Origin of the sequence: Actinomadura macra NBRC 14102 (genome assembly GCF_001552215.1) — a bacterium.
Classification (GTDB): Bacteria; Actinomycetota; Actinomycetes; order Streptosporangiales; family Streptosporangiaceae; genus Spirillospora; species Spirillospora macra.
The window spans coordinates 739,106-854,448 of sequence record NZ_BCQT01000006.1; the positions used below are offsets into that span (position 1 = coordinate 739,106).

Below are 115,343 nucleotides of genomic sequence, written 5' to 3' on the forward strand. Positions count from 1 at the left end.
CGTCCCGTCCGTCAGGGTGGCGATCACCGGGCACGGCACGCTGGACCCGCTGGTCCCCGCTCTCACGGCCGAACTGGCGCGGCACGGGCTGCTGCTACGGCCGTCCACGGGCGACTTCGATGGCTATGTCTTCGACCTGTCCGACCCCGGCAGCGCCCTGTACGCGACCGATCCCGACCTCGCGCTGTGCGTCCTGGATCCGGCGGTGGTCTTCGACGAGGTCACGGCGCCCTGGCGTCCCGAAGACGTCGAACAGGTGCTGGCGGGCAAGCTCCGCCTAATCGAAGGGCTCGCCGAACACTTCACCCGTACGGCGCGCGGCACGCTCGTGCTCAACACGCTCCCGCTGCCGTCGCGGCTGACCGCACAGCTCACCGACCACCGTTCGCGTGCCCGGCTCGGCGCGGCCTGGCGGGAGGCGGGCGCGGCGCTGCTGCGGCTGTCCGAGGCGCACGAGTCGCTCGTCACGATCGACCTCGACGCGCTGGTCGCCGAAGGCATCCCCGTCACCGACCCGCGGATGGACGTCTATGCCCGGATGCACCTGTCGGCCGAACTGCTCGGCAGGTACGCACGCGAGATCGGGCACCTGGCCCGCAACCTCACCGGTCGCACCAAGAAATGCCTGGTCGTCGACCTGGACGGGACGCTGTGGGGCGGCGTGCTGGGAGACGACGGGCAGGATGGCATCGAGGTCGGGGAGGGCCATCGGGGCGAGGCGTTCGCCACCTTCCAGCGGACGGTCAAGCAGATCGGGTCGCAGGGGGTGCTCCTGGCCGCGGTGAGCAAGAACGACCCCGAACCGGTCCGCCGGGTGCTGCGCGAGCATCCCGGGATGGTGCTGCGCGAGGACGACTTCGTGCGGGTGGTCGCCAACTGGCGGCCCAAGCACGACAACCTCGCCGCACTGGCCGCGGGCCTCAACATCGGCGTGGACTCCCTCGTCTTCGCCGACGACAGCGACTTCGAACGGGGCCTGGTCCGCCGGGAACTGCCGGGCGTCGCGGTGATCGGGCTGGACGGCGAGCCCGCGCTGCACGCCGAGCGGCTGCTGGCCGACGGCTGGTTCGACACCCGCGACCTGACCGCCGAGGACCGGGCCCGCCCGGCGCGCTACCGCGAGGACCTCGCCCGCCGCGACTTCCTCGACACCTTCGAGTCGCTGGAGGGCTACCTCGCCGAACTGGACGTGCGGGTGAGGCTGGAACGGGTGACGGAGGCGCAGGTGCCGCGGGTCTCCCAGCTCACGCTGCGGACCAACCAGTTCAACCTGACGACGCGGCGGCTCCAACCGGCGGACGTGCGCGCTCTCGCCGCCGACCCCGACGCGTCCGTGCTGGCCGTCCATTCCGCCGACCGGTTCGGCGACAACGGGCTGGTCGGCGCCGTGTTCCTGCGCCGGGACGGGTCCGTCCTGCGCATCGACAACTTCCTGCTGAGCTGCCGGGTCTTTTCCCGGGGCATCGAGCAGGCGTGCTTGAGCGCCGTCCTGCGGCATGCGGCGGCGAGTGACGCGAAGGCGGTGCTGGCCGAATACAGGCCGTCCGCCAAGAACGGCAAGGTCCGCGACTTCTACACGCGGCACGGCTTCAGCCGCGTGGACGAAACCGGCGACGACGGGAACGGCGGCGGAACGGCGGAGTTCCGGCACGACCTGCGCTCCATCGCCGCGCCGCCCGCCCATCTTCGGCTGACCGACGGCCTCGGAGGAGAGACACGGTGACCACGATCGACGACTTCCTCACGCTCGTCCGGGACGAACTGGGGCTGGAGGTCTCGTCCGCCGATGCGGAGCGGAGCCTCGACGAGGTGGCGGGCTGGGACTCGGTGCATCTGCTGGCCTTGGCCGGCGCGCTGGAGCGGGCGACGGGCCACAGCCTCGTACTGCCCGACCTGCTGGAGGCCGACAGCCTCGCGGCCATCTACAAGGTGGCGGTGGCGTGAGCGGTCCGTCCGGTACGCCGCTCCCCCGGGAACGCCGGCACACGCTGTACTTCCTCGACGAGATGCGCGCGTTCTCGCCGGTCTTCCTGGACACCGAGGTGGAGATGACCGAGCTTGCCGCGCACCGCGCGTCCGTGGACCGGCGCTACTCGACGGTGACGTACGCCGTCCACACGGCGGCGAGGGTCCTGGCCCGCCATCCCGACGCGAACGCCGCCGTCCGGGGCCGCATCAACCCCCGGCTGGCCCGCTACCCCGGCGTCCACGCGAAGATCACGTTGGACAAGACGCTGAACGGGCAGCGCGTGGTGCTCTCGGCCGTCCTGCGGGACGCCGACAAGGCGGGCCTGGACGACCTACAAGCCCAGGTGGAGCGGTACCGAGACGGTGACCCCGCCGAAATGGAGGAGTTCGCCGGGCTCCGGGCGCTACACCGGCTGCCGGTCCCGGTAGGCCGCGCCGCCTTCCGGCGGGTGGTCCGGCCGCTGCGGGGCAGGGCGGAGCGGTTCGGCACCTTCGCGGTCACCTCGCTCGGGCATCGTCCGGTCGACGGTTTTCATTCGGTCGGCGGGACCACGATCACGCTGGGCCTCGGCCGGGTCACCGACCGTCCGGTGGCGCGCGGCGGACAGGTGCTGGTCGCCCCGACCATGCGGCTCAGCCTGGCCTTCGACCACCGCGTCATCGACGGTGCGGAGGCCGCGGACGTACTCGCGGAGATCAAGGACGGGCTGGAGTCGTTCAAGGCGCCGGCCGAGGACGGTGACCCGCGGTGAACGACGTCGCCGAGCTCAAACGGTTCGTGCTCGTGCACGCCCGCGCGCAGGGAATCCCCGGACGGGAGCACCAGGCGATCCTGCGCCGCGTCGAGTCCGACGACGGGAACGAACCCGGTTCCTGGGTGCGGGCGTGGGTCGAGGCGGGCGAGGCGCTGGAGCGGCGCGGCCGGTTCCTGGACGCCTGCCGCCGCTACAACATGGCCCGCTTCCCCTACGTCGACGGCCCCGCCCGGCAGGACGCCCTCGACCGATGCCTTACCGCCTTCGACCGCTGGCGGGACGGCAACGGGATCGAGCGACTGGACGTCGACCTGGACGGTGCCCAGGTGCGCTGCTGGACGACCGGCCTGGACGAGCGCGACCCCCGTCCGCTGCTGCTGGTCATGGGCGGGATCGTCAGCGTCAAGGAACAGTGGGCGCCGGTCCTGGCGCAGGCGCGCAGGCTCGGGCTCGCCGGCGTCGTCGCGGAGATGCCGGGAGTGGGCGAGAACACGGCCCGCTACGGTCCGCAGAGCCGGCGGCTGCTGCCGCGGATCCTGGACGCCGTGGCGGGCCGCGCCGACGTCGGCAACACCTACGCGGTGACTCTGAGCTTCAGCGGCCACCTCGCCCTCGGCTGCGCGGCCGACGATCCACGGATCAGGGGCATCATCACGGTGGGCGCACCGGTCAGCGGATTCTTCACCGATGCCACCTGGCAGCGGCAGGTACCCCGTATCACCGTCGACACGCTCGCCCACATCAGCGGCGTCTCCCCCGACGGCGTCCACGCGCACCTGCGCGACATGGCACTGGACGGCGACCGGCTCGCCGCCCTGGACATCCCCGTCCACTACATGGCCAGCCGCCGGGACGAGATCATCCCCGGTTCCGAGACGGAGCTGCTCCGCCAGCACGTCCGCGACCTGCGCCTCATCGAGAACGACGACGTGCACGGATCGCCCCGCCACTTCGTCGAGACCCGGCTGTGGATCGTCCGGTCACTCCTGGAACTGGGCGGCACCCACCGCCCCCACCGAGCCGCCCTCGGCGCACTACTCCGCGCCCAACGCGCGCGAACCCGCCTCGCTGGGTGAACAGATCTGCCTGGGGCAACCAGCCGCTGGCCGACCTCGACGCCCGGTTGCCCGTCGTGAGCACGCGGACGGTTCGCTGCAACTAAAGAGCCTCCCCGCGCGGGGAGGCTCTTTGTGTTTGGTCGCGGGCGTCCTATCGCTGGTCGTATGACCAGCCTCTGTCCTTTGACGCAGCCCCTTTTCCTCGGCCGCGGCACGCTGGAGTTCCTCCAGTCGTTCGGGTTCGACCACATCCGTGGGGATCGAATGGGGGCCGAACACGGCTGTGCGGCTGTTGGTGTGCAACATCGGGCAACACCCCTTGACGATCAACGTGGCCCAACAGGAGCCTGAGAGGGCGCAACACAGCGCAACAACCTGACGGGAGAGGTTCATGCGTCCTAGATTGGCTGGCAAGGACCCGGACTCGAACCCGACTGGCTCGCCGACGATCTACCGGACGGACCGGGGCTCTTGGTTCGTTCAGGGGTGGGTCGTGTCGGACCCGGAGGCGCTCGCGACGATGGACATCCCCGAGGGGGAGACGGTTGTTGAGATCCCGGACCGCATGATTCAGTTCTTCCGAGAATTCTTCGAGGAGGAGGCTCGTGCGGAACGTGGAAGCTGATGAGTTTGAACGGCTCTTGAAGACGTTCAAACGTGAAGCCCTGCATCTTGAGACGAGGGATGCGTACGGCACTGCCACCGAGTTGCCATACCTCGCTAAATGGCTTGCCGGTGAGCTGGATGACTTGGAATGGCTAGATGGCTGGTGTCAAACGCTTCGCGAGCACGTCAAGGCGGGGAGGTCGGTTCGGCGGGCTAGGATCGTGTCTGAGCCTCTGAGCGAATACCAGCACTGGTCGCATAGCATCGCTGGTCCGATGGTGGAGGCTGGCGAGGACATTAGGTGGATCCCTCGCCCCAGGGTGTCCACTGTCGGGATTCCCGGGAACGACCTCTATCTCTTCGACGGCCGATTGGCGGTCTTTCTTCACTATGCTGGCAACGGCCTGTCTGTTGGAATGACGGCGACGGATAATCCAAATGTAGCTGACCTCTGCCGTTCCTCTTTTGAGGCGGTATGGAAGCTCTCGGTCCCGCACAGTGACTACCGTCCCTTCTAGTTCGGCCAGGCAAGCGAGAGAGGTGCTCGGGGCGCGCCTGCGGGAGCTTCGCAAGGATGCCGGTTTCTCCGGCAGGGAACTTGCCTCTCGGGTGGGTTTCCACTACTCAAAGGTGAGTCGTCTGGAGACGGGCTCGCAGGCTCCCTCGGACGCAGATATTCGCGCCTGGTGCAACGCTTGTGGTGTTAAGGAAGAGGCTCCAGACCTCGTTGCAACCGCTCGGACAGTCGAGTCGGCCTACGTGGAGTTCCGCAGACAAACGCGCGCGGGAATGAAACGTCTGATGGCGGCACCTGTTCCACTCTACGAACGTACTGAGCATTTCAGAATCTACGAGCATAACGCGATTCCTGGGCTGTTTCAGACCGCCGACTATGCGGCATCAATGCTGTCCTTCTGGATTGATTTTCTGGACTCGCCTAACGATCTAGAGCACGCCTTGGAGACTAGAATGGAACGTCAGAAGGTCATATATCAGAGTAGCAAGCGTGTTGCCGTACTTCTGGAGGAACAAGCTCTATGTACATGGTTCGGAACGGCGGAAGTTCAGATTGGACAGCTTGATCGCTTGCTGGCTGTCATGGGATTTCCCAATGTATCGATTGGCATAATTCCGATGATGAGGGAGCGGAAAGCTGTGGGTTCCGCTGGGTTCTGGATCTTCGATGATTCCGTTGTTTGCTTGGAAACTCCTACTGCTTCGATTGAAGTTACTCGCCCGCAAGAGGTGGCGCAATATGTTCGGATGTTTGACGTGCTCAGGGAAGCTGCTGTCTACGGCCCGGGTGCCCGAGCCTTGATCAGGAAGGCGCTTGCGGCGTTCTAGTGCTCAACAACCTGCAACATCGTGGACGAGCGAGAAGAGACGCTCCTAGCGTTGTGGGCATGAGCTCCGACACCCCCCGACATGCAAGAAGAACCGCTGATCACCCCATACCCACGAGTGAGCGTCGTTCGTCCCTAGCCGTTCTTGATGCGGCTGTGCATGAGCGTGGCGGGATGTCATGCGGTGTGGTTCCGCGTGACGGTGTGCCGGTGCTGCACGTGATCAACTCTGAGGCTGCGAGTCGATCAGTAGAGATCGGGGCGGACTTCGTTGATGGTTGCTGGTGCTTCACCTGGGTGGAGTCGGGCGCCACGATCGGGGCGGTTGACAATGTGGACGGCGTTGTCGATCTCGTTGGCTATGCGGTGGGCGCCCACGCGAGGGTGCGTGGCTGATGTCAGGTGAACTGGGCGAGGTGTTCCGACTTCTTTCGTTGTTCGGGGCAGTGTGCGTGGCTTTCGGGGCTTTGTTCGGTTGCGTACTCGGGCCCGATCTGGCGCGCTGGGGCTGGCGCTTTGTTCGGAGGTTGCGCCGATGAAAGCCCCGACAGCCATAGAGGTGGCCGCAGCGCCAGAGATAGCGAGGGCCGCCTACCAGGAGGCCATGACCCGCGCGGGGATGCTCGCGGGGAAGATCGCCGAGGTTCACGCCTACGCCGATTCACAGCTTGCCGACGCGGCGGCGCACGACGACGGCGCCGAACCCGACGCCTAGACCCCTCCGGGCGGTGGTGGTGGGTCCTGTTCGACCCTCACGCCCCGCCGCCGTCCGGAGACTCAAGCGCGGCAACCGGCCGCGCTCAATCCCTGGAGGTAGTCGCAATGACCATCGCTCCCGAGAGAACGGCGGAAGCGGCCAAGGACCCCCGCGACCTGGTCTCACCTGAGGTGTTCGCCCTCCTGGTGGAAGACATAACGCGGTACAACCACGTCACCCGCACCTATGCCGAACGCCTGATGGGCCAGGCCCTGGTGTTCCTCAAGGCCCACGCCGAACTCGTCAAGGCCGCCGCGACGGACCCTGAGGCGTGGGTCAGAATCGTTCCATCGGTTCCGGTGGATGAGGGTTGGCACGCCTTCCTCAAGCGCACCAAGCCCTACCATGAGTTCGGCATAACACACGCGGGAGCGTACCTTCACCACGTGCCGGTGGTGGATGCTGACATCCTCTCCGGGGCCGCTCTGGAGCGGACCGTCCCAATCTTGTGGGCCACGGGCTATCACGTGGACATGGAATTCTGGGAGGCCGGTGCCGGGGCGGGCTGCTGCCCGCCCGAGTGCAGCACCATCGGCAACTGACGAAGGGCGCAGATGCGCGACCAGTGGACGCGCCTACCGGAAGCGGTCCGGACGGCCATCAGCGGACGAACCGGTGCGGTCCGCAGCGTCCAGGCGGTTCACGGCGGCAGTAACGCCGACCTGGCTGCCGCTGTGACCGGTTCGGCCGGGTCATCGTTCGTCAAGGCCGCTCGGAAGACCTCTCCGGGCCAGGACGGTCCACGAGTCCGCGCGCTGCGCAGGGAAGCCACGATCAACCCTGTCGTGCCCGAGTTCGCCCCTCGGCTTCTGTGGACCGTGGAAGCCGGGGGGTGGCTCGCGGTGGGTTTCGAGCACGTCCAAGGCCGCCATGCCGACTACTCGCCCGGTTCCCCCGATCTGGCGACTCTGGCGAAGACGGTTCATCAACTCCAGAGCACGCCATGCCCGGATGCGGTCGTGATGCTTGTGGAATGTCGCTGGGAACATCTCGTACCGGACGTGGCTCCGATGGCCGGTGACGCCCTTCTGCACACCGACCTCAACCCCCACAATCTGCTGATCACCCCAGAACACCGCGCCTACGTGGTGGATTGGGGGTTCGCGTCTCGGGGCGCACCCTGGATAGAGATCGGTCAGATCATCCCCTGGTTGATCCACGCTGGGCATTCCCCCGCCGACGCCGAACGATGGGCGGCCCAGTTCGCCGCCTGGACAAGCGCCGCCCCTGAGGCGCTCGACCTGTACACGCGAGCATCGGTTGAACGCTGGAGACGACGCGCCGCAGCTAATCCAGACGCAGAGCCTCCGGCCAACCTGCCCATTGCCCAGCAATGGGCAGAGCACCGTAACGCACGCGCTTTGTAGGAAACCAACAACGCCCACGCCCTCCGGCGGCTCCGGCTCGGTCCCTGCCGGGGACACCGGCGCCGAGTGCCCTGTCTACCCGCATCGCTGCCTGCTCCGGATCGGCTGGCAACTGCACCCGGCAGTCCGGACCAGACGCCCACACATAGGTTTCGGCACCCTCGTCCCAGCGGATCCGCCGCGCCGGACGGTCCCGGTACGAGACGTGCAACCGCAGTGCCAGCACACCGACCGTCCCCAGTATGGGAATGGTGTACTGCTCCGGGACCCGGGCGCGCGTCACCGCGACCTGCGGAGCGCACCGTCGGACGGCGGCATACAGCGCATCCAGCGGCCCGAACGGCTCGACCTTGAGGCCGGCGAGTTCAGCCATCATCGTGGCGCCTGAGTCGAGTCTGTCGGGTCTGGAGACATCTGGTGGGAAAGCGCGGGGGTGCGTCCCGCCGTCCGGGGCAGGCCAGCCGTCCGACGGCCGCCGCCATGGCGTCCGGTGTGAGCCGCGCGCCGATCTTCGCGACCGTTCTGGGCAGGTCGTGGCAGGGGGCGAGTTGGTCACCGGTCGAGCCCACGAACCAGGGCACCCCGCCCTCGCCCGCCTCAACGACGACGCTCTCCCCGGCCATGGGCAGGCTGGGGCACAGCACGCGCAACAGTGCCGGATCCCGGTCGTAGTGGGGATGCACCCTCCATCCCTCGGTGATCAGGGCCCGCGCGAGCAAGCCGAGATAGGACGCGGCGTTTCCCGCGCTCATGGCGCGGTGGCGAAGTTGCCCGCGACGATCACGGCGGCGTCCACGATGTGCTCGGCCTCGGCGATCGGCTTGTTGGCCTCGTCGTAGAACCACATTTGATCGAAGTCGGTCGGCCGCGGCCTGCACGTGATCGTCTGAGTCGCGCCCGTGGGATCGTCCGGACGGGTCACGATGATGGCCAGCGGACTGGCCCGCAGTTCCACGGCGAAGCCCCGCCCCTGCAAGGTGGTCATCAGGTCGTAGAGCTTCGGGTAGGCGTGCCGATGCTCGGTGCCATCGAAGCAACCGCCCGTGACCGCTCCGCGTAGTTCGTTACCCTGCCCCATAGCCGGGCCTCCGTTCCGGTTAGGTCCCGGCCGGTGGTTGAGTCACCGCGTCCGGGGCCGCTTTACGTTCGGGGGCGGCGGGACATGCGCCCCTGAGGCTGCCGCACCGGTCGACCGGTTTCCAACGGCGCATTTCCCGCCTTGCCATCCCGTCTCCCACCCGGGCAACCCTTTTCGCCGGGTTTGGGTAGCAGGGAAGGCGTGACCAGCATCACAGAGTGGGGATAGGCTTGAAAAGCGCCCTCGAACTACCGCTAGTCGACCTCATGCAAGATCGTCCGAACCCGTCGATCAGGTATAGCCCCGGAGCCCCTCACATGCCTGCCGTGTCCGAGCCGTACGATGCCCCCGCGATCGTCACTTTCGCCCGCGAATTGCAGGCATGGCGGAACGACGCTGGACTCAACAAGAAGCAACTCGCCGATGCTCTGGGATTCACCGACTCCTACGTCGGACAGGTCGAACTGTGCAAGAACATCCCCTCCGAAGAATTCGCCGAAGCGCTCGACACCTACTTCAAGACCAACGGACTGTTCGAGCGCCTACGTACTCGCATCCTGGAAACCCGGCACTACTCAGTAATCCCACCCGGTTTCCCTGCGTACCTCAAGCACGAGGTAAGGTCCGACGCCATTCGCAACTTCAGTCCGAACCTAGTCCCTGGACTCTTGCAAAGTAGAGGCTACGCCCAGACCGTTCTAGGGGCCAATCAAGTACCCGAAATAGTCGAGCAGCTTTTGCATGAGAGATTGAAGCGTCAGGAGATCTTCAATCGGGACATGCCACCTCGGACATGGTTCCTTATGGATGAGGCAGTCTTGCGGAGAGTCGTGGGAAGTCGCGAAGTCATGCGGGAGCAACTCTCCCACATCATGGAGTTTAGCGAGCGCCCCACAAATATGGTTCACATCGTTCCCCTAAGCGTCGGATTCCATGACGGGCTCGGAGGCATGTTCACCATCCTAGGATTCGAGGATGGCACGAGCGTCGCGTATACCGAGTCAGGAGGGGAGGGCGTCCTCTTCACTGAGCCCTCACGCATTGCGAAGCACCTCGTACGATATGACTTAGTGCGAGGTTACGTTTTGGACGTCACCGAGTCACGAGCCTTGATCAGGACCGTGATGGAGGAACTATGAACATTATGGATCTACCATCCTCTCGCTGGCGCAAGAGCAGCCACAGCGACCAGCACGGCGGGGAATGCGTCGAGGTTGCCAACCTCACGCCCGTGGTGGCCGTCCGGGACTCCAAAGACCCTGACGGCCCTGCGCTGGGTTTCAGCCGTCCGGCGTTCACGGCGTTCGTCGGAGCCGTCCGCGCGGGCGCACACGACCTGTAGGCCCTACACGTACGCCGACGCCCCACCGATCATCGCGATCGGTGGGGCGTCATCTGTGCGCGCCCATCCGTCTCCCGCTCCTGAACAGGGACGAAGAGGCCGCGCGGGTGGTCAGAAAAGGGCCGGAGCTTCAGTCGCTCCACCCCCTGACGGCTGGTCGCGCAGGTCTTCCAGGCTCAACGGGCCTGTAGTGGGCGGCATCGCCAGTCGCACGAACAGGCGGGCGGTGACCATCACGTCGTAGGTGGCGCGGTGCGGTGTGAGCCCCTCTGGCAGGTCCTTGGCCAACTCCAGCGCCCCAACCAAGGCACCGAGCTTGTAACTGTCCCGACCGGGCAGCAGCCGCCGGGCAAGCTTGAGCGTGTCGAACACCTCCGGTGTCATCCAGTCGCCCAGTTTGCGCCGAAGCACACCGGCGTCCACGTGTGCGTTGTGCGCCACGATGGCGTCCGCTTCCAGGGCGCTCAACACCTCGTCTTTGATTTCCGCGAACATCGGCGCGTCGGCCACGTCCCTATTGGTCAGGCCGTGGATGCGGGTAGCGAAGGGCTTGATCGGCCGATCGGGCCGAACCAGCCAGCTCACCGGCGACCCCATGATGCTGCCGCCGGCAATCGGCAGGGCGGCCAGCTCCACCAAATCGGGCGGCTGGTGGCCGTTGCCCTCAACGTCCACCACCACGTATCGGAGGCTCGTCCAGTCAGTCATCTCGTCTGCCGTCCTTCCATCCGATGTCGGCTCGACCATGTCGTCGTTCATGGTGCGGGTGACGCACGTCGTGAACCTAGAAGCCGAACGTGTGCTGCGGGGACGCGGCGCGCTGGTGAGGGGTTGGGGGCGCGAGCTACGGCCGGTCGTACCGTCCGGTCTTGACGGCGTCCGCGAACGTCGCCCACACATCTAGGCAGAAAGTCAGGTGTACAGCATCCGGGAACTTGCTGTCACGAACGCTCACAGCGCTGGCGTCGAGGTTGGCGACCTCTACACATTCACCACTGGTGGTACTTCGCGATGACTTACGCCACTCTATTCTTTCCATAATCCGCTTGCCAGCCTCGTTATGAAGTCGATTGATTCGCCTGCACGAAGCATGTCCGCTCGAAAGACGTCGAACATATGCTTGAATCTTGTCAGGGCACCTCACCCGGGGTGGCGATCGGAGGGACGAATCAACTCAAGAGCCTCCCCGCGGGGGGCTCTTTGTGTTTGGTCGCGGGGGTCCTAGCACTGGTCGTAGCGACCAGCCTTGATTGAGGCCGTGAGCGTTGCCCACACGTCCACCGTGAGAGCAAGTTGACCCGTGTTCGGCGCCTTGCTGTCACGGACACCTACTGCGCCCGTGATCGAGTCTAGGGCGACCTCGACACAATCGCCGCCATTGGAGCCAGTGTAAGACAACTTGCGCCATTTCATTGCGCCCATATTTTTTCGCCACCCTCCTTATAAATTCGATTGATTCCTACCTGAGTAGCACGTCCGCCCGAAAGGCGTCGAACATATGCCTGAGTCTTGTCAGGGCATCGCCTCACTCAGGGTGGCGTTCGGAGGGACGAGTCAACTAAAGAGCCTCCCCCCGCGGGAGGCTCCTTGCGTTTGGTCACGGGGGACCTAACGCTGGTCGTAGCGACCAGCCTTGATTGAGGCCGTAAGCGCAGCCCAAACGTCCCGGGGGAACGTGAGATGACCGGCGTTCGGGGACTTACTGTCACGTATGCCTACGGCACTAGGGTCGAGGGGGGCGACCTCGACACAGTTGCCACCGTTGGCGGAACTACTCGATGACTTACGCCACTTCATTCTGTCCATAGTTCGTTTGCCAGCCTCGTTATGAAGTCGATCGATTCGCTTGCACGAAGCGCGTCCGCGCGAAAATTGTTGAACATTCTCCGAAGTCGTGCGACCTCTTCTGGATCCTCGATCACATCCCCAGCAATCGCGTTATCAACGTAGACGACATCGTCACCCCCATCGAAATTTGCAACTGCGAACGGGCCGGTAAATCCGGCACATTCTAGGGAGTTAGCGGGGAGAATTTGGATGATGACGTTCTCTTGTGTGGCCATCTCAACCAAGTACATAAGTTGCTCATACATCACCTTCTCTCCACCCATATTGTTTCGGAGTGCACTCTCGGCAATAAGAGCAATGAAGCTTGGCGCGTCCTCCTTGCTTAGAACCTTTCGTCGCTCCAATCGCGCCGAGACCTGCTCCTCCAAGTCCGCGTTATGATTCGCCGCGCGCAAGACAGATGTGGCATATGCCTCCGTTTGGAGAAGTCCGGGCACGACGAAGATTTCAAACGACCATAACTCAACCGCCCGCGCTTCGACCTTTTGCCACTCGCCGAACCATTCAAGCGCTATCGCGTTTTTGATAAGATCCTCCGCCATTCTGCAAAGAACACCGGGCGTCTCGCCGTCGCCGAAACCGAGAACCCTTTCAAGGTTAAGAAGATTATCCGGTTTTGGCAGTCTTGCCCCACTTTCCCATGCTCGCACAAGCGAAGTTGAGACGAAGACGGCATTAGCCAGTCTGTCCTGTGTCATCCCGATCCGGTCACGGGCCATTCGTATCTCTCTAGCGAGAAAGCCGCGGGGAGACCTCGGACTCTTGATCGTCAAGGTGATACAGCTCCGCACAAATCGAGGGGCGGTCTTGTGCGACCGGTGTGTATGTGTTCCGTCTACCGATCGTAGGCCGATCGGGTCACCGTGAGTACCCCAAGACGTGCACAACTCTCCAGGTGGGACGCCCGGAATGCGGCGAACCCGAGCCGGTGTCGCCACGCCGAACCCGGGGTCTTGATCGGATAGGAGGTTCCGACCCGTGCGCAACCCACCCGCGGGGGCCACAGGTCTCCAACTTGCCCGCGTCCCCCAAGACGACACGGCCCGCCGGATCCAAGCGCAGGTCGGAGGGCGGTGGGTGTGTTGGTACGGGCACGCCACTGGCCACTACTGGGCGATGCCGCGCGCCATTGACGGGTGGTACGGCGCCGTCGAGGCCACCACGCCAGACAGACTCGCCGCACTCATCGCGCGGTTTGAAACGGATAGTGGGCGCGGGGGGCGGCCGTGATCCTCCGCCCGCGCACGGTCGATGTCGATACGATCTTTGTTCTCGGCGCTGCCATGTACAAGCGTGACCTTGAACAGGTCAAGGTCGCCCGCGAATGGATCGTCAAAGCCGCCCGGTGCGCGCGGGTGTGCCTTGCCGACGGCGCCCTTGACGACCTACGGCTATGCGCGTCGGAGACAGTCGCGAACGCCGTCCGGTATGGGGATGCCGGCCAGCTGGTCGGCGTGCTCGTCATCGAACGCCCCCCGCACGCCATCCGCGTCGAGGTCATAGACCAGGGCAACATGCGCCGCCCCCCGCATATCCCACACATCCCACACAGAGACCCCGACGTTGCAGCAGGTCTCGGCACGGAGTCGGGACGGGGACTCAAGGTCGTCAACAGCCTCTCTACGTCATGGGGGCACCAACGCGACATCGACGGACCCGGGCGAGTCGTGTGGTTCGAGATCCAAAGAAGGGCAGCAGAGCCCACACCATGAGCATTGGCCGTACAGCGCACGCAACCTCCTCGATTTCGAGTACACCCCACCAGGAGTTCCTTTCTATGGGAAGCGACAAAATGCGACTCCAGAGCCTCGCGAAAGCGTTGACCGCCATAGGTGTTCCAAGCGAACCGCTGCGGGTTCCGGATTCTGTCGCCGGTAAGGGTAACCGCAACGCCCTTCGGGTTTTCACTCGACGATGCCCCGTCGCCGGAACACCGCTGAAGAGCGTTCTGGTCTTCGTAAAGGACGACCTTTTCTGGTGGGGTTACAACGCGACCCACCCGGTGAACGACCCGAAAGGAGCGGCACTAGCAGTGCGACGCACCATCGCCGAACAGAACGCCGCATATCCCCTCGGAGAGTCCTAGCCGTACGCTGGACACGGTCATCCCGAACAACAAAGGAGTGATCGTGCCATACTGCGTCGAAGTCGACGCGCTCCGGAAGAACATCGAAAGGTTCCCGTCAGCGGGGTGGCCTGAACAGAGTAGAAAGACGGAAGATGCGGCCCACGCATCCCATCGATGGGGGGATGCGCGGGCCGTATCTTTGCGGTGAGGGGCTGTGCCTTGTCGCGGTCCCGGGGTGCGGCTCAGGCCGTTGGCTGGGGGCTCTCGGCTCCGCGGGGTGGGGTTTCTCGCTTGTAGAGCTCGTTCGGGGGGCGGCGCACAGCCGCTTTTTAGATCACGCCAAGGGTGATCTTTAGCTCGTCCGAGCAACCTGAGGGTCTATGGCAGGACCGCCGTTCACCGCGAGAGGTTCGCACCGATGACGAGTGAGGCCGTTTCCGCAGCCGGGGAGCACGCGATAGCGATCACCGGCATCGCCTGCCGGCTTCCGATGGCCCCGGACCCGGCCGCCTTCTGGCGGCTGCTGAGCGAGGGCCGCAGCGCCGTGACCGAGGTGCCCGCGGGCCGCTGGGAAGCCGATGGCGCACCCCGGCACGGCGCGTTCCTCGACCGGATCGACCAGTTCGATCCCGCGTTCTTCGGCATCTCGCCCCGCGAGGCCGCCGGTATGGATCCTCAGCAGAGGCTCATGCTGGAGCTGAGCTGGGAGGCGCTGGAGGACTCCGGCACCGTCCCCGCGTCCCTCCGGGGAAGCCGGACCGGCGTGTTCGTGGGGTCGATCTGGGACGACTACGCCGCGCTCCTGCACCGGCGCGGCCCGGCGGCCATCACCCCGCACACCATCACCGGGGTGAGCCGGAGCGTCATCGCCAACCGGGTGTCCTACCTGCTCGGGCTGCACGGTCCCAGCCTCGCGGTGGACTCCGGACAGTCGTCCGCCCTGGTCGCCCTGCACCTGGCCGTGGAGAGCCTGCACACCGGTGAGTCCGACCTGGCGGTCGTCGGTGGCGTCAATCTGAACATCCTTGCTGAGAGCGCCGTCGTCACCGCCCGGTTCGGCGGCCTGTCCCCCGACGGTCGGTGCCACACCTTCGACGCCCGCGCCAACGGGTACGTGCGCGGCGAGGGCGGCGGGGCGGTCGTGCTCAAGCCGCTGGAGCGCGCGGTGGCCGACGGCGACCCGGTCTACTGCGTCGTCCGCGGCAGCGCGGTCAACAACGACGGTGTCACCGAGGGGCTCACCGTTCCCAGCGCCGGGGCTCAGGAGGAATTGCTACGTCGCGCTCACGAGCGGGCGGGCGTTCGGCCCGTCGACGTGCAGTACGTCGAGCTGCACGGCACCGGTACCCGGCGCGGCGATCCTGTCGAGGCGGCGGCGCTCGGCGCGGCCGTGGGGTCGGCCCGCCCTGACGACCGGCCGCTGCTGGTCGGCTCCGCGAAGACCAACGTGGGTCATCTGGAGGGCGCCGCCGGGATCGTCGGGCTGATCAAGGCCGCGCTCAGCATCGGCCACCGGCGGATCCCCGCGAGCCTGAACTTCGAGACCCCGAACCCCGACATTCCTCTGGACGAGCTGAACCTGCGAGTCCAGACCGGGCTGACCGGATGGCCCCGGCCGGACGAACCGCTGGTCGCCGGGGTCAGCTCGTTCGGGATGGGCGGCACCAACTGCCACGTCGTTCTGTCGGGGCCTCCTGCGCTGGACGAGCCTGTCGCCCGGACGCGGCCGGCGTCCATCGTGCCGTGGCTGCTGTCCGGCCGGACGGAAGCGGCGTTGCGAGGCCAGGCCGCGCGGCTGCGGGAGTTCGCGGAGGCGAATCCGGACGCGGACCCGGCCGACATCGCCCTGTCGCTGGCCACCGAACGTACGCATTTCGCCCACCGGGCCGCGGTCGTCGGGGGCGACCGCGGGCGGCTGCTGCATGGGCTGGCCGCGCTCGCCGAAGGCTCACCCGCCACAGGCGTCGTGCAGGGCACGGCGGGCCTGGGGTCGGTCGCGTTCCTGTTCTCCGGCCAGGGATCACAGCGCGCGGGCATGGGACGGGGGCTGTACGAGTCGGTCCCCGCCTTCGCGAGCGCGCTCGACGAGGTGCTGTCCCATCTCGAACCCGGCCTGAAGGAGCTGATGTTCGCCGACCCCAGCTCGTCCGAGGCGGCCCGGCTCGATCAGACGGCGGTGACGCAGACCTCGCTGTTCGCCGTGGAGGTCGCCCTCTACCGGCTGCTAGAGGGGTGGGGTGTCACGCCCGGCCATCTCATCGGGCACTCGATCGGCGAGCTGGTCGCCGCGCATGTGAGCGGCGTGCTCTCGCTGCCGGACGCGTGCGCCCTGGTGACGGCGCGCGGCAGGCTGATGCAGGCGGCGCCGACCGGGGGCGCCATGGTCTCCGTCCAGGCCCCGGAGGAGCAGGTCGCCGCCGAGCTCGGCGCCCACGGCGGCCGGGTGTCGGTCGCCGCCGTCAACGGCCCGGCCTCGACGGTCGTCTCCGGAGACGAGGACGCGGTTCTCGCCCTGGCCGCCGCGTGGCGCGAGCGCGGGGTCAAGACCCGGCGGCTGCGCGTCAGCCACGCCTTCCACTCGTCCCATATGGATTCCGCGCTGGAGGACTTCCGCGCGGTCGCGGAGGGGCTGTCCTACCGTCCGGCCGAGATACCGGTCGTGTCCAACCTCACCGGGCGGTTCGCCACCGACGAGCAGCTCGGCTCCCCCGAGTACTGGACGAGGCACATCCGCGAAGCCGTCCGGTTTCACGACGGCGTCCGGACCTTGCGCGACGCGGGCGCCACGACGTTCCTCGAACTCGGGCCGGACGCCGTCCTCACGCCCCTCGCGCACGCCTCTCTCGGCGGCGAGCATCCCGTGTTCTCCGTACTGCGCCGCGACCGGCCGGAGCCGGAATCGCTCGTCGCCGCGCTGGCGCGGGCGCACGCGGGCGGCGTCCCGGTCGGCTGGGACGCCGCGCTCGCCGGGCACGGCGCCCGGCACGTCCGGCTCCCCACCTACGCCTTCGAGCGGCAGCGCTTCTGGCTCGACGGCGAGGAGGCGCCGGCCCTGCCGACTCCGCCCGCCCCGGCACCGGAACCGGAACCGGCCGGACCGCCCGCGGCTGCGCTCGGGAGCGAGCAGAGCACGCTGGATCTCGTCCGCGCCCACATCGCGGTCGTGCTCGGACACGGCTCGCCTGAGGCGATCGACGCCGAACGGACCTTCAAGGATCTCGGCTTCGACTCCGTGCTCGGCGTCGAGCTGAGCAGCCGGCTGGCCGAGGCGTCCGGCGTGCGGCTGCCCGAGACGCTCGTGTACGACCATCCGACCCCGGTCGCGCTCGCCCGGCGGCTGCGCGGCGAGGTCGAGGACGGACGGGACGGCGCGCCGTTCGAGGCGGCGGCCGGCTCCGCCGACCCGATCGCGATCGTGGCCATCGGCTGCCGCTACCCGGGCGGGGTCACCTCGCCGCAGGAATTGTGGGAACTGGTCGCCGCGGGCCGGGACGTGGTCGGCGGCTTCCCGTCCGACCGCGGCTGGGACCTCAAGGGCCTCTACGATCCCGACCCGGACCGGGCCGGTGCCTCCTACACCCAGCGCGGCGGGTTCCTGTACGACGCCGCGGCCTTCGACCCGGCGTTCTTCGGGATCTCGCCCCGCGAGGCCGCGGCGATGGACCCGCAGCAACGGCTGCTGCTCGAGATCTCCTGGGAGGCCATCGAGCGGGCGGGCATCGACCCGGTCTCGCTGGGCGGCACCCGTGCGGGCGTCTTCGCGGGCGTCACGGCCCAGGACTACGGGCCCCGGCTCCACGATCCGGCCGACGGTCTCGACGGCTACCTGCTGACGGGCTCCACGCCCAGTGTCGCGTCCGGGAGGATCGCCTACACCCTCGGGTTGGAGGGCCCGGCGGTGACGATCGACACCGCCTGCTCGTCCTCGCTGGTGGCGCTGCACCTGGCCGCCCAGGCGCTCCGCGCCGGCGAATGCGACCTCGCGCTCGCGGGCGGCGCCACGGTCATGGCGACCCCCGGCATGTTCGTGGAGTTCAGCAGGCAGCGGGGGCTGTCCCCCGACGGGCGATGCAAGGCGTTCGCCGCCGCGGCGGACGGCACCGGCTGGGGCGAGGGCGCCGGGATGCTGCTCCTGGAGCGGCTGCCGGACGCCCAGCGCAACGGCCATCCCGTGCTCGCTGTCATCCGCGGCTCGGCGATCAACCAGGACGGCGCCAGTAACGGACTCGCCGCCCCCAACGGCCCCTCCCAACAGCGGGTGATCCGGCAGGCCCTCGCCGGGGCGAAGCTCGGTCCCGGCGATGTGGACGCGGTCGAGGCACACGGCACGGGGACGACGCTGGGCGATCCGATCGAGGCGCAGGCCCTCCTCGCCGCCTACGGCCAGGACCGCGACCAGCCTCTCTGGCTCGGCTCCATCAAGTCCAACATCGGGCACACCCAGGCCGCCGCCGGCGTCGCCGGCGTCATCAAGATGGTCATGGCGATGCGGAACGGGACGCTCCCGAAGACCCTGCACGTGGACGAGCCGACCCCGCGCGTCGACTGGGACTCCGGCGCGGTGCGGCTGCTCACCCAGCCGATCCCGTGGAGGCAGAACGGCCACCCGCGCCGCGCGGCCGTCTCGTCCTTCGGCATCAGCGGTACCAACGCCCACCTCATCATCGAACAGGTCCCGGCGCCCGACGAGCCCGCGCCGGACAAGGCGGACGCGGACGCTCCGCCCGTCATCGCCTGGCCGCTCTCCGCCAAGAGCGAGGAGGCGCTGCGGGCCCAGTCCGGACGGCTCCACGAACACCTGACGACGCACCTCGGCGCCGACACCGGGGAGATCGCGCAGGCGCTGAACGCCCGCACTCGTTTCGATCACCGTGCGGTGGTGCTGGGAAGCGGCCGGGACGAGTTGCTGGCCGGGTTGGACGCCCTCGCTCATAGCGAAGAGTCACCTCATGTAGTGCGTGGGATCGCCCGGTCGCACAACAAGACCGTGTTCGTGTTCCCCGGCCAGGGCTCCCAATGGGCCGGAATGGCCGTCGACCTGTTGGGATCCTCACCGGTCTTCCGTGACGCCTTCGATGCCTGCGCCGACGCGCTCGTCCCTCATACCGGATGGAACCTCGTCCAAGCCCTGCATGACCCCGACGCTCTGCAACGTGTTGATGTCGTCCAACCCGCGCTGTTCGCCGTCATGGTCTCCCTCGCCCATCTTTGGCGCCATCACGGCGTCCACCCCGATGCTGTTATCGGCCATTCGCAAGGTGAGATCGCCGCCGCCCACGTAGCTGGAGCCCTCACCCTGCATGACGCCGCCAGAGTCGTCGCGCTGCGCAGCAAAGCCATCACCTCGCTCGCCGGAACCGGCGGCATGGCCTCGGTCTCACTGCCGGTGGAACAAGCCCGAGAACTACTGGGACCGGGGCTGTCGGTCGCCGCCATCAACGGACCAGCGACCACCATCGTTTCCGGCGACACCGACGCTATTGACCGCCTGCTCACCACCTGCGAAGCCCAAGGCGTCCACGCCCGCCGCATCCCCGTCGACTACGCCTCACACTCCGCACACGTCGAACAAGTCCGCGATCAACTCCTCGACGCCCTCGCCGACATCAACCCGCAACCCGCCGCCATCCCGTTCTACTCGACCCTCACCGGCGAGCCGATCGACACCACCACACTCGACGCCGAGTACTGGTACCGGAACCTGCGCCACACCGTCCACTTCGAGCCGACGATCCGCCGCCTCAACGAGGAGGGACACACCCTCTTCATCGAGACCAGCCCCCACCCCGTCCTGACCGCACCAATCCAAGACACCACCACCAACACCACCAGCGTCATCACCACCCTGCGACGCGACCACGGCGACCTGCACACCTTCACCACCGCACTCGCCACCGCCCACACCCACGGCACACCCATCAACTGGGACACACCACCACAGCACCGCCAGATCGATCTGCCCACCTACGCCTTCCAGCGGCAGCGCTACTGGATCGACGCGCCCACGGGGGCGGCGGACGCGGGTGTTCTCGGGCTGACGACGGGTGAGCACCCCTTCCTGGGCGCCGCCGTGCACATGGCGGAGGCCGACACCGCGGTCTTCACCGGACGGATCTCCCTGCACACCCACCCCTGGCTGGCCGACCACGCCGTCACCGGCACCACGCTCCTCCCCGGCACGGCGTTCGTCGATCTCGTCCTGCACGCCGGTGAGCGGGTGGGTCTTGTCCGGATCGATGAGCTGACCCTGGAGAACCCGCTACCGCTGCCGCAGGACGGGGCGGTGTGGCTCCAGCTCGCCGTGGGTCCCGCGGACGACGCCGCGCGCCGTCCGGTCACCGTTCATTCCCGTCCCGAGGACGGGCCCGACGATGCCTGGACGCGGCACGCCACCGGCCATCTCGCCCCGGAGACGACGGTGTCCGAGCCGCTGACCTGGCCGGCGGACGCGGAGCCCATCGACGTCACCGGTCTGTACGGGCGCCTCGCCGACCAGGGGTACGACTACGGCCCCGCTTTCCAGCGGGTCCAGGCGGCGTGGCGGGACGGTGACGACCTCTATGCCGAGATCGCGCTGCCCGAGGACATCGACATCGCGGGGTTCGGCGTGCACCCCGCGCTGCTCGATGCCGCGCTCCACCTGGCCGTTGCGGCGGACCGCACCGGCGACGCCGCGCCGTCGCCGCGGTTGCCGTTCTCCTGGAGCGGGGTCAGCCGCCATGCCCCGGCGGGGTCTCGGCTGCGGGTGCGGGTGCGGCCGACCGCGGCGGACACGGTGGCGCTGTCGGTGACCGACCTGGAGGGCCGGCCGGTGGTCTCCGTCGACGGGCTGGCTCTGCGGACGGTCTCGCCCGACCGGCTGGCGCGGGCGGGACACCAGGACTCGCTGTTCACCCTTGAGTGGACGGTGCCGTCCGCACCGCCGGTGCACGCCACCGGCCGGATCGCGGTCCTGGGCGACGGCGGGTCCGGCCTGCCGGGGACGCCGTACGCCGATCTCGCCGCGATGCGCGCGTCTGTCGACGGCGGTGCGCCCATTCCGGAGCTGGTCCTGCTTCCAGTGCCCGAATACGGCGGCGACGTCCCGGACAGGCTTCACGCGACGGCGCGCCATGTGCTGCGGGCCGTTCAGGACTGGCTCGCCGAGAGCGCGCTCGACACGTCCCGGCTGGTGGTCGTGACCCGGCGTGCGGTGGCCGTGCATGCCGGGGACGACGTGCCGGGGCTGGCGGAATCGCCGGTGTGGGGACTGGTCCGCACGGCCCAGTCGGAGAACTTCGGCAGGCTCGTCCTGCTCGACCTGGACGACGCCGATTCGTCCGTGCGAGCGGTCCCCGCGGCGCTGGCCACGGGCGAACCCCAGCTCGCGCTGCGCGATGGCACCGTGCACGTCCCCCGGCTCGCGCGCGCGGCGACGACCGCCGTGCGCACCACGTCCTGCCTGGACCCGGACGGGACGGTGCTCATCACCGGCGGGGCGGGGACGCTCGGCGGGCTGGTCGCCCGGCATCTGGTGGCCGAGTACGGCATCCGCCATCTGCTGCTGGCCGGACGGCGCGGACCGGACGGCGCGGGTGCCGTCGAGCTGGAGGCCGAGCTGATCACCCATGGCGCGGAGGTGACGCTGGCCGCCTGCGACGTCGGCGACCGGGACGCGCTCGCCGCGCTCCTGGCCACCGTCCCGGCGGAGCGCCCGCTCACCGCCGTCGTGCACGCGGCGGGGATACTCGACGACGGTGTCATCGGCTCGTTGACCGCGGACCGGCTGGACACCGTCCTGCGGCCGAAGGCGGACGGCGCCTGGCACCTCCACGAACTCACCCTGGACGCGGATCTGGCGGCGTTCGTCGTGTTCTCCTCGGCGACCGCGACGCTCGGCAGTCCCGGCCAGGGCAACTACACCGCCGCCAACGCGTTCCTGGACGCGCTGGCCCAGCACCGGCACGCGCAGGGCCTGCCCGCCACCTCGATGGCCTGGGGACTGTGGGCGCAGGCCAGCGGGATGACCGGGCATCTCGACCGGCGCGATCTCAGCCGGGTGAACCGCAGCGGCCTGGTCCCGCTGTCCACCGACCAGGGGCTCGCGCTCTTCGACACGGCCCTGGCGTTGCACAGCCCGTTCACGGTGCCCGCCCGGCTGGACCTGGTGGCGACGCGGGCGCAGGCCGAGGCGATGCCCACCGTGTTCCGGAGGCTGGTGCGCGGCTCGGCCAGGCCGGCTGCCGACCCGGGCGCGGGCGCACCGTCCTCGTGGGCCGAACGGCTCCGGGAGCTGCCGTCCGCCGAGCGCGACCGCGCGGTGGGCGAGATGGTGCGCGGGCAGGTCGCGACGGTACTGGGGCTTCCGGCGACCGAGGCGATCGAGGCGGGGCGGGCGTTCAAGGAGCTCGGGTTCGACTCCCTCACGGCCGTCGAGCTGCGGAACCGGCTGAACACCGCGACCGGGTTGCGGCTGCCCGCCACGCTGATCTTCGATCATCCGACGCCGGGGGCGCTGGCCGAGTACGTGCGGGGTGAGGTGCGCGGCTCCGCGCCCGCCGCGCGGCGGGCGCCGGAGGCGCCGGTCCGTGCGGCCGACGAGCCGATCGCCGTGGTGGCGATGGCCTGCCGCTATCCAGGGGGTGTGGCCTCGCCGGAGGACCTGTGGGACCTGGTCTCCGCCGGGGGCGACGCCATCGGGCCGTTCCCGGACGACCGGGGCTGGGATCTTGAGCGGCTCTTCCACCCCGATCCCGATCATCCCGGCACCTCGTACGCCCGTGCGGGCGGTTTCCTGCGGGACGCGGCCGACTTCGACCCGGAGTTCTTCGGGATCAGCCCGCGCGAGGCGGCGGCGATGGACCCGCAGCAGCGGCTGCTGCTGGAGACGGCGTGGGAGGCCGTCGAGCGGGCGGGGATCGACCCGTCCGTCCTGCGCGGCAGCCCGACGGGCGTGTTCACCGGGATCATGTACAACGACTACGGGTCCCGGTTCCGGCGGGCGCCGGAGAACCTGGAGGGGTATCTCGGCAACGGCAGCCGGGGCAGCGTGGCCTCGGGCCGCGTCTCGTATCTCCTCGGCCTTGAGGGCCCGGCGGTGACGGTCGACACGGCGTGCTCGTCCTCGCTGGTGGCGCTGCATCTGGCGAGCCAGGCGCTCCGCAACGGCGAATGCGGGCTGGCGCTGGCGGGCGGGGCGGCGGTGATGGCCACCCCCGCGACGTTCGTGGAGTTCAGCCGCCAGCGCGGGCTGTCACCCGACGGGCGGTGCAAGCCGTTCTCCGCGGCGGCCGACGGGACGGGCTGGAGCGAGGGGGTCGGCCTCGTCCTGCTGGAGCGGCTGTCGGACGCCCGGCGCAACGGGCATCCGGTGCTCGCCGTCATCCGCGGCTCGGCCGTCAACCAGGACGGTGCCAGCAACGGGCTCACCGCACCCAACGGACCGTCGCAGCAACGCGTCATCCAGCAGGCCCTCGCCAACGCCCAGCTCGCTCCGCGGGACATCGATGCCGTCGAGGCGCACGGGACCGGTACCACCCTCGGGGACCCCATCGAAGCCGGTGCCCTGCTCGCCACCTACGGGCAGGACCGCGACCGTCCGCTCTGGCTCGGCTCCATCAAGTCCAACATCGGGCACACCCAGGCCGCCGCCGGAGTCGCCGGGATCATCAAGATGGTCATGGCCCTCCGGCACGGCCGGCTCCCCGGAACCCTGCACGCGGACCAGCCCTCCCCCCACGTCGACTGGGACGCCGGGGCCGTCCGGCTGCTCACGGAGCCGGTCCCGTGGCCGGCGGACGGCAGCCCCCGCCGCGCGGGGGTGTCGGCGTTCGGCGTCAGCGGCACCAACGCCCACGTCATCATCGAGCAGTCCCCGGACAGTCCGGGCCCGGAGACCGTGGCGGCCGCACCGGAGACGGGCGCACCGGAGACGGACGGCGGGGACGAACCGACCATCGTCCCGTGGGTCCTGTCCGGCCGGACGGGGGCGGCGCTGCGCGAGCAGGCGGCCCGCGTACGGGAGCGGGTCGCGGCCACGTCCGGCCTGTCCCCCGCGGATGTGGGCTTCTCCCTCGCCACCGGACGGACCGCCTTCGAGCATCGCGCGATCGTGCTGGGCGGGGACCGGGACGGGCTGCTGCACGGCCTCGACCAGGTGGTCCGGGGCGAGCCCGGTCCGGTGTCGGGCCTTGCGGGCGGCGCCGGGACGCCGGTGTTCGTATTCCCCGGCCAGGGGTCGCAGTGGACCGGCATGGCACTCGACCTCGCCGCCCACTCGACCGTGTTCGACGGCTACCTGCGGGAGTGCGCGGACGCGCTCGCCCCGCACGTGCCGTGGTCGTTGAAGGACGTCCTGCGCGACGGGCCCGCGCTGGAGGCGATCGACGTCGTCCAGCCCGCGCTGTTCGCGGTCATGGTGTCGCTCGCCCGGCTGTGGCGCTCGTACGGTGTCGAACCGGCCGCCGTCGTCGGCCACTCGCAGGGCGAGATCGCCGCCGCGTGCGTGGCCGGAGCGCTGTCCCTGGAGGACGCCGCGCGGGTGGTGGCGCTGCGCAGCCGTGCCCTGGCGCGGCTCGCGGGGAGCGGGGGCATGGCCTCCATCGCGCTGCCCGCCGCGCGGGTGACCGGCCTGCTGGCACGCTGGGCGGGCAGGCTGGATCTCGCCGCCGTCAACGGCCCCGGCTCGGCGGTGGTCGCCGGGGACCCGGAGGCCCTGGAGGAGCTCGGCGCCCGGTGCGCGGCCGAGGAGATCCGCTTCCGCCGGATCCCGGTGGACTACGCCTCCCACTCGCCCCACGTGGAGGCGATCCGCGAGGAACTGCTGGACCGGCTCGCGCCGATCCGTCCACGCCCGGCGGAGTTGCCGCTGCACTCCACCGTCACCGGCACCGTCGTGGAGGGCACCGAGCTCGACGCCGCCTACTGGTACCGGAACCTGCGGGAGACGGTGCGGTTCGCGGACGCCACCCGGACCCTGCTCGACACCGGGCACGACATCTTCGTCGAGGTCAGCCCGCATCCGGTGCTCGCGGCGGGAATCCAGGAGAGCGCCGACGACGCCAGCGCGGACGCCGTCGTCGTGGGCTCGCTCCGCCGTGACGACGGCGGCGCCGGACGCTTCACGGCCTCGCTCGCCGAGGCGCACGCGGCCGGTCTCGGCGTGGACTGGCGGCGCGCGCTGCCCGGCGGCCGGCGCGTCGATCTGCCGACCTACCCGTTCCAGCGGCGGCGGTACTGGCTGGACGTGCCGGCCGGGGCCGCGGACGCCGAGGCCGCCGGGCTGGAGGCGTCCGGGCATCCGCTGCTGGGCGCCGTGGTCGACCGGGCCGGAGACGGGGAGCGGTTGTTCACCGGGCGGCTCTCCGCGCACGCCCAGCCGTGGCTGGCCGACCACGCCGTCCGGGGCACGGTCCTGCTGCCCGGGACCGGCTACCTGGAGGCGGTGCTGCACGCGGGCCGCGAGGTCGGTTGCGACCGGCTGGAGGAGCTGACGCTGGAGGCTCCGCTGGTGCTCGGCGAACGGGACGCCCGGCGGTGGCAGCTGGCGGTCGGCGCCCCGGACGGCACCGGCAGACGCCAGGTCACCGTCCACTCGCGGCCCGACGGCGCCGAGACCGGGGTGCCGTGGACGCGGCACGCCACCGGCGTCCTCGCGCCGGACGCCCCCGATGTGCGCGATGTCCCCGATGTGCGCGATGTCCCCGACGCGACGGTCATCGCCCGGCCAGGGTCCGGCGCGTGGCCGCCGCCGGGCGCCGTGCCGATTGATCTGGACCGTCCTTACGAGCGGCTGGCCGCCCTGGGCTATGAGTACGGCCCCGCCTTCCACGGGCTGCGGGCGGCCTGGCGTCAGGGCGAGGAGGTCCTCGCGGAGGTCGCGCTGGCGGCGGAGCCGGACGACTTCGGGCTGCACCCGGCGCTGCTCGACGCCGCGCTGCATCCGATCGTGCTCGGCCTGCTGGGCGACCGCGCCGAAGGGCTGCTGCCGTTCTCCTGGGCCGGGGTGTCGCTGCACGCGGCCGGCGCCACCGCACTGCGCGTCCGGCTGGCGCCGGCCGGTGCGGACACCGTGCGGATCGCCGTGGACGACCCGTCCGGGCTGCCGGTCGCGACCGTGGAATCGCTGGCCCTCCGCCCGATCGCCGCGGAGGCCCTGGCGGACGCGAGCGGCGGAGCGGACGGCGCGCTGTACCGGCTCCACTGGTCCGCCGCGCAGGCCGGGCCGGGGCCGGACACCCCGGTCGGTGCCCTGGGCACCGACCTGGATCTCGACGCGCTGCGGTCGTCCGGCACCGTCCCGGACGTGGTCGTGGCGCCGCTGGAGCCGGACGCCGCTCCGCGCGACATCGTCGGACGGGCGCTGGACCTCGTCCGTGCCTGGCTCGCGGACGAGCGGTTCGCCGATGCGCGGCTGGTGTTCCAGACACGCGGCGGCGTGGCGGCCCGGCCCGGCGACGACGTCACCGACCTCGGCCACGCGGCGGTCTGGGGCCTGCTGCGGGTCGTGCAGACCGAACATCCGGGGCGGTTCGCCGTGGTGGACGTCGACGCCGCCGTCCCCCCGTCCGCGTTGCGGGCGCCGGCCGTTTCCGAGCCGCAGTCCGCGCTGCGCGGCGGCACCGTGCTGGTGCCGCGGCTCGTCCGCGCTCCGGCGGACCCCGCCGGCCCCGCCGGTTCCGGGGCCGCCTTCGATCCGGACGGCACCGTGCTGATCACCGGCGGGACCGGGGCGCTCGGCGGGCTGCTCGCCCGGCACCTGGTCACCCGGTACGGCGCCGGGCACCTGCTGCTGGCGAGCCGCCAGGGACCGGACGCGTCCGGTGCCGGCGCGCTGGCCGAGGAGTTGCGCGGGCTGGGCGCCGAGGTCGAGGTGGCCGCGTGCGACGCGGCCGACCGCGAGGAACTGGCGCGGCTGCTGGCGCGGATCCCGGCCGACCGTCCGCTGACGGCGGTCGTCCACGCCGCCGGGGTGCTGGACGACGGGCCCGTGGAGGCGCAGACGGCCGAGCGGGCCGGCGCCGTCCTGCGGCCGAAGGCGGACGCCGCATGGAACCTGCACGAGCTGACCAGCAGGCCCGACGACGGGCCCGGAAACGGGCTGGGAAACGGGGTCGGACACGGGCTCGGCGCGTTCGTGCTCTTCTCCTCGATCGCCGGGACGGTCGGCACCGCGGGCCAGGCCGGTTACGCGGCGGCCAACGCCTACCTGGACGGGCTGGCGGTCCACCGCCGCGCGCTGGGCCTGCCCGCCACGTCGCTGGCGTGGGGGCTGTGGGAGCAGCCCAGCGGGTTGACCGGTCACCTCGGCGCGGCCGACCTGGCGCGCCTGGCGCGCACCGGAATCGCCCCGATGACGACCGAACGCGGGCTGGCGCTGTTCGACGCCGCGCTCTCCCGCGACGACGCGGCCCTCGTCCCGTTCCGGCTGGACCCGCGGACCCCGCGCGAGGCCGGGACGGTACCGGCCGTGCTGCGGGGGCTGATCCGGACGCCGATCATGCGGGTGTCCGGCGCCGCCGGTTCCGCCGACGACGCGGACGGCACATCCCCGCTGGTGGCGCGGCTGACCGGGCTGCCCGAGGCCGAGCGCGACGCGGCGCTGCTGGAGGCCGTACGGGCTGAGGTGTCCGCCGTCCTGGGGCACGCGGACGCGGCCACGGTCGCGGCCCACCGTCCCTTCAAGGATCTCGGCCTCGACTCGCTCACCGCCGTTGAGCTGCGGAACCGGCTGGGCGCCGCGACCGGGCTGCGGCTGCCCGCGACGCTGGTCTTCGACCACCCCACGCCGGAGTCCCTCGCCGGGTTCCTGGGGACGGCCCTCCTCGGCGGCCACGGCCGTGCCGCCGCCCCCGCGGTGGCGTCCGGCCCCGCCACCGCAGGCGAGCCGATCGCGATCGTCGGGATGGGCTGCCGCTTCCCCGGCGACGTGGGTTCCCCCGAGGCGCTGTGGAAGCTGCTGGTGGACGGCGCCGACGTGACGGGGGCCTTCCCCGGCGACCGCGGCTGGGACGTGGACGCGCTCTACGACCCCGACCCCGGCAGCATCGGGAAGACCTACACGCGCCGGGGCGGGTTCCTGGCCGGGGCGGCGGATTTCGACGCCGGGTTCTTCGGCTTGAGCCCCCGCGAGGCCCTCGCCACCGACCCGCAGCAGCGCCTCCTGCTGGAGACGGCGTGGGAGGCCGTCGAGCGGGCGGGGATCGACCCGTCCAGCCTGCGCGGCAGCCCGACCGGGGTGTTCGCCGGGCTGATGAACAACGACTACGGCGCCCTCCCGGCCGGTGTGCCCGAGGAGCTGGAGGGCTACCTGGCAACCGGGAACACCGGCAGTGTGGCGTCGGGCCGGGTGGCGTACGCGCTCGGGTTGGAGGGCCCGGCGGTGACGATCGACACCGCCTGCTCGTCCTCGCTGGTGGCGCTGCACCTGGCCGCGCAGGCGCTGCGCAACGGCGAATGCGACCTCGCGCTCGCGGGCGGCGTCACCGTCATGGCGACCCCGGGCTTCTTCGTGGAGTTCAGCAGGCAGCGGGCGCTGTCCCCGGACGGGCGCTGCAAGGCGTTCGCCGCGGGCGCGGACGGCGCCGGCTGGTCGGAGGGTGCCGGGATGCTGCTGGTGGAGCGGCTCTCGGACGCCCGCCGCAACGGCCATCCGGTGCTCGCCGTCATCCGTGCGTCGGCCGTCAACCAGGACGGCGCCAGCAACGGGTTGACCGCGCCCAACGGGCCGTCGCAGCAGCGCGTGATCCGGCAGGCCCTCGCGGGCGCGCGGCTGGAGCCGGGCGACGTCGACGCGGTCGAGGCGCACGGCACGGGGACGACGCTGGGCGACCCGATCGAGGCGCAGGCCCTCATCGCCACCTACGGCCAGGACCGGGAGCGGCCCCTCTGGCTGGGATCGCTGAAGTCCAATCTCGGGCACACGCAGGCGGCCGCCGGGGCCGCGGGCGTCATCAAGATGGTCCTGGCGATGCGCCACGGCCTGCTCCCCCAGACCCTGCACGTGGACGAGCCGACCCCGCACGTCGACTGGGGCTCGGGGACGGTGGCCCTGCTCACCGAGCCGGTCGCCTGGCCGGAGACCGGCCGGCCGCGCCGTGCGGCGGTCTCGTCGTTCGGCATCAGCGGCACCAACGCGCATCTCGTCCTCGAACAGGCGCCCGGTGATGAGACGGGGGCGGCGGACACGGACGAGAACCTCGACGGGCCCGCGGAGCGGACGGCGACGCCCGCCGAGCCGCTGCCGTTCCCGATCTCGGGGCACGACGAGACCGCGCTCCGGGCCCAGGCCCGGCGGCTGCTGGACCACCTGGGCGAGCACCCGGGGACGGCGATGGCCGACCTCGGGTTCTCCCTGGCCGCCACCCGGCCGTCGCTGCCGGAGAGGGCGGTCCTGGTCGCCGCCGACCGGGACGGGCTCCGCGCGGGTCTGGTCGCGCTGGCGACGGGTGAGCCCTCGCCCTCGGTGGTCCGGGGCGGCGACGCGGGCAGGACGGCGTCCACCAAGACCGCGTTCATGTTCACCGGGCAGGGCAGCCAGCGCCCCGGCATGGGCCGCGGCCTGTACGAGGCCTTCCCCGTGTTCGCGGACGCGCTCGACGAGGTGATCGGACACCTCGACGCCCACCTCGACCGCCCGCTGCGCGAGGTGGTCTTCGGCGCGGAGGCGGCGGCGCTGAACCTGACCGGCCACACCCAGCCCGCCCTGTTCGCCGTCGAGGTGGCGCTGTTCCGGCTGCTGACGCACCATGGCGCGGCGCCCGACCTGCTGATCGGCCACTCCGTCGGCGAGCTGGCCGCCGCCCACGTCGCGGGCGTCCTCTCGCTCCCGGACGCCGCCGCGCTCGTCGCCGCTCGCGGCCGGCTCATGCAGGCGCTGCCGCCGGGCGGGGCGATGGTCTCGTTCCAGGGGCCCGAGGACGCCGTCCGCGCGCTGCTCCCGGACGGGCGGGCCTGCGTCGCCGCGGTCAACGGCCCGGCGTCGACCGTGGTCTCCGGGGACGAGGACGCCGTGCTGGAGGCCGCCGCCGCGTGGGAGGCGCAGGGCGGAAAGGTTCGCCGGCTGCGGGTGAGCCACGCCTTCCACTCCCCGCACATGGACGCGATGCTCGACGACTTCCGCCGGGTGGCCGAAGGGCTGGACTACGGCCACCCGCGCATTCCCGTGATCTCGAACGTGACCGGTGGGCCCGCCACCGCCGAGGAGCTCGGCTCTCCGTCCTACTGGGTTCGCCACGCCCGGGAGGCCGTGCGTTTCCTCGACGGGGTCCGCGCCCTGGCCGACCTGGGCGTCACCGGACTCGTCGAGGTGGGCCCGGACGCGGTCCTCGCCCCCATGGCGGAGGAATGCCTCGCCGGCACGGATGCCGGCGAGTCCGTGACGGCCGTGGCGACGCTCCGCCGCGACAGGCCCGAACCAGAGACCTACATGCGCGCGCTCGCCCAGTTGGCAGCCGGCGGCGGCACGGTGGACTGGGACGCCGTGTTCCCGGATGCCCGCCGCGTCGCGCTGCCCACCTACGCCTTCCAGCACCGCCGCTACTGGCTCACGCCGTCCGCCGCACCGACGGACCCGGCCGGGCTCGGAATGCGGGCCGCCGGACATCCGCTGCTGGGCGCGGCCATCGACCTGGCGGGCGGCGCGGGGCTGGTCATGACCGGCCGGGTGTCGGCGCGGACGCACGAGTGGCTCGCCGACCACACCGTCCACGGAACGGCCCTGTTCCCCGGCACCGGGTTCGTGGAGCTGGCGGCGCGGGCGGGCGACCAGGCCGGGCAGGGCCACCTGGAGGAACTCACCCTGGAGGCGCCGCTCGTCCTGCCGCCGGACGGCTCCGTCCAACTCCAGGTGACCGTCTCGGAACCGGAGGAGGACGGCAAACGCCGCCTCGCCGTGCACGCGCGGTCCGACGACGACGCCCCCTGGTCCCGGTACGCCTCCGGTGTCCTCTCCGACGCCCCGGCCACCGCACCCGCACCCACCGTCGCGTGGCCTCCCACCGGCGCCGAACCCGTGGACGTGGACGGGCTGTACGCCGGGCTCGCCGACCTCGGCCTCGGGTACGGCCCCGCGTTCCGCGGGCTCGAAGCCGCCTGGCGCGCCGGGGACACCGTGTACGCGCAGGTCCACGTCCCGGAAGGGCAGGACACGACGGGCTACGTCCTGCATCCCGCGCTCCTGGACGCGGCGCTGCACCCGGTGGCGAGCGGCGGCGGGGACGCGACCGTCCGGCTCCCGTTCGCCTGGCGCGGGGTGACCCTGCACGCGGGCGGGGCGACCACGCTGCGCGTGCGGCTGGCGGCGACCGGCGACGGCACCCTGGAGATCTCCGCCACGGACGGCGGCGGACGCCCGGTGTTCTCGGCGGAGTCGCTCGTGACCCGGCCGCTCGCCGCCGAGCAGCTCGCGGCGGCCCGCGGCTCCAACCGCGACGCCTTGTTCACCGTGGAGTGGACACCGATCCCGGCCCTGCCGGACGCCACGGCCGCCGAGACGTGGACCGTCCTGGGCGAGGACGACCTCGGCCTGCCCGCGCCGCGCCACCCCGGCCTCGGCGCGCTCGACGGCGCGACGGCGCGGACCGTGCTGCTGCCGGTCACGATCCCGCCCGGGGACCTCGTCACCGGCACCCATCGCGCCACGGAACGCCTGCTCGCCCTCCTCCAGGAGTGGCTTGCGGGCGAACAGTCCAGCGCGTCCCGCCTTGTGGTCGTCACCAGGGGCGCCGCCGCCGTGGACGGGGAGGCACCGGACCCGGCCGGCGCCGCGGTCTGGGGCCTGGTGCGCTCCGCGCAGACCGAGCACCCCGACAGGATCGTGCTCCTCGACATCGGCCCCGAGTCGCTCTCCGGGGAGTCGGTCGCCGCGGCGCTGGCTTCGGGCGAATCCCAGCTCGCGCTGCGCGGCGGGCGCCTCCTCGTCCCCCGGCTCACCCGGATCGGGGCCGCCGGCCGGCCGCGGCCCGCGTTCGACGCGGACGGGACGGTGCTGGTCACCGGCGGCACCGGCGCGCTGGGCTCCGTCCTCGCCCGGCACCTGGTGACCCGCCACGGCGTGCGGCGGCTGCTGCTCACCAGCCGCAGCGGCTCCGCTGCCCCGGGCGCGGACGCGCTGGTCGCCGAGCTGACCGGCCTGGGCGCAGTCGTCGAACTGGCGGCCTGCGACGCCGCCGACCGCGACGCCCTCACCGGCCTGCTCGCCGCGATCCCGCCGGACCGTCCGCTCACCGCGGTGGTGCACACCGCCGGTGTCCTCGACGACGGTGTGATCGGGTCGCTGACCCCGGAGCGGCTGAGGACCGTCCTGCGCCCCAAGGTCGACGCGGCGTGGAACCTGCACGATCTCACCCGCGACCTGCGCCTGTCGGCGTTCGTGCTCTACTCGTCCCTCGCGGGGACGCTCGGCACCGCCGGGCAGGCCAACTACGCCGCCGCCAACGCCTTCCTCGACGCCCTGGCCGGGCACCGGCACGCCGCCGGGCTCCCCGCCGCCTCCCTCGGATGGGGGCTGTGGGAGCAGGACGGCGGCATGGCGGGACACCTGGACGGCGCCGACCGCGGCCGCCTGGCGCGCGCCGGGATCGGTGCGCTGAGCGTCCAGGACGGGCTGGAGCTGTTCGACGCGGCGCTGGCGCTCGACCGTCCCGCGGTGGTCCCCGCCCGTCTCGACACAGCGACCCTGCGCGGGCTGGCCGCGCGGGACGCCCTGCCGCCGCCGCTGCGCGGGCTGGTCGGCGCGCCGCGCACGGCGGTCCCCGCCCCCGGACCCGACCTGGCCGGGCGGCTGGCGGGATTGTCGGGACAGGAGCGGGACCGGGCGCTGCTCGACCTCGTGCGCACCGAGGCCGCGGCGGCGCTCGGCCACCCGTCCGCGAGCGCGGTCGACGCCGAGCGCGGATTCATGGACCAGGGATTCGACTCCCTCACCGCCGTGGAGCTGCGCAACCGGATCGGCGCCGCCGTGGGACGCCGCCTGCCCGCCACGCTGCTGTTCGACCATCCCACCCCGAACGCCCTCGCCGCGCACATGGGCGTGCTGATCGTCCCCGCCTCCGCCGAACGGCTGCCCGTGCTCGCCGAACTCGACCGGCTGGAGGAGGGCCTGGAGGCGCTGCTGCCGGACGCCGGCGCCCGCGACCGGCTCGCCGTCCGGCTGCGTTCCTTCCTGACCAGGCTCGACACCGGCGCGCAGGAGCGGGCCGAGCACGACGGCCAGATCGAGGAAGCGAGCGACGAAGAGATCTTCACCATCATCGACAACGAGCTCGGGACCGTCTGAATCCCCCGCCCTCTGGAAAGGGACCGACACCGCATGGCGAACGAGGAGAAGCTCCGGGACTACCTCAAGCGGGTCACGGCCGACCTCAAGGTGACCCGTGGACGGCTGCGCGAGGCCGAGTCGGCCCGGCGGGAGCCCATCGCGATCGTGGCCATGAGCTGCCGCTACCCGGGCGGGGTGACCTCCCCCGAGGACCTGTGGGAGCTCGTGGCGACCGCCACCGACGCGATCACTCCGTTCCCGTCCGACCGCGGCTGGGACATCGACGCGCTCTACGACCCCGACCCGGAGCGGCCGGGCACGACCTACACCCGCCATGGCGGTTTCCTGCACGACGCCGCCGGTTTCGACCCGGGGTTCTTCGGCATCAGCCCGCGCGAGGCGTTGGCGATCGACCCGCAGCAACGGCTGCTGCTGGAGACGGCGTGGGAGGCCGTCGAACGAGCGGGGATCGACCCGTCCGGCCTGCGCGGCAGCCGCACCGGCGTCTTCACCGGGGTCATGTACAACGACTACGCCGCCCGGCTGCCCCGGGCCCCCGAGGAGTTCGAGGGGTATCTGACCAGCGGCAGCGCGGGCAGCATCGCCTCCGGCCGGGTCGCCTACACCTTCGGGCTGGAGGGGCCGGCGGTGACGATCGACACCGCCTGCTCGTCCTCGCTGGTGGCGCTGCACCTGGCCGCCCAGGCGCTGCGCAACGGGGAATGCGACCTGGCGCTGGCGGGCGGGGTCACGGTCATGGCCAGCCCGCGGACCTTCATCGAGTTCAGCCGGCAGCGCGGGCTGTCACCGGACGGCCGATGCCGGGCGTTCGGTGCCGGCGCGGACGGCACCGGCTGGGGCGAGGGCGCCGGGCTGCTGCTCGTCGAACGCCTGTCGGACGCGCGACGCAACCGGCATCCCGTCCTCGCGGTCGTCCGGGGGTCGGCCGTCAACCAGGACGGTGCCAGCGTCCGGCTCACCGCCCCCAACGGCTCCGCCCAGCAGCGGGTGATCGAACAGGCGCTGTCCAGCGCGGACCTCGTCCCCGGCGACGTGGACGCGGTGGAGGCGCATGGCACCGGGACCACGCTCGGCGATCCGGTCGAAGCGGGTGCCCTCCTCGCCACCTATGGCCAGGATCGTCCTGGTGATCGTCCTTTGTGGCTGGGGTCGATCAAGTCCAACATCGGGCACACCCAGGCCGCCGCCGGCATCGCGGGCATCATCAAGATGGTTCTGGCGATGCAGCACGGAACGCTCCCCCAAACCCTGCACGCCGACGAACTTTCTCCCCACGTGGACTGGGACACCGGCACCGTACGGCTCCTCCAGCAATCCATCACCTGGCCCGACCACGACCGCCCCCGCCGCGCCGCCGTCTCCTCCTTCGGCGTCAGCGGCACCAACGCCCACGTCATCCTCGAACAAGCCCCGCTCACCGAGCCTGACGCCGAACCGGCCGTGCGGGGCCCGGCCCCTGCGGTCTGGCTGATCTCCGCCCGGGACGACGAGGCGCTGCGGGCCCAGGCCGCTCGATTGCGGACCCTCACCGCTACGCGCCCGGACACGAACTCAGCGGACGTCGCCCATTCGCTGGCGGTCGGCCGCGCGACGTTCGACCACCGCGCGGCCGTCATCGTCGATGCCACCGGCGACCCCCTGCCCGGCCTTGACGCGTTGGCTCAGGGAGAGACCGCGGCGAACGTGACACGCGGGAAAGCCGAGGACGGCCGGACGGCGTTCCTGTTCTCCGGGCAAGGCAGCCAACGCCCCGGCATGGGCCGCGACCTCTACGACACCTTCCCCACCTTCGCCGAAGCCATCGACGACATCGCCCACCACCTCGACCCCCACCTCGACCACCCCATCAAAGAGGTGATGTTCAGCGGCGACACCTCACCACTCGACCAGACCACCTACACCCAAGCGGCCCTCTTCACCTTCGAAGTGGCCGTTCACCGGCTCCTGGCGCACTGGGGCGTCCATCCTGACGCCGTCATCGGCCACTCGATCGGTGAACTGACGGCCGCACATGTGGCAGGCGTCCTCACGCTCGCGGATGCCGCCCAGCTCGTCGCGGCGCGTGGACGTCTCATGCACTCCACACGCACAGACGGCGCCATGTACTCCATCAATGCCCCCGCCGACGCCGTCGCCGCCACGCTGGACGGACACGACGCAGCCATCGCCGCCATCAACGGCCCCACCACCACCGTCATCTCCGGCAACACCGACGCCGTCACCGCCATCGCCCAGGAGTGGAAGACACGCGGACACCGGACGAAGCAACTCCGCGTCAGCCACGCCTTCCACTCCTCGCACATGGAACCCATCCTCGACGCGTTCCGCGAAGCAGCTCAGGCGGTCACCTACCACCCGCCCGCCATCCCGGTGATCTCCAATGTGACCGGCCACGTCGCCCTCCCCGCAGACCTGGCCTCGCCCGACTACTGGACACGCCACATCCGCGACACCGTCCGCTTCCACCACGGCGTCCAAACCCTCCACGACCACGGCACCACCCGCTACATCGAAATCGGACCCGACATCACACTGACGCCGCTCATTCAGGAGGCCCTGGACGAGCGAGCCGGATCCGGCACCGTGGTGATCCCTCTGCAACGCCGCGACCAGGCCGAGCCGCGCGCCCTCGTCACGGGGGTCGCCACCGCGCACGTCCACGGGGTAAAGGTGGAGTGGTCGACGGTCCTGCCCGGCAGGCAAACGGACCTGCCCACCTACCCTTTCCAGCGACAGCGGTACTGGCTGGACGCACCGGCCGGCGGCGACGTGACCACGGCGGGCCTGGGTCCGGCCGAGCATCCGCTGCTGGGCGCCACGGTGGAGCTGGCCGAGGGTGGCGGACTGCTGCTGACCGGCCGTCTCTCCGCGCAGAGCCACCCATGGCTGACCGACCATGCCCTCCACGGAACCGTCCTGCTGCCCGGCACCGCCCTGGTGGAGCTCGCTCTGCACGCCGGTGACCGCGTCGGATTGCCGCGTGTCCAGGACCTCACGCTCGAAGCACCGCTCACGCTCGGGCGCTCCGGCTCCGTCCAGATCCAGCTCGCGATCACCGCGCCGGACGATGCGGGCCGGCGCCGCGTCACCGTCCACTCCCGCTCCGATGACGGGCCCTGGGCCCGCCACGCGACCGGGACCCTGGCCGCGTCCGAGCAGACGGAGCCGCCGGGGCGGGAGGTCGAGGTGTGGCCCCCGCACGGCGCCGAGGCCATCGACCTGGAAGCCCTCTACGTCGGGCTCGCCGACCTCGGTCTCGACTACGGGCCCGCTTTCCAGGGCCTTCGCGCCGCCTGGCGAACCGAGCACGGTGTCTACGCGGAGGTGAAGGCGCCGGACGGCGTCGACGCTTCCGGATACGGCCTGCACCCGGCGCTGCTGGACACGGCCTTGCACGCCGCCGCGCACGACGCCACGTCCCCGCGGGTCCCGTTCGCCTGGACCGGCATCGAGCTGAACGCCGCCGGGGCGAGCGACCTGCGCGTCCGGTTGTCCCGGACGGGGGACGACACGGTGTCGGTGCACGTCACCGACACTTCCGGCGATGCCGTCGCCTCGGTCGAGTCGCTGGCCGTGCGGCCGCTCGCGGCCGAGCAGATCCCGTCCCGTGCTTCGGGAGACGTCCTGTTCCAGGTGCGTTGGACACCGATCGCGGCCGACCCCGCCGCGCCCGCGCCGGAGGCATCGCTCGTCACCCTGACGTCCGGCGACGGCACCGGGCCGGCAGGGGCGCGCGCCGTGACCGGTGAGGCGCTGCGCGTCCTGAACGACTGGTTCGCGGGCGAACGCCCCTCCGGGACACCGCTAGTGATCGTCACGAGCGGCGCCGTCGCAACGGAGGACGGGGAACGCCCGGACCCGAACGCCTCCGCGGCCTGGGGACTGATCCGGACCGCGCAGGCCGAGAACCCCGGCAGGATCGTGCTCGTCGACGTCGACGGCTCCGACGCCGCGCGGCTGGCGATCCCCACCGCGCTCGCCGCCGCGCTCGCCAACGGAGAGCCTCAGCTCGCGCTCCGGGAGGGCCGGGTGCTCGTGCCCCGGCTCGTCCGCGCGGGAACCGAGGAGAGCGCCGCCGCTCCCGCCTTCCGTCCGGACGGGACCGTCCTGGTCACCGGCGGCACCGGGGCGCTCGGCCGGGTCATCGCCCGCCATCTGGTGACCGCACATCAGGTGCGGCACCTGCTGCTGGTCAGCCGGCGGGGTCCGGACGCCGAGGGCGCCGGGGACCTCACGGACGAGCTGACCGCACTTGGCGCCGGGGTGACGATCGCCGCCTGCGACACCGCGGACCGGGACGCGGTGAGCGCGCTGCTGAGGTCCGTCCCGGAGGAACATCCGCTGACGGGCATCGTCCACACCGCCGGGGTCCTGGACGACGGCGTCCTCGCGTCGCTGTCCGACGAGCGAATCGACGGGGTGTTCCGTCCCAAGGTCGACGCCGCGTGGCATCTCCACGAACTCACCGCCGACCTGGACCTGTCGGCCTTCGTGCTCTACTCCTCCCTCGCCGGAACCCTCGGCAACCCCGGCCAGGGCAACTACGCCGCCGCCAACGCCTTCCTCGACGCACTCGCCCAGCACCGGCGGGCCGAGGGGCTCGCGGCCGTCTCGCTCGCCTGGGGCCTGTGGGAGCAGCCCAGCGCCATGACCGGCGGACTGGACGGCACCGGCCGCGCCCGCGTCGGACGTTCGGGAGTCGCGCCGCTGACCTCGCGGGAGGGGACCGACGCATTCGACGCCGCGGTGACGGCCGGCGGGGGCGCGCTCGTCCCGGTCCGCTGGAACATGGCGGCGCTACGGGCTCAGGCCGAGGCGGAGCGGCTGCCCGCGTTGCTGAGCGGGCTCGTCCAGACTCCGGCGCGGCGCCGCCGGACGACGGCGACCGGATGGCACGAGCGGCTCCGCGAACTCTCGGAGGCCGAGCAGTATCGCGCCGCGCTCGATCTGGTGCGGGACCAGGTCGCGGACGTGCTGGGACACCAGAGCCCGGCGACGGTGGACACCACCAAGGCGTTCAACGATCTCGGCTTCGACTCGCTGACCGCCGTGGAACTCCGCAACCGGCTGGGCACCGCCATCGGACGGCCGCTGCCCGCCACGCTGGTCTTCGACCATCCGACCCCGGCCGACCTGGCCCGCCACCTCCGCGACGAGGCCGCCGGCGGGGCCGCCGGCGCCCCAGCACGGGCGACCTCCGCGGCGGACGCGGGCGAACCGATCGCGATCGTCGGCATGGCGTGCCGCTACCCCGGCGGCGTCACCACCCCCGACGACCTCTGGGACCTGGTCGCGGGCGGCACCGACGCCATCGGCCCCTTCCCCACCGACCGCGGTTGGGACGTCGAGGCCCTCTACGACTCCGACCCGGAACGGCAGGGCAAGACCTACGCGCGCCACGGCGGGTTCCTCCGCGACGCCGACCGGTTCGACGCCGCCTTCTTCGGCGTCTCGCCCCGCGAGGCCGCCGCGATCGACCCGCAGCAGCGGCTGCTGCTCGAAATCGCCTGGGAGGCCGTCGAACGGGCCCGGATCGACCCGTCCAGCCTGCGCGGCAGCCGCACCGGGGTCTTCACCGGGGTCATGTACAACGACTACGGCGCGCGCCTGTACCTGGGGCGGTCGCCCGACGGCTTCGAGGGCTACCTGGGCAACGGCAGCGCGGGCAGCGTCGCGTCCGGCCGGGTCGCCTACACCCTCGGGTTGGAGGGCCCGGCGGTGACGATCGACACCGCCTGCTCCTCCTCGCTGGTGGCACTGCATCTGGCCGCGCAGGCACTCCGCAACGGCGAATGCGACCTTGCCCTGGCCGGCGGCGTGACGATCATGGCCACCCCGGCGACCTTCATCGAGTTCAGCAGGCAGCGCGGGCTGTCCGCCGACGGCCGCTGCAAGGCGTTCGCCGCCGGCGCGGACGGCACCGGCTGGGGGGAGGGCGCCGGGCTGCTGCTCGTCGAGCGGCTCTCGGACGCCCGGCGCAACGGGCACCCCGTCCTCGCGCTCATCCCGGGCAGTGCGATCAACCAGGACGGGGCGAGCAACGGGCTCACGGCCCCCAGCGGGACCGCTCAGCAGCGGGTGATCCGGCAGGCCCTCGCCGGGGCGAGGCTCGGTCCCGGTGATGTGGACGCGGTGGAGGCGCACGGCACCGGCACCTCCCTCGGCGACCCCATCGAGGCCGGTGCCCTCCTCGCCACGTACGGGCAGGACCGTCCCGGCGACCGTCCTCTCTGGCTCGGCTCCATCAAGTCCAACATCGGGCACACCCAGGCCGCCGCCGGCGTCGCCGGAGTGATCAAACTCGTCCAGGCGATGCGGCACGGCACGCTCCCGAGAACGCTGCACGCGGACGAGCCGAGCCCGCATGTCGACTGGGACTCCGGTGCCGTGCGGCTGCTGCACGAGCCGGTCCCGTGGAACCAGAACGGCCACCCGCGCCGCGCGGCCGTCTCGTCCTTCGGCATCAGCGGCACGAACGCCCACGTCATCCTGGAGGAGCCTCCCGCATTCGCGGGCGACGAGGCCCCGGAGCCCGCCGTCGCGCCAGCGGTGACCCCGTGGCTGATATCGGCTCACGACGAGACTGCTCTCAGCGTCCGCGCCGCCGATCTGCGCCAGCTCGCGGAGGCCGAGCCGACGTCGCTCGCCTTGGCACTGGCGACCACACGAACTTCGTTCGATCACCGCGCAGTGGTGCTGGGCTCCAGCCAGGACGAATTGCTGGCGGGGTTGGACGCCCTCGCTCATAGCGAAGAGTCGCCTCATGTGGTGCGTGGGATCGCCCGTTCGCACCACAAGACCGTGTTCGTGTTCCCCGGCCAAGGCTCCCAATGGACCGGAATGGCGCTTGACCTCCTGGAAACCTCACCGGTCTTCCGGGAGGCCATCGACGCCTGCGCCGACGCACTCGCCCCCCACACCGGATGGAACCTCCACCAAGCCCTGCATGACCCCGACGCCCTGCAACGTGTCGATGTCGTCCAACCCGCACTGTTCGCCGTCATGGTCTCCCTCGCCCATCTTTGGCGCCACCACGGAGTCCACCCCGACGCCGTCATCGGCCACTCCCAAGGAGAAATCGCCGCCGCCCACATAGCCGGAGCCCTCACCCTGCACGACGCCGCCAAAGTCGTCGCACTACGCAGCAAAGCCATCACCACACTCGCCGGAACCGGCGGCATGGCCTCAATCTCACTACCGGTGGAACAAGCCCGAGAACTACTGGGGACCGGGCTGTCGATCGCCGCCATCAACGGACCCGCCACCACCATCGCCTCCGGCGACACCGACGCCATCGACCACCTCCTCACCACCTGCGAAAACCAAAGCATCCACGCCCGCCGCATCCCCGTCGACTACGCCTCACACTCCACACACGTCGAACAAGTCCGCGATCAACTCCTCGACGCCCTCGCCGACATCAACCCCCAACCCGCCGCCATCCCCTTCTACTCCACCCTCACCGGCGAACCGATCGACACCACCACACTCAACGCCGAGTACTGGTACCGGAACCTGCGCCACACCGTCCACTTCCAACCCACCATCCGCCGCCTCAACGAGGAAGGACACACCCTCTTCATCGAGACCAGCCCCCACCCCGTCCTGACCGCACCAATCCAAGACACCACCACCGACACCACCAGCGTCATCACCACCCTGCGACGCGACCACGGCGACCTGCACACCTTCACCACCGCACTCGCCACCGCCCACACCCACGGCACACCCATCAACTGGACACCACTGCTCACCGGACACCCCATCGACCTACCCACCTACCCCTTCCAACGACAGCGCTACTGGATCGACGCGCCCGCCGGCGTCGGGGACGCGACCGCCCTGGGGCTGACGCCGATCGAGCACCCGTTCCTCAGCGCGGCCGTGCGGAAGGCCGAGGGCGACACCGCCGTCTTCACCGGACGGATCTCACTCCACACCCACCCCTGGCTGGCCGACCACACCGTCACCGGGACGGTCCTCCTCCCCGGCACCGCGTTCGTCGAACTGGTCATCCGGGCAGGTGACCAGGTCGGCTGCGCCCGGGTGGACGAACTCGTCCTGGAGAATCCGCTGCCGCTGCCGAGCGGCGGGGCCGTACAGGTCCAGGTCGCCGTGGACGGACCCGACGAGGACGGGCGGCGCGCCGTCACCGTCCATTCGCGTCCTGGTGACGAGGGTGACGATGCCTGGACCCGGCACGCCGCCGGGGTCCTGTCCCCGAGCGCGGCGCCCGGCGCCGAACTGAAGGTGTGGCCGCCGCCCAGCGCCGAGCCCCTCGACCTGGACGAGTTCTATCCCCGGCTGGCGGATCTGGGTTTGGAGTACGGTCCCTCTTTCCAGGGTGTACGTGCCGCATGGCGCGACGGCGACGACCTCTATGCCGAGATCGCGCTGCCCGAGGACACCGACGTCGCCGGGTTCGGCCTGCACCCCGCGCTGCTGGACGCGGCGTTGCATCCGCTCGCGCACGACTCCGCCGCGCCGCGGCTCCCCTTCTCCTGGTCGGGTGTCACTCTGCACGCCACCGGCGCGGCGGTGCTGCGCGCGCGGTTGTCGCGCACCGGCGCGGGGACGGTGTCGATCATCGTCGCCGATCCCGCCGGGGATCCGGTGGCCACGGTCGAGTCCCTGACGGCGCGGCCCGTGTCGGGCGACCGGCTCGCGGTGTCGCCGGGGCGGGACGCGCTGCTGCGGCTGGAATGGGTCCCGATCCCGGTAGGCGCGGCTTCCGACGCCGCACCCGTCCTCCTCGGTGGCGACGGCTTCGATCCGTCCGGTCTATCCGGGCTGTCCGGTGGGACGTATCCCGATCTCGACGCGCTGGCCGGCGCGGCGCCGGGTGTCGTGGTCGCCCCGCTCGCCGGTAGCGGCGCCGGTAGCCCGGTCGCCGCCGCCCACGAGACGGTGCGGCGCGTGCTGCGGCTGGTGCAGCACTGGCTCGCCGACGAGCGGTTCGCCGCGGCGCGGCTCGTCGTGCTGACCCGGGGTGCGGTCACCGCCCACACCGGTGAGCATCCGGCCGACCTGGCGCACGCCGCCGTCTGGGGTCTGGTCCGCACCGCGCAGAGCGAGAATCCGGATCGGCTGGTGCTCCTCGACCTCGACGGCTCGGACGCATCGGCCGGCGCGGTCGCCGGTGCCCTCGCCGGCGCGGTGGCGACCGGCGAACCCCAGCTCGCGCTCCGCTCCGGGCGGCTCCACGCGCCCCGGCTGGCGCGGCAGGCCGCGCCGGGCGGGCTGCCGATCCCGGCGGACGCGGTGACGTGGCGGCTGAACCTGACCGGTGACGGGGTGCTGGAGGGCATGTCGCTGGACCCCAATCCGGATGCCGAGGCGCCGCTCGGTCCGGACGAGGTGCGCATCGCGCTGCGGGCGTCGGGGCTGAACTTCCGCGACGTGCTGCTGGCCCTGGGCATGGTCCCCGACGACGCCCGTCCGCTCGGCGGCGAGGCGGCCGGGGTGGTCCTGGAGGCCGGTTCGCGGGTGACGGACCTGGTCCCGGGCGACCGGGTGATGGGGCTGATGTCGGCGGGCATCGGTCCCGTCACGCTGACCGACCGACGCCTGATCACACGGATGCCCCGGGGCTGGTCGTTCGCCGAGGCCGCGTCCGCGCCGGTGGTCTTCCTCACCGCCTACTACGGCCTGGTGGATCTGGCGCGCGTCCGGCCCGGGGAGACGCTGCTGGTGCACGCCGCCACCGGCGGGGTCGGGATGGCCGCGGTGCAGCTGGCGCGGCACTGGGGTCTGCGGACGCTCGGGACGGCGAGCCCGGCGAAGTGGCCGGTGCTGCGGGCCCAGGGGCTGGCCGACGACCGCATCGGTTCGTCCCGATCCCTGGATTTCGAGGAGCACTTCCGTGCCGCGACGGCGGCGGAGGGCGGTGTCGACGTCGTCCTGAACTCGCTCGCGCGGGAGTTCGTCGACGCGTCCCTGCGGTTGCTGGCGCCCGGAGGCCGGTTCCTGGAGATGGGCAAGACCGACGTCCGCGACCCCGGCGAGGTCGCCGCCGCTCACCCGGGAGTGTCCTATCAGGTGTACGACCTGCTGGACGCGGGGCCGGAGCGCATCCAGGAGATGCTCACGGAACTGCGTGAGCTGTTCGAGAGCGGCGCGATCCGTCCGCTGCCGGTGACGGCGTGGGATGTGCGCCGCGCACCCGACGCGGTCCGGTTCCTCAGCCAGGCCCGGCACACCGGCAAGGTCGCGCTGACGGTGCCGCCGAACCTGGACCCGGAGGGGACCGTCCTCGTCACCGGCGGCACCGGCACCCTCGGCGGCCTGCTCGCCCGGCACCTGGTCGTCCGGCACGGCGTGCGGCGGCTGCTGCTGGCCGGACGGGGCGGTCCCGCCGCACCGGACGCGGAGCGGCTGCGCGCCGAGCTCGGCGCGCTGGGCGCCGAGGTCACGATCGCCGCGTGCGACCTGTCCGACCGCGCCGCCGCTGCCGGGCTCCTGGAGTCCGTCCCGGCCGGGCACCCGCTCACGGCGGTGGTGCATTGCGCCGGTGTCCTGGACGACGGCGTGCTGACGTCCCTGACGCCGGAACGGCTCGCGGCGGTGCTCCGGCCGAAGATCGACGCGGCCTGGAACCTGCACGAGCTCACACGCGATCTGGACCTGGCCGCCTTCGTCCTGTTCTCCTCGGCCGCCGGCACCCTCGGCACGCCGGGGCAGGCCAACTACGCGGCGGGCAACGCCTTCCTGGACGCCCTCGCGCAGTACCGCAGAGCACGCGGACTGCCCGCGCAGTCGTTGGGCTGGGGTCTGTGGGCCGAGGCCAGCGGGATGACCGGGCACCTGGACGACGCCGACCGGGAGCGGCTGGCCCGCACCGGCTTCGCACCCCTCTCCACCGAGGAGGGCCTCGCTCTCTTCGACGCCGCGCTCGTCCGGGACGAGGCGCTGCTGCTGCCACTACCGCTGAACACCGCGGCGCTACGGGGCGGGCCGGTTCCGGCGCTTCTGCGCGGCCTGGCCGGGACGCCCGTCCGCCGCGCCGCCGGGACCACGACCGCGGCGAACCGCCAGGATCTACGCGAACGGCTGGCGGTCCTGCCCGAGCACGAGCAGCGGGACGCGCTGCTGGCGTTGATCCGGGCCGAGAGCGCCGCGGTCCTCGGCTATGCCGCGCCGGAGGCCATCCGGGAGGACAGGGCGTTCAAGGAGCTGGGCTTCGACTCGTTGTCCGCGGTGGAGTTCCGGAACCGGCTCAACGCGGCCACCGGGCTGCGGCTGCCCGCGACGCTCGTGTTCGACCGTCCGACACCCGCCGCGCTCGCCTCCCATCTGCGGGACGAGCTGATCCCCGAGGAGGCGGACGCGCCACCCGTGCTGGGCCGTCTCGACGAACTCGACTCCGTCTTGTCGGCCCTGGAGTGGGACAAGGAGACGCAGGCGCGGATCGGCCCGCGGCTGCGCGCCTTCCTGTGGAAATGGGGTGGCGGCAACGTGCCGGACCCGGCCGGCGACGATCTCACCCCGGTGACCGACGAGGAGCTGTTCGACGCCCTCGAGAGCGAGCTCGGAACACGCTGAAGCCGATGACCGAACGAACCGACGGGGCTGAGTGATGCATTCCCAGATGAACGACCAGGAGAAGCTCCGCGACTACCTCAGGCGGGCGATGGCCGACCTGCGGCAGGCCCGGCGGCGGCTGAGCGACATCGAGGCCCGGAGCGCCGAGCCGATCGCGATCGTGGGGATGTCCTGCTCCTTTCCCGGGGGCGCGGACTCCCCGGAAGAGCTGTGGCGCCTGCTCTCCGACGGGGCGGACGGGATCTCGCCGTTCCCGTCCGACCGGGGCTGGGACATCGAGGGCCTGTACGACCCGGACCCCGACCGACCCGGCCGGACGTACACGCGGCACGGCGGCTTCCTGCGCGAGGCCGACCATTTCGACGCGGGCCTCTTCGGGATCAGCCCGCGCGAGGCTGCGGCGATGGACCCGCAGCAGCGGCTGCTGCTGGAGGCGGCGTGGGAGGTCTTCGAGCGCGCCGGGCTCGACCCGCTCTCCCTGTCGGGCAGCCGGACCGGCGTGTTCGTCGGCGCCATCGCCCAGGAGCACGCGCCGCGGCTGCCGGACGTCCCGGAGGAGGTCGAGGGCTATCTGCTGACCGGGAACACCACGAGCGTGGCGTCCGGCAGGTTGTCCTACACGTTCGGGCTGGAGGGCCCGGCGGTGACGATCGACACTGCCTGCTCGTCCTCGCTGGTCGCGCTGCACCTGGCCGCCCAGGCGCTGCGCAACGACGAATGCGATGTCGCGCTGGCGGGCGGTGTGACGGTCATGGCCTCACCGAGCCTGTTCGTGGAGTTCAGCCGGCAGCGTGGACTGTCGCCCGACGGGCGCTGCCGGTCGTTCGCGGCCGGCGCGGACGGCACGGGCTTCGCCGAGGGGGTCGGGCTCGTCCTGCTGGAGCGGCTGTCGGACGCCCAGCGCAACGGGCACACCGTCCTCGCCGTCCTCCGCGGCTCGGCGATCAACCAGGACGGTGCCAGCAACGGGCTCACCGCACCCAACGGACCGTCGCAGCAACGCGTCATCCAGCAGGCCCTCAGCAACGCCCGCCTCACCCCACACGACATCGACGCCGTCGAGGCGCACGGAACCGGCACCACCCTCGGCGACCCCATCGAAGCCGGTGCCCTCCTCGCCACCTATGGCCAGGATCGTCCTGGTGATCGTCCTTTGTGGCTGGGGTCGATCAAGTCCAACATCGGGCACACCCAGGCCGCCGCCGGCATCGCGGGTGTCATCAAGATGGTCCTGGCGCTGCGGCACGGCCTGCTTCCCCAAACCCTCCACGCCGACGAACCCACTCCCCACGTGGACTGGGACACCGGCACCGTACGGCTCCTCCAGGAATCCATCACCTGGCCCGACCACGACCGACCCCGCCGCGCCGCAGTCTCCTCCTTCGGCGTCAGCGGCACCAACGCCCACGTCATCCTCGAACAGGCCCCACCCACCGAACCCGCGGAGGAGACCGCCGAACCGGAAGGTTCCGGCGAAAGGCCGGTGCCGTGGGTGGTCACGGCTCAGGACGACGAGGCGCTGCGGGCCCAGGCTCACCGTCTGCGGAGTTTTCTGGCCGACCGGCCGGGGCTGGAGCCCGCCGATGTGGGATTCTCCCTGGCCACGTCCCGCGCCGTCCTCGACCGGCGAGCGGTCGTCATCGCCACCGGCCGGGAGGAGGGTTTGGCGCGACTGGCGGCCCTCGCCGACGGATCACCGGAGAGCGGTGCCGTGCTCGGCGGCGTCGTACCGGGCCGGACGGCGTTCCTGTTCTCCGGGCAAGGCAGCCAACGCCCCGGCATGGGCCGCGACCTCTACAACGCCTTCCCCGCCTTCGCCCACGCCATCGACGACATCGCCCACCACCTCGACCCTCACCTCGACCACCCCATCAAAGAGGTGATGTTCAGCGGCGACACTTCACCACTCGACCAGACCACCTACACCCAAGCCGCCCTCTTCACCTACCAAGTAGCCCTCTACCGCCTCATGCAGTACTGGGGCGTCACTCCCGACATCCTCATCGGCCACTCCATCGGCGAACTGACGGCCGCCCACGTCGCAGGCGTCCTCACCCTGCCCGACGCCGCCCGACTCGTCGCCGCACGCGGCCGCCTCATGCACTCCACCAGCACCAACGGCGCCATGTACTCCATCAACGCCCCCGCCGACGCCATCGCCGCCACCCTCAACGGACACCACGCCGCCATCGCCGCCGTCAACGGCCCCACCACGACGGTGATCTCCGGCGACGCCGACACCGTCACCACCCTCGCCCAGCAATGGAAAGACCGCGGCCACCGCACCAAGCGGCTTCGTGTCAGCCACGCCTTTCACTCCCCCCACATGGACCACATCCTCGACCAATTCCGCGAAACAGCACGACAGGTCACCTACCACCCACCCGCCATCCCCATCATCTCCAACGTCACCGGGCACATCGCCGACCCCACAGACCTCACCTCACCCGACTACTGGACCCGCCACATCCGCGACACCGTCCACTTCCACCACGGCATCCAAACCCTCCACCACCACGGCACCACCCACTACATCGAAATCGGACCCGACACCACACTGACCTCGCTCAGCCACGAGTGCCTGGGGGAGGCGGCCGGCGCGGCCGTGCTCGTCTCCGCGCAGCGGCGCGATCGGCCCGAGGTGGACGGCCTCATGACGGCGATGAGCCGCCTGCACGTGCACGGTGTGGCGCCCCGGTGGCCGGAGACGGCGGCGGGGCCGGGGGCGCGCCGGGTGGAACTGCCCACCTATCCGTTCCAGCGCAGCCGGTACCGCATCGACGCGCGGGCCCCGATCGCCGACGCGCGGTCGGCGGGCCTCTCCCCCACCGGGCATCCGCTGCTCGGCGCCGCGATCGGACTGGCCGGGGCCGATGGTCTGCTGCTCACGGGACGCCTTTCGCTGGAGGCGCACCCGTGGCTGGCCGATCACGCCGTCCACGGCGCCGTCCTGCTGCCCGGGACGGGCTTCGTGGAACTGGCGATCCAGGCGGGCGACCAGGTCGGCTGCGGCCGGATCGAGGAACTGACCCTGGAGGTGCCGCTGATCCTGCCGGACGAGGGCGGGGTCCAGGTGCAGGTCCGGGTCGAGGGTCCTGACGAGTCGGGGCGCCGGCCGGTCGGCGTCCACTCGCGTGCGGAGGGCGCCGCGCCCGACGGCCCGTGGACACTGCACGCCTCCGGACTCCTGAGTCCGGACGTACCGGCCGTGGAATCCGGCGACGACAGCGACGACGACGGCGGGGAGCAGCAGCAGGAGGAGGACGCCCCCGCATGGCCACCGCCCGGTGCGGAGCGTCTCGGCACCGACGATCTGTATGAGCGGTTCGCGGAGATCGGCGTCGGCTACGGCCCGGCGTTCCGCGGGCTGCGGTCCGCCTGGCGGGTCGGGGACGACGTCCACGCCGAGATCTCGCCTCCCGACGGCGTCGACGGCACCGGCTACGGCCTGCATCCCGCACTGCTCGACGCCGCCTTGCACGCGCTCGGCGCCGACGCCTTCAGCGGGCAGAACGCCGTGTCCGAGGAGTCCGGGCGGCAGGTCCTCCTGCCGTTCACCTGGACCGGCGTCACCCTGCACGCCACAGGAGCGGGCACCCTGCGCGTGCACCTGTCCCCCACGGGTCCGCAGACCCTCTCGCTGAACATCGCCGACCCGGCGGGCGCCCCGGTGGCCACCGTCGAGGCCCTCACCGTCCGGCCCGTCGCCGCCGACCAGCTCGCCCCACGCCCGGCGCACCACGACTCGCTGTACTCCGTGGGCTGGAGACCGATCCCCTTCGCAGAAGGCGCCGGCGCTCAGACCGCCGTGCTCGACGCCGACGATCCCGACTTGGGGTCGCTCGGCGAAACCGTCCCGGACCTGGTCTTGCTGCCCTGCACGGTGGACGGCCTCGGGGATGTCCGTCCCGTGCTCCAGCGCGTCCTGCGCACCGTCCGGACCTGGGTCACGGACGAGCGGTTCGCGGATTCCCGTCTGGTCGTCGTCACCCGGGGCGCCGTGCAGGCGACGGACGGGGAGGACGTGCCGGGCCTGAACTCCGCGCCCGTGTGGGGCCTGGTCCGCACGGCCCAGACGGAGAACCCCGACCGGCTGATCCTGGCCGACCTGGACGAGGCCGAAGCGTCATGGGACGTGCTGCCCGCGCTGCTCGCGGCGGCCGTCGCCGCAGGTGAGACACAGCTCGCCGTCCGGGCCGGTGCGGCGTACGCGCCCCGGCTGGCCCGTGCCTCCGCCGACGGAGGGCTCGCCGTGCCGCCGGAACCGACCTGGCGGCTGGAGGCCGACGGGGCCGGAACGCTCGGCGGCCTGACCGTCGTGCCGTCGGCGGCGGCCGACGGCCCCCTGGAGGCGGGGCAGGTCAGGGTGCAGATGCGCGCGGTCGGCCTCAACTTCCGCGACGTGATGATCACCCTGGGCGTCTACCCGGGAGAGGCGCTGCCCGGCAGTGAGGGTTCCGGCGTGGTGCTCGACGTCGGCCCGGACGTCACCGGGCTGTCGCCGGGTGACCGGGTGACGGGCCTGTTCACGGGCGCGCTGGGGCCGGTCGCGGTCACCGACCACAGGCTGGTCGCCCGTTTCCCCCGGTCGTGGTCGTACGCGCAGGCCGCCTCCGTGCCGGTGGTCTTCCTCACCGCGTTCTACGGGCTGTGCGATCTCGCACGGCTCCGTCCAGGCGAGTCCGTGCTCGTGCACTCCGCCGCGGGCGGCGTGGGCATGGCGGCCGTCCAGCTCGCCCGGCATCTGGGCGCCGAGGTGTTCGGGACGGCGAGCCCCGGCAAGTGGGACGCACTGCTGCCGCTCGGCCTCGACCACGGCCACCTCTCGTCCTCCAGGACCCTGGACTTCGAGGAGCACGTCCTCACGGCCACGGAGGGTCGCGGGGTCGATGTGGTGCTGAACTCCCTGGCGGGCGGGTTCATCGACGCGTCGCTGCGAACACTGCCGCGCGGGGGGCGGTTCGCCGAGATGGGCAAGACCGACCTGCGTGACCCGGAGGACGTGCGGCGCGCGCATCCGGGCGTCGAGTACCGGGCGTTCGATCTCAACGAGGCCGGGCCCGACCGCATCCGCGAGATGCTGGCCGAGATCCTGTCGCTGTTCGAGGACGGCGCCCTGCGGCTGCCGCCCGTCACCGCGTGGGATCTGCGCCAGGCGCCAGAGGCTTTCCGGCATCTGGGACAGGCCCGGCACGTGGGCAAGGTCGCCCTCACCCTCCCGGCGCCGCTCGACCCCGACGGCACGATCCTGATCACCGGTGGGACCGGTGCTCTCGGCGCACTGGCGGCACGGCACCTGGCGGCCCGGCACGGGGCGCGGCGGCTGCTGCTGACGAGCCGCCGGGGTGAGGCGGACCCCGCCCTGGTCGACGAACTCGCCACGCTCGGCGCCGAGGTCACGGTTGCCGCCTGCGACGTGGCCGACCGGGACGCGCTCGCCCGGCTGCTGGCGTCGGTGCCGGACGGGCATCCGCTGACCGCGGTCGTGCACACGGCCGGAGTCGTCGACGACGGCACGCTCGGCTCCCTGACCCCGGAACAGTTCGCCGCGGTGCTCCGTCCCAAGGTCGACGCCGCGTGGCATCTCCACGAACTCACCGCCGACCTGGACCTGTCGGCCTTCGTGCTCTACTCCTCCCTCGCCGGAACCCTCGGCAACCCCGGCCAGGGCAACTACGCCGCCGCCAACGCCTACCTCGACGCACTCGCCCAGCACCGCCGCGTACGCGGGCTGCCCGCCGCCTCAGTCGCCTGGGGCCTGTGGGCGGCCGGCGGCGATATGACCCGGAAGCTGGAGCCGGCCGACACCGCCCGTATCGCGCGCGCCGGACTCGTCCCCCTGTCCTCCGACGAGGGACTGGCCCTCTTCGACGCGGCTCTGGCGCACGGGCGGGCGAGCGTCGTCGCGGCCCGTCTCGGCGGTGCGGCGACCTCCGGTGACGCGGTGCCGCCGATCCTGCGCGACCTGGCACGGTCCGCACCCGGCCGCCGGACGGCCGCGACCGAGGCGCGGAACTCTTCCTCGTCCTTCGCGCGGCGGCTCGCCGACCTGCCCGAGGCGGAACGCTACGACACGGCCCTGGACCTGGTCCGCGCGCAGGCCGCCGCCGTTCTCGGGCACGCCTCTGCCGCCGCGATCGGCGCCGACCGCTCATTCAAGGACCTCGCGTTCGATTCGCTCACCGGTGTGGAGCTGCGCAACCGCCTGAACGCCGCCACGGGCCTGCGGCTGCCCGCCACCCTCGTGTTCGACCACCCCACTCCCGCCGGCCTCGCCGCCCACCTGCTCGCCGAGACCGCGAACGCCGGGACGGCGACGACGGCCGGACGGTCCAGGGCGAAGGGCGTCCGCGCGGTCACCGCCGCGACTGGGAACGAACCCCTCGCGATCGTCGGCATGGCCTGCCGCTACCCGGGCGGGGTCGGCACGCCGGAGGAGCTGTGGAAGCTCGTCGCCACCGGCACCGACGCCATCGGCCCCTTCCCCACCGACCGCGGTTGGGACGCCGAGGCGCTCTACGACCCCGATCCGGATCATCCCGGCACCACCTACGCCACCCAGGGCGGCTTCCTCTACGACGCCGACCAGTTCGATCCGGCGTTCTTCGGGATCAGCCCGCGCGAGGCCGCCGCGATGGACCCGCAGCAGCGGCTGCTGCTGGAGACGGCCTGGGAGGCCGTGGAGCGCGCCGGCATCGACCCGACCTCGCTGCGCGGAAGCGCCACCGGCGTCTACGCCGGTGTGGTCTCGCAGGACTACGCCCCCCGGATCCACGAGGCGGCGGAGTCCCTTGAGGGCTACCTGATGACGGGGAACGCGACGAGCGTCGCGTCCGGCCGGTTGTCCTACACGTTCGGGCTGGAGGGCCCGGCGATGACGATCGACACCGCCTGCTCGTCCTCGCTGGTCGCGCTGCACCTGGCGAGCCAGGCGCTCCGCAACGGCGAATGCGACCTGGCCTTGGCCGGCGGCGCCATGGTGATGCCGACCCCGGCCCTGTTCGTGGAGTTCAGCCGCCAGCGCGGGCTCTCGCCCGACGGCCGATGCCGATCATTCGGCGCCGGCGCGGACGGCACCGGCTGGGGCGAGGGCGCGGGCATGCTGCTCGTCGAGCGGCTCTCGGACGCCCGGCGCAACGGCCATCCCGTGCTCGCCGTGGTCCGCGGCTCGGCCGTCAACCAGGACGGCGCCAGCAACGGGCTCACCGCACCCAACGGGCCATCGCAGCAGCGCGTCATCCAGCAGGCGCTGGCCAACGCCCGCCTCACCCCCCACGACATCGACGCCGTCGAGGCACACGGGACCGGCACCACCCTCGGCGACCCGATCGAAGCGCAAGCCCTCCTCGCCACCTACGGGCACGACCGCCCGGACGACCGGCCGCTCTGGCTCGGCTCCATCAAGTCCAACATCGGGCACTCGGCGGCGGCCGCCGGAGTCGCCGGGATCATCAAGATGGTCATGGCGTTCCGCCACGACCTGCTGCCCCCGACCCTGCACGCCGAAGAACCGACCCCGCATGTCGACTGGGACTCCGGGACCGTGCGGCTGCTGCACGAGCCGGTCCCGTGGAAGGAGAACGGCCATCCGCGGCGCGCCGCCGTCTCCTCGTTCGGCGTCAGCGGCACCAACGCCCACGTCATCCTCGAACAGGCACCCGCCGCCGAACCTGCGCAGGACGTGACGTCCCCCGAGCCGGGCATCGTGCCATGGCTGGTGACCGCCAAGACCGAAGAGGCGCTGCTCGCCCAGGCCGAACGTCTCCGCGCCCACATCGTGGACCGGCCCGATGCCGGATTCTCCGACATCGCCCGTTCGCTGGCCGATCGCACCCGTTTCGATCACCGTGCGGTGGTACTGGGAAGCGACCGGGACGAGTTGCTGGCCGGGTTGGACGCCCTCGCTCACAACGAAGAGTCACCTCATGTAGTGCGTGGGATCGCCCGGTCGCACAACAAGACCGTGTTCGTGTTCCCCGGCCAAGGCTCCCAATGGACCGGAATGGCCGTCGACCTGTTGGAAACCTCACCGGTCTTCCGGGAGGCCATCGACGCCTGCGCCGACGCACTCGCCCCCCACACCGGATGGAACCTCCACCAAGCCCTGCATGACCCCGACGCCCTGCAACGTGTCGATGTCGTCCAACCCGCACTGTTCGCCGTCATGGTCTCCCTCGCCCATCTTTGGCGCCACCACGGAGTCCACCCCGACGCCGTCATCGGCCACTCCCAAGGAGAAATCGCCGCCGCCCACATAGCCGGAGCCCTCACCCTGCACGACGCCGCCAGAGTCGTCGCACTACGCAGCAAAGCCATCACCACACTCGCCGGAACCGGCGGCATGGCCTCGATCTCACTGCCGGTGGAACAAGCCCGAGAACTACTGGGGACCGGGCTGTCGATCGCCGCCATCAACGGACCCGCCACCACCATCGCCTCCGGCGACACCGACGCCATCGACCACCTCCTCACCACCTGCGAAAACCAAGGCATCCACGCCCGCCGCATCCCCGTCGACTACGCCTCACACTCCACACACGTCGAACAAGTCCGCGATCAACTCCTCGACGCCCTCGCCGACATCAACCCCCAACCCGCCGCCATCCCCTTCTACTCCACCCTCACCGGCGAACCGATCGACACCACCACACTCGACGCCGAGTACTGGTACCGGAACCTGCGCCACACCGTCCACTTCGAGCCGACGATCCGCCGCCTCAACGAGGAGGGACACACCCTCTTCATCGAGACCAGCCCCCACCCCGTCCTGACCGCACCAATCCAAGACACCACCACCAACACCACCAGCGTCATCACCACCCTGCGACGCGACCACGGCGACCTGCACACCTTCACCACCGCACTCGCCACCGCCCACACCCACGGCACACCCATCAACTGGGGCACACCGCCACAGCACCGCCAGATCGAGCTGCCCACCTACGCCTTCCAACGACAGCGCTACTGGATCGAGCCGCCGGTACGCGCGAACGACGTCACCTCGACCGGGCTGGGGGCCAGCACTCATCCGCTTCTGGGCGCGGCGGTCGATCTCGCCGACGGGCACGGGTCGCTGTTCACCGGACGGATCTCCCTGCACACCCACCCCTGGTTGGCCGACCACGCCGTCACGGGGACGGTGCTCCTTCCCGGCACCGCGTTCGTCGATCTCGCGCTGCATGCGGGCGAGCGGGTCGGTCTGCACCGCCTCGAAGAGCTGACGCTGTCCGCACCGCTGATCGTCCCCAGGACGGGCGGGGTCCGGATCCAGCTCACCCTTGGCGTGCCTGAAGATGACGGTCGCCGGACCTTGACCGTCCATTCCCGTGCCGAGGACGCACCGGAGGACGAATGGGTCCACCACGCGGACGGGCTCCTCGCCGGGTCCACCGAGGAGCCGTTCCCGCGGCAGGGTGCGTGGCCACCGCCGGACGCGGTCGCCGTGGAGGTCGGCGACAGGTACGAGCGCCTGGGCGTCAGCGGCTACGACTATGGCCCGGTCTTCCGGGGCCTACGCGCTGCCTGGCGGCATCAAGGCGACATCTACGCCGAGGTCGCGCTGCCCGAGGACACCGACACGACGGGGTTCGGCCTGCACCCCGCCCTGCTCGACGCCGCGCTGCACGCCGCCGGACTGTCCGCCGCCGGGCCGTCCCCCAACGGCCTGCCCTCCAAGGACACTGAGATCCGGCTGCCGTTCGCGTGGAGCGACGTCACCCTCCATACCGGCGGGCCCGGCGGGGTTCTGCACGTGCGGGTGTCGCCCGCCGGCGGGGACGCGGTGTCGCTGTCGATCACGGATCCGGTCGGGACGCCGGTCGCCACGGTGGGGTCCCTGGCGACCCGGCCGATCACGGCCGGACAGCTCGCGGCCATGCGAGGCGGCGGCCGATCCCTGTTCCGCCTGGAGTGGACACCGGCGGCCGTCCCGTCCACCGCGCGGCCGGGACGCTGGGCACGGCTCGGCGTGCAGGATCCCCCTCCGCCGCCCGACAGGCACGCCGAGCCGTACGCCGATCTGACGGCGTTGGGCGAGGCCGTCGCCGGCGGCGCGCCGGTGCCCGAGGCCGTCCTCCTCCCGCTCGTCTCCGGGCCGGTGGACGTCCTGGACCGCGCCCACGATCTCGCACATCGCGTGCTCGCCGTGGTGCAGGAATGGACGGCGGACGATCGCTTCGCCGCGTCCCGGCTGGTGGTGGTGACCCGGGGAGCCGTCGCCGCGGACCCCGGTGACGAGGTCGGGGATCCGGCCGCCGCGACCGTGTGGGGGCTGGTCCGCTCCGCGCAGGCGGAGGAGCCGGGAAGGATCGTGCTGCTCGACCTCGACACCCCGTCCCCGGAGGCGGTGGCGGCGGCGTTGGCCACCGGCGAGCCCCAGGTCCTGGTGCGCGGCGGCGAGATCCGGGTGCCGCGCCTCATCGCACGGCCATCGGACGACGCGGCCGGCGAGGGCGGTGACGGCCCCTCGTTCGGGGACGGCACGGTGCTGGTCACCGGCGGGACGGGCGCGCTCGGGGGGCTCGTCGCCGAGCACCTGGCCGCCGAGCACGGGGTCCGGCGGCTGCTGCTGATCAGCCGCACCGGCCCCGCCGCACCGGGCGCCTCCGCACTGGTGGACGCCCTCGCCGCCCGCGGCGCGGAGGCGACCGTCGCCGCCTGCGACGCGGCCGACCCCGACGCCCTCGCCGCCCTGCTGGCCTCGCTGCCCGCCGAGCGTCCGCTCACGGCGGTCGTGCACGCCGCCGGGGTCCTCGACGACGGCACCATCGGCTCGCTCACCCCGCAGCGCGTCGACGCCGTCCTGCGGCCCAAGGTCGACGCCGCGTGGAACCTGCACGCCCTCACCCGCGATCTGGACCTGTCCGCGTTCGTGCTGTTCTCCTCGCTGGCCGGGACGCTCGGCACCGCGGGGCAGGGCAACTACGCCGCCGCCAACGCCTTCCTGGACGCGCTGGCGGATCATCGCCGCGCGCACGGGCTGCCCGCCGTGTCGCTGGCCTGGGGGTTGTGGCAGCGGGCCGGGAACATGACCGGTCACCTCGACCGGGACGACCTCGACCGGGTGGGGCGGGGCGGGCTGCTGCCGCTCTCGGACGACGAGGGGCTCGCCCTCCTCGACGCCGCCCTCGGGCGCGGCGGGGGTGTGACGGCGGTCGCCCGGTTGGACGTTCCCGCGCTGCGGGCGCAGGCGTCCGCCGGGCTGCTGCCGCCGGTACTGCGGGGCCTGGTCCGGGCGCCGGCACGTGCTGCGGGGGACGGTGCGGGGCCCGCCCCGCTCGCCGAACGCCTCGCCGGGCTCGGGCCCGAGGCGCGGCACCGGGTCGTGCTCGACCTCGTCCGGGGCCAGGTCGCGGCGGTCCTCGGGCACCCCACGCCGGGCACGATCGACATCGGCGCCGCGTTCAAGGAGCTCGGGTTCGACTCCCTCACGGCGGTCGAGCTCCGCAACCGGCTGGGCGCCGCCGCCGGTCTCCGGCTGCCCGCGACGCTCGTGTTCGACCATCCGACGCCCACCGCGCTCGCGGAGTACATCGCCGGAGCCGTCCGCGGGGACGCGGTCCCGCCCGTCCTCGCCGAACTCGACCGGCTGGAGGAGGCGCTAGCGGCCGTCGGGACCGAGGAGGCCGAGCGCCTCGGCGTCGAGGCCCGGCTGCGGGCGCTGCTGTCCCGACTCGGCGGCCGGGCGGCGGCGACGGGCGCGCCCGGAGGCGAGGACGGCGACGAGGACGCGCTGGGCGAAGCGACGGCCGACGAGATCTTCGAACTGATCGACAAGGACCTCGGTCGGGCCTCGACGTGACGACCGGGCCGCCGACCACCGGAGGAATGCGCCCTATGGCTGACGAGAAGAAGCTCTTGGAATACCTCAAGTGGGTCACGGCCGATCTGCGGAAGACCCGCAAGCGCCTGGACGAGGCGGAGGCCGGGGTCCGCGAGCCGATCGCGATCGTGGCGATGGGCTGCCGCTATCCGGACGGCGCGGACACACCGGAGCGGCTGTGGGAACTGGTCGCCGAGGGCCGCGACGCCGTCGGCGGCTTCCCCGAGGACCGCGGTTGGGACGTCGAGGAGCTGTACGACCCCGACCCGGACGCGGTGGGGAAGTCCTCCACGCGGCACGGCGCGTTCCTGGACGGTGCCCTGGACTTCGACGCCGGGTTCTTCGGCATGAGCCCCCGCGAGGCACTCGCGACCGACCCGCAGCAGCGGCTGCTGCTGGAGACGGCATGGGAGACGGTGGAGCGGGCCGGGATCGATCCGGGGAGCCTTCGCGGCAGTTCGACCGGCGTGTTCGCCGGCTTGATGTACGGGGACTACGCCCACCGGCTGCACGACGCGCCGGAAGGGTTGGAGGGATTCCTCGGCAACGGGAGCGCGGGCAGCGTCGCCTCGGGGCGCGTGGCCTTCACCCTCGGGCTTGAGGGCCCGGCGGTGACGGTGGACACCGCCTGCTCGTCCTCCCTGGTGGCGTTGCACCTGGCCGTCCAGGCGCTCCGCAACGGTGAGTGCGACCTGGCGCTGGCGGGCGGGGTGACCGTGATGGCCACCTCGGGGCTGTTCGTGGAGTTCAGCCGGCAGCGCGGGCTCTCGCCCGACGGCCGATGCCGATCATTCGGCGCCGGCGCGGACGGCACGGGCTTCGCCGAGGGCGTGGGCCTGCTGCTGGTCGAGCGGCTGTCGGATGCCCGGCGCAACGGGCATCCGGTGCTCGCCGTCATCCGCGGCTCGGCCGTCAACCAGGACGGTGCCAGCAACGGGCTCACCGCACCCAACGGACCGTCCCAGCAACGGGTCATCCACCAAGCGCTCGCCAACGCCCGCCTCACCCCGCAGGACATCGACGCCGTCGAAGCGCACGGGACCGGCACCACCCTCGGCGACCCGATCGAGGCGCAGGCGCTCCTCGCCACCTACGGGCACGACCGCCCGGACGACCGGCCGCTCTGGCTCGGCTCCATCAAGTCCAACATCGGGCACACCCAGGCCGCCGCCGGAGTCGCCGGGATCATCAAGACGGTCATGGCCCTCCAGCACGACCGGCTCCCCAAGACACTTCACGCGGACCAGCCGACGCCCCACGTCGACTGGGACAGCGGAGCCGTCCGGCTGCTCACCGAGGCGATCCCCTGGCCGGAGACCGGCAGGCCGCGCCGCGCCGCCGTCTCGTCCTTCGGCATCAGCGGCACCAACGCCCATGTCATCCTCGAACAGGCGCCACCCGCCGAGCCCGACGTCGACCCGGTCCCGGACAAGGCCGCCGCCGAGGCCGCCGCCGAGGCCGCCGAGGCCCCCGGGAGCGCCGCCCCCGCCGTGCTGCCCTGGGTGCTGTCCGGCCGGACGGAACAGGCGCTCCGGGCCCAGGCGGAGCGACTCCACGACTTCGTCGCCGCACGTCCCGAAGCGGACGTCACCGACCTCGCCCGGTCCCTGGCGACCACCCGGACCGCGTTCGAGCGTCGCGCGGCGGTGCTGGGCTTGGACCGCGACGACCTGCTGCGCGGGCTGGCGGACCTGATCCGCGGCGAGACGTCGCCCGACCTGGTACGCGGGACCACCCGGCCGGGCCGGACGGCGTTCCTGTTCTCCGGGCAGGGCAGCCAGCGCGCCGGCATGGGCCGCGACCTGTACGACGCCTTCCCCGCCTTCGCCGAAGCCCTCGACGACGTCGCCCATCATCTCGACCCGCATCTGGACCACCCCGTCAAGGAGGTGATGTTCGACAGCGACCCCACCCGGCTGAACCAGACCCTCTACACCCAGGCCGCGCTCTTCGCCTTCGAAGTCGCGCTCCACCGGCTCCTCGCGCACTGGGGCGTCCACCCCGACATCGTCATCGGGCACTCCATCGGCGAACTCACCGCCGCGCACGCGGCGGGCGTGCTCACCCTTCCCGACGCCGCCCGGCTCGTCGCGGCACGCGGCACGCTCATGCTGTCCACGCGCACCGACGGTGCCATGATCTCCATTCAGGCCCCCGCCGACGCCGTCGCCGCCACCCTGCGCGGGCACGACGCCGCCATCGCCGCCGTCAACGGCCCCGCCACGACGGTGATCTCCGGCGACGCCGAGGTGGTCACCGCCATCGCCGGGGAGTGGCGGGCACGCGGCCACCGGACGAAGCGACTGCGCGTCGGCCACGCCTTCCACTCCGCGCACATGGACCCGATCCTCGACCGGTTCCGCGAGGCCGCGCGGGCGGTGACCTACCGCCCGCCCGTCATCCCCGTCGTGTCGAACGTGACCGGACAGGTCGCCGACCCCGCGGACCTGGCCTCTCCCGACTACTGGACCCGCCACATCCGCGACACCGTCAGGTTCCACGACGGGGTCGTGGCGTTGGAGGCGGAGGGGGTCGCCACCGCGATCGAGCTGGGCCCGGACGCCGTCCTCACGCCGATGGCCGACCAGGTCCTCACCGGCGCCCAGGCGTGCGTTCCGGCGCTTCGCCGCGACCTGCCGGGCCCGCGCGCGGTGGTGCACGCCGTGGCGTCGGCGTTCGCCCGGGGCGTGGCGGTGGACTGGGACGCGGTGTTCGCCGGAGCCGGACGGATCGACCTGCCGACCTACCCGTTCCAGCGCCGCCGTTACTGGATCGACGCCTCGACGGGGACGCCCGCACGCGGGGCGCAGGCCCGCTTCTGGGAAGCGGTGGAGAGCGGCGACCTCGCGTGGCTCGCCGAGGCGCTCCAGGCCGACGACCCCGACCGGGCGAAGGCGCTGTCGGAGGTGCTCCCCGCGCTGGCCGACTGGTGGCGGAGCCATCGTCCGGCTCCCCCGGACGGCCTGCCGTTCGAGGACGGCCCGGAGCACGAACCGGACCCGGAGGCGTACGCGCAGCTGCTCGACCGGCTGGCCGGCGAGTCCGCGGAGGGGCGCGAGCGGGTGCTGTCCGACCTCGTCCTCGGTCAGGCGGCGGCCGTGCTGGGGCACGACGCGGCCGACGAGATCGACCCGGACCTGCCCCTCATCGAGAGCGGCCTCAACTCGCTCACCGCCCTGGACCTGCGCAACCGGTTGTGCGCCGCCACCGGCCTGATGTTGCCCGCCGTGGCGGTCTTCGAGCATCCGACGCCCGCCGCGCTCGTCCGGTACCTGCTGAGGGAGCTTCTCGGCGACCCGGCTCCCGTGGCCCCCTGACGCGGGAAGGCCCCCGACCAGCGGAAGGCCCCTGATCCGGCTGTCAGCGATGCCGGATCAGGGGCCGTTGAGCGGATCGATCAGTTGCCGGTCGGTCGCCCGTCATGGGACGGACGGGTCACCGAACCAGGTCGCCAGCGCCGAGCGCAGCCCCTTCAGGTCACCGACGTCGGCGGAGGCGTCCGCGGCGCCGGTGCCCCCGGCCCAGGCGGCATAGCCGTCCGGTCGGACGAGCACCACCGACGCCGCGAGTTCGGGAACGGGCTCCGCGGGCACCAGGTCCACCCGGTCCCGCCACCCCGCGACCTCGTCCCGGTCGAGACCGCCTCCCGACATGTCCAGCAGGACGCCGCGGGCGGCGTGCAGGGTCCGCGCGAACGGGATCGGACCTTCGGGCGTGCTCAACGGGACGTGCGGCACTCGCCGTCCGATCAGCGGGTGCGCCTGCCCCGCGCCGGGGTCGAGGGGGTAGCGGACGTCCAGCCCGTTCAGTGTCTCGATCAGGTGCCGGCCCGCCTCGGCCCGGCCCGCCCGCATGATCTCGGCGAACAGATCCCGCAACGGCTCGACCTGGTCGAGCGGATGCATCAGCGCGGTCTGCGCGCGGCTGTTGCGGCAGACGCGCTCGCCCACCGGATGCCGCTCGTCGTGGTAGCTGTCCAGCAGCCCCGGAGGCGCCCACCCGTTGATCTCGGCGGCCAGCTTCCACCCGAGGTTGACCGCGTCCTGCACGCCGGTGTTCAGTCCCGGCCCGCCGGACGGGAAGTGGACGTGGGCGGCGTCGCCCGCCAGGAGGACGCGGCCCTTGCGGTAGGTCTCGGCCAGCCGGGTCGCGTTCCCGAACCGCGACAGCCAGCGGACCTCGCCGATCGTCAGGTCGATGCCGCTGACGCGCCGCACGGCCTCGCGCTGCTCGGCGGCGGTCGCCGGCCCGTCCCGGTCGGGCGGCTCGGTCTCGAACTGGACCGCCATCACCCGGTGCATGCCCGGTTCGAGCGGGGCGAGCGGAACGATGGAGACGATGCCACGTTCGAACAGGTTGATGGAGACGCGCCCGGGGAAGGGCTCGTCGATCAGGGCCATCTCCCCGGTGATCGCGTACGTGGTCGAGGGGGTCCCGGGGAAGCCGATCCCGGCGGCCTTGCGGACCGTGCTGTGCGCCCCGTCACAGCCCACGACGTAGGAGCCGCGCAGCCGGTACTCGCCCGCCGCGGACCGCACGCGCACGGTGGCGCCCGCGTCGTCCTGGTCGAGGGCGATCGTCTCGTGGCCGCGCCGGACGTCCACACCGAGGTCGCGGGCGCGCGCCTCCAGGAGCTGTTCCATGCGCCACTGCTGGACGCGGATCGGCAGCGTTTCGGGCGGCACGACCGAGGTGAGGTCGAGCAGCCCGAACTTGAACTCGCGCACCTGGGGGTTGTCCGCGAACCAGTCCAGCCCCCGCTGGGCGAAGCATTCGGCGGGACGCTGCCCGAGCACCAGCGACCGCGACGTGCGGCTGGGCTCGGTGAGCCGCTCGACGACGACGGCGCCGACCCCGGCCAGGCTCAGCTCGCAGGCGAGCAGCAACCCGGTGGGGCCGCCGCCCACGATAACGACGTCGTGCTCGGGCGCCGGCTCACCGGCCCCTTCGCCGGTCTGGCCGTCCGGGCTCATCCGGCTGCACCGACGGCACCGGCATCGGCGGAGGCGGGTTCGCCGAACCAGGCGGCGAGGGCCGGACGCAGCCCCTTGCCCGAGCCGCCGGTGCGGTCGGCGTAGGCCACGTGCCCGTCCGGCCGGACGAGCAGCACCGCCGCGTCCAGCTCCGGCACCGGTTCCGCGGTGATGACGTCGACACGCCCGGCCCAGGCATCGGCGTCCCCCAGGTCCACGGCACCGCCGGACAGGTCGAGGAGCACCCCGCGACCCGCGTGCAGGGCCTCGGCCGTTCCGGCGGGTCCCCCGCCGGTGTCCAGGGGCACGTCCGGGATCGGCTGCCCGAGCAGGGGATGCGGTTCCCCCTCGGCACCGTCCGCGGCGGGCAGGGGATAGCCCGTCGCGGACGGCAGCTCCAGCAGGAACCGGTTGACGGCGTCGATCTCCAGCAGCTCGGCGACGAGGCCGCGCAGCGGCGTGACCCGGTCGAGTGGATGCATCAGGGCCATCTGCGCCCGCGCGTGCACGCAGATCCGCTCGCCGACCGGGTGCCGCTCCCCGTGGTAGGTGTCGAGGAGACCGCTCGGGGCCCAGCCCTGGATCTCGGCGGCCAGCTTCCAGCCGAGGTTGACCGCGTCCTGGATGCCGGCGTTCAGGCCCTGTGTACCCGAGATGTACAGGACGTGGGCGGCGTCCCCGGCCAGCAGCACCCGGCCGTCCCGGTAGCGCTGGGCGTGCCGGGTGGCGCCGCCGAACCGCGACAGCCACCGCACCCCCTCGACCCGCGGGTCGGTGCCGGTCACCCGGCGGATGCTCGCCCGCAGCTCGTCGACGGTGACGGGGGTGTCACGGTCCGGCCCCGCCGACCCGAACTCGATGGTCATCAGGCGCAGCTCGCCGGCCTGGAGCGGCAGCGCGCCGAACATCCCCTGCTGGAACAGCCCGGTCGTGAACTCGGGCTGCGGCCCGTCCGGCAGGACCACGTCGCCGAGCACTCCGTAGTAGGTGAGCCCGCCCGCCTCGAACTCGATCCCGGCGAGGTCCCGGACCCTGCTCTCCGCCCCGTCACAGCCCACCAGGTAGGCGCCGCGGACCTGGCCGTCCCCCGCGGCCGACCGGGTCTCGACGGTGACACCGGTCGCGTCCTGCTGGAATCCCACCAGTTCATGCCCCCGGCGGATGTCGACACCCAGCTCGCGGGCGCGGTCTTCCAGGAGCCGTTCTGTCCGCCACTGGGGGAAGGCGTAGGTGTGGTCGGCCTCCCCCACGCCGTCGAGGTCGAGCCAGAAGAAGGCGAACGGAGTGCGAGGCCATGCCCAGATGTCCTCCTTCCGGATGCGGTCGGCCAGCCCGCGCTGCTTGAACACCTCCAGGGAGCGCCCGTGGACGGCCATCCCCTGCGCGTTCTCGTCCGGTTCCACGGTCCGTTCGAGGACGACGGCGTCCACTCCCATCAGTCTGAGCTCGCACGCCAGCATGAGGCCGGCCGGTCCCCCGCCGGCGATGACGACCCTGTCTTCCATCTCCCGCTCTCCTTTTGTGCAATCCCGGCCCGCTTATGGCAATCCCGGCCCAAGGACTCGCCTGGCGGCTCGCCCTTGACCGTGCTTGGGCGAGCGCGACATCGCTTCGCGATACGGTTGAGGCACTGTGACCGGCCCTGGGCCCCTACGCGCTAGCGGGCACGAAGGGGCACGCCGGATCGCTTCAGAGCATGCTTCGGCCGCCGTCTACGCCGACATAGGCGCCCGTCACGTGCCGTGTCAGGCCGGAGGCGAAGGCGACCACCGTGTCCGCCACGTCGTCGACGTGGGCGACGCGCCCCAGCGGGGTGACCTTGGCCATCTCGCTGATCATCGGCTTCTGGTGCGGGCCGGCGTTGGCGTCGGTCGGGACCATGCCGGGCGCCACGACGTTGACCCGGATATGGTCCGGGCCCAGCTCGACGGCCAGCGACCGCGCGAGGGCGTCCTGCGCCGCCTTGGCGACGGAGATCTCCGCGATGCCGCGCCCCGGCCGGCCACGGGACGCGGTCGCCCCGATCAGCACGATGGAGCCGCCGCCCCGGCGGCGCATGCCGGGCAGCACCTCCCGCGCCGGGAACAGCGTGGTCGCGAGCTGGGTGGCGACTCGCGCCTGCACGTCCTCGGCGTTGTCGAGGGCGAGGGTCAGGCCCTTGCGGACCCGGTCGATCGCGTTCTCGGTGCTGCCGACGGCGTTGCACACGAGGACGTCGATGTCGCCCAGGGCGTCGATCGTCTGCCGCACGATCTCGGCGACGTCGCCGGCCTTGGCGGCGTCGCCCGCGACGGCCACCGCGCGGGAGCCGTTGCCCTCGATGTCGGTGACGACCTCCTTGGCCGCGTCCGCGCTGTTCAGGTAGTTGACGCCGACCGCGGCGCCGTGCCGGCCGAACGCCCGCGCGACCTCGGCGCCGATGCCGCGGCTGCCGCCGATGACGAGCGCGACCCGTCCGTCAAGGAGCCGACCCGCCGTCCCGGACCCGCTCACCGCTGGTCCCCTGCCTCGGCCTCGGTCTGCGACGCGGCGATGAGCCACGCGGTCGGCTCGGCGAAGTGCCGCAGGTTCACGATCCGGCCGTCGCGGGCGCGCAGCACGTCGATGTAGGTGGTGCGGTAGGTGCCGCCCGTCGTGGACACCGAACCGAAGCCCTCGAACTCGAAGACGATCACCTCGGGGTCGGCCGTCTCGTGGACGACGAGGGAATCGATCTTCTCCAGCTTGAGCGGCGTCGCCGCCTGCCCCTTGATCAGGTAGTCCCGGATCGTGTCCCGGCCGCGCAGGTGGCGGACGGCCTCCTTCGGCGCGAAGAGCAGGTCGAGGTCGCCGTCCTCGGCCCACAGGTTCCCGAAGCCGGCCATGTCGATGTCCAGCATGTACTGGATGATCTGGTCGACGAGTTCTCGGGGGGTGGCGACCGTCGTTGTTGCGGTGTCGGTTGCGGGGACGGATTCGGACATCAGGCGGTGCTCCTTCGTCTCGGGTTGTCGTGCCGTCGGGCTGGGCTGGTCGTCGAGGAGGGCGATGGCCCGCTCGGGACAGGCCGAGGCGCCCTTGCGCGCCGCGGCCCGCAGGGCGTCCGCGACCTCGAACTCGCCCATCTCGTTGAACCCCATGTCGGTGACCTCGTAGACGTCGCCGGCCAGGGCCTCGCACAGCCCATGGCCCAGGCAGCGCCCCTGGTCGACGCGGACCCTCACGGCCGGGTCCTCTCCCCCAGGGTGAGGTCGAGGTTCAGCACGCCGCGGGCCGGCGAGTAGTGGTGGACGGGGGTGGTGCCCTCCGTCAGCGCGTAGCGGGGGATCCGCGCGTGCCATTCCTCCAGCGCGATCCTGATGATGCGGCGGGCGACGTGCATGCCGAGGCAGCGGTGCGGGCCGGCGCCGAACGCCAGGTGCCGGGTCTGCGCCCGGTCGAAGTCGACCTCGTCGGGACGCTCGAAGACGTCCGGGTCCAGCCCCGACAGGCCCCACGACAGCAGGACCCGGTCGCCCTCGCGCAGCACCACGCCGTGCCGCTCGACGTCCCGGGTGACGAGCCGCCCGGTGGAGGAGACCGGCGAGTGGCGCAGCAGTTCCTCGGCGATGGCCGGCACCTTGTCGGGGGACGCCGGGATCAGCTCCTGGATCTCGGGGTGCGCGGCGAGGTGCAGGAAGATCAGGCTGAGCGCGGCGGTCGTGGTGTCCAGGCTCGCCAGCATGGACACGAACAGCGCGTTGATCATCTCGTCGCGGGTGGGCTCGCGGCCGTCGTAGGTCGTCCGGAGCATCGCGCTGATGACGTCGCGGCGCCCCTGCACGCCCTCGGCGCGCCGCCGGTCGATGGCCTCGCCGAAGAAGTCCCAGAGCGGCTGGTTCGCGGCCCGGATGTCCTCGTCGGTGCGGGCGTTGGGGATGCCCTCGCGGCGCAGCCAGGTCTTGTGGTCCAGCAGGGCCTTCAGGTGCTCGCGCCCGATCCCGAACGTGATCAGGAACGTCTCGGCGGGGAGCGCGGTGGCGAACTCGGAGACGAACTCGCAGTGCCCCTTCTCGGCGATGGGGGTGATGGAGTCGATCGCCGCCTGCCGGATCTGCGGGGCGAAGTGGTTGACGACGCCGGGGTTGAACAGGTCCGAGAGCGTCTGCCGCCACTTGCGGTGCTCGTCGCCGTCCAGCTGGATGGGAATCTGCTTGGCCGGGAACACCGTGCGGTGCGGGATGCCGACCTGGGCGCTGGAGAAGATCTCGGGGTTCTTGGCCGCCCACTCGATGTCCTCGTAGCGGGTGAGGATCCAGAAGCCGCCCGCCTCCTCCGAGCGCACGATCGGAGGGGCGTTGTCCCGGACCTCGTTCCAGTGGGAGATCGGGTCCTGCTGGAGCCACGGCTGGTACAGGCTCCAATGCTCGATCCGCTCGTCCAGCGTCTCGGGCGCCTGTGCCGCGGCCGCGCCTACCGGCTTGGTCATGGTCGGCCTCTCGTGAGGTGACGGGAGTCCCAGCATCACGAGCGCGGCCAAGGCGATCCTTTGCATCACCTAGGCGTGACCTATGCCCGATCTAAGGACCCGCGGGGCGGGTGCGGGCATGCGAACGCCCCGGGTCCGCAGGGTCGGCCCGGGACGTTCGCGTCTGTGTCTGCTCTCTCTGTGCGCCGCCGGTCACCCGCTCGACCCGGCGGGCCCGGCCTCGCTCAGGAGGTCAATCCCCGGCGTCTCCGGCGAGGGAGGGGGCCGCGAGGGGGACGATCTCGGTGAGCAGTTCGTACGAGCGCAGCCGGGCGACCGGGTCGTGCACCGTGGTCAGCGCCATCAGCTCGTCGGCGCGGGCCGCGGCCAGCAGATCGCGGACGGCGCGTCCGACGGTGTCGGGGTCGCCGACGAGGTGCCGGCCGGAGCCCTCCCCGATCACCTGCCGCTCGAAAGGCGTGAAGGGGTAGTCCACCGCCTCCGCCGGGGGCAGCATCGGGCTGGACGTGCCGGTGGTGCGCAGCTGGAGGCTGGTGACGGCGAGCGGTGCGGCGAGCCAGCGGGCGCGCTCGTCGGAGTCGGCCACGATCACCGACGACGCGATGATCGAGTACGGCTGCGCCAGCGCCGCGGAGGGCCGGAACTCCTGCCGGTAGAGGTTGAGCGACTGGACGGCGTTCTGCGGCGCGATGTGGTGCGCGAACGCGTACGGCATCCCGAGTTCCGCGGCGAGCCGGGCGCTGGCGGGGCTGGACCCGAGCACCCATATCGCGGGCCGGTGGCCCCGGGCGGGCACCGCGACGACCTGCCGTTCCGGGTCGTCCCCGGCACCGTCGTCGCCGAAGTAGCCCTCCAGTTCGGCGATCTGCTGGCGGAAGTCCCCACCGCCGCCGGTGGGACGGCGCAGGACCAGCGCGGTGAGCGGGTCGGTGCCCGGCGCCCGTCCGAGACCGAGGTCGATGCGGCCGGGATGCAGCACCTCCAGCATCCCGAACTGCTCGGCGACGACCAGCGTCGGATGGTTGGGCAGCAGCACCCCGCCCGACCCGACGCGCAGGGTGGAGGTGGCGTTCGCGATCTCGGCGACCAGGACGGGCGGCGACGAGCTGGCGATGCTGAGCGTGTTGTGGTGCTCGGCCACCCAGTAGCGGTGGTAGCCGAGTCCCTCGACCTTGGGGGCGAGTTGGAGCGTGTCGCGGAGCGCCTGTGCCTGCGAGGATCCGCGCCACACGGGCGCGACGTCGAGGACGGACAGCTTGATGGCGGCAGGTTCGGACAAAGCCGTGGCTCCCTTCGATGAGATGCCCGGACGCGTCGATGCGATGTCCGGGCGGAACCTGCCGGAGACGGGACGCCGGTCACGGCGGGTCGACCGGCGCCGCGTCCCCGGGAGTCAGTCGTCCTTCTTCGCCGCGGCCTTGCCCCGGAAACCGAACAGAAGGATCAGGAACGCGATGACCACGATGACCGCCGCGCTGAGGAAGCTGGTGGCGATGCCGTGCGTGAGCAGGTGGTGGGCCTGTTCCTGGGGGCTCGCCCCGGCCACCGGGTGCTTGGCCTCGTCGCGGATCGCCTCGCCGTAGACCGTCACCAGCACGGCGATGCCGAGCGAGGCGCCGACCTGCTGCATGGTCTGGAGCAGCCCGGAGGCCGCGCCCGAGTCCTGCGGCGACACCGAGGACAGGATGGTGACGCTCATCGGCATGAAGCACAGGCCCATGCCGGCGCCCACCAGGATGAGCGGGCCGAGCACGGCGGTCGCGTAGTCGCTGCCGTCGGATAGCCGGCTGAGCCAGGCCATGCCGATGAAGACCCCCACCGCGCCGGTCAGCATGAGCGGCTTGGGGCCGAACTTCGGGAGCAGCGCGGGCGAGCTGCGGGCGGTGACGATCTGGAAGATCGCCATCGGCAGGAACGCCAGACCCGCCTTGATCGCGCTGTAGTCGTACACGTTCTGCAGCAGCTGGGTGATGAAGAAGAACAGCCCCATCAGCGTCGCGGGGAGCAGCAGCATGTTGACGTAGGCGGCGGCGCGGTTGCGGTCGCGCAGCAGGCGGTAGGGCATGACGGGCTGCTTCGCGCGGGCCTCGATCGCCAGGAACAGCGCGAGGGCGGCGACGGCGACGGCGAACGAGCCGAGGGCGACGCCGTCGCCCCAGTCCTTCTCCGCGACGCGTGTGAACCCGTAGACCAGCGCGACCATGCCGATGGTCGAGGTGAGCGCCCCGGCCACGTCGAAGCGGCCGCTGTGCCGCGGCGGCTCGTTGACGAACAGCGGCGCGAGCAGCACGATCGCCAGGCCGATCGGCACGTTGATGAACATGACCCACCGCCAGGAGCCGCCGGAGGTCAGCGCGCCGCCCAGGATCAGGCCGATGACCAGGCCGGACCCGGCGATGGCGGAGTAGATGCCCATCGCCTTGTTGCGCTCGGCCTCCTCCCTGAAGTTGGTGACGATGAGGGCGAGCGTGCTCGGCCCGGCGAGCGCGGCGCCGGCGCCCTGGCCGACCCGGGCCGCCAGCAGCAGTTCCCCGGTGGTGGCGAGGCCGCCGAGCAGCGAGGCGACCGTGAATATCGCGACGCCGGCGACGAACACGCGGCGCCGGCCGAAGACGTCGCCGACCCGGCCGCCCAGCAGGAGCAGGCCGCCGAACGTCAGCGTGTAGCCGGTGATGATCCACGCCTTGCCGGTCTCGGAGAAGTCCAGCCCTCGCTGGATCTCGGGCAGGGCGATGTTCACGATCGTGCCGTCCAGGACGATCATCAGCTGGCAGGCCACGATGACCGCGAGGGCGATCCCGGGCCGGTCCCCGCGGCGGGCAGCTCCCGGGGGCCGTGTCGTCACGCTGGGCGACGACGGAGAGACGGACATCCTTCCTCCAAGTTCTCCGGGTTACAATCGGAGGGTGCCTCCATATGGAGGCACCCTCCACACAATACGGAGGGTGCCTCCGATTTGCAACGAGAGAACTGGAGAGGGATGAAGCCCCAGGAGACGGCCGGCGCCCCGGCCCGTCCGCTACGCGCCGACGTGCGCCGCAACCGCGAGAACCTGCTCGCCGCGGCCCGCGAGATCTTCGCCGCGCACGGCGCCGAGGCGTCCCTCGAATCGGTCGCCGAGCGCGCCGGCGTCGGTATCGGGACCCTCTACCGCCACTTCCCCACCCGTCAGGACCTGCTGGAGTCGCTGCTGACCGACGGCTACGACCAACTCGGCCTGCGCGCGCATGAACTGCTGGACTCCCCGTCCCCCGGGGGCGCGCTGGTCACCTGGCTGGAGGCGTTCATCTCCCAGGTCACGCCCTTCCGCGGCATGGCGGCCTCGGTCATGGTCACCCTGCGCGACGAGCGGTCGGAGCTGTTCCACTCCTGCCACGCGATGCGCTCGGCCGGGCAGACCCTGTTCGCCCGCGCCCTCCAGGACGGCGCCGTCCCGTCCGGGACCGAGTTCCTGGACGTGCTGCGGCTCGCCGGCGCGATCGCCATGGCCACCGAGGGGGAACCCGAGGTGACCGCCCGGCTCCTCGACCTGGCGGTCCGCGGAGTGATCCCCGGCTCCGCCGCACGCTCTCTTACCCGGCCGCCACATTAAGGTGATCTTTAGATCGCCCCTGGAGAGTGCGGCATGGATCGCGGAACCCGCCGGTCACGGCGCCAAGCGCCCCCACGTCCTCCAAGGAGCCGAGATGCCCCACCCCCGGATTCGACGATCCACGCACCCCCTCCGCCGGGCCGGTGTCTGGACGGCCGTTCCCCTGCTGCTCGCGACCGCGGCCGCGTGCGGCGACGGAGCCGACTCGGCCTCGTCCGACGGCAACCTCACCTTCGCCGCCAGCATCGAGCCGGACTGCCTCGACCCGCAGATGAGCGGCCTCGACGTCACGGCCGTCATCGTCCGGGGCGTCTTCGACTCCCTGGTCGCGCTGACCCCGGACGGCAAGTTCCATCCCTGGCTGGCCCAGCGCTGGACGGTCTCCAAGGACGCCAAGACCTACACGTTCGACCTGCGGCCCGGGGTCAAGTTCCACGACGGGACGCCCCTGGACGCCGCCGCGGTCAAGGCGACCCTCGACCACGCGGTCGACCCGAAGACCAAGTCACGCTATGCCGCCAGCCTGCTGCGGTCCTACGCGGAGGCGAAGGCCGTCGACGGGGACACCGTCGAGGTCCGGCTGTCCGAGCCGGACGCCTCGTTCCTCCAGGCGCTGAGCACCGCCTACCTCGGTGTCCAGTCGCCCAAGGCGATACGGGAGAACCCCGCGGGGCTGTGCATGCGGCCCGTCGGCTCGGGGCCCTTCCGGTTCGGAGCGTGGACGCGCAACAAGAACATCACGCTGACCGCGAACCCCGGATACTCCTGGGGGCCGCCCACCGCGGAGCACACCGGGCCCGCGCGCCTCCCCCGGCTGACGATCGCGTTCATCCCGGAGAACGCCGTCCGCCTCGGCGCCCTCACCAGCGGCCAGGCCGACGCCATCGACGACGTGCCGGCCATGAACGTCAAGACCGTCGAGGCGTCGGGCCGGCTCCAGCTGCTGCGCGCCAACCTGACCGGCGCGGTGTTCGCCATCTTCCCCAACACCACGCACGGCCCCCTGACGGACGAGCGGGTCCGCCTCGCGCTGATGCGCTCCATCGACCTCGACCAGCTGGTCAAGTCGATCTACTTCGGCCAGTACACGCGCGCCTGGAGCCTGCTCAGTCCCGCGACCGTGGGGTACTCCCGCGCGACCGAGCGGACCTGGCCGTACGACCCGGCGCTGACCGCCAAGCTGCTCGACCAGGCGGGCTGGACGGGGCGGGACTCGGCGGGCTACCGGACCAAGGCCGGGCGGCGGCTGACCCTGCGCTGGCCCTACCTGGCCAAGCTCATGCGGGACCGGCGCGACGTCCTGGCCCAGGGCGTCCAGGCGCAGGCCAAGCAGTCCGGCATCCACATCGACCTGGTCAGCGAGGACGGCGGAGCGCTGGCCAAGGACATCCTCACCGGCAGCACGATGGACCTGTACTCGACGGGGTTCGTCCGGGCCGAGCCCGACATCCTGCGGTACTTCTTCGCGGCGGCCTGGCCGCCCACCAAGGGCGGCGGCAACTTCTTCCGCCTCAACGACGGCGAGCTGGACGGCTGGCTGCGCGCCGCGACCGCCACCATCGACCCCGCCGCCCGCGCCGGGTACTACGCCAAGATCCAGGACCGCATCCTGCGGCGCGGGCTGGCCATCCCGACCTACGTCCCGGTGCGCCTGGTCGGCGCCGCCGGACACGTCAAGGGCCTCAGCTTCGACGCCAACGGCTACCCGATGTTCTACGACGCGCGCGACACGCGGAAGGGAGGATCGTGAGCGCCGCGCGATGGCTGGTCCGCCGGCTGCTGCTCACGATCCTGGTCATGCTGGGCGCGGCGACGGTCGCGTTCGCCGGGCTCCAGCTCACCCCCGGAGACCCCGCCCGCGTCATCCTCGGCTCCACCACCCCGAGCCCCGAACAGGTCGAGCAGGTGCGCCATGAGCTGGGCTTCGACCGCCCGGTGCTCGTCCAGTACGGGCTGTTCCTCGGCCGCCTGGCGAAGGGCGACCTCGGCCGCTCGTACCAGCTACGGGAGCCGGTCGGGAACCTGATCGGCGACCAGGCGTGGTCATCGGCGGCGCTCGCCCTCACCGGTTTCGCGGTGGCGTTCGCGGTGGCGACGGCGCTCGCCGTGGCGACCGCCGGGAGACGGCCGGCGCTGCGGCGCCTCTCGGTGGGGCTGGAACTGATCGCCATCTCCACCCCCGGGTTCTGGGTCGGGGTGCTGCTGCTCACCTTCTTCGCCTTCCGCTGGCACCTCTTCCCGGTCGCGGGAGGGTCCGGGCCAGGGGCGCTCGTCCTGCCCTCGGCCACCCTCGCGCTGGGCCTGGTCGGCGTCTACGCGCAGGTGATGCGTGAAGGGATGGAACGCGCCCTCGACGAACCGTTCGTCCTCACCGCCCGCACCCGCGGCGGCGGGGAGACCGCGGTCCGGCTCCGGCACGCGCTGCGGCACGCCCTCATCCCCATGATCACGATCTCGGGATGGAGCGTGGGCGCGCTGCTCAGCGGGGCCGTGGTGATCGAGACCATCTTCAGCCGCCAAGGCATCGGGAGGGTCATGGCGGCGGCCATCGCCAGCCGCGACCTGCCGGTGGTCACCGGCGTGATCCTGGTGTCGGCGCTGGCGTTCTCACTGATCAACATGGCAGTCGACGGCCTCTACCGGATCGTCGACCCGAGGCTGAGGGAGTCGGCCCCGTGACGGAACGGATCCTGACCGCGGCGGAAGTGCTCACCGGCACCGCGGGGGAGGTGATCCCGGACGGGGCGGTGCTGCTCCGCGACGGCCTCATCGAGGACGTGGGACCCGCCCCCGACGTGATCGGCCGCGCGCCGGCCGGGACGCCCCGGGCGTCCTTCCCGGGCGCCCGCATCCTGCCCGGCCTGATCGACGTCCACGTCCACCTGGTGTTCGACGGCGGCGACGACCCGGTGGCCGCTCTGGCCGCCCTCGACGACGGCGCCCTGGCACTGGACATGGCCGGACGGGCGCGGCGGCTGCTGGACGCGGGCGTCACGACGGTGCGCGACCTCGGCGACCGGGGCGGTCTCGCGGCGCGGCTGCGGGACGCGATCGCGGCCGGAACGGTCCCGGGCCCGCGCATCCTCACCGCCGGCGCGCCGATCACGGTGACCGGCGGGCACTGCTCGTTCCTCGGCGGGCAGGCCGACGGCGCGGAGCAGGTGCGCGCCCTGGTGCGCCGGCAGGCCGCGGACGGCGTGGACCTCATCAAGGTGATGGTGACGGGCGGCCACCTCACCCCGGACGGCCCGTCGAGCTGGGACCTCCAGTACACCGTCGAGGAGGTCGGCGCCGCCGTCGAGGAAGCGCACCGCTTCGGCCTGCGGGTCGCGGCGCACGTGCACAGCAGGGAGGGCGTCGAGGTCGCGGTGGCGGCCGGGGCGCACACGCTGGAGCACTGCACGTTGCTGACCGAGGCGGGCCCGGCGGCGGGCCCCGACGCCGACGAGAAGCTGATCCGGACCATCGCGGAGAAGGGCATCTTCGTCTGTCCGACGTTTCACGGAGGCATGGGGGCGCTGGAGGCCCGGTTCGGCGCCGACGTCCTGCGCCCCTGGCTGGAGATCCGCCGCCACCAGCACGAGCAGGGGGTCCGGCTGATCGCCGGGACGGACGCCGGGGTCACCGGGGTGGGGGTCGAGGAGTACGCCGAGGGGCTGCGCTGGCTGGGCCGCGCCGGGCTGCCCGCCGACGCGGTCATCGCGATGGCCACCTCGGTCGCGGCCGACGCCCTGGATCTCGGCGGCCGGACGGGGCGGCTGCGCCCCGGTCTGGACGCCGACCTCGTCGTCGTCGACGGCGATCCCCGCGCCGACCTGTCGGTGCTGCGGCACCCGCGGCTGGTGGTCACGCGCGGCCGGTTCCACCTCCCGCGCGCCGAGGGAAGCCTGCCATGGGACTGACCACGGTGCCCCGCCCGACGTGGCCGGCGGTCCTGCCGCGCCGCCGGCGGCGGGCCGGGACGGCGCCGCCCGGGGTGTGGGTGGCCGCCGCGGTGCTCGCGCTCATCGCGGTCGCCGTCGTCTGGCCGGACCTGCTCGCCACGCACCCGCCGGACCGGGGGGACCCGGCCGACGCGCTCGCCCCGCCCGGCCTCGACCACCTCTTCGGCACCGATCAACTCGGCCGGGACGTCTACAGCCGCGTGGTCCACGGCGCGCGTCCGTCGCTGACGATCGGGCTGGGCGCGACCGGCATCGCCGTTCTCGCCGGTTCGCTCCTCGGGGTGCTCGCCGCGGCGGGCGGCCGCGTCCTGGACGAGCTGATCATGCGCGTCTCGGACGTGTTCCTGGCCTTCCCCGGGCTGCTGCTCTCGCTGCTCATCGTCGCGGTGCTCGGGACGGGGACGCTCAACGCCACGCTGGCGATCGGCGCCTCCCTGGTCCCGGGCTTCGTGCGGCTGGCTCGCGGGCAGGCGCTGATCGTGCGGAACTCCGACTACGTCCGCACCGCGGTCACGCTGGGGCAGCGCCGGGCGGCCATCCTCGGCAGGCACGTGCTCCCCAACGCCCTGCCGCCACTGCTCGTGCTGGCGATGATCAATGTGGGCACGGCGGTCATCGCCGGCTCCTCGTTGAGCTTCCTCGGCCTCGGGCCGAAGCCGCCGACCCCCGAGTGGGGCGCGATGCTGTCGGAGGGGCGCGACTTCCTCGGCATCGCGTGGGCGCTCGCCGTCTTCCCTGGCCTGGCCGTCACCTCGACCGTCCTCGCCGTCAACGTCGTCGGCCGGTGGCTGCAACGACGGTTCGAAGGGAGGCTCCCCCGTGTGGAGCGATCAGGACGCTGACCCCCTGCTCACCGTCGACGACCTCCACGTCACCTTCGGCTCCGGCCGGGACCGGGTGGACGCCGTCCGGGGGGTGGGGTTCACGCTGCGGGCCGGGGAGTGCCTGGCCATCGTCGGCGAGTCGGGCTCCGGCAAGAGCGTGACCGCACGGGCGCTGCTCGGGCTCGCCGGGCCGACCTCCACGGTCACCGCGGAGCGGCTGGAACTGGAAGGCGAGGACCTGACCCGCGCCGGGGACCGCCGCTGGCGGGAACTGCGCGGACGCCGGATCGGCATGGTCCTCCAGGACGCGCTGTCCTCGCTCGACCCGGTGCGGACGGTCGGGGCGGAGATCGGCGAGACGCTCCGCAACCACCGCACCGTCCCCCGGCAGGCCCGCCAGGAGCGGGTCGTCTCGCTCCTGAAGCGGGTTCACGTGCCCGACCCGGAGTTGCGCGCCCGCCAGTATCCGCACCAGCTGTCGGGGGGACTGCGCCAGCGCGCCCTCATCGCCTCGGCCGTGGCCGCCGACCCCGCCGTCCTCATCGCCGACGAACCGACCACAGCCCTGGACGTGACCGTCCAGGCCCAGATCCTCGACCTGCTGACCGCGATGAAGGCCGCGGGGACCGCCGTCCTGCTGATCAGCCATGACCTGTCGGTCGTGGCCAGCCTGGCCGACCGGATCGCCGTCATGTACCAGGGCGCCTTCGTGGAACAGGGATCCGCCGAGGACGTGCTGGAGTCGCCGGCCCACCCGTACACGCGGCGGCTGCTCGCGGCGGTCCCCGGCGTCCGGCCCCGCGGCGCGCGGCTCGCACCCCCCGAACCGGACCGTGTCCCGGCGGATGCCGCCACCGCCTGCCGCTACGCGCCCCGATGCCCGCTGGTCGAGGAGCGCTGCCGCGAGCACGCCCCTCCGTTGGTGTCCACCGGGCCCGGCCACGGCGCCTGGTGCTGGCGGACCGGCGATGAGGAGCCGTCCGCGGCGGTGACCGTGGCCGGCGCCGGCCGCGAGCGGAGCGACGAGGTGGTCATCGAGGTCAGCGGCCTCGCCAAGGCGTTCCGCGGACCCGACCGCCGGTACCGTCCCGCGGTGGCGGGCGTCTCGCTCACCCTGTACGCCGGGGAGACGCTCGGCGTCGTGGGCGAGTCCGGGTCCGGTAAGAGCACGCTCGCCGCCCTGGTCATGGGGTTGCTGGAACCCGACGACGGCAGCGTCAGCTTCCTCGGCGGTCCCTGGTCGCGGGTGCCCGAGCCGTCCCGACGCCCCCGGCGCGGCCGGATCCAGCTCGTCCACCAGGACCCGCTGGCCTCCTTCGACCCCCGCTACACCGTCGAGCGCATCATCGGGGAGGCGTTCGGCTCCCCCGGCAGGCGCGCCGTGCGGCGGCACCGCGATCAGATCGCCGAGTTGCTCCGCCGCGTCGGGCTGGACGCGGGGCTGCTCACCCGCCACCCGCGGGAGCTGTCCGGAGGGCAGCGCCAGCGGGTGGCGATCGCCCGCGCCCTGGCGCCCCAGCCCGACGTGATCGTGTGCGATGAGCCGGTCTCGGCGCTGGACGTGTCGGTGCAGGCGCAGATCCTCGACCTGTTCGTCGACCTGCGGGACGAGCTGGACGTCGCGCTGCTGTTCATCTCGCACGACCTCGGGGTGATCCACCACGTCAGCGACCGGGTGATCGTGATGCGGGAGGCCGAGGTGGTGGAGGCGGGGCCGGTGGAGCAGATCTTCGAGAGCCCGCGGCACCCCTACACCCGCTCCCTGCTGGCCGCCGTCCCGCAGCCGAAGGCGCACACCGACATCACGTCGGCGCACTGATGTGAGCAGGTACTGATGTGGGTGGTCTCCCGGCGGACCGCCGGGAGACCACCCAGGTCAGGCTCAGAAGATCAGACGTCGCGCGGGACCGGCGAGCCGGTGAGGCGCTCGGCCAGCACCTCGACGACCGCGTCCAGGTGGTCCTCGATGTAGAAGTGGCCGCCGGCGAAGACCCGCACGTGCACGGGGGCCTCCGAGTGACCGGCCCAGGCACGCGCCTCGTCGATCGTGGTCAGCGGGTCGGCGTCGCCGACCAGCACCACGATCGGGCAGCCCGGCTCGGGACCGGGCCGCCGGCGGTACCGCTCGATCGCGGTGTAGTCGGCGCGCACCACCGGCAGGATGAGCTCGCGCAGCTCCGGGTCGCGCAACAGCCGGGCGTCGGTGCCGCTCAGCCGCTCCAGCTCGGCCAGCACACCGTCGTCGTCCCCGGCGTGCACGTTCTCGGGACGGACCCGCGACGGCGCCCGCCGCCCGGAGACGAACAGCGTGTGCGGCCGGACCCCGGACCGGTGGGCGAGGAGCCGGGCGACCTCGTAGGCGACGGTCGCCCCCATGCTGTGCCCGAAGAGGGCGAGCGGACGGTCCGGCGGCTCCTGCGCCAGCGCCTCGAAGACGCGTCCGGCCAGGTCGGCGATGTCGGTGACCGGCGGTTCGCGGCGCCGGTCCTGGCGGCCGGGGTACTGGACGGCGAGCACCTCGACGTCCGGTGCGAGCCGCGCGGACATCGTGTAGTAGCCGCTCGCGGAACCCCCGGCATGGGGGAAGCACACGAGCCGCACCCGCGCGTCGGGCGCGGGATGGTAGCGGCGCAGCCACAGGTCCCCGGCATCGCTCATACCGCGGGACGGATGTCGAGGACGTCGGCGGCGGCCAGGATGGATCGTTGCAACTCCCGCAGGTGCCGGCCCGGCTCCAGACCCAGTTCCCTGTTCAGCGCCGACCGCGCGGACTGGTAGACCGCCAGCGCGTCGGCGCGGCGCTCGGACCGGTACAGCGCGAGCATGAGCTGCCGGTAGAACGCCTCGTGCAGGGGGTGGTCCCGGATCAGTTCGTGCAGCAGGCTGACCATCTCGCGGTGGCGGCCGAGCCGCAGGTTCGTCTCCACGAGCATCTCGTGGCACTCCAGCCGTACCTCGTCCAGCCACATCGCGAACCCGTTGATGATCGGCCCCTCCCGCAGCTCGCTCAGCGCCGGTCCCCGCCACAGCCCGAGCGCGGCCTCGAAGGCCCTGCTCGCGGGCTCGTGGGCGTCCCGCCGCATGTTCTCGCGGCCGTCGCGGACGAGGCGCTGGAACTCGTGCAGGTCGAGTTCGTCCGACCCGGTGCGCAGGACGTACCCCGGGGCCCGGGTGACGATGGGGCCCGGGGTGCCCGTCCGTCCGGCCAGCAGCTTGCGCAGCTGCGATACGTACACATACAGCGCCGCGGTGGCGCGTCTCGGTTGGGTGCCGCCCCACATCTCGGTGATGAGCTGCTCGACCGACACCACCTGGTCCGCCCGGATGAGGAGCGCCGCGAGCACGACCTCCATCTTGGGGGCGGTAACCGCCAGACTCTCCCCGTTGTCGATCACACGAAGAGATCCAAGGACCTCGTATCGCAAGTCTCCTCCGTAGGAAGAACCCACATCGGCGACGTCGGACGCGCCGAATCGGAGCACCAGGATTACAGGGAGAGACGGAGACTTTCGTCAGAGAAACTACGTAAATCGAACATAAGCAATGCTACTGACGCGCTCCGGTCCTGCGGGCCGCCGCGGGTGTCCGTCCTAAGGCCGTCTTTAGCTCGCCGGACGAGCATGGCGGGGAGGCCACCGCTCCGGCGACGACCCCGCGGAAGGACGACGATGGCGGCGAACAGCATCGAACCGCTGAACGGGTTGAGACCGGCGGGCGCGCCCCCGGACGGTCTCGATCCGGTCGCCTTCCGCGGCGTGCTGGGCCGCTTCGTCACCGGCGTCGCCGCCGTGACCGGCATCGACGACGGCGTCCCCGTCGGCCTGGTCGTCAGCTCGTTCACCTCGGTCTCGCTGGCGCCCCCGCTGGTGTCGTTCTGCGTCGCGCACACCAGCGTCAGCTGGCCGCGGGTGCGGCGCGGCGCACGCCACTGCGTCAGCTTTCTCGCCGAGCACCAGCGCGAGCACGCACGCCGCCTCGCCGCGGCGGGCGGCGCCAAGTTCGGCGACCTGCCGTGGTCGCCGTCACCGGCCGGACTCCCGCTGCTGGACGGGACGCTGGGCTGGCTGGAGTGCACGATCGAGGCCGAGCACGTCGCGGGCGACCACGTCATCGTCGTGGCCCGCGTGCACAGCCTCGGCGCCCACGACACCACTGGTCCGCTGGTGTACTACCGGGGCCGGTACGGACGGTTCGCGGCGGCCGACGCCCCGCACGGCGACATCCCCCTGTGAGTCATCTCGTAGCCAGGAGGTCCCATGCACACCAAGCGAAGCGACACATCCGCCGGCGGCACGGTCGAGGTCACCCTCGTCGGCGGCCCGCTGGAGACCCCGGAACGGGCCCACGTCCCCCTCACGACGATGCGCGAGCGCAAGGTGAAGGTCCCGCGCAACGGCGGCTACGAGCACTACGAGCTGGTCGACACGAAGGACGGCACGAGCGAGAACGTCTTCGAATGGACCATGCGCACGAGGATCGCCGAGTAGAAGCCCTTTCCCAGGTGTCGGTCCCGCCCGCCCCCCTGGCCTTGCGGCAGGCGGTGGACCGCAAGGCCGGGGGCGGGGGCACCGGAGGGTCTGCTACCCGCCGGAGTGGGACGGGAGATCCGCGGCGGCTTCCGGGGGCGGCTGGTGGAGGGGCGTGCCGCCGCCCACCACCCGGCGTCCGAGGAGGGCCGATACCGCGGGGGTGAAGATGGTGGCCATCACGAAGGCCGCGATGAACATGCCGATCGCCAGGGCGAAGCCGAGGACGGCGAGGACGTGGTTCTCGGCGGCGGTCAGCGCGGCGAAGGAGCCGCCGAGGATGACGCCGGCGGCGCCGATGGTGGGGCCGGTCTGGCGGACGGACTGCTCGGCGACGGCATGACCGTGGAGGGTGCCCGCAAGTACCTCCGCAAGGTGCTGAGCGCGAACAGCATGGGCAACCTCCGCCTGGCCAAGGAGTACGCCGAGGAGCCCTGGACCCCCATCAAGAACTGACGCACGTCCCCTCGCCGCACCCGTCCCCCACACCGCACCGCCCCGGAGGCCGCCAGCGCGGCGTCCGGGGCGGTGTCGCAGAATTGGGGGATGGCTGGGTGTGACTGCGGGGCCGGGGCACGGTATCGGGACTGCTGCGGGCGGCTGCATCGGGGACAGGCGCGGGCCGGGACGGCCGAAGAGCTGATGCGGTCACGTTTCAGCGCGTTCGCCAGGCGGGACGAGGCGTACCTGCTGCGTAGCTGGCATCCCGCGACGCGGCCGGAGCGGGTCGACTTCGACGCCGGGATGCGCTGGGTGCGGCTGGAGATCGTCCGGATGGAAGGCGGCGGGCCCGAGGACGACAAGGGGGTTGTGGAATTCCGCGCCCATTACACGGTGGGGTCCGAAGCCGGGGAATTGCAGGAGGTCAGCCGTTTCGTGCGGCATGACGGCGATTGGGTCTATGTCCGGGGCAAAGTGAGCTGACATTCCCCCCTGCGGGCGATCCGGTTCCATCGCGCGGGGGAAGAGCGGCATGGGGCGTCACTGCGAACTTGTGGGGGGCGGACGGACGGCGTCCGCGGAAAGGGGACCCACATGACGCACGGGATGCGCGCGCTGCTGGCCGGTACGGCCGTCCTCGCGGCGGTCGGGATGGCCGGGACGGGAAGCGCGACGGCCCTGGCCAAGGAGCAGGGCACAGGGAAGGGCAAGGCCCCGGCTCCGGTCAAGGAGGCCCATGTCACCGGGGATGCCTGGCTGAAGTTCCCGGCCGATCCCGAATACCCGTACCGGCGGTTCATCGTGGACGCGCACGGCGCGCCCTGGAAGGTCGTCAACGGGAAGATCGTGTTCGGGGCGGCGCGGGGGACGGTGAAGTTCGACCACTACTCGCCGGACGAGCCGGGCGGACCGTCCAAGCACCACTGGGGCTGGATCAAGGTCGACTACGTGATGGCGACCGGACCGGTCGCCATCGTCTCGGGGATCCGGCAGGACGATGTGCCGGCGAACGAGAAGCGCGCAAACCTGACGTTCTACCAGTCGCCGCGCGGCCACAAATGGGACCGGGCGGGTTTCTCCTGGGGCGTCACGCTGGCGCAGTGCCAGCAGATGGGAAGCGGTCCCGCGCCGCACAGCGCGAACAGTTCCGGTCCCTTCGGGAAATGGCTGGCGGGATACACGGTGCAGGACGCCCCGCTGCCGATCCCGGACGGCGAGTTCGAGCAGCCGGACTTTCCGCCGGACTGCACGTTCGGCCAGTGAGGTCCGCGAGCGTGGTCAGGTCCCCGCGCCCGTCCTGACCGCGAGGACGTCCAGCATGCCCTCGATCGTGGTGGTCCACGGGTAGCGCTCGGCGCGGGCGCGGGCGGCGGCGCGCCGCCGGGCGGGCGGGAGCCGCAGCACCTCCTGCACGCCGTCGGCGAACGCCGCCGCCCGTGGCGCCACCCCCGCCCCGGCGCCGGGGACGAGCAGTTCGTGCGCGGCGCCGCGGTCGGCGGCGACGACCGGCGTCCCGCAGGCGAGCGCTTCGAGGACGGCCAGTCCGAACGACTCGATCGGGCAGGTCGCGAGCGCGACGTCCGCGCGTGCGAGGAGCGCGGCGACGGCGGCGCGCCCGCCGACGTGCCCGTGGAAGCGGACGGGCAGCCGCTCGCGCTCCGCCCAGGCCCGCAGGCGGGGACCGCACGGCCCGTCGCCGACGACGTCGAGGTGCGCCGGGACGCCCCGGCGGACCAGTTCCGCCACGGCCCCGATCGCGAGATCGGGCCGCTTCTCGGTCGACAGGCGTCCCAGGTGCACCAGGCGGACGAGCCCGTCCCCGTCCCCGGCCTCGCCCCCGTCCTCGTGGCGGGGCACGAGCGGGCGGAACGTCGCCAGGTCCACGCCGAGCGGGACGCGGTGCAGCGCCGGCGCGCCGACCCGCGCGAACTCGGCGGCGGCGAACGCCGAGGTGACGACGATCGCGTCGAACGAGGCCGCCAGCCGCCGGTTCCACCGGTCGGCGACGGCCTCCAGCGGCACCCAGTCGGGCGTGCGCGGCGCGAGGATCGCGTCGAGCCGCTCGTGCGAGAACAGGACGGTCCGGACGCCGCGCCGCCGCGCCCACCGGGCCGCGACCGTCAGGGTCGCCTTGTCGGAGACCTCGATGACGTCCGGGCGGAGCCGCCCGAGCACGCGCAGCACCGGACGCGGATCGAGGACGAGCCGGTACCCGGGCGCGACCGAGGGCCCCGGCACGGTGATGACCGGCCCGTCCGCCGTCTGGCGCCGCGTGTAGGCGGGGCCGGGGACGACGAGCGCGCGCCGGTGCCCGGCCGCCGCGTACCCGGAGCCGAGCATGTCCACGGCCGTGCGGAGGCCGCCGGAGACGGGGCTGTAGAGGTTGGCGAGCTGGACGATCCTCACGCGGTCACCAGGGTCTCGTAGGTCACCGGCCGGCCACCCGCCGCGACCGTCGCGTCGATCGCGGCGAGCGCGGCGCGGCGCAGGCCCGGCCTGCCGAGGTCGGCCGGATGCAGCGCGATGCGGAACGGCACTCCCGTCCGGGCGAACGCCCGGGCGGCGCCGGTCATCACGCGGGCACCGGTGCGCTCCCCCGCGCCGCCGGGACGGTGCGAGAGCGCCGGCATCCGCCGCACCGGGCCGCCGGGCAGGCTGTGGACACCGAGGTGGCTCGTCCAGTAGGTGAACCCGAGCGTGGCGAGGGCCTGCCGGGTGCCCTGGGACGCGAGCCAGCCCGGCGGGGTGAACCCGACGACGTCGATCTCCGCCTCGGCGAGCAGGGCCAGCCCGGCGCGGAGCCGGCGGACGGCCTGCGCGCCGGTCAGCGACCAGAACTCGCCGGCCCCCCTGACCAGCGCCTGGTCGACGCCGCGCCGCCACAGCGGCCCGCCGGGCACGCCCTCGTGGAGGTAGCCGTGCAGGGCCAGCTCGTGCCCGCGCTCGGCGGCGGAATGCAGGAACGTGACGAGCGGCCCGTCGTCGGGCAGCGCGGCCCTTCCCTCGAACGGCCCGGGGATGACCAGCAGCGTGCACGGCACCTCGCGTTCGTCCAGGTCGGCGAGCCACCGGGCCGTGGCCTCGGCGGTGGACGGCGCGACGTCGTGGATCGAGACGACGAACGGGAACGCCCTCATGCGGCGCTCTTCGCGCGCCGCTCGGACGTCCCGTAGACGACGGCCCGGTAGTGGCCCATCAGCTCGCCGCAGACCGTCTCCCAGTCACGCCCCCGCACGGACTCCACCGCCTGGACGGACATGCGCCGCCGCATCCCGACATCGTCGACGAGCGTGTGGACGGCCGCTCGCAGCTCGCCCCCGTCGTCTGGCGCGTACAGCAGCCCGTTCGCGCCCGGACGGACGAGATCCAGGGGACCGCCCGCGGCGGCCGCGACCACCGGCACGCCCGAGGCGAGCCCTTCCTGCACGGCCTGGCAGAACGTGTCGTCCGCGCCCGTGTGCACGAACACGTCGAACGAGGCGACCAGCTCCGACAGTTCCGTCCCGGTGCGGAACCCGGTGAACACCGCGTCCGGCATGCGGCGGCGCAACCGTTCCTCCTCCGGGCCGTCACCGACGACCACCACCTGCGCGCCGGGAACGCCGACCAGCCGGGTGAGCATCTCCGGGCGCTTCTCGGCGGCGAGCCGGCCGACGTACCCGACGATCGCGCGGCCGTCCGGTGACAGGCGCGCGCGCAGCGACTCCGACCGGTGGGACGGGTGGAAGCGGCGCCGGTCCACGCCCCGGCCCCAGTACGCCAGCCGGGGGACGCCGCGCCGTTCCAGCTCCGCCAGCACCGGCGACGACGGCGCGAGCGTCCGGTCGGCGCGGCCGTGCAGGCGGCGCAGCCACCACCAGATCGGCGGGTCGGTGCCGCGCAGGCCGTACCGGCGCGCGAACCCGGCGACGTCGGTCTGGAACACCGCGACCGTGGAGACGTCCAGGCGACGCGCGGCGGCGAGCCCGGACGCGCCGAGCACCAGCGGCGACGCGAGGTGGACGATGTCGGGCCCGAAGTTCCGCAGCGCCGCGGTGACGCGCCGGGTCGGCACTCCCACGGAGAACGTCGGGTAGAACGGCAGGGCGATGCCCCGGACGGGCTCCACCGGCGCACCGGCGTGCGAGTCCGGCGCGGGCCCGGGGGCGATCACCAGGGCCTCGTGCCCGTGGGCGGCGAGGTATTCGAGTACGCGGCACACCGAGCCTGTGACCCCGTTCACGCGGGGGAGGAACGACTCGGTCACGATGGCGACCTTCACGGCCGGAAGGTTCTCCCTGGTGCGCGACATTCCCGCCGCGCCCTGACACCCGCGAGGCGAACATCACAAGAACGTAAAAGTCGCCTCAGTGATCACACCGTCGCGCAGCGCCGCCGGAGCCCCGTGACCGGCGCTAGGCGCGGCGCCACTCCGGGGTCTCGTCCGCGTCGTGGACGCGGTAGTCGGGGGCGCCTTCGAGCGCCCTCTCCTCCCCGCCCGGCGTGTAGGTGACGATCAGCCGAAGCGGCCGCCACGTCGCGTTGTACGTCGAGTGCCAGGCGCCCTTCGGGATGTGGACGGCGTCGCCCTCCCGGATCGTGAACGGCTCCCCGTCGTCCACCATCTGGGTCGCCTCACCGGAGATCACATAGATGACCTCCTCGGCGCCCGGATGGTGGTGCCGGGCGTGCCCCTTGCCGGGATTGACGATGACCTCGCCGAGCGTGCTGGACGCGCCGGGCACGGCGGACGGGGTGACGAACCACTTGATCGACCCCCAGTCGAAGGTCATCGTGGCCACGTCGCCAGGGGTCAGCAGCATCTACAGCTCCAGGTTCTTGAAGGCGGCCACCTGCGCGGTGATGGCCCGCTCGGTCGGCAGCCGTTCGACCGAGGACGCGCCGAAGAAGCCCACCACGCCCCGCGTCCGGGCGAGCACGTACGCGGCGTCGTCCGGCTCGGCGATGGGACCGCCGTGGCACAGCACGAGCACGTCCGGGCGCACCGCGTGCGCCGCGTCACCCATGGCCTGGACGCGGTCGACCGCCTCGTCGAGCGTCAGGGCCGTGCCCGCGCCGATGCTGCCCTTGGTGGTGAGCCCGACGTGCGGGACGAGGACGTCCGCGCCCGCCTCGGCCATCGCCCGCGCCTGCTCCTCGTCGAACACGTACGGGGCGGTGACGAGGTCGCGCTCGTGGGCGAGCCGCACCATCTCCACCTCCAGGTCGAAGCCCATGCCGGTCTCTTCGAGATTCTGCCGGAACACCCCGTCGTACAGCCCGACCGTGGGGAAGTTCTGGACGCCCGCGAAACCCATCGCCTTGAGCTGGTCAAGGAAGACGGGCATCACGCGGAACGGGTCCGTCCCGCATACTCCGGCCAGGACGGGGGTGTCCCGCACGACCGGCAGCACCTCGGACGCCATCTCCACCACGATCTGGTTCGCGTCCCCGTACGGCAGCAGCCCCGCCAGCGATCCCCGGCCCGCCATCCGGTACCGGCCCGAGTTGTAGATGATGATCAGGTCGACGCCGCCGTCCTCCGCGCACTTGGCGGACAGCCCGGTGCCCGCCCCCGCGCCGATGACCGGTCTGCCCGCGGTCCCCGCGGCCCGCAGCCGCTCCAGCACCGTCCGACGGTTCACCGTGCTCCCCCCGAGATCATCTCGTGCAGCCGCGCGGCCATCGCCCGGCCGAACTCCGGATCGTTGACGTGCAGGTCGAGCCGCTTGCCCGGGACGGCCCGCAGTGCCTCGAAGCACGCCGCGTCGGCCGTCGCGTCCTGGAACGGCATGCCCGGCGCGTCTAGCGCCGACACACCGCGCAGCGGGACGAACAGCTCGGCCGGCCCCGTCGCGGCCGCCAGCTTGGCGGCCACGCGGCGGCCCAGCTCGGCCATCTCCTCCGCCGTCGTCCGCATCAGCGTGACGGTCGGGTTGTGGACGTAGAGAGTGCGGTCCTCGAACCGTTCCGGGACGGTGTCGCGCGGTCCGAAGTTCACCATGTCGAGTGCCCCGGGCGCCACGACCTGCGGCACTCCGCGCCGGCCGGCCGCCGTGAGCCGGTCCGGTCCGGCCGACAGCACTCCGCCGACCAGGTCGTCGGCCAGCTCCGTCGTGGTCAGGTCCAGCACGCCCGCCAGGAGCCCGTCCCCGGCGAGACCCTCCAGCGCCCGCCCACCCGCGCCGGTCGCGTGGAAGACCAGCACCTCGTACCCGAGTTCCTCCAGCCGCTCCCGCGCCGCGTCCACCGCCGGGGTGGTGACCCCGAACATCGACGCCCCGACCAGCGGACGCCCGTCCTCCGTCGCCGGCCGAGCCCCGTGCGCCCTGGCCATCCCGGCCGCCGCGGCGGCGGCGTTCCCGAGGATCAGCCGTGACACCCGGTTGACGCCGGCGATGTCGACGACGCTGTAGGTCATCGTCACGTCCCTGGCGCCCACGTACGGCGCGACGTCCCCGGCCGCCATCGTCGACACGATCACCTTGGGCAGCCCGATCGGCAGGTCCCGGACGGCCCGTGCCGCGATCGAGGACCCGCCGCTCCCGCCCACCGCGAGGACGGCGTCCACCCGTCCCTCGCCGAGCAGACCGGCGAGGACCACCGCGGCGCCCTCCCCCATCGCGGTGACCGCCGCGCCGCGGTCCGCCGCGCCGCGCAGCGCCTCCAGAGAGGTGCCCCCGGCTCGCGCCACCTGCTCGGCGGACACGTCCGCCCCGGTCTCGGACGTCGTGGCCCCGGACACCCCGACGCCCACATCGACCAGCACGACGTCACAGCCCAGCTCCCGGACGCGCGCACGGAGCCACGCGTACTCCGGTCCCTTCGTGTCGAGCGTCCCCACCAGCACGACCGTGGCCATCGGCAACCCCCTCCCGCCTTGAATCCGCCCGCCTTGAATCCAGCCGCCTCGAACCGGCTCCCGGCGGTTATGCCCCGCCTCCCCGTGATCATCTCGCGGGGGCGCCGCGGGGCGTCAGCCTGCCGGGACGGGAGCCTCGCCGATGGCGCCGTCCTCCAGGCTCAGGACGCGGTCGGCCCCGGAGAGCAGGGCGGTGACGGTCGAGACCGCCCGATCTTTCTTTTACTTTTCGCAACATTTCACTGTTTGGCCGGTGCGATTTCCGTGACGAGTTCCTCACCGTTCGAGAGTGGCCCGCCGATTCCGCGGGGTACAGGGGGAGCAGGACAAGGGAAAGAGCAGAGGTGTCACCCGTGGCCGACGAGACCCCCGCGCCCGACTCGCCCGTGATCGACACGACCGTCCCGCACTCGGCCCGGATCTGGAACTACTGGCTGGGCGGCAAGGACAACTACCCCGTCGACCGGGCCGCCGGCGATCAGTACGTCGACGTGTTCCCCGGGATCGTCGACATCGCGTGCAGCGGGCGGGCCTTCCTCGCGCGGGCCGTCCGGTTTCTGGCGGGCGAGGCCGGCGTCCGGCAGTTCCTCGACTGCGGGACGGGACTGCCCACCGCCGACAACACCCACGAGGTCGCCCAGCGGGCCGCACCGGCGTCCCACATCGTGTACGTCGACAACGACCCGCTCGTGTTGTCCCATGCGCAGGCCCTGCTCACGAGCTCGGCCGAAGGCGCCACCAGCTACGTCGAGGCCGACCTGCACGACCCCGAGAGGATCCTGGACCTGGCGGCCACCGAGCTCGACTTCGGCGAGCCCGTCGCGCTGCTGCTGATGGGCGTGCTGGGGCACATGGGCGATCACAAGGAGGCGCTCGGAATCGTCCGGCACCTGGGCGGGGCGCTCCCGTCCGGCGGCTATCTCGCGCTGTACGACGACACCGACACCGACGAGGCGCACAACCGGGCGCAGCGGGACTACGACGACACCGGCGCCGTCCCGTACCGGCTCCGGCCGCCCGAGCAGATCATCGCCTACTTCGACGACTTCGACGTGGTCGCGCCCGGCGTCGTGCCGTGCGAGGAGTGGCGGCCCGAACCGGACCAGGGCGGCCCGCCCAGGCGGACGTCCACCCTGTGCGGAGTGGGCCGCAAGCCCTGAGCGGGCCGCGGACCTTAGGCGTCGCCGCGCACGAGCGCGATCAGCCGGTCCAGCACCCTGGCGTCGGCCGACAGCCCGTTGTGGGCGTACTCGCTGGTCACCCAGGTGCGGAGGCCCGGGATCGCGGCCGCCGTCGCCAGCGACATGTCCCGGTCGACGTACATGTCGTCGTGGTAGACGGCGGCGGCCACCGGAACGGTGTTGGCCGCGAGCCGCGCCGCGTCGTACAGCGCCGGCCACTCGGACGCGGCGAGCACCTCCGCGCACTCCCGCAGCGGCGCCAGCGCCGGGTCCTCATCGAACATCCACGGATGGATCGTCTCGCCCAGGAAACGGAACGGGTCGGCCTGCGGGGCGAACTCGGGGAGCTCCCCGAGCACGCGGTCCGCCGACCAGCCGGACGACATCCCGTCGCACAGGCACGCCTCGTGGACGAGCGCGTAGAGCGGCTGCCCGGCGAACGACACGGCGTCGCCCACCCCGTGCAGGAACGTGTCGGACAGGCGCCCGTCCGGGAGGAACGCCTCCTCCAGCAGGTAGTGCAGATCGTGAAAACGGGCAGAGTGACCCAGGTCGATGCCGACGCCCTGGAAGCGGCGCGGGGTCAGCCGCTCCCCCGTCGGGAGCCGCTCATCGGTCCGTTCCAGGTGCACGGCGACGCGGCGCGCCACGTCCTGATCGCCGGGGTAGCACGCGAAGTACCGCTCGTTCGCCGCGGCGATCCTGCGATACGACGCCCGGTACCACTCGTCCGGGGTGGCGGTGAGGCTGGGCAGCCCGCCGGTGATGAACACCTCGCTCAGCCCTTCGGACGCGGACGACAGGTACGTCACCGCGCAGAAGCCGCCGAAGCTCTGCCCGAGGACGCTCCACGGGCGGTCCCCGGCCAGGTGCCGGCGCAGCAGCTCGGCGTCCCGGACGATGGAGTCGGCACGGAAGCGGCGCAGGTAGGCCGCCGCCTCCCGCGGATCCGCCGGGAGCGTCTGCCGGTTCGCGGGCGTGCTGCGGCCGGTGCCGCGCTGATCGAGCAGCAGCACCCGGTAATCGCGCAGAGCCCGCCCCAGCCAGGCCGCCGTGCCCGCGCCCGGACGCACCGCCTTGTAGCCCGGCCCGCCCTGGAGGAAGAGCAGCCACGGCAGGTCCGCGTCCTCCCTTCCGGGCGCGACGACCTCGCGCGCATAGATCCGCACGGACGGCCCGTCCGGCGCCGCGTGGTCCAGCGGGACGTCCAGGAAGTGATCGGTGCAGACGAGGCCGGGGCGGCGGAAAGAGATCGGCATGCTCCCACTATCGAGGTCGGAGACGGTCCAGGAAATCCCGGGGGGCCAGGGCGGCGCCCGTGACCGCCGCCGCGGCCAGCTTCTCGGCGCCCAGTGCCGCCCGGACCCGGCCGGTGACACGGTCGATGTCGGCCCGCTCGGCGGGCCCGGGACGCAGCCCCGACCCCGCCCGGACCTCGGCCGCCTTGCCGAGCAGCTCCGCCGCGTCCTCGTGCCGGCCGTCCAGGCTCAGCGCGGCCGCCAGCCCCTCCAGCGAGAACACCAGGTCGCGGGGCGCCTCCAGGATGATCGCGGTTTCCAGCGCGTCGCGCTGGAACGCCAGCGCCGCCCCCGCGTCCCCGCGTGCCTCGGCGACGTGGCCGAGCCCGGTCTGGATCAACGGCAGGTACAGCGGCGGGAACTCCGTCGGCGGGACGCCCTTGAGCAGCCGGGTCAGCCGCTCCTCCGCGTCGTCCAGCCGCCCGTCCCGCAGCGCCGACAGCGCGAGGACGATCTCGGCGAACGTCACCGCCTGCGCGTGCCCCTGCTCCGCGGCGATCCGCAGCGCCCGACCCGCCAGCCGGCGCGCCTCCCCCTGCTCGCCGCGCAGATGCGCGACCCAGCCGCGCCACGCCAACCGGACGGCGACGTCCGGCCACAGGTGCAGCTCCTCGGCCATCCGCTGCGCGTCGCCGTGCAGCCGGTCGGCGCGGTCGTAGTCGGCGGTCAGCTCCGCCATCCCGCCCAGCCATTCCATCGCCAGCGACCGCCCCCACCGGTCGCCGAGATCGCCGAACAGCGCGGCCGCCCGCTCGGCGTCACGCTCCAGAGCCGCCGGATCGCCGTGGGCGTGCGCCTGCTTGGCCCGCAGCATCAGCGCCGCCGCCTCGCCCCACCGGTCACCCGACGCGCGGAACGCCGCGAGCGCCTCCGCCACGACGACCGCGCTCGCCGCGACGTCGTCCGCCTCGAAACCGGCGAAGGACAGGAACCAGCGCGCCCAGGCGGCGAGGGCGGGATCGCCGGCCTCATCGGCGATCCGGAGCGCCGCGTCCCGGCGGGCCGTCCAGTCCGGGTCGGCGCCGGCGAGCACCCCCAGCCCGGCCCGCCACACCACCGCCCGCGCCCGCGCGACGGACGCGCCACCGCCCACGGCGAGCGCCGCGTCCAACGACCGCAACGCCTCCGACAGCCGCCCGCGCAGGAACCAGTACCAGGCGAGCCCGCCCGCCATCCGCAACGCCGAACCCGCGTCCCCACCGCCCACGGCGGCGTCGAACGCGGCGCGCAGGTTCGCGGTCTCGACGTCCAGGACGCGCAGCCACCGCGCCTGGTCGTGGCCGCGCAGCATCCCCTCCGCCCGCTCCGCCAGCCCCGCGTAGTACCGGACGTGCAGGTCACGAGCCCGATCGTGCTCGGCGGCCTCCCGCAGACGATCCGCGCTGTAGGCGGCGACCGACTCCAGCAGCCGGTAACGGGACCCCTCCCCCGCACGCTCCGACATGACCACCAGCGACCGGTCGACCAGCCGCGCGAGCAGGTCGAGGACCTCCACCTCCGAGACGTCCCCACCCGCGCAGACCACCTCCGCGGACTCCACCGCGCACCCGTCCGCGTGCACCGCCAGCCGCCGCAGCACGGCGCGCTCCGGCTCGGTCAGCAGATCCCAGCTCCAGTCGATCATCGCGGTGAGCGTCCGCTGCCGGGGCGGCGCGCCCCGATGCCCCGTCGCGAGGAGCCGGAACCGGTCGTCCAGGCGCGCGACGAGCCCCTCCACCCCCAGCGTGCGGACCCGGGTCGCGGCCAGCTCCAACGCGAGCGGGATGCCGTCGAGCCGGCGGCACAACACCGCGACCGCCGCCGCCGTCCCCTCGTCCAGCCGGAACCCCCGCGACGCCGCCTCCGCCCGCGCCACGAACAGCCGCACCGCGCCCGTCCGCGCCGCCGCCTCCGGGCCGTCCGACGGGCCGGGCACCTCCAGCGGAGGGACCGCCCAGACCACCTCGCCGGGCAGCCCGAGAGGCTCCCGGCTCGTCGCGAGGACCCGCAGGCCCGGAACCCGGCGCAGCAGCGACCCCGCCAGCTCCGCCGCCTGGTCGATCATGTGTTCGCAGTTGTCCAGGACGAGCAGCAGCCGGCGCGCCCCGAGCGCCGCCGCGAGCTGGTCGAGGGGCGTCCCCCGCTCCCCCGGGCGGTCCCGCACGTCCAGGATCGCCGTGACGGCCTCCGCCAGGTCGGGCACCGTCGAGCGCTCGATCCCGGCCAGCTCCGCCATCCACACCCCGTCGGCGAACGCGTCCGCCAGCCCGTCCGCCGCCTCCACCGCGAGCCGGGTCTTACCGACCCCGCCCGGCCCGGTCAGCGTCACCAGCCGGTCGGTGCCGAGCCGGGCGCGGATCTCGGCGACCGCCCCGTCCCGTCCGATCAGCTCACCGGCCAGAACGGGCAGGTTCGACCGCGGCCCGTCCAACGCGGGGTCCTGCGTCAGGATCGCCTGGTGCAGGGCCACCAGCTCGGCACCCGGATCCAGGCCCAGCTCATCGGCGAGCAGCACCCGCAGCCGCTCGTAACTCTCCAACGCCTCGTTCTGCCGCCCCGCCCGGTACAGCGCCCGCATATGCGCGGCCCGCAGCCGTTCCCGCAGCGGCTGCGCGGCGACCGCGTCCCCCAGCTCTCCGGCCAGCGCGCCGTGCTCACCCAGCGTGAGCCGCGCCTCAGCGTGCTCCTCCAGGGCCGTCCACCGCAGTTCCTCCAGCCGCGCCACGGCCGCCCGCGTGAACGCCTCGTCCGCGAAGTCGGCGAACGCGTTCCCCCGCCACAGCCCCAGCGCCTCCCCCAGCAGCCCGGCCCTGGTCCGCGTGTCCCCGGCCCGGCGCGCCTCGTCCACCAGCCGCTGAAACCGTCGCGCGTCCACATCCTCGGCCGCCAGCAGATGCCCCGCCGGACGCGACGCCACCAGCGCCCGCGCCCCCGGCTCCGCGTCCTCCAGCACCCGCCGCAGCTGCGACACCTTCGCCGACAGCGCCCCCGCCGGGTTCCCCGGCAGCTCCTCGCCCCACAGATCGTCGATCAGCCGATCCGCCGGAACGGGCCGTCCCTCGTGCACCAACAGATCGGCCAGCAGCGCCCGCACCTTCACCCCGGGCACGGGAACGAGCCCACCGTCATCGGTCCAGACGGCGAGCGGCCCCAGCACCCCGAAACGCATGGCCGCACCATACGCGGACGGTAAGACACCGCAAAAAGGGTGCGGCATCCGCCTCAGAGCCTGGCGGCCAGCTCCCACCACCAGTGATGGACGGGGGTCCCGGGCGGGATCGCTCTGGGCGACAGGGAGTCCGCCGCGGGAAGCGATTCCCGCAGTTCCTCGTCAACGTCGTCCACGTCCTCCAGGTCGACCACCGAGAAGGCAGCGCTTCCCAGGTAGTTCTCGAAGAGGACTTCGATCGCCGACCGGTAGAGACACGCGCCGAACGCGCCATTGGCCCGTACGGCGATCGCGTGCGTCTCGGCCTCCCCCACGTAGGCGATCAGCCGTCCCGGCCGTGCGGCGATCAGCTCGGCCAGCTCCGTCCGTCCGGTGTCGTCGGCGTCGTCGGGAAAACCCAGGCCGGTGGCGAAGACCATCAGCATCGCCTGCTCGAACGGCCACCCCCGCTGCAGGCCGCCGATCGCCTCGGCGAGATACCCCTCGCGGGTGCCGCCGAACACGTAGACCGGGACGTCGGTCTCGGCAAGGGGCCACCCGAAAGAGTCCAGCCAGACCGAACCATCGGCCGTCACACGGACCGCGGCCTCCAGGCTCACCGTGATCCCCGCGGCGACGGGAGCCGTCCGCTGGAACACCAGACGGCGTATCCCCGCATGGGTCGTGTGAGCCTTCAGCTCGCCTTCGGCGATGGTCCGGCCCGCGGCGGCGTGGTACGGGGGGAAGGGCGACCCGCTCCCCCGCTCGGAGTCCGGAAGCTCACGGATGCGCCGAAGCGACACCGCGGCGGCCTCCACCGGCGACTCGAACCCGATGCGCGCCGCCTGCCCCCGTACCTGCTCCGGGACGGTCGCGTCACCCAGCCCGGGATCGACCCGGGCACCACGACGACCCAGCGCCTCGATCTCGCCGACGTCGCCGCGCAGCCGCCTGTTCATCTCCTCCGGGTCGAGACGCAGCCGTCCGGCCGCGGCCCGCTCAGCGTCCCGCTCGCTCGCCATGCCATCCCCTGTACGTCATCAACCCGGTGCGCTGAAGCACCAGCATTCCTTGTCCCCACAACGCAACCAGTCGGCGTCGCCGGGCGCGAGATCGCTTCCAAGGTCACCCGCGTAGATGCGGTCACCGTACTCGCGCATACTCATGTTGATGTGATCGGGCTTCCACCACCACCAGTGTGACCTGGGGGCCCAGGAGGGGATCTGAGTCCGGTGCACCGGGGTGGCGTCATCGGCCACGTCGCGCAGTTCCTCGTCGAAGTCCTCGACCGCTTCTTGGACGAAGGGATCGACCACGACATCGGCGAAGTCGTCCGTCAGCGACTCGATCGCGGAACGATGCTCGCACGCCTCCCGGTAGCCGTCATTTCGCCCTCGCAACGCGTATGTTTCGCCCTTACCGCTGTAGGCGCCCAGCGTGTTCTGTGCGCGCTCGCCGTGCAAAGTCTCGATCAGCCCGGGCCGCCGGACTCGGGCTCGGAGTATCTCTGCCTCGGCCGGATCGGCATTCCTCCATTTCGCCAAACCGTCATACACGTACAGCAGTGCCTCCATCACCGCCATGCCCCCATCAGCCTGACCGCCCGGATCCACCGTCTCCAGCCACGCCGCACGCCTGCGCATCTCGTCGAGCCGAGCGCGCCACGCGCCATCGCTGAGCTCCTTGATCCCAGACATCAGAGGTGTCCGATCTTCTCTCCGCCGTAGGTCAACATAATGATCTTGCCGTCCGGCCGTAGGAGGACCAGGGCCTCCAGCGTCCGGTCCCCTACCCTGCGGGTGAACAGCATGCGCTCCGCGCCATCAGCACCCACCTTGCGCCCGGCAAAGGTTCCCTCACGGATCGTCCGTTCCGCGCTGTCCATGAAGTCGCGCACGGGATTGCCGCGGCGTTCCTCTGGCGGCAGTTCGTCGAGGTGTTTGCGCACGTGGTATGCCGCTGAGGTTTCGTGACCCATGCCGATCTGCCCGGCGTGACCACGCACACCGTCGATCCTGGCATCCCCCGAAAGATCCGGATCGATCCTCGCTCCGTCCGGGTTCGGCCGGGCCGCCCGGAACTCTCGGTGGTCCCGCTCCAACTCAGCCCGCATATCGAGATCACGGAATTGCTCGGCGACATGCTGGGCGTTGCTCTTGGTCCCCCGGTCGCGCGTGCCGTCCTTGAGTTCCTGCTCGACCTGTGCTTTCACCTCATCGTAGCGGGCCTTGTAATACTCGTAACGGTAGGCGACCTCGCGGGGATTGTCCGCCCCTTCCATCGCGAACCGAAGCGCGTCCCTATGCAGGTTCGGGTCCCCCTTGAGGGCCTTCTTGCCGAACTGCTGCTCCAGCGCTTTGGCAAGCCGCTGCCAATGGTCGCCGTCACGCGGGTGATCGCCACGCAACCGATCAATGTCCTCATCGGACAGCCCGCCCCTGCGTAGCGAGCCTTCAAGATCGTCGGCCTTCTTGAGCTTTCCCTCCCGCTCCGGATCGGGCTCGTCGTTGCCGTCCCCCGGGTCGGTGTCACCGGGCGGGTCGTTCGGACCGCCGGGATCGCCGTCACCCTCGGGAGGGTTGTCCCCATCCGGCTTGCCCTCGCCATCGGGAGCGCCGTCGCCGTCCGGCTTCCCTTCGCCATCCGGAGGACCGTCGCCATCCGGCTTGCCCTCGCCATCCGGCTTGCCCTCGCCATCCGGCTTGCCCTCGCCATCCGGCTTGCCCTCGCCATCCGGCTTGCCCTCGCCATCCGGCTTGCCCTCGCCATCCGGAGCGCCGTCACCGTCCGGCTTCCCTTCACCGTCGGGCTTGCCCTCACCGTCAGGCTTGCCCTCGCCATCGGGCTTGCCGTCACCATCGGGCTGTCCGTCGGCGTCCGGCTTTCCGTCGCCGCCTGGGGTGTTCTCTCCTCCGGGGTCTCGGTCGCCCGGGGTGCCGTTGCCGTCGGGCTTTCCGGTGCCGCTGTCGCCGCCCGGAGTCCCCGGCTCACCGGAGCCGGGGTCGCCCTCCTCGCGGCCACCGACCTGGGCCGGTTCGCGGTCCGGGAGGTTCTCGGCTTCGTCCAGCGAGCGCTCCAGCTCATCCAGATCGCCGGGGTCGAGGTCGTTCGTCCTGTCCTGTAGTTCCCTCGCGGTCGGGTCGGTACTCGAGTCGTAGCGACCGTTCGGGAGATCGGCGTTACCGTCGAGCCTGCCGTCCCCGTCGGCGTCGCCGGGGCGGGCGTCGTGGTCGTCGCCGCCTCCGCCGCCCCTGCGGCCCAGGAGTTTCTTCGCGGCCGCGCCGATGCCGATCGTGGCGACGTTGATGGTGGTCGTGGTGATCACATAGCCGGGGCGGTCGCCCCATTCGCGCCAGGGAACGAAGGAGTGGGCCATCTCCTTCCAGTTGTGACCGAGGTTGGACCAGAAATGGGAGTCCTTCTCCCACACCCAGCCATTCTCGCCGTGCAGGCCGACCAGGCCGCTGACCTCCTCAAGCTTGCCCATCCAGCCGTTGCCCAGGTTCGACCAGAAGTGGGAGTCGCCCTCCCACACCCAGCCGTTGTCGCCGTGCAGGCCGGCAAGGTCGGCGATGCCGGTGACGAGACCGCTGCCCAGGTCCCAGACCGCGCCCCAGGCGTCCTCGTACCACGGTTTGTCGTGCTCCTGGGGCTTGGCCCACGGGGTCTCGACGTTGGTCGGGGCCTTGCCGAGGCCGTATCCCTTCTCGCCGCTGCCCGGTTTTCCGTCGGCGGGAACGAACCTCGTTCCCCCGAAGATCCCGGTGATCTTGTTGGCGCAGGACCGCTCGGCGGCCTGGTACTGGGCGACGGCGGCGAGGACGTCGTTGTTGAGCTTGTTGTGCTCGTTGACCTTGTCCTCGTCCTTGCGCCAGTCGTCATCGTCCTCGATCTTGTTGCGGAACGACTGCGCATTGCTCTTGAGGGTCTGCAGACGGCTGATGATCGGACGGACCTCGCCGGCGAAGGTGACGAGCGCGTCCCCGACGGTGGTCACCTCGGTCTTGAACGCCTCCCCCGCGGCGGCGACCGGCTTGGTGGCGTCCAGGAGCAGGTGCTCCTCAGGCGCGTTGTAGTGCGGATCGAGCGCCTGCCACCCCGTGTCGATGTTGTGACCGGTGTCGGCGATTCCCTGTCCGTCGCTCTTGAGGGCCCGGCCGGCCGTCTCAACCTCGTCGGCGTTCGTCTTGGGGATCGGAATCGCGTTCGGATCGAACACACCACTCAACGTCGCACCCCTCGTACTCGTCCCCGGGCCACAAGGACCGCCCTCGGATCTCGCGGATCTTCGTGGCGAGCGGCGGCGCGGAGTCCCCTGTGAGATGAATCACTAACGTCCGCGCTATTTCCCGATCTTCGGAGCCGGCGCCGAGGCGGCCTGCTTCTGGGCCTCCTGGACCATCTCGTAGTCGGCCTGGTTGTACGCCTTGACCGCCTTGACCGCACCCTCGATACAACTCGCGGTCTTGGTGACCATGCCCTTGAGGCCAGGCTGGGTGTGCTCCACGTACTCCTTCAACGCGGTTCCGATCGGCTGGCTGGCCGCCGCGGTTCCGGCGTCGCTGACGTGTTTCCCGAAGTCAGAGAGCTGCTTGACCAGCCCGCCCTCCCCTTTTCCGCCCTCGCCGGCGACATAGTTCCCGACCTTGCCCACGACGGAACCCACCCCCGGGCCGTCGATGTCGTAAACGCTCATGTGCGACGGTCCTTCTCCTCGTCATCGGGCGGAGAAAATCGATCGGGCCGAAAATTGCCGGGCGGCCCGGCCGCAAAGTGCTCTGGTCCCGGCCACCGGGAATCGCGGATGACCTGCGCGAGTTCGGCCAGTGAGGCGTCGATCCGCTCCGATTCCGCGGCCACGTCGGCGCGTAGCCGACCGGTGGCCTCGGCCAACCCGGCGACCGCGTCCTCCGCCGTCGCGGGGGCGTCCGCGGGCGCCCTGTCCTCCACCTCGGGCGCAGGCGTCTCGGGGGGCTCCACCAGCTCGAACTTCATGGCTCTCTCGCTGCTCGGGGGGAATCGGCCGACCCTTGCCGATCGTCCAATGGTGACCAGTCGAGATGACCTCTGTAAAGCCCTTTCGATACTCATGCCGATCTGCCCGCAGGGAACCACGGATGCCTTTCCGAAGTCCTACTCTGAGGAGGTATAGGTCTTCGATGAAGACCGGTGGCGCGGGGGATCCGGACGAACTATCGTCGAAGATCCACTTCATCGGCACGCGGAGACGTCACGACCCGACTGGCAGGTGGGACACGATGGGACGTTGGGACCACGGGCAGGAAACACTGGTCACCCTGGCCAAGAACACCGGAACCTCGGGCGAGGAACTGGCCGGGCTCGTCAAGCAGCTGATCGCGGCCGCGGAGCCGCTCTCGGGCAAGTTCAACGGTGCGGGGAAGGCCGCCTTCGACAGTTTCAAGGCCCGCTCGGACCAGATCACCGCCGATCTGAAGGTCGGCCTGAACAGGGTCAACGTCGGCCAGATCGGCATGGAGAAGGCGTTCGCCACCGGCGACCAGACGATGGCCGACGAGGCGGGCCGGATGATGGCCGCGGCCAACTTCGACGGCGCCAAGTTCCGGACGACCTGAACCGACGGACCAGGAGGGGACGACAACGTGGGAACCAACGGCCGCCGCAGCTACGACACCGGGGCCTCCGGCGAGGCCCAGGCCAACATCCAGACGATCGTGTCGCGCCTGGAGGCGCTGATCGGCACGCGCGACACCGACGTCAAGACCGCCATGGCCGACTTCCAGGCCACCGGCGTGGACGACGAGTACCACGCCAAGGAGATCAAGTGGCACACCGCCGCCAACGAGGTGCGCGAGATCATCCGGCTGGTCAAGGCGACGCTGGAAAGCAATGACGAGCACGCCCAGACGGCGCTGAGCAAGGCCGGCGCCGCCGTCCAGGCGATCTGAGGACGGGTCCGCCCAGCGCGGATCCACGGGGCGACGGGGGCGCTCCCTTCCGGGGCGTCCCCCACGTCGGGGCTGCCGGAAGCGAAGGGGGCCCCTGAAGACGAACTGCACGAAGGCGGAGGGGACGCGCCCTGGCACGCGACTACGACACCCAGTTGCTGGAGTCGGTGGCGGTGCGGCGCCGGCGCCTCCGGGACGCGCTGCTGTTCGGGCCGCAGCGGACGCGCCGGACCTTCGACGAGAACGTCGGGAAGATCGTCGCAGGGTTGTGCCTGGCGGCGGTGCTGTGCGCGGGCACGGTGGGCTGGTCGTTCCTGCGGTCGCGTCTCCAGGAACAGAAGCGGGAACAGGTCCGGCAGTCGCAGCAGGGGGCCGTCCCCGACGGCGCCACGGCGCAGGTGCCCGCCGACTGGGTCGGTACGCAGGTCACCTTCACGCGGCTCCGCGCGGCCCTGACCCGGGCCAATGTGCCCGCCACCTTGTACGTCCTGCCGGGGCAGGCCCGCCCCCCGGCCCGCCGGGCCTCCAGCTACTACGTGGTCGCGCGTGGCGAGAACCAGTTCACCGGCGGGATCGTCGAGTTCGAGCAGGGTCGCGTCGCGGCGGAGTTCCCCACCGAGGACGATGCCTGCCGGTGGCTGTACGGGGAACTGGCTGTCAAGGAGACGCCCTCGCACGTCCTCACTCCGCAGACCGAGCAGCAGGCCCTGCGGCAGGGGGCGGCACTCGCGGCCGACGCCCGTTCCAAGATCAATCTCGGCGGCGGCGCGGCGGTCTCCTATCCCCTGCCCCAGGGCCGGTTCGTGGACCAGTTCGGCCAGGAGAGCGGGTCGGTGCTGTTCCCGTTCGGGATGGCCTTCGCGCAGCGCGGCCTTCCGCCGCCGGCGCGCGCCGACACGATCCCGGGTGTCCCGGCGGGCTACCTGCGGTATCGGGTGGTCAAGCCCTTCCTGGTGACGGCCTCGATCTCGGCTCCCGCGCCGCGCAGTCCGGGCGGCGGCGTCCGGTTCACCGTGAACGCGGACCTGTTCCCGCGGCCGCCCGCGCTTCCGACGGTCCGCTGGTTGCTGCGCAACGGCTACCTTGAGCGGGTCTCCGGCACGGCCGTGCCCGGGTAGGCCGGGACGACCCGCAGCAGCCATCCGGCCCCCGGCCGGACGATCGATGATGGAAGGGTGCCATGACCGCGTGGAGCCGGGTCACTCTCGTCGGTGAGCACCGCAAGGTGGACATGGTGCTCCCCGCCCAGGAGCCGATCGGCGCGCTGATGCCCGAGGTCCTCGAACTCCTCGGGGACCAGCCGCAGAGCCCGCCCCGGCTGCGGCACCTGGTCACCGCCACCGGGGACGTGCTCGACCCCGGGGCGAGCCTCGCCGAACGGCGGATCCCCGACGGCGCCGTCCTGCGGCTCGTCCTCTCGGACGAACCGATCCCCGCACCCGTCGTCCACGAGGTGCCGGAGGTCGTCGGCGACACGCTCGACGGCCGGTTGTGGCGGTGGAGCCCGGCGGCCGTCCGCTGGAACGCGACCGGTGCCCTCATGGGGCTGTCCTTCGCCGTCGGGATGCTCATCGTGGAACGGCTCGGCGACGGCGCGGCGCTCGGCATCGTCGGTGCCGTCGCGGCCTGCCTGGCGTTCGGCGGCACGGCGGCCGGGCTCGCCGGGCAAGAGCGCCTCGGGACGGCGATGACCCTCGCCGGCGGCGTCACCGCGACGCCGGCGCTGTGGCTCGCCGCGGACCTGTACGGCTGGGAGGGCTGGGCGCTGGGAGGCGCGCTCGCCCTGACCGCCGCCGCGGTCGTCCTGCTGCTCGGGATCGGCTCGCCGCTCGGCCGCGGCGGGCTTGTCGGCGGCGGGCTGGCCGCAGCGCTGGCGACCATCGGGACGGGCGGTGCCGCGTTCGGCCTGGACGGCGGCCGGGTCGGCGCCGTCCTCGCGCTGACCTGCGTGGTCCTGCTGAGCGCGCTGCTGCGGGTGGCGCTGTCGCTGTCCGGGTTGACCTCCCTCGACGACCGGCGCGGCGCCGGCGGCGTGGTGGCGCGCCGCGACGTGATGAACGCCCTGGACAGCGCGCACCGCAGCATGGTGATCGCGACACTGGCGGTGGCGCTGGCCGCCGCCGTGGCCGGGATCGGCGCCGTCGCGGACTTCGACGCGTGGTCGGCGGGCCTGGCGGGGCTGCTCGCGATCGTGGTGGTCAGCCGGGCCCGGATGTTCCCGCTGATCCTGCAGAAGACCGCGCTCTTCGGCTCGGGCCTCGTGATCGTCGTGGCCCTCGCCGTCCAGTGGACGCGTCACGTCACGTGGGGGGTCGGCCCCGCGCTGGGTATGCTCCTGGCAGGACTGGTGATCCCGGTGGTGGTGCTCACGCGGGAGCAGCCCGAGCACGTCCGCGCACGGCTGCGCCGCATCATGAACCGGGTCGAGGCGGCCGCGGTGGCGGCGGTCATCCCGGTCGCCGTCGGCACCTTCGGGACCTTCGAACGTCTCCTGGAAACCTTCTGAGAGGACACGGTGGCTGACCAGGACCGGGACGAGCTTCCGCCCGAGCCTGACGCGACGGTCGTCGACCCTCCCTCGCTGAGCCCACGCCGGACCGGGCAGCCTCCGCCACTGCCCCTGCTTCCGCCTCCGCTTCCGGAAGAACGGCCCGCACCGGAGGCGGTGCGCTGGTACACCGACCTCGAACCCGGCCCCGCGGAGTCCCAAGCCACCCAGCCCCAAGCCGCCCAACCCCAGGCCACCCAACCCCAGGTCCCGCCGCCGGCCTTCGGTGGACGGTCCAAGCCCCTGGAAACCCCTCCCGTCCCATCCGCACCCGTCCCGCCCCCATCCGTACCTTCGCCGCCTATCCCGCAGCCTCGGCCCGCCGCTCCGGGCCCGTCTCCATCGCCCCCGGCGCTCGCACCACCGGCGGCCGGGCCGGTCCGTCCGGAGGACCTCGTCGCCGGCTCCGTGCACGGCGACTCCCTCCTGCGGCGGGTCGGCCGCGGCGCGATGCGCCCGTTCCGGTCCGCCGACGAGGTGCGTGCGGTCACCGAGCACGGCCAGTGGATCCAGCATCCGGTCACCACGGGCAGGCGGATCGCGGTGATGGGCGTACGCGGAGGTTCCGGCAAGAGCACGGTGGCGGCACTGGTCGCGTCGGCGTATGCCCGCCACCGGGACGACCGGGTACTGGCCTTGGACCTCGACCCCGAGTTGGGCACGCTCCCACTCCGGCTGGGCGTGCGGGCCGAGCACTCGCTCGCCGACCTGGCGGAGGAGAACCTGAGCACCGCCTCGTTCGAGCAGGTTCGGCAGTTCCTGACACCGCTGGGCGATCGGCTGTGGGCCCTGCCCGCCACACGCGGGCGGCTGGGGGCGGGGCACGTGGACGCCGAGTTGTACCGATCCGCGGGCACCCAGCTCAGCCGGTTCTTCGGGATCACGGTCGCCGACAACGGGGCCGGGATCCAGTCGCGCTTGCACCAGGCCGTCCTCGCCGCGGCCCACGCGCAGATCCTCGTCGCGCCCGCCACCGTGGACGGCGCGGCGAAGGTGGGCCGCGTCATGGACTGGATGGCCGCCGGCGGCCTGGAGGCGCTGCGTCCCCGCACGCTGGTCGTGTTCACCTCCCGCTCGCCCCACAAGGCCGGAACCGTGGACGTCGACCGTGCCGCCGACATCCTCGCGGAGGTCGGCGTGGCCGTGATCAGGCTGGGTTTCGACCGGCAGCTGGCCGTCGGCACCACGCTCGACCACGGCCGGCTGGCCTACGCCACCCGCCTGACGGCGATCGCCATCGCCGCCGAGGCGCTCCGCCGCGCCGTCACCGGCTGAACCGGTCGCGGAAGAGACACGGTCCACGGGCGGGTCAGCGACGCCGCCAAGGCAGCCGGGTCCGGCGCCGGGGCTGAGGCCGGGACTGAGGCCGAGACTGATCGGGCAAGGTCACCGAGCCGGGATCGAGCCGTATCAGGGCGTGGTCGCGGCGCCACCAGAACACCTCCGGCGTCGCAGGATCGTCGGACCCCGCGTGCATCTCCCTCGCGACCTGGGAGAAGGCCGGGAGTACATCGCTCACGGCCGCTGAGACGATCGGATAGAGCAGGATGGTGCTGTGCGAGGGAACCGCGACGAGCGCGCCGGGCTTCCCGGCGTCGTGGAGAAAGTGGCGCAGTTCGGCGATGAGCGCCGAGACGTACCGGCACCCGGGCTTGCTGATGACGCGGACGGACTCGCTCGCCGTGAGGGGCTGCTCATGGACGCCGACGTCGGCCAGCTCCCCCTCGTAGGTGTTGGGCACGGCGATGTCGCCGAGCCGCCTGAGTCCGAGGAGCGAGGCCCTGTCCCGGGTGAGCGGCCCCCCGTGGTCGGGGTGCTCGATCACGACCACGGCGTCGAAGTGGTCCCCGGCGGAAGAGACCAGCAGCCCCTCCCGCTCGGCTTCGGTGAGCTTGGGGACCACACGCAGGCGCAGCAGCTTGCGGATGTCTCCGAGGAGTTCGATCTCGGCGATGGCCATCGCCGCGCGGTCGCCCATCTCGCGGAGCCAGTCCTCGACCAGCCTCGGCCACGCGGTCCGCTCCGCTTGTGCGCACCGCTCCAGGATGGTCAGCGTGGGGGCGCTCGGCTCGAACCGGCCCACCGTGAACACGACCCTGGCCAGCGGGGCGTCGAACCGGGCCGCCGGGTTGATCACCGGTAGCAGGTCCTCGATGAGGGCGTGCACGTCCGCCGACACCTCGAAGAGCTCCATCGGCGCCTCCCGGACGAATTGATCAACATGACCTAGTGACCGACATTAGGGTGGGGCGGGGACCGCTCGACGGGGAGGAGTGGGCAGGAATGACGACCCGGGCAGTGCACCGCCCCGCGCGAACCGTGCACCCCCGTTCCGGGCGGGAGCCCCGTGAGGTCGAGGCCCCTCCCACCCTCCCCGAGGCGGGCGGCACGGGCAACCAGATCATGACGATCCTTCCCATGGTCGGCATGATGGGCTCGCTGACGATCATGACCGTGATGCGGAATCCCGCGTTCATGGCGTTCGGCGCGGTGCTGCTGGTCGTGGCCGTCCTCGGCGGCGGGGCGTTGCTGCTGTCGCGCCGGGGGCAGGTCACCCGGCAGCGCAAGAACCAGCGCGAACGCTACCTGGAGTTCCTGGAGGAGCTGCGCGAGGAGCTGTCGGCCGAGGAGCGGGAGAACCGGGCGCGGGCCCGGGTGCTGGACCCGCCGCCGGAGGCGCTGTACGACGTGGTCCGCGACCCGGCCCGGCTGTGGGAACGGCGCCGCACGCACGATGACTTCCTGCGGGTCCGCGTCGGCACCGGGCTCATGCCCGGCCATCCCCTGGAGTTGGGCGAGCAGGGCACCGCGCTCAACCCGACGGACCCTTTCATGTCCTCGGAGGCACGGGCGCTGATCGAGCGCTTCCGCACGGCGCCGGACATGCCGCTCACCCTCCCGCTGGACCTGGCCGGCGACGTCAGCGTCATCGGCACCCACCAGGACGCGCTGCGGCTGGTGCGCGCCATGGTCGCCCAGCTGGTCGCCTTCCACGCGCCGGAGGACGTCGCGATCGGGGCGGCCTATGGCGGCGCCTCGGCCGACTGGGACTGGATCAAGTGGCTGCCGCACGTGCTCGATCCGCACCGCCGCGACGGCGGGGTGCCCGTCCGGCTGATCGCCTCCTCCCCGCTGCGGCTGGCGGCGCTGCTGGCCGACAGCCTGCGCGAGCGCACCGACTACGCCGCGGAGGTGCGCCGCGGGCTGGGTAAACGCGACTCGTTCCGGCTGCTGCGCCGCCTGGTGGTCTTCCATGACACGCACGGCGAGGTGGCTGCCGACCTGGTCCGTCCGGACGAGGGCGTTCCACCGGCCGACCTGGCCGCGACGGTCGTGCACCTGCTGTCGGACCGGACGCACGAACCCGGGGACGTGAGCGTCCGGATCACTGTCGACGGCGATCAGGTCCGGGTGGAGGACCTGCGGGGCGCGGAACCGGTGACGATGACCGGGACGCTCGACGAGGTCCCGGCCGCGATGCTGGAGGGCCTGGTCCGGATGGTCGCCCCGATGCGGCTCTCGCGGGAGTCGGTCGAGGAGGGCGCGGCGCAGGGCGGCGAGGTCGACTTCGCCTCGCTGCTCGGCGTGCGGGATCCCGGCGACCTCGACGTCCCGAGGCTGTGGGCGCCGCGCGGCGAGCGCGCCTTCCTGCGCGTGCCGGTCGGGCTCGACGACACCGGCCGGCCGGTGATCCTCGATCTGAAGGAGGCGGCCAGCCTCGGCATGGGACCGCACGGCCTGTGCGTGGGCGCCACCGGGTCGGGCAAGAGCGAGCTGCTGCGCACGCTGGTGCTCGCGCTGGCGGCGACGCACGGGCCCGACCAGGCGAGCATGGTGCTGATCGACTACAAGGGCGGCGCCACCTTCGCCCCGTTCGCCGAGCTCCCCCACGTCGCGGGCGTCATCACCAACCTGGAGGACGACGCCGGGCTGATCGAGCGGGTGTACGCCAGCCTGTCCGGCGAGGTGCAGCGGCGGCAGCAGGTGCTGCGTGACGCGGGGAACATCGCCAACATCGGCGACTACAACCACCAGCGACGGCAGCGGCCGGAGCTGCCGCCGCTCCCGCACCTGCTGGTGATCATCGACGAGTTCGGGGAACTGCTCACGGCGCGTCCGGACTTCATCGAGCTGTTCCTGTCGATCGGCCGGATCGGGCGCAGCATCGGCGTGCACCTGCTGCTGTCCAGCCAGCGCATCGAGAGCGGGAAGCTGCGCGGCCTGGAGACCTATCTGTCCTACCGGATCGGGCTGCGCACGTTCTCCGAGGAAGAGAGCCGGACGGTGCTGGACGCCCCGGACGCCTTCCACCTCCCGGCGCTGCCCGGCTTCGGCTACCTCAAGGTCGACACCAGCATCTACCTGCGTTTCAAGGGCAGCTACGTATCGGGGCCCTACCGGGGGGCGGTGGCGGCGTCCGACGAGACGTCCGGCCGTCCACCCGTGCTCCCCTACACCGCCTACAACCTGGGCGGCCCGGCGGGCGGCGGGGCCCCGGCGGGCGCTGGCGGCGACGAGGCGGAGCTGCCGGAGCGGACCGTCGGCCCCACCCTGCTCGGCGTGCTGGTCGGACAGCTCGCCCGGCACGGAAGCCGCGTGCAGACCATCTGGCTGCCGCCGTTGCCCGCGCTCACCAAGCTGGACACCGTCACCGGGCCGGTGCGGATCACCGAACGGGGCATGCGCCTGCCGGTCAAGGCCGGCCCGATGCGGGTGCCGATCGGGGTGCTGGACGACGCGCGCCGGCAGTGGCAGGGCGTGTGGAACCTCGACCTGACGGCGGCGGGCGGCCATGTCGCGATCATCGGCGGCCCGCAGACCGGCAAGACCACCCTGCTGCGCACGTTCGTGATGTCGCTGGCGCTGACCCACACACCGGACCAGGTCGCGGTGTACGGACTCGACCTGGTCGGCGGCGGTCTCCAGGTGCTGTCCAGGCTCCCCACCGTGGGCGGCATGGCCGGCCGCACCGACCTGGAGCGGATCCGCCGCACCGTTGAAGAGGTCCACGGGATGCTGGAGCACCGCATGGAGGTGTTCCGCCTGCACGGGATCGACGGTGTCCAGCGGCTGCGGCGGATGCACGCCGCCCGCCAGGTCCCCGAACTGCCGTCCGCCGACGTCGTGCTGGTGGTCGACGGCTTCGGCGCGATCCGCGCCGACTTCGAGGAGATCGACGGTATGGTCTCCGACCTCCTGCAGCGGGGCGGCGGCTACGGCGTCCACGTGGTGGCGGGGATGCTGCGGTGGAACGACGTGCGGATCGCCGCGCAGTCCACCTTCGGGCAGCGCGTCGAGCTGCGGCTGAACGATCCGTCGGACTCGACGGTCAGCCGCAAGCTGGCCGAGACCATCAGCGCCGAACTGCCGGGCCGCGCCCTCACCGACGCCGGGCTCTTCGGCCACGTGGCCGTGCCCGCGCTCGGCGGCGTCCCCGATCCGGCCGGACTGGGCACCGCCGTCGACTCGGCGGTCGGGGCGATCCGCAACGCGTGGACCGGCGAGCCCACCCCACCGGTGCGCGTGCTGCCGCACCGGCTGCCCGCCGCCGACCTGCCCGATCCCGGGCGTGAACCCCGGCTGGCACCCCTCGGCGTGGACGAGCGCGCCTTCGAGCCGCTGCTGCTCGACCTGTTCGACGTCGACCAGAATCTGATCGTCCTCGGTGACGGTGGCAGCGGCAAGTCCAACCTCCTGCGCCTCGTCGCCCACCAGCTGATCGCCCGGTACTCGCCCGAGCAGGTGGTGTTCGCGGTGATGGACCCGCGCCGGTCGCTGCGCGAGGTGGTGCCCGAGCCGTACATGGGCGGCTACGCCACCACCCCCCGGGTCTGCGCCGGGCTCGCGGGCGGCGTCGCCAAGGAACTGGAGGAGCGGATGCCCGACGACCCGTCCGCGGTCCCCGGCGGGACCGGGGTGCGCGGCCCCCGGATCGTCGTGCTCGCCGACGACTACGATCTGCTGACCACGGCGGGTCAGCAGCCGCTCGCCCCCTTCGTGCCCTTCGTGCCGAGCGGCCGCGACATCGGCCTGCACTGCGTCGTGGCGCGCCGCGTCGCCGGTGCCGGCCGCGGGCTGTACGACCCGCTCCTCCAGGCGATGCGGGAGACCGGAAGCGGCGCCCTCGTGATGTCGGGGGAACGGGCGGAAGGGCAGCTGTTCCCGCGCCTGTACGCCGAGTCGCTGCCGCCGGGCCGCGCCCAGTGGATCCGCCGCGGCGAGAGCGCCCGGCTCGTCCAGACCGCCCTGCTCGACGAGGCGCCCCCTCCCTCCGGTGAGGAGCAGCGGTGACCTACGACATGGTCGTGTTGACGCAGCGGGCCCCCGACGTGCGCGCGATCGTCGACAGCATGGTGGCGGCGGGCGAGACCCTGCGGGTGCGCGGCGGAGGGGACGGCGCGATCATCCGGCTCTGCGACGACGAGGGCCGGCCGCTGGTGAGCATCGAATCGGCCCAGCGCGTCGACGTCGAGGGCGAGGTCGGGCGGGTGCTGGGCGAGACCGTGGACGCGGGGCTGACCGTCCCGTACTGGTGGGTGGAGGTCCGGGCGTCGGGCGGGGATCCGGGGGCGCCGGTCCTCGCGCACCGGTTCGCCGACGCGATGGTCGGCCGCCTGGGCGGCGCGGTCTGGCCGACCGAGGGACCGGGCGCCACAGGCGAGGAGGAGGCGGGTTGAGCACGCACCCGGCGGTCGACATCGCCACCGCCAAGAGCGCCGTCGTCATCCAGGACCGCCCGCTCGTGCCGCTGTCGTCCTGGCTGACCGACGCCATGGCGCACTGCGCGGACAGCGGCCAGGCGTTCCAGATCCTCACGCCGCACGACGCCCGGATCACCTTGCCCCTCCGGCTGGCGCTGGGCGGCCCGCGCACGCGGTGGGTCGTCCAGGAACCGGACGACGGCTACTTCGACGGATTCACCGGGTTCCCCCTCGCCTGGGACGGCGCCGAGTTCGTCCTCGCGGGGAAGGCGAAGGAGGGGCCCTCCGAGACGTTCCTGCGGGAGGTTCCGGACGAGCTGGGCCACCATCTGATCGTCGGCCTGCGCGTCGTCCACGAGGCCACCGTGGGACTGGAGCTCGGTGCGGTGACCGAGGACCTGGCCCGCGCCCTGGCCGGGACCGCGCCGCGGTCCTGGGGGACGGCCGAGCCCGCGCTGTCCCGGTGGTCGCCCTCGGAGCTGACCGACCTGTGCAGGCGCCGTTCGCCCCGCTCGACCTCGCTGGTCTTCATGGGCCCGCACGGCACGACTGCCGCGGCGCCTCCCTTCGGAGGGACGGCGCGGGTCTCCCGGGTGACCTCGGGGGTGAAGGAGACGATCACGTTCGCCGTCGCGTGCCCCGCCGGTGAGGAGCCGCCGCTGGACGAGCTGGAGGCGCTCGCGGACCGGCACGCGCGGACGGGGATCCTGCGGACCCTCAACGTCCAGTGGACGCCGGCGCTCCCCGATCTCACCTATCCGAGCCGGGCGATCGGCGTGCCCTCACCCCTCGCCCTCGGCATCGGGCCGGAGGGCGCCGCGGAGACCGGGATCGAGCACGCCCTGGCCGCCGAGGTGACCGGCAAGAAGATCGGCGGCTCCGCCGCACCCGGCCTGTGGTACGTGCTGGCCGGCGACGACGCGGCCTGGCCGCGGTTCCGCGGGCTGATGGACCATCTCACCGGAGGCGGACCGTAAGAATCCCGTAAAAGGGTCAGGGCACAGTAAGTCCCGTCGAGCCGGAGACCACGGCAAAGGAGGCGGGACATGCGGGAACACCTCAAACTGGCGGTCATCATCGGCAGCACGCGTCACGGCCGCTTCGGCCCGACCGTCGCCGGCTGGTTCGCCGACCGGGCCCGCAAGCACGGGGACCTGGACGTCGACCTGATCGACCTCGCCGAGACCGGGCTCCCCGAAACACTGCCCGACCACGACGAGACGGCCCCGGACCCGGTGCTCGCGCTGGGCATCCGTCTCGCCGCCGCCGACGCGTACGCGGTGGTGACGCCGGAGTACAACCACGGCTACCCCGCACCGCTGAAGACGGCGATCGACTGGTACTACGACGAGTGGAAGGCCAAACCGGTCGCCCTCGTCAGCTACGGCCGCGAATCCGGCGGCCGGCACGCCGCGGCGCAGCTCCGCGAGGTGTTCGGCGAACTGCACGCGGTGGTGGTCCGGGACGGCATCGCCCTGGACTGCTACTGGGAGGAGTTCGCGGCGGACGGCTCCTGGCCCAGGGCAACGGCAGCCTGCAACACCGCGGTCAAGACCACGCTCGACCAGCTCTCCTGGTGGGCCCTGGCCCTCCGCGAGGCGCGGAACACGACCCCGTACACGACCTGAATCCCAGGGAGGGAATCATGCGCAAGATCATCAGCTCGACGTACATCTCGCTCGACGGCGTCATCGGCAACCCGCAGAACTGGACCTCGGCCTACTTCGACGAGGAGGCCGCCGGCCTCGCCAGGGACCTGCTGTTCTCCAGCGACGCCCTGCTGATGGGCCGTCTGACCTACGACGGCTTCGCCGAGGCGTGGCCCGCGATGGAGGAGGCGACCGGAGACTTCGGCGTCCGGATGAACAACCTCCCGCACTACGTCGTCTCCGACACCCTGGACAAGCCGACCTGGAACAACACCACCATCATCAAGCGCGCCGACGCCGTCGCCACGATCCGGGAGCTCAAGGAGCAGGACGGCCAGGACATCCTCCAGTACGGCTTCGGCCCGGTGTCCCGCGCCCTGGTGGAGAACGGCCTGCTGGACGAGCTGCGCCTGTGGATCCACCCGGTCATCGTCGGCACCGACGACCCGTCCGAGCTCCTCGTCCACAGGGACTTCTCGGCGTCCTTCGAGCTCGCCGGCACCACGTCCTTCAAGTCCGGTGTCCTCATCGCCACCTACACCCCCACCAGGAAGTAGCCCGCCGATGGCGTGCCGGCTCCAGCCCGGCACGCCATGCGGCGCCGGAAGGCCCGGCGCCCGACTGGGCCCGCCGGGTGGACGACGTCGAACTCCAGATCATGACCGGCCGATGCTGGTCGGTGCTGCGCCGCCCCGACCGTGTCGTCCCAGCGCTGACCTGGGCGCTCGCCCGGTACGACGACGCGCACGCACGCGACAAGGCGCTGTACCTGACCTGGCTCGCCGAGGCCCACATCGACGCAGACCAGATCCCGAAGGCCGCCCGCACGCTGGGAGACGCGATCAGCTTGGGCGGCGACGTGGCCTCCTGCCGCCCACGGAAACGAGTGTCGGAGGTGGTCGAGAGGCTCCGCCCGCACACCTCTACCCCTGCCGTGGCCGAGGTGATCGACCGGGCTAACTCGATGAGGTGCGCTTCCAGCTCGGCGTACCGCTCGCCCGTCGTACGCAGAAACACCTGCCACTCCTCGCCGGTCCCCAGCTCGCCGAGATGCCAGAACGCCGATCCTGCGGGCCCGAACACCTAGCCCGACGCCGCGAGCTTCGCGCCGACCGCGGAGCTGATGAGCGCGATACCCGCCTCATGGCTGTCGGTGGTGGTCGAGACCTGCAAGTAGTCCGTCATGCGGCAGACCCTACTCACCCGGATCTGCCCTGCAAGGGCATGTGCGGGACAGCCTCAACACGGTCCTGAACAATGCGAACGCCCCACCTCGGAGGACAGGGGCATGTCCGGCATGGCTACTCGGTGTCGCGCCGCTTAGCGATGCACCGGGCTCCGCCTCCTGGCCCGGAGCGCGGCACATGTCACGATCTTCCAGAAGCTGGACGGGCCCGGGACGCCAGTGAGGCACCGGACAAGCACCTGGCGTTCGGGCTCGGCGCGCACCACTGCCTCGGGGAACCGCTCGCCTGGCAGGAGATGCTCACCGCCCTGCCGGCGCTCTTCGACCGCTTCCCCGACCTCCGCCTCGCCGACGACCCCACACGAATACGCCAGGCGCCGTCCTTCATGCTCCAAGGCTGGCTAGAGCTCCCCGTCCGCCTGACGCTTCCCGGGGGATGCCGCCACTAGCGGCACCTAAAGAGCCCGGCCACGGTTCAGCGCAACGTGTCGTGATGTCCAGCGCGGACGTCGCTCACCAACGTCCGGAAGCTCTTCTGGCCGACCCGGAGCACCGGACCTCGCGCGTCCTTGGAGTCACGGATCAGCACGGCGCCAGGCTGGCCAGCTACCTCGACGCACGCCCCCTGTTGTCCAGAGCGACTGCTCTTGCGCCACGAAATGCACGGTGAGACAACAGATCGAGACATCGACCACACATCTCCGGTTGGGGGGACCGAACCTACAGCTTGTCGGCAATCAACTTGATCGTATCCTTGGGGCTCAGTGCCACCGCAACCAGTCGCTGGAAGGCGATCTGGAAGCGTTCCACCTCCACCGGCTCCTCCACGAAGAGTTCACCGGCGAGATTCTCGACGTACACCGCCTCCGGGTCGGCGGGGTCCGCGAACCGCAGAATGGCGAAGGGACCGAGCACCCCCGGGTGTGCTCCCGCCGTGAAGGGAATGGCTTGAAGGGTGACGCGTGGATGTTTAGCCATCTCCAGCAGGTGCCGAAACTGCACTCGCATGATCTCGGGAGAGCCGACGACCCGGTGGAGCACCGCCTCGTCGAAGACCACCGATAGCCGTAGCGGATCGTCCCGGGTCAGCACTCGCTGGCGGGCCAGCCTCAACTCCACCCGACGCTCGACCTCGTCGTCGGCGATCTCCGCCTGCCCGGAACGCATGACCTCCCGCGCGTAGTCATCGGTTTGCACCAGGCCCGGCACCATAAGCGCTTCAAAACTCAAGACCGACGCGGCCTCCGCCTCCAGTCCGATGTAGGTCGTGTACTGGTCACTCAGCTCGGCCTCGTACGGGTGCCACCAGCCGCGCTGGCGCCCTTCCTTGGCCAGCGTGACGAGCCGTTCCCGCCGGCCCTCGTCGGTGATCCCGTAAAGATCAAGGAGGTCGACGACGTCGCGGGGCAGCGGCCGCCGCCACTCGTTGCGCTCCATGCGCGTCAGCTTCGACGGATGCCAGTCCAGCCGCTTGGCCGCCGCCGTCGCCGTGATCCCGGCGGCCTCCCTCAGCCTCAGAAGTTCCGCGGACAGGCGCCTGCGCCGCAGAGTCGGACTACCCGCCATCACGCCACCTCCATCACCGCTCGACCGGCTGAGCATAGAGCACATGGCTGGTGACGGTATGAAATCGGTCATCACATGACCTAACGTACACAACTTAAATTAGGTATTGCGAATTAAGCTCCACAGGTGCATCGTAGTCGACGCGAGGCGACCGCATCGCGCCACTTCAGCTCGTCAATCGTGACAGGAAGTGATCACATCGTGACTCCTGATGGCGACCTCTTCGTGCTCGTCCTCAAGCCGGTGCCCGAGGCTTGCAAGGAGGCGCGCGACCTCGTGGGATTCGCCTTCCTGCATTGGGGGCTGGAGGACTACACGGCGCGGCTGGTGGTCAGCGAGCTCATCACCAACGCGGTGCGCGCCTCCGCCGCGGGGCAGCACATCGTGGTGCGCGTGCTGTTGGCCGACGGCGAGACGCCCACGATCGAGGTCTGGGATCAGTCCGGGGAGATGCCGACCGTCCAGGCGGCCGGTCCTGCCGAGGAGACAGGACGCGGGCTGTTCCTGGTCGAGCAGCTCGTCCGGAGCTGGGGAACGCGTCCGCTGGCGGAGGGTGGCAAGATCACCTGGGCCCGGCTCCACGCCGTCCCGGTGGACGGCGGCGAGGGCAGTGATCAGGACGCCCAGGTGTGAGCCGATCACGTGCGGTCGAGACAAGCGACGATCAGGAGGAGGGAACGACTGTGCGGGTGCTGCGGAGTGTCCGGGATGTGTTGCGACGGGTGGCGGGGAGCTCGTCCGTGCGAGGGCCACGAAGGGACATGGTGCCGCGCTGCTCCGAGCCCTGCCCGAGGACCGTCTTCTTGTTCTCGCGGCTGGGTCCTGAGGTGGCGAAGGCGTTCGAGGCATTCCCCCAAGAGGCGCGGTCGTGGCGGTTGCTGGCCGATCTGGAGGAAGCGCGGGCGCGGGTGTGGTCGGGGCAGGGCCGCACGTGGGACGCCGGAGTGTGCACCGGACAGGCGCAGGCGTACCGGGCGGCTGCCGAACATGTGGAGGAGGTGCTGATCGAGTCGCTCGGGCTGTGGGAGCAGTACGAGCGGCAGATCCGCGGCGGCGACCGTCGGTAGGTCAGAGTTGGGTGAGGATGTGGTTCAGGATCGCGGGGGTGCGGGCCGGGGCCTGGGCTTGGACGCCCAGGCGGTTCATCACGTCGCGGTAGCGCAGGACCTCCGCGGGACGGTCGGGGTAGAAGGCGCCGGCGAGCTGCTCGATGTAGACGACGTCGGGGAGTTCGGGCTCGGCGAAGCGCAGGAGGGTCACCGGGCCGCCCTCGGCGGCGTGGCCTCCGGCGGCGAAGGGCAGCACCTGGACGGTGATGTTCGGTTCCGTGGCGAGCTCGCTCAGGTGCCGTAGCTGGGCGCGCATCGTCGGGGTGCCGCCGACCGCGCGGCGGAGGGCGGCCTCGTCGAGGACGGCCCAGAACTTCACCGGGCCCGGGCGCATGAGGATGCGGGCGCGCAGCATCCTCAGCTCGACGCGCCGCTCGATCTCGTCCGCGGGCGCGTCGGGGTGGCGGGCGCGGATCAGGGCGCGGGCGTAGTCCTCGGTCTGGAGCAGCTCCGGGATGGCCTGGACCTCGTACGCGCGGATGATCTCGGCGCCCTGTTCGAGACCGAGGTAGGGCTCGAACCAGCTGGGCACCACGTCCCCGTACCGCTGCCACCAGGCGGGCATGTTGGCATGCTCGGCCAGTTGCAGGAGGGGCTCGCGGCGCGCGGCGTCGGTCACGCCGTACAGGGTGAGCAGGTCGGCTATGTCGCGTTCTTTGAACCCGACCCTGCCGAGCTCCATGCGGCTGATCTTGGAATGGGAACCGCGGATCTCGTATCCGGCGGCCTCGGTGGAGATGCCGGCGGCCTCGCGCAACCTCCTGAGCTGCGCGCCGACGAGCATCCGCAGGACCGTGGGCCCCGCCAGCTCGCGCCCCTGCGCTGCGGGCGAGCCGGGGACTGCTGGCATGCCGAATCCGGGCGGCGGGTCTCCCACGGGGACGCCTCCTTGGGCGTGAGAATTCCTGCCTTCGACGCAAAGTTACTCGGCGCGGCGGGGTCATCCCAAGGGGCGGAACCGTGTTGTTCGTCTCCACCGGCGCTGACCTGGCACGATGCGGCTGCGAGAAAATATCGGAGAAAAGTTCGTCCACGATGTCGATCCGGCCGCCGGCTCTTCGACGCGTCCGGTGAAGGGCCCGGGAGACACCCCGGGACGTGAACAGGGAGGCATCACGATGCGTTTCATGATGATGACGACGGACAGCGGTTCCGAGCAGGCCCCGCCCGACGAGAAGCTCCAGGCCGAGATGGGCGCGTTCATCGCCGAGATGTCCAAGACGGGCGTGCTCCTCGCGACCGGTGGGCTGGAGCCGCACGGCACGCGCATCGCCTCGTCCGGGGGCAAGGTGACCGTCACCGACGGCCCGTTCGCCGAAGCCAAGGAGTCCGTGGTCGGCTTCGCGCTGATCGAGGTGCGCACCAGGGAGGAGGCGATCGAGCTGTCCCGCCGGTTCTGGGCGATCGTCGGTGACGGCGAGGGCGTCATCAAGCAGGTCTTCGGGCCGGAGGACCCCTTCCCCGAGGGATGACCTGCCGGTGAGCTTGCGCGGCGGCCCGTGCGGGTGCTGTCATCGGCAGCGTGACGGCTTCCGGGGTGCGCGCGGGCATCGACGCGGTGTGGCGGATGGAGTCCGCGCGGATCATCGCCGGGCTCGCCCGTCTGGTCCGCGATGTCGGCCTCGCCGAGGAGCTGGCGCAGGACGCGCTGGTCGCCGCGCTCGAACAGTGGCCCGAGTCGGGCGTCCCGGACAACCCGGGCGCCTGGCTCATGGCCGTCGGGAAGCGCCGCGCCATCGACCGGATCCGGCGGGAACAGCGGCTACAGACCAAGCTGGCCGAGATCGGGCACCGGCTGGAGTCCGGGGAGCAGGAGCCGCCCGAGTTCGACCTCGTCCTCGACCAGGAGCGCATCGAGGACGATGTGCTCCGGCTGGTGTTCACCGCCTGCCATCCGGTGCTGGCCACGCACTCCAGGGTCGCGCTCACGCTGCGGATGCTGGGCGGGCTGACCACCGACGAGATCGCGCGTGCGTTCCTCGTCCCGGAACCGACGGTCGCGCAGCGGATCGTCCGGGCCAAGCGGACGCTGTCGGAGGCGGGCGTGCCGTTCGAGGTGCCGGAGGGTCCGGACCGGGTCGCCCGGCTGGCCTCGGTACTGGAGGTCATCTACCTGATCTTCAATGAGGGGTACGCGGCGACGGCCGGCGAGAGCTGGGTCCGCACGGACCTGTGCCAGGAGGCGCTACGCCTTGGCCGTATCCTCGCCGGGCTCGCGCCGGACGAGCCCGAGGTGCACGGGCTCGCCGCACTGATGGAGATCCAGGCCTCCCGGACGCGGGCGCGCACGGGGCCGTCCGGTGAGCCGGTCCCGCTGCGGGACCAGGACCGCGGGCTGTGGGACCGGCTGCTCATCCGCCGCGGCTTCGCCGCCCTGCTGCGCGCGAAGGAGATCGGCGGACCGCCCGGTCCGTACGTCCTCCAGGCCGCCATCGCCGCCTGCCACGCGCAGGCGCACACCGCCGAGGACACCGACTGGACACAGATCGCGTCGCTGTACGAGATCCTCACGCGGGTCACGCCGTCCCCGGTCGTGGAGCTCAACCGCGCCGTCGCCGTCGGCATGGCGGACGGTCCGGCGGCGGGCCTCGCGCTCGCCGACGCCCTGGTGGACGAGCCGTCCCTGCGCGGCTATCACCTGCTGCCGAGCGTG

General features: G+C 72.1%; 78 protein-coding genes and 2 pseudogenes (2 of these 80 running past the window's edge). 46 read left to right on the forward strand and 34 right to left on the reverse strand.

Translation table 11 applies throughout. From position 1 onward, the window contains the following. The 11 genes and pseudogenes from AMA02S_RS12520 to AMA02S_RS40150 all read left to right on the forward strand — a co-directional run. Positions 1 to 1,723 carry the 3' portion of an HAD-IIIC family phosphatase gene (locus AMA02S_RS12520; protein WP_067456393.1) on the forward strand. The gene continues 179 nt to the left of window position 1, outside the view, so only the last 1,723 of its 1,902 coding nucleotides appear in the window; its start codon lies beyond the left edge, outside the window; the stop codon is at positions 1,721 to 1,723. Continuing rightward, complete coding sequence (locus AMA02S_RS12525) at positions 1,720 to 1,944, forward strand: acyl carrier protein (protein ID WP_067456396.1); 225 nt, start codon at positions 1,720 to 1,722, stop codon at positions 1,942 to 1,944. The genes AMA02S_RS12520 and AMA02S_RS12525 overlap by 4 nt, the downstream gene beginning before the upstream one ends. Continuing rightward, on the forward strand, positions 1,941 to 2,720 hold the full coding sequence (locus AMA02S_RS12530) for a 2-oxo acid dehydrogenase subunit E2 (protein WP_067456399.1): 780 nt from the start codon (positions 1,941 to 1,943) through the stop codon (positions 2,718 to 2,720). Before AMA02S_RS12525 ends, AMA02S_RS12530 begins: the two co-directional genes overlap by 4 nt. Beyond that, positions 2,717 to 3,799 (forward strand): alpha/beta fold hydrolase, encoded by a 1,083-nt coding sequence (locus AMA02S_RS12535; protein ID WP_067456402.1) that lies wholly within the window; start codon positions 2,717 to 2,719, stop codon positions 3,797 to 3,799. Before AMA02S_RS12530 ends, AMA02S_RS12535 begins: the two co-directional genes overlap by 4 nt. A 385-nt stretch (positions 3,800 to 4,184) precedes the next feature. Further along, the gene (locus AMA02S_RS12540; RefSeq protein ID WP_157430533.1) at positions 4,185 to 4,406 is read left to right on the forward strand and encodes a hypothetical protein; all 222 of its coding nucleotides are present in this window, start codon (positions 4,185 to 4,187) and stop codon (positions 4,404 to 4,406) included. Continuing rightward, positions 4,387 to 4,905, forward strand: a complete 519-nt coding sequence (locus tag AMA02S_RS40140; protein ID WP_084265024.1) for a DUF6879 family protein — start codon at positions 4,387 to 4,389, stop codon at positions 4,903 to 4,905. The genes AMA02S_RS12540 and AMA02S_RS40140 overlap by 20 nt, the downstream gene beginning before the upstream one ends. Before the next feature lie 22 nt (positions 4,906 to 4,927). After that, positions 4,928 to 5,089: pseudogene (locus AMA02S_RS44980) on the forward strand (helix-turn-helix domain-containing protein); the annotation flags it as partial. Positions 5,090 to 5,146: 57 nt separating this feature from the next. Further along, a complete protein-coding gene (locus AMA02S_RS40145) occupies positions 5,147 to 5,731 on the forward strand; it encodes a DUF5753 domain-containing protein (protein WP_245667473.1) in 585 nt (194 codons plus the stop codon). A 534-nt stretch (positions 5,732 to 6,265) separates the two neighbouring features. Then, positions 6,266 to 6,445, forward strand: a complete 180-nt coding sequence (locus tag AMA02S_RS41650; RefSeq protein WP_157430534.1) for a hypothetical protein — start codon at positions 6,266 to 6,268, stop codon at positions 6,443 to 6,445. A gap of 107 nt (positions 6,446 to 6,552) precedes the next feature. Continuing rightward, positions 6,553 to 7,029, forward strand: a complete 477-nt coding sequence (locus tag AMA02S_RS12550) for a glycine-rich domain-containing protein (protein WP_067456411.1) — start codon at positions 6,553 to 6,555, stop codon at positions 7,027 to 7,029. Between the two features lie 12 nt (positions 7,030 to 7,041). Then, entirely contained in the window at positions 7,042 to 7,854 is an 813-nt protein-coding gene (locus AMA02S_RS40150; protein ID WP_084265026.1) for a phosphotransferase, read from the forward strand. A gap of 365 nt (positions 7,855 to 8,219) precedes the next feature. On the opposite strand, the gene AMA02S_RS12560 is transcribed toward AMA02S_RS40150, so the two are convergent. After that, entirely contained in the window at positions 8,220 to 8,606 is a 387-nt protein-coding gene (locus tag AMA02S_RS12560; protein ID WP_067456417.1) for a hypothetical protein, read from the reverse strand. Continuing rightward, the gene (locus AMA02S_RS12565) at positions 8,603 to 8,932 is read right to left on the reverse strand and encodes a hypothetical protein (protein WP_067456420.1); all 330 of its coding nucleotides are present in this window, start codon (positions 8,930 to 8,932) and stop codon (positions 8,603 to 8,605) included. Before AMA02S_RS12565 ends, AMA02S_RS12560 begins: the two co-directional genes overlap by 4 nt. 326 nt (positions 8,933 to 9,258) lie before the next feature. Between AMA02S_RS12565 and AMA02S_RS12570 the strand changes: the two genes are divergently transcribed. After that, on the forward strand, positions 9,259 to 10,071 hold the full coding sequence (locus AMA02S_RS12570) for a helix-turn-helix domain-containing protein (protein WP_169806812.1): 813 nt from the start codon (positions 9,259 to 9,261) through the stop codon (positions 10,069 to 10,071). Beyond that, positions 10,068 to 10,274: a DUF397 domain-containing protein gene (locus AMA02S_RS12575; RefSeq protein ID WP_067456427.1), complete on the forward strand. Its 207-nt coding sequence runs from the start codon at positions 10,068 to 10,070 to the stop codon at positions 10,272 to 10,274. The genes AMA02S_RS12570 and AMA02S_RS12575 overlap by 4 nt, the downstream gene beginning before the upstream one ends. Before the next feature lie 111 nt (positions 10,275 to 10,385). Here the strand turns inward: AMA02S_RS12575 and AMA02S_RS12580 are convergent, their stop codons facing one another. From AMA02S_RS12580 to AMA02S_RS40170, 5 genes are all read right to left on the reverse strand, one after another. Then, a complete protein-coding gene (locus AMA02S_RS12580) occupies positions 10,386 to 11,033 on the reverse strand; it encodes a 3'-5' exonuclease (RefSeq protein ID WP_218004921.1) in 648 nt (215 codons plus the stop codon). 85 nt (positions 11,034 to 11,118) lie between these two features. Continuing rightward, positions 11,119 to 11,313: a DUF397 domain-containing protein gene (locus AMA02S_RS40155; RefSeq protein WP_084265029.1), complete on the reverse strand. Its 195-nt coding sequence runs from the start codon at positions 11,311 to 11,313 to the stop codon at positions 11,119 to 11,121. Between the two features lie 182 nt (positions 11,314 to 11,495). Continuing rightward, on the reverse strand, positions 11,496 to 11,696 hold the full coding sequence (locus AMA02S_RS40160; protein ID WP_084265030.1) for a DUF397 domain-containing protein: 201 nt from the start codon (positions 11,694 to 11,696) through the stop codon (positions 11,496 to 11,498). Positions 11,697 to 11,882: 186 nt separating this feature from the next. After that, positions 11,883 to 12,080 (reverse strand): DUF397 domain-containing protein, encoded by a 198-nt coding sequence (locus AMA02S_RS40165; protein WP_084265031.1) that lies wholly within the window; start codon positions 12,078 to 12,080, stop codon positions 11,883 to 11,885. Then, the gene (locus AMA02S_RS40170; RefSeq protein WP_369688389.1) at positions 12,068 to 13,222 is read right to left on the reverse strand and encodes a helix-turn-helix domain-containing protein; all 1,155 of its coding nucleotides are present in this window, start codon (positions 13,220 to 13,222) and stop codon (positions 12,068 to 12,070) included. The genes AMA02S_RS40165 and AMA02S_RS40170 overlap by 13 nt, the downstream gene beginning before the upstream one ends. Before the next feature lie 126 nt (positions 13,223 to 13,348). Between AMA02S_RS40170 and AMA02S_RS40175 the strand changes: the two genes are divergently transcribed. From AMA02S_RS40175 to AMA02S_RS12600, 6 genes are all read left to right on the forward strand, one after another. After that, positions 13,349 to 13,834 carry an ATP-binding protein gene (locus AMA02S_RS40175; protein ID WP_084265033.1) on the forward strand — a complete coding sequence of 162 codons (486 nt, stop codon included), beginning with the start codon at positions 13,349 to 13,351 and terminating at the stop codon, positions 13,832 to 13,834. Between the two features lie 65 nt (positions 13,835 to 13,899). Next, complete coding sequence (locus AMA02S_RS41655; protein ID WP_157430535.1) at positions 13,900 to 14,208, forward strand: hypothetical protein; 309 nt, start codon at positions 13,900 to 13,902, stop codon at positions 14,206 to 14,208. Positions 14,209 to 14,608: 400 nt separating this feature from the next. Beyond that, on the forward strand, positions 14,609 to 33,445 hold the full coding sequence (locus tag AMA02S_RS12585) for a type I polyketide synthase (RefSeq protein WP_067456430.1): 18,837 nt from the start codon (positions 14,609 to 14,611) through the stop codon (positions 33,443 to 33,445). A gap of 33 nt (positions 33,446 to 33,478) precedes the next feature. Beyond that, the gene (locus AMA02S_RS12590) at positions 33,479 to 44,989 is read left to right on the forward strand and encodes a type I polyketide synthase (RefSeq protein ID WP_067456433.1); all 11,511 of its coding nucleotides are present in this window, start codon (positions 33,479 to 33,481) and stop codon (positions 44,987 to 44,989) included. Between the two features lie 34 nt (positions 44,990 to 45,023). Further along, positions 45,024 to 56,789: a type I polyketide synthase gene (locus AMA02S_RS12595; protein WP_218004922.1), complete on the forward strand. Its 11,766-nt coding sequence runs from the start codon at positions 45,024 to 45,026 to the stop codon at positions 56,787 to 56,789. A gap of 35 nt (positions 56,790 to 56,824) precedes the next feature. Then, complete coding sequence (locus AMA02S_RS12600) at positions 56,825 to 60,127, forward strand: type I polyketide synthase (protein ID WP_067456435.1); 3,303 nt, start codon at positions 56,825 to 56,827, stop codon at positions 60,125 to 60,127. A 102-nt stretch (positions 60,128 to 60,229) separates the two neighbouring features. Here the strand turns inward: AMA02S_RS12600 and AMA02S_RS12605 are convergent, their stop codons facing one another. From AMA02S_RS12605 to AMA02S_RS12635, 7 genes are all read right to left on the reverse strand, one after another. Continuing rightward, on the reverse strand, positions 60,230 to 61,783 hold the full coding sequence (locus AMA02S_RS12605) for an FAD-dependent monooxygenase (RefSeq protein ID WP_067456438.1): 1,554 nt from the start codon (positions 61,781 to 61,783) through the stop codon (positions 60,230 to 60,232). Next, entirely contained in the window at positions 61,780 to 63,288 is a 1,509-nt protein-coding gene (locus tag AMA02S_RS12610; RefSeq protein WP_067456441.1) for an FAD-dependent monooxygenase, read from the reverse strand. The genes AMA02S_RS12605 and AMA02S_RS12610 overlap by 4 nt, the downstream gene beginning before the upstream one ends. Positions 63,289 to 63,472: 184 nt before the next feature. Continuing rightward, positions 63,473 to 64,276, reverse strand: coding sequence for an SDR family NAD(P)-dependent oxidoreductase (locus AMA02S_RS12615; protein WP_067456444.1), 804 nt, complete (start codon positions 64,274 to 64,276; stop codon positions 63,473 to 63,475). After that, the gene (locus AMA02S_RS40180; RefSeq protein ID WP_169806813.1) at positions 64,273 to 64,986 is read right to left on the reverse strand and encodes a ferredoxin; all 714 of its coding nucleotides are present in this window, start codon (positions 64,984 to 64,986) and stop codon (positions 64,273 to 64,275) included. The genes AMA02S_RS12615 and AMA02S_RS40180 overlap by 4 nt, the downstream gene beginning before the upstream one ends. Beyond that, the gene (locus AMA02S_RS12625) at positions 64,983 to 66,230 is read right to left on the reverse strand and encodes a cytochrome P450 (protein WP_067457170.1); all 1,248 of its coding nucleotides are present in this window, start codon (positions 66,228 to 66,230) and stop codon (positions 64,983 to 64,985) included. Before AMA02S_RS12625 ends, AMA02S_RS40180 begins: the two co-directional genes overlap by 4 nt. A 232-nt stretch (positions 66,231 to 66,462) precedes the next feature. Continuing rightward, the gene (locus AMA02S_RS12630) at positions 66,463 to 67,509 is read right to left on the reverse strand and encodes an LLM class flavin-dependent oxidoreductase (protein WP_067456447.1); all 1,047 of its coding nucleotides are present in this window, start codon (positions 67,507 to 67,509) and stop codon (positions 66,463 to 66,465) included. A gap of 114 nt (positions 67,510 to 67,623) precedes the next feature. Then, on the reverse strand, positions 67,624 to 69,102 hold the full coding sequence (locus AMA02S_RS12635) for an MFS transporter (RefSeq protein ID WP_084265036.1): 1,479 nt from the start codon (positions 69,100 to 69,102) through the stop codon (positions 67,624 to 67,626). Between the two features lie 108 nt (positions 69,103 to 69,210). Between AMA02S_RS12635 and AMA02S_RS12640 the strand changes: the two genes are divergently transcribed. The 6 genes from AMA02S_RS12640 (at position 69,211) to AMA02S_RS12665 (ending at position 76,409) form a co-directional block, all read left to right on the forward strand. Beyond that, entirely contained in the window at positions 69,211 to 69,822 is a 612-nt protein-coding gene (locus tag AMA02S_RS12640) for a TetR/AcrR family transcriptional regulator (protein ID WP_067456453.1), read from the forward strand. Between the two features lie 94 nt (positions 69,823 to 69,916). Next, positions 69,917 to 71,572 (forward strand): ABC transporter substrate-binding protein, encoded by a 1,656-nt coding sequence (locus AMA02S_RS12645; RefSeq protein WP_084265037.1) that lies wholly within the window; start codon positions 69,917 to 69,919, stop codon positions 71,570 to 71,572. Then, a complete protein-coding gene (locus AMA02S_RS12650; protein WP_245667475.1) occupies positions 71,569 to 72,501 on the forward strand; it encodes an ABC transporter permease in 933 nt (310 codons plus the stop codon). The genes AMA02S_RS12645 and AMA02S_RS12650 overlap by 4 nt, the downstream gene beginning before the upstream one ends. Then, positions 72,498 to 73,724 carry an amidohydrolase family protein gene (locus tag AMA02S_RS12655; RefSeq protein WP_067456456.1) on the forward strand — a complete coding sequence of 409 codons (1,227 nt, stop codon included), beginning with the start codon at positions 72,498 to 72,500 and terminating at the stop codon, positions 73,722 to 73,724. The genes AMA02S_RS12650 and AMA02S_RS12655 overlap by 4 nt, the downstream gene beginning before the upstream one ends. Beyond that, positions 73,715 to 74,608: an ABC transporter permease gene (locus AMA02S_RS12660; RefSeq protein ID WP_067456459.1), complete on the forward strand. Its 894-nt coding sequence runs from the start codon at positions 73,715 to 73,717 to the stop codon at positions 74,606 to 74,608. The genes AMA02S_RS12655 and AMA02S_RS12660 overlap by 10 nt, the downstream gene beginning before the upstream one ends. Continuing rightward, entirely contained in the window at positions 74,586 to 76,409 is a 1,824-nt protein-coding gene (locus AMA02S_RS12665; RefSeq protein ID WP_067456462.1) for a dipeptide ABC transporter ATP-binding protein, read from the forward strand. The genes AMA02S_RS12660 and AMA02S_RS12665 overlap by 23 nt, the downstream gene beginning before the upstream one ends. A gap of 71 nt (positions 76,410 to 76,480) precedes the next feature. Here the strand turns inward: AMA02S_RS12665 and AMA02S_RS12670 are convergent, their stop codons facing one another. Together AMA02S_RS12670 and AMA02S_RS12675 are read right to left on the reverse strand one after the other, a co-directional pair. Then, a complete protein-coding gene (locus AMA02S_RS12670; protein ID WP_067456465.1) occupies positions 76,481 to 77,248 on the reverse strand; it encodes a thioesterase II family protein in 768 nt (255 codons plus the stop codon). Next, positions 77,245 to 77,943: an AfsR/SARP family transcriptional regulator gene (locus AMA02S_RS12675; protein WP_218004924.1), complete on the reverse strand. Its 699-nt coding sequence runs from the start codon at positions 77,941 to 77,943 to the stop codon at positions 77,245 to 77,247. The genes AMA02S_RS12670 and AMA02S_RS12675 overlap by 4 nt, the downstream gene beginning before the upstream one ends. A 315-nt stretch (positions 77,944 to 78,258) precedes the next feature. Between AMA02S_RS12675 and AMA02S_RS12680 the strand changes: the two genes are divergently transcribed. Next, positions 78,259 to 78,822, forward strand: coding sequence for a flavin reductase family protein (locus AMA02S_RS12680; RefSeq protein ID WP_067456468.1), 564 nt, complete (start codon positions 78,259 to 78,261; stop codon positions 78,820 to 78,822). Between the two features lie 24 nt (positions 78,823 to 78,846). Continuing rightward, the gene (locus tag AMA02S_RS12685; protein ID WP_067456471.1) at positions 78,847 to 79,077 is read left to right on the forward strand and encodes a DUF5988 family protein; all 231 of its coding nucleotides are present in this window, start codon (positions 78,847 to 78,849) and stop codon (positions 79,075 to 79,077) included. A gap of 93 nt (positions 79,078 to 79,170) precedes the next feature. Here the strand turns inward: AMA02S_RS12685 and AMA02S_RS44985 are convergent, their stop codons facing one another. Next, a complete protein-coding gene (locus AMA02S_RS44985; protein WP_157430536.1) occupies positions 79,171 to 79,722 on the reverse strand; it encodes an MMPL family transporter in 552 nt (183 codons plus the stop codon). On the opposite strand from AMA02S_RS44985, the gene AMA02S_RS12695 reads away from it, so the two are divergent. Together AMA02S_RS12695 and AMA02S_RS12700 are read left to right on the forward strand one after the other, a co-directional pair. Then, on the forward strand, positions 79,663 to 80,040 hold the full coding sequence (locus tag AMA02S_RS12695; protein ID WP_067457183.1) for a YchJ family protein: 378 nt from the start codon (positions 79,663 to 79,665) through the stop codon (positions 80,038 to 80,040). The genes AMA02S_RS44985 and AMA02S_RS12695 overlap by 60 nt on opposite strands. A 111-nt stretch (positions 80,041 to 80,151) precedes the next feature. Continuing rightward, a complete protein-coding gene (locus AMA02S_RS12700; protein ID WP_157430537.1) occupies positions 80,152 to 80,820 on the forward strand; it encodes a hypothetical protein in 669 nt (222 codons plus the stop codon). A 15-nt stretch (positions 80,821 to 80,835) separates the two neighbouring features. On the opposite strand, the gene AMA02S_RS12705 is transcribed toward AMA02S_RS12700, so the two are convergent. The 6 genes from AMA02S_RS12705 to AMA02S_RS12730 all read right to left on the reverse strand — a co-directional run bounded on the left by AMA02S_RS12705 (position 80,836) and on the right by AMA02S_RS12730 (position 86,398). After that, positions 80,836 to 81,963 carry a glycosyltransferase gene (locus AMA02S_RS12705; RefSeq protein ID WP_067456480.1) on the reverse strand — a complete coding sequence of 376 codons (1,128 nt, stop codon included), beginning with the start codon at positions 81,961 to 81,963 and terminating at the stop codon, positions 80,836 to 80,838. Further along, positions 81,960 to 82,694 (reverse strand): DUF2334 domain-containing protein, encoded by a 735-nt coding sequence (locus AMA02S_RS12710; protein ID WP_067456483.1) that lies wholly within the window; start codon positions 82,692 to 82,694, stop codon positions 81,960 to 81,962. The genes AMA02S_RS12705 and AMA02S_RS12710 overlap by 4 nt, the downstream gene beginning before the upstream one ends. Continuing rightward, the gene (locus AMA02S_RS12715; RefSeq protein ID WP_218004926.1) at positions 82,691 to 83,818 is read right to left on the reverse strand and encodes a glycosyltransferase family 4 protein; all 1,128 of its coding nucleotides are present in this window, start codon (positions 83,816 to 83,818) and stop codon (positions 82,691 to 82,693) included. The genes AMA02S_RS12710 and AMA02S_RS12715 overlap by 4 nt, the downstream gene beginning before the upstream one ends. A 133-nt stretch (positions 83,819 to 83,951) precedes the next feature. Continuing rightward, positions 83,952 to 84,359, reverse strand: a complete 408-nt coding sequence (locus AMA02S_RS12720) for a cupin domain-containing protein (RefSeq protein ID WP_067456489.1) — start codon at positions 84,357 to 84,359, stop codon at positions 83,952 to 83,954. Continuing rightward, positions 84,360 to 85,181, reverse strand: coding sequence for a phosphoenolpyruvate hydrolase family protein (locus tag AMA02S_RS12725; protein WP_067456492.1), 822 nt, complete (start codon positions 85,179 to 85,181; stop codon positions 84,360 to 84,362). Then, positions 85,178 to 86,398: a Tm-1-like ATP-binding domain-containing protein gene (locus AMA02S_RS12730; RefSeq protein ID WP_067456495.1), complete on the reverse strand. Its 1,221-nt coding sequence runs from the start codon at positions 86,396 to 86,398 to the stop codon at positions 85,178 to 85,180. Before AMA02S_RS12730 ends, AMA02S_RS12725 begins: the two co-directional genes overlap by 4 nt. 353 nt (positions 86,399 to 86,751) lie before the next feature. Between AMA02S_RS12730 and AMA02S_RS12735 the strand changes: the two genes are divergently transcribed. After that, positions 86,752 to 87,558: an SAM-dependent methyltransferase gene (locus tag AMA02S_RS12735; RefSeq protein WP_067456498.1), complete on the forward strand. Its 807-nt coding sequence runs from the start codon at positions 86,752 to 86,754 to the stop codon at positions 87,556 to 87,558. Positions 87,559 to 87,572: 14 nt separating this feature from the next. On the opposite strand, the gene AMA02S_RS12740 is transcribed toward AMA02S_RS12735, so the two are convergent. From AMA02S_RS12740 to AMA02S_RS12770, 7 genes are all read right to left on the reverse strand, one after another. Then, complete coding sequence (locus AMA02S_RS12740; protein ID WP_067456501.1) at positions 87,573 to 88,838, reverse strand: alpha/beta fold hydrolase; 1,266 nt, start codon at positions 88,836 to 88,838, stop codon at positions 87,573 to 87,575. A gap of 7 nt (positions 88,839 to 88,845) precedes the next feature. Beyond that, positions 88,846 to 92,025 (reverse strand): AfsR/SARP family transcriptional regulator, encoded by a 3,180-nt coding sequence (locus tag AMA02S_RS12745; RefSeq protein ID WP_067456504.1) that lies wholly within the window; start codon positions 92,023 to 92,025, stop codon positions 88,846 to 88,848. A 53-nt stretch (positions 92,026 to 92,078) separates the two neighbouring features. Then, positions 92,079 to 93,026 carry a hypothetical protein gene (locus tag AMA02S_RS12750; RefSeq protein ID WP_084265039.1) on the reverse strand — a complete coding sequence of 316 codons (948 nt, stop codon included), beginning with the start codon at positions 93,024 to 93,026 and terminating at the stop codon, positions 92,079 to 92,081. Positions 93,027 to 93,044: 18 nt separating this feature from the next. Continuing rightward, positions 93,045 to 93,647: a hypothetical protein gene (locus AMA02S_RS12755; protein WP_157430538.1), complete on the reverse strand. Its 603-nt coding sequence runs from the start codon at positions 93,645 to 93,647 to the stop codon at positions 93,045 to 93,047. 53 nt (positions 93,648 to 93,700) lie between these two features. Beyond that, positions 93,701 to 96,223, reverse strand: coding sequence for an ICP22 family protein (locus AMA02S_RS43455; RefSeq protein WP_067456510.1), 2,523 nt, complete (start codon positions 96,221 to 96,223; stop codon positions 93,701 to 93,703). Between the two features lie 123 nt (positions 96,224 to 96,346). Then, positions 96,347 to 96,700 (reverse strand): DUF6507 family protein, encoded by a 354-nt coding sequence (locus AMA02S_RS12765; RefSeq protein ID WP_067456513.1) that lies wholly within the window; start codon positions 96,698 to 96,700, stop codon positions 96,347 to 96,349. Continuing rightward, on the reverse strand, positions 96,697 to 96,999 hold the full coding sequence (locus AMA02S_RS12770) for a hypothetical protein (RefSeq protein WP_067456516.1): 303 nt from the start codon (positions 96,997 to 96,999) through the stop codon (positions 96,697 to 96,699). Before AMA02S_RS12770 ends, AMA02S_RS12765 begins: the two co-directional genes overlap by 4 nt. A 263-nt stretch (positions 97,000 to 97,262) precedes the next feature. Here AMA02S_RS12770 and AMA02S_RS12775 point away from each other — a divergent pair, with 263 nt between their 5' ends. The 5 genes from AMA02S_RS12775 to AMA02S_RS12795 all read left to right on the forward strand — a co-directional run bounded on the left by AMA02S_RS12775 (position 97,263) and on the right by AMA02S_RS12795 (position 101,754). Beyond that, positions 97,263 to 97,598 (forward strand): hypothetical protein, encoded by a 336-nt coding sequence (locus AMA02S_RS12775; RefSeq protein WP_067457189.1) that lies wholly within the window; start codon positions 97,263 to 97,265, stop codon positions 97,596 to 97,598. A gap of 27 nt (positions 97,599 to 97,625) precedes the next feature. Further along, positions 97,626 to 97,931, forward strand: coding sequence for a pore-forming ESAT-6 family protein (locus AMA02S_RS12780; RefSeq protein WP_067456519.1), 306 nt, complete (start codon positions 97,626 to 97,628; stop codon positions 97,929 to 97,931). A gap of 155 nt (positions 97,932 to 98,086) precedes the next feature. Then, complete coding sequence (locus tag AMA02S_RS12785) at positions 98,087 to 99,049, forward strand: TNT domain-containing protein (protein WP_245667477.1); 963 nt, start codon at positions 98,087 to 98,089, stop codon at positions 99,047 to 99,049. 62 nt (positions 99,050 to 99,111) lie between these two features. Next, positions 99,112 to 100,437, forward strand: a complete 1,326-nt coding sequence (locus AMA02S_RS12790) for an EsaB/YukD family protein (RefSeq protein ID WP_067456525.1) — start codon at positions 99,112 to 99,114, stop codon at positions 100,435 to 100,437. A 9-nt stretch (positions 100,438 to 100,446) separates the two neighbouring features. Then, positions 100,447 to 101,754 (forward strand): CpaE/TadZ family protein, encoded by a 1,308-nt coding sequence (locus tag AMA02S_RS12795; protein ID WP_157430539.1) that lies wholly within the window; start codon positions 100,447 to 100,449, stop codon positions 101,752 to 101,754. A gap of 34 nt (positions 101,755 to 101,788) precedes the next feature. Here AMA02S_RS12795 and AMA02S_RS12800 read toward each other — a convergent pair whose 3' ends face one another. After that, positions 101,789 to 102,673, reverse strand: a complete 885-nt coding sequence (locus tag AMA02S_RS12800) for a hypothetical protein (protein ID WP_067456531.1) — start codon at positions 102,671 to 102,673, stop codon at positions 101,789 to 101,791. A gap of 89 nt (positions 102,674 to 102,762) precedes the next feature. Between AMA02S_RS12800 and eccCa the strand changes: the two genes are divergently transcribed. The 7 genes and pseudogenes from eccCa (at position 102,763) to AMA02S_RS41660 (ending at position 110,464) form a co-directional block, all read left to right on the forward strand. Beyond that, on the forward strand, positions 102,763 to 106,770 hold the full coding sequence (eccCa, locus tag AMA02S_RS12805; protein WP_067456534.1) for a type VII secretion protein EccCa: 4,008 nt from the start codon (positions 102,763 to 102,765) through the stop codon (positions 106,768 to 106,770). Beyond that, positions 106,767 to 107,156 carry a hypothetical protein gene (locus AMA02S_RS12810; protein ID WP_067456537.1) on the forward strand — a complete coding sequence of 130 codons (390 nt, stop codon included), beginning with the start codon at positions 106,767 to 106,769 and terminating at the stop codon, positions 107,154 to 107,156. Before eccCa ends, AMA02S_RS12810 begins: the two co-directional genes overlap by 4 nt. Then, entirely contained in the window at positions 107,153 to 108,157 is a 1,005-nt protein-coding gene (locus tag AMA02S_RS12815; RefSeq protein WP_084265040.1) for a DUF6177 family protein, read from the forward strand. Before AMA02S_RS12810 ends, AMA02S_RS12815 begins: the two co-directional genes overlap by 4 nt. A gap of 69 nt (positions 108,158 to 108,226) precedes the next feature. After that, on the forward strand, positions 108,227 to 108,808 hold the full coding sequence (locus tag AMA02S_RS12820) for an NADPH-dependent FMN reductase (RefSeq protein WP_067456540.1): 582 nt from the start codon (positions 108,227 to 108,229) through the stop codon (positions 108,806 to 108,808). 17 nt (positions 108,809 to 108,825) lie between these two features. Beyond that, the gene (locus AMA02S_RS12825; RefSeq protein WP_067456542.1) at positions 108,826 to 109,386 is read left to right on the forward strand and encodes a dihydrofolate reductase family protein; all 561 of its coding nucleotides are present in this window, start codon (positions 108,826 to 108,828) and stop codon (positions 109,384 to 109,386) included. A gap of 44 nt (positions 109,387 to 109,430) precedes the next feature. Beyond that, positions 109,431 to 109,916, forward strand: a pseudogene (locus AMA02S_RS43255) (NsdA family TPR-like regulatory protein); the annotation flags it as partial. A 170-nt stretch (positions 109,917 to 110,086) separates the two neighbouring features. Next, the gene (locus tag AMA02S_RS41660) at positions 110,087 to 110,464 is read left to right on the forward strand and encodes a cytochrome P450 (protein WP_157430540.1); all 378 of its coding nucleotides are present in this window, start codon (positions 110,087 to 110,089) and stop codon (positions 110,462 to 110,464) included. Positions 110,465 to 110,490: 26 nt separating this feature from the next. Here AMA02S_RS41660 and AMA02S_RS40195 read toward each other — a convergent pair whose 3' ends face one another. Next, on the reverse strand, positions 110,491 to 110,703 hold the full coding sequence (locus tag AMA02S_RS40195) for a DUF397 domain-containing protein (protein ID WP_084265041.1): 213 nt from the start codon (positions 110,701 to 110,703) through the stop codon (positions 110,491 to 110,493). 32 nt (positions 110,704 to 110,735) lie between these two features. After that, on the reverse strand, positions 110,736 to 111,581 hold the full coding sequence (locus AMA02S_RS12835; RefSeq protein WP_067456546.1) for a helix-turn-helix domain-containing protein: 846 nt from the start codon (positions 111,579 to 111,581) through the stop codon (positions 110,736 to 110,738). Positions 111,582 to 111,782: 201 nt separating this feature from the next. On the opposite strand from AMA02S_RS12835, the gene AMA02S_RS12840 reads away from it, so the two are divergent. Further along, on the forward strand, positions 111,783 to 112,214 hold the full coding sequence (locus tag AMA02S_RS12840; RefSeq protein ID WP_067456548.1) for an ATP-binding protein: 432 nt from the start codon (positions 111,783 to 111,785) through the stop codon (positions 112,212 to 112,214). 170 nt (positions 112,215 to 112,384) lie between these two features. Continuing rightward, positions 112,385 to 112,648 carry a hypothetical protein gene (locus tag AMA02S_RS12845; protein ID WP_157430542.1) on the forward strand — a complete coding sequence of 88 codons (264 nt, stop codon included), beginning with the start codon at positions 112,385 to 112,387 and terminating at the stop codon, positions 112,646 to 112,648. Between the two features lies 1 nt (position 112,649). Here AMA02S_RS12845 and AMA02S_RS12850 read toward each other — a convergent pair whose 3' ends face one another. Then, on the reverse strand, positions 112,650 to 113,567 hold the full coding sequence (locus tag AMA02S_RS12850) for a Sco1979 family transcriptional regulator (RefSeq protein WP_439951590.1): 918 nt from the start codon (positions 113,565 to 113,567) through the stop codon (positions 112,650 to 112,652). A gap of 250 nt (positions 113,568 to 113,817) precedes the next feature. Here AMA02S_RS12850 and AMA02S_RS12855 point away from each other — a divergent pair, with 250 nt between their 5' ends. Both AMA02S_RS12855 and AMA02S_RS12860 read left to right on the forward strand, forming a co-directional pair. Next, entirely contained in the window at positions 113,818 to 114,162 is a 345-nt protein-coding gene (locus AMA02S_RS12855; protein ID WP_245667478.1) for a YciI family protein, read from the forward strand. Between the two features lie 50 nt (positions 114,163 to 114,212). After that, positions 114,213 to 115,343 carry the 5' portion of an RNA polymerase sigma factor gene (locus tag AMA02S_RS12860; protein WP_439951591.1) on the forward strand. It continues 138 nt past the right edge of the window, so the window shows 1,131 of its 1,269 coding nt (coding positions 1-1,131); it begins with the start codon at positions 114,213 to 114,215; its stop codon lies off the right edge, out of view.

What these genes read in the sequence shown, in the direction of transcription:
- AMA02S_RS12625 (WP_067457170.1), bottom strand. Translation starts at nt 66,230, where the DNA reads ATGACCAAGCCGGTAGGCGCGGCCGCGGCACAGGCGCCCGAGACGCTG.
- AMA02S_RS12765 (WP_067456513.1), bottom strand. Translation starts at nt 96,700, where the DNA reads ATGAGCGTTTACGACATCGACGGCCCGGGGGTGGGTTCCGTCGTGGGC.
- AMA02S_RS41650 (WP_157430534.1), top strand. Translation starts at nt 6,266, where the DNA reads ATGAAAGCCCCGACAGCCATAGAGGTGGCCGCAGCGCCAGAGATAGCG.
- AMA02S_RS12590 (WP_067456433.1), top strand. Translation starts at nt 33,479, where the DNA reads ATGGCGAACGAGGAGAAGCTCCGGGACTACCTCAAGCGGGTCACGGCC.
- AMA02S_RS12745 (WP_067456504.1), bottom strand. Translation starts at nt 92,025, where the DNA reads ATGCGTTTCGGGGTGCTGGGGCCGCTCGCCGTCTGGACCGATGACGGT.
- AMA02S_RS44985 (WP_157430536.1), bottom strand. Translation starts at nt 79,722, where the DNA reads ATGCAGCCGCCCGCAGCAGTCCCGATACCGTGCCCCGGCCCCGCAGTC.
- AMA02S_RS12710 (WP_067456483.1), bottom strand. Translation starts at nt 82,694, where the DNA reads ATGAGGGCGTTCCCGTTCGTCGTCTCGATCCACGACGTCGCGCCGTCC.
- AMA02S_RS40150 (WP_084265026.1), top strand. Translation starts at nt 7,042, where the DNA reads ATGCGCGACCAGTGGACGCGCCTACCGGAAGCGGTCCGGACGGCCATC.
- AMA02S_RS40160 (WP_084265030.1), bottom strand. Translation starts at nt 11,696, where the DNA reads ATGGGCGCAATGAAATGGCGCAAGTTGTCTTACACTGGCTCCAATGGC.
- AMA02S_RS12675 (WP_218004924.1), bottom strand. Translation starts at nt 77,943, where the DNA reads ATGGAGGTCGTGCTCGCGGCGCTCCTCATCCGGGCGGACCAGGTGGTG.
- AMA02S_RS41660 (WP_157430540.1), top strand. Translation starts at nt 110,087, where the DNA reads ATGCGAACGCCCCACCTCGGAGGACAGGGGCATGTCCGGCATGGCTAC.
- AMA02S_RS12700 (WP_157430537.1), top strand. Translation starts at nt 80,152, where the DNA reads ATGACGCACGGGATGCGCGCGCTGCTGGCCGGTACGGCCGTCCTCGCG.
- AMA02S_RS12560 (WP_067456417.1), bottom strand. Translation starts at nt 8,606, where the DNA reads ATGAGCGCGGGAAACGCCGCGTCCTATCTCGGCTTGCTCGCGCGGGCC.
- AMA02S_RS12580 (WP_218004921.1), bottom strand. Translation starts at nt 11,033, where the DNA reads ATGAACGACGACATGGTCGAGCCGACATCGGATGGAAGGACGGCAGAC.
- AMA02S_RS12645 (WP_084265037.1), top strand. Translation starts at nt 69,917, where the DNA reads ATGCCCCACCCCCGGATTCGACGATCCACGCACCCCCTCCGCCGGGCC.
- AMA02S_RS12720 (WP_067456489.1), bottom strand. Translation starts at nt 84,359, where the DNA reads ATGCTGCTGACCCCTGGCGACGTGGCCACGATGACCTTCGACTGGGGG.
- AMA02S_RS41655 (WP_157430535.1), top strand. Translation starts at nt 13,900, where the DNA reads ATGGGAAGCGACAAAATGCGACTCCAGAGCCTCGCGAAAGCGTTGACC.
- AMA02S_RS12755 (WP_157430538.1), bottom strand. Translation starts at nt 93,647, where the DNA reads ATGCGCAGGCGTGCGGCGTGGCTGGAGACGGTGGATCCGGGCGGTCAG.
- AMA02S_RS12825 (WP_067456542.1), top strand. Translation starts at nt 108,826, where the DNA reads ATGCGCAAGATCATCAGCTCGACGTACATCTCGCTCGACGGCGTCATC.
- AMA02S_RS12750 (WP_084265039.1), bottom strand. Translation starts at nt 93,026, where the DNA reads ATGGCGAGCGAGCGGGACGCTGAGCGGGCCGCGGCCGGACGGCTGCGT.
- AMA02S_RS12600 (WP_067456435.1), top strand. Translation starts at nt 56,825, where the DNA reads ATGGCTGACGAGAAGAAGCTCTTGGAATACCTCAAGTGGGTCACGGCC.
- AMA02S_RS12585 (WP_067456430.1), top strand. Translation starts at nt 14,609, where the DNA reads ATGACGAGTGAGGCCGTTTCCGCAGCCGGGGAGCACGCGATAGCGATC.
- AMA02S_RS12575 (WP_067456427.1), top strand. Translation starts at nt 10,068, where the DNA reads ATGAACATTATGGATCTACCATCCTCTCGCTGGCGCAAGAGCAGCCAC.
- AMA02S_RS12790 (WP_067456525.1), top strand. Translation starts at nt 99,112, where the DNA reads ATGACCGCGTGGAGCCGGGTCACTCTCGTCGGTGAGCACCGCAAGGTG.
- AMA02S_RS12610 (WP_067456441.1), bottom strand. Translation starts at nt 63,288, where the DNA reads ATGGAAGACAGGGTCGTCATCGCCGGCGGGGGACCGGCCGGCCTCATG.
- AMA02S_RS12770 (WP_067456516.1), bottom strand. Translation starts at nt 96,999, where the DNA reads ATGAAGTTCGAGCTGGTGGAGCCCCCCGAGACGCCTGCGCCCGAGGTG.
- AMA02S_RS12605 (WP_067456438.1), bottom strand. Translation starts at nt 61,783, where the DNA reads ATGAGCCCGGACGGCCAGACCGGCGAAGGGGCCGGTGAGCCGGCGCCC.
- AMA02S_RS12800 (WP_067456531.1), bottom strand. Translation starts at nt 102,673, where the DNA reads ATGGAGCTCTTCGAGGTGTCGGCGGACGTGCACGCCCTCATCGAGGAC.
- AMA02S_RS12695 (WP_067457183.1), top strand. Translation starts at nt 79,663, where the DNA reads ATGGCTGGGTGTGACTGCGGGGCCGGGGCACGGTATCGGGACTGCTGC.
- AMA02S_RS12685 (WP_067456471.1), top strand. Translation starts at nt 78,847, where the DNA reads ATGCACACCAAGCGAAGCGACACATCCGCCGGCGGCACGGTCGAGGTC.
- eccCa (WP_067456534.1), top strand. Translation starts at nt 102,763, where the DNA reads ATGACGACCCGGGCAGTGCACCGCCCCGCGCGAACCGTGCACCCCCGT.
- AMA02S_RS12635 (WP_084265036.1), bottom strand. Translation starts at nt 69,102, where the DNA reads ATGTCCGTCTCTCCGTCGTCGCCCAGCGTGACGACACGGCCCCCGGGA.
- AMA02S_RS12680 (WP_067456468.1), top strand. Translation starts at nt 78,259, where the DNA reads ATGGCGGCGAACAGCATCGAACCGCTGAACGGGTTGAGACCGGCGGGC.
- AMA02S_RS12640 (WP_067456453.1), top strand. Translation starts at nt 69,211, where the DNA reads ATGAAGCCCCAGGAGACGGCCGGCGCCCCGGCCCGTCCGCTACGCGCC.
- AMA02S_RS12550 (WP_067456411.1), top strand. Translation starts at nt 6,553, where the DNA reads ATGACCATCGCTCCCGAGAGAACGGCGGAAGCGGCCAAGGACCCCCGC.
- AMA02S_RS40195 (WP_084265041.1), bottom strand. Translation starts at nt 110,703, where the DNA reads ATGTCTCGATCTGTTGTCTCACCGTGCATTTCGTGGCGCAAGAGCAGT.
- AMA02S_RS12775 (WP_067457189.1), top strand. Translation starts at nt 97,263, where the DNA reads ATGGGACGTTGGGACCACGGGCAGGAAACACTGGTCACCCTGGCCAAG.
- AMA02S_RS12660 (WP_067456459.1), top strand. Translation starts at nt 73,715, where the DNA reads ATGGGACTGACCACGGTGCCCCGCCCGACGTGGCCGGCGGTCCTGCCG.
- AMA02S_RS40165 (WP_084265031.1), bottom strand. Translation starts at nt 12,080, where the DNA reads ATGGACAGAATGAAGTGGCGTAAGTCATCGAGTAGTTCCGCCAACGGT.
- AMA02S_RS12670 (WP_067456465.1), bottom strand. Translation starts at nt 77,248, where the DNA reads ATGAGCGATGCCGGGGACCTGTGGCTGCGCCGCTACCATCCCGCGCCC.
- AMA02S_RS12595 (WP_218004922.1), top strand. Translation starts at nt 45,024, where the DNA reads ATGCATTCCCAGATGAACGACCAGGAGAAGCTCCGCGACTACCTCAGG.
- AMA02S_RS12740 (WP_067456501.1), bottom strand. Translation starts at nt 88,838, where the DNA reads ATGCCGATCTCTTTCCGCCGCCCCGGCCTCGTCTGCACCGATCACTTC.
- AMA02S_RS12565 (WP_067456420.1), bottom strand. Translation starts at nt 8,932, where the DNA reads ATGGGGCAGGGTAACGAACTACGCGGAGCGGTCACGGGCGGTTGCTTC.
- AMA02S_RS40155 (WP_084265029.1), bottom strand. Translation starts at nt 11,313, where the DNA reads ATGGAAAGAATAGAGTGGCGTAAGTCATCGCGAAGTACCACCAGTGGT.
- AMA02S_RS12835 (WP_067456546.1), bottom strand. Translation starts at nt 111,581, where the DNA reads ATGGCGGGTAGTCCGACTCTGCGGCGCAGGCGCCTGTCCGCGGAACTT.
- AMA02S_RS12855 (WP_245667478.1), top strand. Translation starts at nt 113,818, where the DNA reads ATGATGATGACGACGGACAGCGGTTCCGAGCAGGCCCCGCCCGACGAG.
- AMA02S_RS12820 (WP_067456540.1), top strand. Translation starts at nt 108,227, where the DNA reads ATGCGGGAACACCTCAAACTGGCGGTCATCATCGGCAGCACGCGTCAC.
- AMA02S_RS12730 (WP_067456495.1), bottom strand. Translation starts at nt 86,398, where the DNA reads ATGGCCACGGTCGTGCTGGTGGGGACGCTCGACACGAAGGGACCGGAG.